Origin of the sequence: Stieleria magnilauensis (genome assembly GCA_007753675.1) — a bacterium.
Taxonomy (GTDB): Bacteria; Planctomycetota; Planctomycetia; order Pirellulales; family Pirellulaceae; genus Stieleria; species Stieleria magnilauensis.
In genome coordinates, this window is sequence record CP036432.1 from 6043941 (window position 1) to 6159283 (window position 115343).

102 protein-coding genes, 1 tRNA gene, 1 other RNA gene and 2 pseudogenes (2 of these 106 cut by a window edge) are annotated in these 115343 nt (G+C 56.3%); 52 read left to right on the plus strand and 54 right to left on the minus strand.

Annotated features, from left to right (window positions below; all coding sequences use genetic code 11):
- Together TBK1r_RS21535 and TBK1r_RS21540 are read right to left on the minus strand one after the other, a co-directional pair.
- Nucleotides 1-246, minus strand: the 5' portion of a protein-coding gene (locus TBK1r_RS21535; protein WP_145215221.1) for a DNA modification methylase. 1062 nt of this gene lie to the left of the window's left edge; the window shows 246 of its 1308 coding nt (coding positions 1-246); it begins with the start codon at nt 244-246; its stop codon lies beyond the left edge, outside the window.
- 451 nt (nt 247-697) lie between these two features.
- On the minus strand, nt 698-2905 hold the full coding sequence (locus TBK1r_RS21540; RefSeq protein ID WP_145215224.1) for a bifunctional DNA primase/polymerase: 2208 nt from the start codon (nt 2903-2905) through the stop codon (nt 698-700).
- Between the two features lie 74 nt (nt 2906-2979).
- On the opposite strand from TBK1r_RS21540, the gene TBK1r_RS38915 reads away from it, so the two are divergent.
- On the plus strand, nt 2980-3135 hold the full coding sequence (locus tag TBK1r_RS38915; RefSeq protein ID WP_419580246.1) for a hypothetical protein: 156 nt from the start codon (nt 2980-2982) through the stop codon (nt 3133-3135).
- Here the strand turns inward: TBK1r_RS38915 and TBK1r_RS21545 are convergent.
- From TBK1r_RS21545 to TBK1r_RS21580, 8 genes are all read right to left on the minus strand, one after another.
- Complete coding sequence (locus TBK1r_RS21545; RefSeq protein ID WP_145215227.1) at nt 3132-4793, minus strand: DEAD/DEAH box helicase; 1662 nt, start codon at nt 4791-4793, stop codon at nt 3132-3134. The genes TBK1r_RS38915 and TBK1r_RS21545 overlap by 4 nt on opposite strands.
- Entirely contained in the window at nt 4790-5311 is a 522-nt protein-coding gene (locus TBK1r_RS21550; RefSeq protein WP_145215230.1) for a RusA family crossover junction endodeoxyribonuclease, read from the minus strand. Before TBK1r_RS21550 ends, TBK1r_RS21545 begins: the two co-directional genes overlap by 4 nt.
- Before the next feature lie 86 nt (nt 5312-5397).
- Nucleotides 5398-5859, minus strand: coding sequence for a DUF669 domain-containing protein (locus TBK1r_RS21555; RefSeq protein ID WP_145215233.1), 462 nt, complete (start codon nt 5857-5859; stop codon nt 5398-5400).
- Between the two features lie 2 nt (nt 5860-5861).
- Entirely contained in the window at nt 5862-6647 is a 786-nt protein-coding gene (locus TBK1r_RS21560; RefSeq protein WP_145215236.1) for an ATP-binding protein, read from the minus strand.
- A 49-nt stretch (nt 6648-6696) separates the two neighbouring features.
- Nucleotides 6697-6936 carry a hypothetical protein gene (locus TBK1r_RS21565; protein ID WP_145215239.1) on the minus strand — a complete coding sequence of 80 codons (240 nt, stop codon included), beginning with the start codon at nt 6934-6936 and terminating at the stop codon, nt 6697-6699.
- Nucleotides 6937-7043: 107 nt separating this feature from the next.
- Nucleotides 7044-7628: a sigma-70 RNA polymerase sigma factor region 4 domain-containing protein gene (locus TBK1r_RS21570; RefSeq protein WP_145215242.1), complete on the minus strand. Its 585-nt coding sequence runs from the start codon at nt 7626-7628 to the stop codon at nt 7044-7046.
- Nucleotides 7629-7909: 281 nt separating this feature from the next.
- Nucleotides 7910-8854 carry a hypothetical protein gene (locus tag TBK1r_RS21575; RefSeq protein WP_145215245.1) on the minus strand — a complete coding sequence of 315 codons (945 nt, stop codon included), beginning with the start codon at nt 8852-8854 and terminating at the stop codon, nt 7910-7912.
- A gap of 64 nt (nt 8855-8918) precedes the next feature.
- Nucleotides 8919-10112 (minus strand): hypothetical protein, encoded by a 1194-nt coding sequence (locus TBK1r_RS21580; RefSeq protein WP_145215249.1) that lies wholly within the window; start codon nt 10110-10112, stop codon nt 8919-8921.
- A gap of 652 nt (nt 10113-10764) precedes the next feature.
- Here TBK1r_RS21580 and TBK1r_RS21585 point away from each other — a divergent pair.
- From TBK1r_RS21585 to TBK1r_RS21595, 3 genes are read left to right on the plus strand one after another with little or no spacing between them, the layout of a single operon-like run.
- Nucleotides 10765-11265, plus strand: coding sequence for a DUF2924 domain-containing protein (locus tag TBK1r_RS21585; RefSeq protein ID WP_145215252.1), 501 nt, complete (start codon nt 10765-10767; stop codon nt 11263-11265).
- On the plus strand, nt 11262-12842 hold the full coding sequence (locus TBK1r_RS21590) for a recombinase family protein (RefSeq protein ID WP_145215255.1): 1581 nt from the start codon (nt 11262-11264) through the stop codon (nt 12840-12842). Before TBK1r_RS21585 ends, TBK1r_RS21590 begins: the two co-directional genes overlap by 4 nt.
- The gene (locus tag TBK1r_RS21595) at nt 12839-13246 is read left to right on the plus strand and encodes a hypothetical protein (protein WP_145215258.1); all 408 of its coding nucleotides are present in this window, start codon (nt 12839-12841) and stop codon (nt 13244-13246) included. Before TBK1r_RS21590 ends, TBK1r_RS21595 begins: the two co-directional genes overlap by 4 nt.
- Before the next feature lie 117 nt (nt 13247-13363).
- Here TBK1r_RS21595 and TBK1r_RS21600 read toward each other — a convergent pair whose 3' ends face one another.
- Complete coding sequence (locus TBK1r_RS21600; protein ID WP_419580247.1) at nt 13364-15574, minus strand: phosphorylase family protein; 2211 nt, start codon at nt 15572-15574, stop codon at nt 13364-13366.
- Between the two features lie 1023 nt (nt 15575-16597).
- Between TBK1r_RS21600 and TBK1r_RS21605 the strand changes: the two genes are divergently transcribed.
- On the plus strand, nt 16598-17674 hold the full coding sequence (locus TBK1r_RS21605) for an integrase core domain-containing protein (protein ID WP_419580248.1): 1077 nt from the start codon (nt 16598-16600) through the stop codon (nt 17672-17674).
- Nucleotides 17675-17685: 11 nt separating this feature from the next.
- Here TBK1r_RS21605 and TBK1r_RS21610 read toward each other — a convergent pair whose 3' ends face one another.
- The 6 genes and pseudogenes from TBK1r_RS21610 to TBK1r_RS21630 all read right to left on the minus strand — a co-directional run bounded on the left by TBK1r_RS21610 (nt 17686) and on the right by TBK1r_RS21630 (nt 23415).
- Nucleotides 17686-18528: an AraC family transcriptional regulator gene (locus tag TBK1r_RS21610; protein WP_419581584.1), complete on the minus strand. Its 843-nt coding sequence runs from the start codon at nt 18526-18528 to the stop codon at nt 17686-17688.
- Between the two features lie 69 nt (nt 18529-18597).
- Nucleotides 18598-18837 (minus strand): annotated as a pseudogene (locus tag TBK1r_RS38920) (xylose operon transcription regulator XylR); the annotation flags it as partial.
- 105 nt (nt 18838-18942) lie between these two features.
- Complete coding sequence (locus TBK1r_RS21615) at nt 18943-20313, minus strand: Gfo/Idh/MocA family protein (RefSeq protein ID WP_145215271.1); 1371 nt, start codon at nt 20311-20313, stop codon at nt 18943-18945.
- 62 nt (nt 20314-20375) lie between these two features.
- Nucleotides 20376-20939 (minus strand): flavodoxin family protein, encoded by a 564-nt coding sequence (locus TBK1r_RS21620; protein ID WP_145215274.1) that lies wholly within the window; start codon nt 20937-20939, stop codon nt 20376-20378.
- A gap of 58 nt (nt 20940-20997) precedes the next feature.
- Nucleotides 20998-21447 carry a MarR family winged helix-turn-helix transcriptional regulator gene (locus tag TBK1r_RS21625; protein ID WP_419580249.1) on the minus strand — a complete coding sequence of 150 codons (450 nt, stop codon included), beginning with the start codon at nt 21445-21447 and terminating at the stop codon, nt 20998-21000.
- 78 nt (nt 21448-21525) lie between these two features.
- Complete coding sequence (locus TBK1r_RS21630; RefSeq protein WP_145215277.1) at nt 21526-23415, minus strand: endo-1,4-beta-xylanase; 1890 nt, start codon at nt 23413-23415, stop codon at nt 21526-21528.
- Nucleotides 23416-24105: 690 nt separating this feature from the next.
- On the opposite strand from TBK1r_RS21630, the gene TBK1r_RS21635 reads away from it, so the two are divergent.
- The 5 genes and pseudogenes from TBK1r_RS21635 (at nt 24106) to TBK1r_RS21650 (ending at nt 35603) form a co-directional block, all read left to right on the plus strand.
- Nucleotides 24106-28704 carry a PVC-type heme-binding CxxCH protein gene (locus TBK1r_RS21635; protein WP_419580250.1) on the plus strand — a complete coding sequence of 1533 codons (4599 nt, stop codon included), beginning with the start codon at nt 24106-24108 and terminating at the stop codon, nt 28702-28704.
- 318 nt (nt 28705-29022) lie between these two features.
- Nucleotides 29023-29382, plus strand: a pseudogene (locus tag TBK1r_RS39490) (alpha/beta hydrolase); the annotation flags it as partial.
- Nucleotides 29383-29463: 81 nt separating this feature from the next.
- The gene (locus TBK1r_RS21640; protein ID WP_473772523.1) at nt 29464-32031 is read left to right on the plus strand and encodes a sialate O-acetylesterase; all 2568 of its coding nucleotides are present in this window, start codon (nt 29464-29466) and stop codon (nt 32029-32031) included.
- A gap of 54 nt (nt 32032-32085) precedes the next feature.
- Nucleotides 32086-34401 carry a glycoside hydrolase family 10 protein gene (locus tag TBK1r_RS21645; RefSeq protein WP_145215282.1) on the plus strand — a complete coding sequence of 772 codons (2316 nt, stop codon included), beginning with the start codon at nt 32086-32088 and terminating at the stop codon, nt 34399-34401.
- Nucleotides 34402-34763: 362 nt separating this feature from the next.
- Nucleotides 34764-35603, plus strand: coding sequence for an alpha/beta hydrolase (locus tag TBK1r_RS21650; protein WP_473772445.1), 840 nt, complete (start codon nt 34764-34766; stop codon nt 35601-35603).
- 322 nt (nt 35604-35925) lie between these two features.
- Here the strand turns inward: TBK1r_RS21650 and TBK1r_RS21655 are convergent, their stop codons facing one another.
- From TBK1r_RS21655 to TBK1r_RS21685, 7 genes are all read right to left on the minus strand, one after another.
- The gene (locus TBK1r_RS21655; protein ID WP_419580251.1) at nt 35926-36219 is read right to left on the minus strand and encodes a hypothetical protein; all 294 of its coding nucleotides are present in this window, start codon (nt 36217-36219) and stop codon (nt 35926-35928) included.
- A gap of 158 nt (nt 36220-36377) precedes the next feature.
- Nucleotides 36378-37928 (minus strand): recombinase family protein, encoded by a 1551-nt coding sequence (locus TBK1r_RS21660; protein ID WP_145215285.1) that lies wholly within the window; start codon nt 37926-37928, stop codon nt 36378-36380.
- Entirely contained in the window at nt 37925-38413 is a 489-nt protein-coding gene (locus TBK1r_RS21665; RefSeq protein ID WP_145215288.1) for a DUF2924 domain-containing protein, read from the minus strand. The genes TBK1r_RS21660 and TBK1r_RS21665 overlap by 4 nt, the downstream gene beginning before the upstream one ends.
- A 352-nt stretch (nt 38414-38765) precedes the next feature.
- Nucleotides 38766-39689: a hypothetical protein gene (locus TBK1r_RS21670; RefSeq protein ID WP_145215291.1), complete on the minus strand. Its 924-nt coding sequence runs from the start codon at nt 39687-39689 to the stop codon at nt 38766-38768.
- Nucleotides 39646-40839 carry a hypothetical protein gene (locus TBK1r_RS21675; RefSeq protein WP_145215294.1) on the minus strand — a complete coding sequence of 398 codons (1194 nt, stop codon included), beginning with the start codon at nt 40837-40839 and terminating at the stop codon, nt 39646-39648. Before TBK1r_RS21675 ends, TBK1r_RS21670 begins: the two co-directional genes overlap by 44 nt.
- Nucleotides 40840-40844: 5 nt before the next feature.
- On the minus strand, nt 40845-41498 hold the full coding sequence (gene lexA, locus TBK1r_RS21680; RefSeq protein WP_145215297.1) for a transcriptional repressor LexA: 654 nt from the start codon (nt 41496-41498) through the stop codon (nt 40845-40847).
- A gap of 205 nt (nt 41499-41703) precedes the next feature.
- Nucleotides 41704-42177 carry a hypothetical protein gene (locus TBK1r_RS21685; RefSeq protein WP_145215300.1) on the minus strand — a complete coding sequence of 158 codons (474 nt, stop codon included), beginning with the start codon at nt 42175-42177 and terminating at the stop codon, nt 41704-41706.
- Nucleotides 42178-42508: 331 nt separating this feature from the next.
- Between TBK1r_RS21685 and TBK1r_RS21690 the strand changes: the two genes are divergently transcribed.
- The 8 genes from TBK1r_RS21690 (at nt 42509) to TBK1r_RS21725 (ending at nt 49921) form a co-directional block, all read left to right on the plus strand.
- Nucleotides 42509-43123, plus strand: coding sequence for an RNA polymerase sigma factor (locus tag TBK1r_RS21690; protein ID WP_145215303.1), 615 nt, complete (start codon nt 42509-42511; stop codon nt 43121-43123).
- A gap of 109 nt (nt 43124-43232) precedes the next feature.
- Entirely contained in the window at nt 43233-43472 is a 240-nt protein-coding gene (locus TBK1r_RS21695; protein WP_145215306.1) for a hypothetical protein, read from the plus strand.
- 38 nt (nt 43473-43510) lie between these two features.
- Nucleotides 43511-44269 carry an ATP-binding protein gene (locus tag TBK1r_RS21700; RefSeq protein ID WP_145215309.1) on the plus strand — a complete coding sequence of 253 codons (759 nt, stop codon included), beginning with the start codon at nt 43511-43513 and terminating at the stop codon, nt 44267-44269.
- A gap of 52 nt (nt 44270-44321) precedes the next feature.
- Complete coding sequence (locus tag TBK1r_RS21705) at nt 44322-44804, plus strand: DUF669 domain-containing protein (protein ID WP_145215312.1); 483 nt, start codon at nt 44322-44324, stop codon at nt 44802-44804.
- A gap of 94 nt (nt 44805-44898) precedes the next feature.
- Entirely contained in the window at nt 44899-45486 is a 588-nt protein-coding gene (locus TBK1r_RS21710) for a RusA family crossover junction endodeoxyribonuclease (protein ID WP_145215315.1), read from the plus strand.
- Entirely contained in the window at nt 45486-47147 is a 1662-nt protein-coding gene (locus TBK1r_RS21715) for a DEAD/DEAH box helicase (protein ID WP_419580252.1), read from the plus strand. The genes TBK1r_RS21710 and TBK1r_RS21715 overlap by 1 nt, the downstream gene beginning before the upstream one ends.
- Before the next feature lie 48 nt (nt 47148-47195).
- Nucleotides 47196-47651, plus strand: coding sequence for a hypothetical protein (locus TBK1r_RS21720; RefSeq protein WP_145215321.1), 456 nt, complete (start codon nt 47196-47198; stop codon nt 47649-47651).
- Nucleotides 47652-47698: 47 nt separating this feature from the next.
- Nucleotides 47699-49921 (plus strand): bifunctional DNA primase/polymerase, encoded by a 2223-nt coding sequence (locus TBK1r_RS21725; protein WP_419580253.1) that lies wholly within the window; start codon nt 47699-47701, stop codon nt 49919-49921.
- Nucleotides 49922-50266: 345 nt separating this feature from the next.
- Here TBK1r_RS21725 and TBK1r_RS21730 read toward each other — a convergent pair whose 3' ends face one another.
- Entirely contained in the window at nt 50267-51424 is a 1158-nt protein-coding gene (locus TBK1r_RS21730; protein ID WP_145215327.1) for a carboxypeptidase regulatory-like domain-containing protein, read from the minus strand.
- A 191-nt stretch (nt 51425-51615) separates the two neighbouring features.
- On the opposite strand from TBK1r_RS21730, the gene TBK1r_RS21735 reads away from it, so the two are divergent.
- On the plus strand, nt 51616-52926 hold the full coding sequence (locus tag TBK1r_RS21735) for a DNA modification methylase (protein WP_145215330.1): 1311 nt from the start codon (nt 51616-51618) through the stop codon (nt 52924-52926).
- Nucleotides 52927-52935: 9 nt separating this feature from the next.
- Here the strand turns inward: TBK1r_RS21735 and TBK1r_RS21740 are convergent, their stop codons facing one another.
- From TBK1r_RS21740 to TBK1r_RS21790, 11 genes are all read right to left on the minus strand, one after another.
- Nucleotides 52936-53256 carry a hypothetical protein gene (locus TBK1r_RS21740; protein WP_145215333.1) on the minus strand — a complete coding sequence of 107 codons (321 nt, stop codon included), beginning with the start codon at nt 53254-53256 and terminating at the stop codon, nt 52936-52938.
- 3 nt (nt 53257-53259) lie between these two features.
- Complete coding sequence (locus tag TBK1r_RS21745) at nt 53260-53490, minus strand: DUF4314 domain-containing protein (protein WP_145215336.1); 231 nt, start codon at nt 53488-53490, stop codon at nt 53260-53262.
- A complete protein-coding gene (locus tag TBK1r_RS21750) occupies nt 53490-53723 on the minus strand; it encodes a hypothetical protein (protein WP_145215339.1) in 234 nt (77 codons plus the stop codon). Before TBK1r_RS21750 ends, TBK1r_RS21745 begins: the two co-directional genes overlap by 1 nt.
- A complete protein-coding gene (locus TBK1r_RS21755) occupies nt 53720-53905 on the minus strand; it encodes a hypothetical protein (RefSeq protein WP_145215342.1) in 186 nt (61 codons plus the stop codon). The genes TBK1r_RS21750 and TBK1r_RS21755 overlap by 4 nt, the downstream gene beginning before the upstream one ends.
- A gap of 262 nt (nt 53906-54167) precedes the next feature.
- The gene (locus TBK1r_RS21760) at nt 54168-54398 is read right to left on the minus strand and encodes a hypothetical protein (protein ID WP_145215345.1); all 231 of its coding nucleotides are present in this window, start codon (nt 54396-54398) and stop codon (nt 54168-54170) included.
- A 12-nt stretch (nt 54399-54410) separates the two neighbouring features.
- Nucleotides 54411-54896: a winged helix-turn-helix domain-containing protein gene (locus TBK1r_RS21765; RefSeq protein ID WP_419580254.1), complete on the minus strand. Its 486-nt coding sequence runs from the start codon at nt 54894-54896 to the stop codon at nt 54411-54413.
- Between the two features lie 26 nt (nt 54897-54922).
- Nucleotides 54923-55007: hammerhead ribozyme type II (locus TBK1r_RS21770), an RNA gene on the minus strand.
- A gap of 6 nt (nt 55008-55013) precedes the next feature.
- Nucleotides 55014-55256: a hypothetical protein gene (locus TBK1r_RS21775; RefSeq protein WP_145215351.1), complete on the minus strand. Its 243-nt coding sequence runs from the start codon at nt 55254-55256 to the stop codon at nt 55014-55016.
- Between the two features lie 251 nt (nt 55257-55507).
- Nucleotides 55508-55717 (minus strand): hypothetical protein, encoded by a 210-nt coding sequence (locus TBK1r_RS21780; protein WP_145215354.1) that lies wholly within the window; start codon nt 55715-55717, stop codon nt 55508-55510.
- Between the two features lie 71 nt (nt 55718-55788).
- Complete coding sequence (locus tag TBK1r_RS21785; protein ID WP_145215357.1) at nt 55789-56064, minus strand: hypothetical protein; 276 nt, start codon at nt 56062-56064, stop codon at nt 55789-55791.
- A gap of 284 nt (nt 56065-56348) precedes the next feature.
- Nucleotides 56349-57206 carry an amidoligase family protein gene (locus TBK1r_RS21790; protein WP_419580255.1) on the minus strand — a complete coding sequence of 286 codons (858 nt, stop codon included), beginning with the start codon at nt 57204-57206 and terminating at the stop codon, nt 56349-56351.
- Nucleotides 57207-57454: 248 nt separating this feature from the next.
- Between TBK1r_RS21790 and TBK1r_RS21795 the strand changes: the two genes are divergently transcribed.
- Nucleotides 57455-57661 (plus strand): hypothetical protein, encoded by a 207-nt coding sequence (locus tag TBK1r_RS21795; RefSeq protein WP_145215362.1) that lies wholly within the window; start codon nt 57455-57457, stop codon nt 57659-57661.
- Entirely contained in the window at nt 57651-59918 is a 2268-nt protein-coding gene (locus tag TBK1r_RS21800; protein WP_145215365.1) for a terminase gpA endonuclease subunit, read from the plus strand. The genes TBK1r_RS21795 and TBK1r_RS21800 overlap by 11 nt, the downstream gene beginning before the upstream one ends.
- Before the next feature lie 2 nt (nt 59919-59920).
- Here TBK1r_RS21800 and TBK1r_RS21805 read toward each other — a convergent pair whose 3' ends face one another.
- Both TBK1r_RS21805 and TBK1r_RS21810 read right to left on the minus strand, forming a co-directional pair.
- Nucleotides 59921-60565: a hypothetical protein gene (locus TBK1r_RS21805; RefSeq protein ID WP_419580256.1), complete on the minus strand. Its 645-nt coding sequence runs from the start codon at nt 60563-60565 to the stop codon at nt 59921-59923.
- A 222-nt stretch (nt 60566-60787) separates the two neighbouring features.
- Nucleotides 60788-61078: an MTH1187 family thiamine-binding protein gene (locus TBK1r_RS21810; RefSeq protein WP_145215371.1), complete on the minus strand. Its 291-nt coding sequence runs from the start codon at nt 61076-61078 to the stop codon at nt 60788-60790.
- Nucleotides 61079-61519: 441 nt separating this feature from the next.
- Between TBK1r_RS21810 and TBK1r_RS21815 the strand changes: the two genes are divergently transcribed.
- The 18 genes from TBK1r_RS21815 (at nt 61520) to TBK1r_RS21900 (ending at nt 76259) form a co-directional block, all read left to right on the plus strand.
- Nucleotides 61520-62374, plus strand: a complete 855-nt coding sequence (locus tag TBK1r_RS21815; RefSeq protein WP_419580257.1) for a hypothetical protein — start codon at nt 61520-61522, stop codon at nt 62372-62374.
- Nucleotides 62375-62415: 41 nt separating this feature from the next.
- Nucleotides 62416-62772 carry an FKBP-type peptidyl-prolyl cis-trans isomerase gene (locus tag TBK1r_RS21820; RefSeq protein WP_145215376.1) on the plus strand — a complete coding sequence of 119 codons (357 nt, stop codon included), beginning with the start codon at nt 62416-62418 and terminating at the stop codon, nt 62770-62772.
- A 153-nt stretch (nt 62773-62925) separates the two neighbouring features.
- Nucleotides 62926-63123, plus strand: a complete 198-nt coding sequence (locus tag TBK1r_RS21825; RefSeq protein WP_145215379.1) for a hypothetical protein — start codon at nt 62926-62928, stop codon at nt 63121-63123.
- Between the two features lie 60 nt (nt 63124-63183).
- On the plus strand, nt 63184-64680 hold the full coding sequence (locus tag TBK1r_RS21830; RefSeq protein ID WP_145215382.1) for a phage portal protein: 1497 nt from the start codon (nt 63184-63186) through the stop codon (nt 64678-64680).
- Nucleotides 64649-66670, plus strand: a complete 2022-nt coding sequence (locus TBK1r_RS21835; RefSeq protein WP_145215385.1) for a phage major capsid protein — start codon at nt 64649-64651, stop codon at nt 66668-66670. Before TBK1r_RS21830 ends, TBK1r_RS21835 begins: the two co-directional genes overlap by 32 nt.
- Before the next feature lie 63 nt (nt 66671-66733).
- Nucleotides 66734-67066 (plus strand): DUF2190 family protein, encoded by a 333-nt coding sequence (locus TBK1r_RS21840; protein WP_145215388.1) that lies wholly within the window; start codon nt 66734-66736, stop codon nt 67064-67066.
- A gap of 20 nt (nt 67067-67086) precedes the next feature.
- Nucleotides 67087-67413 carry a DUF2190 family protein gene (locus tag TBK1r_RS21845; RefSeq protein WP_145215391.1) on the plus strand — a complete coding sequence of 109 codons (327 nt, stop codon included), beginning with the start codon at nt 67087-67089 and terminating at the stop codon, nt 67411-67413.
- Between the two features lie 29 nt (nt 67414-67442).
- Nucleotides 67443-68057: a hypothetical protein gene (locus TBK1r_RS21850; RefSeq protein WP_145215395.1), complete on the plus strand. Its 615-nt coding sequence runs from the start codon at nt 67443-67445 to the stop codon at nt 68055-68057.
- A 61-nt stretch (nt 68058-68118) separates the two neighbouring features.
- Entirely contained in the window at nt 68119-69147 is a 1029-nt protein-coding gene (locus tag TBK1r_RS21855) for a hypothetical protein (protein WP_145215398.1), read from the plus strand.
- 5 nt (nt 69148-69152) lie between these two features.
- Complete coding sequence (locus TBK1r_RS21860) at nt 69153-69431, plus strand: hypothetical protein (RefSeq protein WP_145215401.1); 279 nt, start codon at nt 69153-69155, stop codon at nt 69429-69431.
- Nucleotides 69428-69808, plus strand: a complete 381-nt coding sequence (locus tag TBK1r_RS21865; RefSeq protein ID WP_145215404.1) for a hypothetical protein — start codon at nt 69428-69430, stop codon at nt 69806-69808. Before TBK1r_RS21860 ends, TBK1r_RS21865 begins: the two co-directional genes overlap by 4 nt.
- On the plus strand, nt 69805-70248 hold the full coding sequence (locus tag TBK1r_RS21870) for a hypothetical protein (RefSeq protein WP_145215406.1): 444 nt from the start codon (nt 69805-69807) through the stop codon (nt 70246-70248). Before TBK1r_RS21865 ends, TBK1r_RS21870 begins: the two co-directional genes overlap by 4 nt.
- Nucleotides 70245-70802, plus strand: coding sequence for a hypothetical protein (locus TBK1r_RS21875; protein WP_145215409.1), 558 nt, complete (start codon nt 70245-70247; stop codon nt 70800-70802). The genes TBK1r_RS21870 and TBK1r_RS21875 overlap by 4 nt, the downstream gene beginning before the upstream one ends.
- Nucleotides 70803-70817: 15 nt before the next feature.
- Nucleotides 70818-71228, plus strand: coding sequence for a hypothetical protein (locus tag TBK1r_RS21880; RefSeq protein WP_145215412.1), 411 nt, complete (start codon nt 70818-70820; stop codon nt 71226-71228).
- A gap of 60 nt (nt 71229-71288) precedes the next feature.
- Entirely contained in the window at nt 71289-71804 is a 516-nt protein-coding gene (locus TBK1r_RS21885) for a hypothetical protein (protein WP_145215416.1), read from the plus strand.
- Nucleotides 71805-72137: 333 nt separating this feature from the next.
- Nucleotides 72138-72320 (plus strand): hypothetical protein, encoded by a 183-nt coding sequence (locus TBK1r_RS38925; RefSeq protein WP_419580258.1) that lies wholly within the window; start codon nt 72138-72140, stop codon nt 72318-72320.
- A 16-nt stretch (nt 72321-72336) separates the two neighbouring features.
- Nucleotides 72337-75468, plus strand: a complete 3132-nt coding sequence (locus TBK1r_RS21895) for a phage tail tape measure protein (protein ID WP_145215423.1) — start codon at nt 72337-72339, stop codon at nt 75466-75468.
- Nucleotides 75468-76259 carry a hypothetical protein gene (locus TBK1r_RS21900; RefSeq protein WP_145215426.1) on the plus strand — a complete coding sequence of 264 codons (792 nt, stop codon included), beginning with the start codon at nt 75468-75470 and terminating at the stop codon, nt 76257-76259. The genes TBK1r_RS21895 and TBK1r_RS21900 overlap by 1 nt, the downstream gene beginning before the upstream one ends.
- A gap of 991 nt (nt 76260-77250) precedes the next feature.
- Here the strand turns inward: TBK1r_RS21900 and TBK1r_RS21905 are convergent.
- Together TBK1r_RS21905 and TBK1r_RS21910 are read right to left on the minus strand one after the other, a co-directional pair.
- Nucleotides 77251-77682, minus strand: coding sequence for a hypothetical protein (locus TBK1r_RS21905; protein WP_145215429.1), 432 nt, complete (start codon nt 77680-77682; stop codon nt 77251-77253).
- A gap of 78 nt (nt 77683-77760) precedes the next feature.
- Entirely contained in the window at nt 77761-78096 is a 336-nt protein-coding gene (locus TBK1r_RS21910; RefSeq protein ID WP_145215432.1) for a hypothetical protein, read from the minus strand.
- An 876-nt stretch (nt 78097-78972) separates the two neighbouring features.
- On the opposite strand from TBK1r_RS21910, the gene TBK1r_RS21915 reads away from it, so the two are divergent.
- The 7 genes from TBK1r_RS21915 to TBK1r_RS21945 all read left to right on the plus strand — a co-directional run bounded on the left by TBK1r_RS21915 (nt 78973) and on the right by TBK1r_RS21945 (nt 84110).
- Nucleotides 78973-79539, plus strand: coding sequence for a hypothetical protein (locus TBK1r_RS21915; RefSeq protein ID WP_145215435.1), 567 nt, complete (start codon nt 78973-78975; stop codon nt 79537-79539).
- Nucleotides 79514-80887 (plus strand): glycosyltransferase family 25 protein, encoded by a 1374-nt coding sequence (locus tag TBK1r_RS21920; RefSeq protein WP_419580259.1) that lies wholly within the window; start codon nt 79514-79516, stop codon nt 80885-80887. Before TBK1r_RS21915 ends, TBK1r_RS21920 begins: the two co-directional genes overlap by 26 nt.
- A gap of 4 nt (nt 80888-80891) precedes the next feature.
- Complete coding sequence (locus tag TBK1r_RS21925) at nt 80892-81653, plus strand: glycosyltransferase family 2 protein (protein ID WP_145215438.1); 762 nt, start codon at nt 80892-80894, stop codon at nt 81651-81653.
- Complete coding sequence (locus TBK1r_RS21930; RefSeq protein ID WP_145215441.1) at nt 81646-82359, plus strand: glycosyltransferase; 714 nt, start codon at nt 81646-81648, stop codon at nt 82357-82359. The genes TBK1r_RS21925 and TBK1r_RS21930 overlap by 8 nt, the downstream gene beginning before the upstream one ends.
- On the plus strand, nt 82356-83162 hold the full coding sequence (locus TBK1r_RS21935; RefSeq protein WP_145215444.1) for a radical SAM family protein: 807 nt from the start codon (nt 82356-82358) through the stop codon (nt 83160-83162). The genes TBK1r_RS21930 and TBK1r_RS21935 overlap by 4 nt, the downstream gene beginning before the upstream one ends.
- Nucleotides 83159-83569 (plus strand): hypothetical protein, encoded by a 411-nt coding sequence (locus tag TBK1r_RS21940; protein ID WP_145215447.1) that lies wholly within the window; start codon nt 83159-83161, stop codon nt 83567-83569. The genes TBK1r_RS21935 and TBK1r_RS21940 overlap by 4 nt, the downstream gene beginning before the upstream one ends.
- 247 nt (nt 83570-83816) lie before the next feature.
- On the plus strand, nt 83817-84110 hold the full coding sequence (locus TBK1r_RS21945) for a hypothetical protein (RefSeq protein ID WP_145215451.1): 294 nt from the start codon (nt 83817-83819) through the stop codon (nt 84108-84110).
- Nucleotides 84111-84204: 94 nt separating this feature from the next.
- On the opposite strand, the gene TBK1r_RS21950 is transcribed toward TBK1r_RS21945, so the two are convergent.
- From TBK1r_RS21950 to TBK1r_RS22000, 11 genes are all read right to left on the minus strand, one after another.
- A complete protein-coding gene (locus tag TBK1r_RS21950; protein WP_145215453.1) occupies nt 84205-85431 on the minus strand; it encodes a lipase family protein in 1227 nt (408 codons plus the stop codon).
- Nucleotides 85424-86422 (minus strand): hypothetical protein, encoded by a 999-nt coding sequence (locus TBK1r_RS21955; protein ID WP_145215456.1) that lies wholly within the window; start codon nt 86420-86422, stop codon nt 85424-85426. The genes TBK1r_RS21950 and TBK1r_RS21955 overlap by 8 nt, the downstream gene beginning before the upstream one ends.
- A gap of 99 nt (nt 86423-86521) precedes the next feature.
- Nucleotides 86522-87337, minus strand: coding sequence for a hypothetical protein (locus tag TBK1r_RS21960; protein ID WP_419580260.1), 816 nt, complete (start codon nt 87335-87337; stop codon nt 86522-86524).
- Nucleotides 87338-87602: 265 nt separating this feature from the next.
- Nucleotides 87603-87968 carry a hypothetical protein gene (locus tag TBK1r_RS21965; protein WP_145215462.1) on the minus strand — a complete coding sequence of 122 codons (366 nt, stop codon included), beginning with the start codon at nt 87966-87968 and terminating at the stop codon, nt 87603-87605.
- Nucleotides 87969-87975: 7 nt separating this feature from the next.
- Nucleotides 87976-88521 carry a MarR family transcriptional regulator gene (locus tag TBK1r_RS21970; protein WP_145215465.1) on the minus strand — a complete coding sequence of 182 codons (546 nt, stop codon included), beginning with the start codon at nt 88519-88521 and terminating at the stop codon, nt 87976-87978.
- Nucleotides 88522-88628: 107 nt separating this feature from the next.
- Nucleotides 88629-89315 carry a hypothetical protein gene (locus TBK1r_RS21975; protein WP_145215468.1) on the minus strand — a complete coding sequence of 229 codons (687 nt, stop codon included), beginning with the start codon at nt 89313-89315 and terminating at the stop codon, nt 88629-88631.
- Nucleotides 89316-89506: 191 nt separating this feature from the next.
- Complete coding sequence (locus TBK1r_RS21980; protein WP_145215471.1) at nt 89507-90220, minus strand: M48 family metallopeptidase; 714 nt, start codon at nt 90218-90220, stop codon at nt 89507-89509.
- On the minus strand, nt 90220-93402 hold the full coding sequence (locus TBK1r_RS21985) for a type I restriction endonuclease subunit R (RefSeq protein WP_145215474.1): 3183 nt from the start codon (nt 93400-93402) through the stop codon (nt 90220-90222). The genes TBK1r_RS21980 and TBK1r_RS21985 overlap by 1 nt, the downstream gene beginning before the upstream one ends.
- Complete coding sequence (locus TBK1r_RS21990; RefSeq protein ID WP_145215478.1) at nt 93399-94700, minus strand: restriction endonuclease subunit S; 1302 nt, start codon at nt 94698-94700, stop codon at nt 93399-93401. Before TBK1r_RS21990 ends, TBK1r_RS21985 begins: the two co-directional genes overlap by 4 nt.
- Nucleotides 94697-97411: a type I restriction-modification system subunit M gene (locus tag TBK1r_RS21995; protein ID WP_145215480.1), complete on the minus strand. Its 2715-nt coding sequence runs from the start codon at nt 97409-97411 to the stop codon at nt 94697-94699. Before TBK1r_RS21995 ends, TBK1r_RS21990 begins: the two co-directional genes overlap by 4 nt.
- Nucleotides 97412-97432: 21 nt before the next feature.
- The gene (locus TBK1r_RS22000) at nt 97433-97639 is read right to left on the minus strand and encodes a MerR family transcriptional regulator (RefSeq protein WP_145215483.1); all 207 of its coding nucleotides are present in this window, start codon (nt 97637-97639) and stop codon (nt 97433-97435) included.
- Between the two features lie 140 nt (nt 97640-97779).
- Between TBK1r_RS22000 and TBK1r_RS22005 the strand changes: the two genes are divergently transcribed.
- Nucleotides 97780-99345 carry a restriction endonuclease PLD domain-containing protein gene (locus TBK1r_RS22005; RefSeq protein WP_419580261.1) on the plus strand — a complete coding sequence of 522 codons (1566 nt, stop codon included), beginning with the start codon at nt 97780-97782 and terminating at the stop codon, nt 99343-99345.
- Nucleotides 99346-99683: 338 nt separating this feature from the next.
- On the opposite strand, the gene TBK1r_RS22010 is transcribed toward TBK1r_RS22005, so the two are convergent.
- Nucleotides 99684-99756 (minus strand) — tRNA-Asn (locus TBK1r_RS22010).
- A gap of 363 nt (nt 99757-100119) precedes the next feature.
- On the opposite strand from TBK1r_RS22010, the gene TBK1r_RS22015 reads away from it, so the two are divergent.
- Complete coding sequence (locus tag TBK1r_RS22015) at nt 100120-101463, plus strand: lipid-A-disaccharide synthase (protein ID WP_145215489.1); 1344 nt, start codon at nt 100120-100122, stop codon at nt 101461-101463.
- Nucleotides 101464-101671: 208 nt separating this feature from the next.
- Nucleotides 101672-102463 carry a hypothetical protein gene (locus TBK1r_RS22020; protein ID WP_145215492.1) on the plus strand — a complete coding sequence of 264 codons (792 nt, stop codon included), beginning with the start codon at nt 101672-101674 and terminating at the stop codon, nt 102461-102463.
- Nucleotides 102464-103096: 633 nt separating this feature from the next.
- On the opposite strand, the gene TBK1r_RS22025 is transcribed toward TBK1r_RS22020, so the two are convergent.
- Both TBK1r_RS22025 and TBK1r_RS22030 read right to left on the minus strand, forming a co-directional pair.
- Complete coding sequence (locus tag TBK1r_RS22025) at nt 103097-106267, minus strand: error-prone DNA polymerase (protein WP_145215495.1); 3171 nt, start codon at nt 106265-106267, stop codon at nt 103097-103099.
- A gap of 290 nt (nt 106268-106557) precedes the next feature.
- Nucleotides 106558-108762 (minus strand): efflux RND transporter permease subunit, encoded by a 2205-nt coding sequence (locus TBK1r_RS22030; RefSeq protein ID WP_145215498.1) that lies wholly within the window; start codon nt 108760-108762, stop codon nt 106558-106560.
- A gap of 212 nt (nt 108763-108974) precedes the next feature.
- On the opposite strand from TBK1r_RS22030, the gene TBK1r_RS22035 reads away from it, so the two are divergent.
- From TBK1r_RS22035 to TBK1r_RS22045, 3 genes are all read left to right on the plus strand, one after another.
- Complete coding sequence (locus TBK1r_RS22035) at nt 108975-114230, plus strand: aminotransferase class I/II-fold pyridoxal phosphate-dependent enzyme (protein WP_145215501.1); 5256 nt, start codon at nt 108975-108977, stop codon at nt 114228-114230.
- Nucleotides 114227-115018, plus strand: a complete 792-nt coding sequence (locus tag TBK1r_RS22040; RefSeq protein WP_145215504.1) for a 4'-phosphopantetheinyl transferase superfamily protein — start codon at nt 114227-114229, stop codon at nt 115016-115018. The genes TBK1r_RS22035 and TBK1r_RS22040 overlap by 4 nt, the downstream gene beginning before the upstream one ends.
- Nucleotides 115019-115082: 64 nt before the next feature.
- On the plus strand, nt 115083-115343 hold the start of the coding sequence (locus TBK1r_RS22045; RefSeq protein ID WP_145215507.1) for an SDR family oxidoreductase. Its footprint extends 504 nt past the window's final position; the window shows 261 of its 765 coding nt (coding positions 1-261); its start codon is at nt 115083-115085; its stop codon lies beyond the right edge, outside the window.

Here is a 115343-nt window from a genome sequence, read left to right on the forward strand (position 1 = left end):
GGCGCGGACCGCTTCCGGCTCCATGTCTTTCGCGACATGAACCGGGACCCTGTCCAGCTCCAGCTTCTTAGCGGCCTTGTAACGCGTATGGCCGACGATGATGACGCCGTCGGAATCGACCACAATCGGTTGACGAAAACCGAATTCATTGATTGACTGCACCACCGCATCGACGGCGTCATCGTTGATGCGAGGGTTGTTTTCGTAAGTCTTGATCCGATCAAGCGACCACATTTCGACCTGCATATTTGGCCCTTCCGAGGCGAGAGTAAAAAGCGGGAAGGGTTCGGTCTGTGGGTGAATGTTTGGTTGGCTGAGTGGGCGTCCGATTCCGTTCGGACAAACAAAACAAACTCTGTCTAATAAGGTGGCTGTTCCGGGTGCCCTGGTTGGAGACGAAAACGGCCGGGAGTACCTAATCGCTCTTGAGGCAAAGCGTCACCGTGATCCGTCATGCACCCCTCATGCGTGCGCACACGCATCGCGCGGGTGCAGGCGTGACAGGGGGACATATACATATGAAAGAGAGTGTTTTCTTTATATTTACGGTCTTTCCCTTCATGGAAATGCGTCACCAATCCGTCACCAGCTTGGGTGACACTCGGACCTGGATTCGATCGGTTTGCGAATTTGGGTAAGCAAAATCGTTGTGAATGCGTCACTGGCGGTGACGGATTGTGACTAATTAGGGACGCGTTCATTTGGCCTCTCGCAGTCGATAGCCCTGGGCCGGACGTGTTGCGGTTCGGATCGTGACCAGTTCGATGTCTTCTTGCTGCTGTAGCGTTCCGACGATTTGATCAAAGTCGGCCGCCTTTAACTTCATGGCCCGCATTAGTTGCCGTCGCTGCATTGTGCGATCGGGTTGTTCCGTGAGCCGTTTAATGAACTTCAGGCACTCGGCATGGAACGGATTCTCGGCGACGTGCACGGATGCGAGATACAGCTGCCGTCGGGTTTGGTGCATCGCGAACTCAGTCGACCATTCGACGGCCGGGAGGCTGATGATTGGTTCGACGTGGTTTTCGCTGCATGCGAAGATTAACGCCAGCTTCTTGGCGTGCTCGCATGTCCGGCTCCATGCCGTGCGAGCGACTTCATCGCCGGCATCCTCGGCCTTGGTGTATTCGTCCTCGGTCATGCGGCGCAGCGAGTCGATGGCCTCGGTGGCGTCGGGTGTGCTGGGGACGACGAGCGGCTTGGGGTGGAAGTTCATGAAGTTGCCGGTGCCAGGCTCGAAGTCGGCCCACCATCTGGCGGTTTCGAGGATATCGTCCGGCAGATCACGAGCCGACCCAGGCGATTGGCCTGAGCCACGGCGGCCGACGTCGATAATATTGAGCCGGGCGAAGAAGCCGTTGGTGAGCATTCGCTTGGACAGCGACTCATAAAAGAATTGAGGTGTCGCGGTGCCAAACAGCGTCAGGTGCGGTTGATCGACGTGGATCGCTTCCTTCTGATTGGCTTTGACCCGAATGGGATAGACGTCACCGGCCGATGTGTACAGTGTCAACAGGATGTTCGGGATCGACTCACGACTGTTTTCGCGGTCAAGGTTGATTTGGCGGAGCACTCCGTCCATTTCATCGTTTTGAAACAACATCCGGCCGGTACGAACGAGAGCGTCTTGGATGCCCTCGCCCGATGCGAACTTATCGCCGAGTGATCCGGCCATGCCGATTTGAAACAGGATCTGTGAGTTGACTTTCCGAGGAAACTCCTTGCCCGTTCCGCTGCTTGCGAGAGCGAGCAGATACAGATTGGTGCGCAGGTCGCCGGTCGTGCAGACCTTTCGGCCAGCGAGAAACGATTGCAACGCCATCGCGCCGCAGAACGCCAGACCGATATTTGGGTAAGGGGCGTTGGCCAGCGTGAAGTCCATCACCTGGCGAACGAAGCCGGGAACCTCAAATAGCTGCTCGGGGATTTGACCCGGGTCGAGAACGATATCGTGTGGTGGATCATTAGGCGGTGATTCAACGTATGACTTTGGACCAACCGTGAATCGGCTGAGGTCGACATCGTCGATCGGCTCGGAATGCGAGTCATCGCGGAGCCAGCCAAAGGGGCGATCGTGAGGTTTGGTTGCGGCTTGATTGACCTTGTGCTGCAATTCTTTGCCGGACCACGGCGGACTGCAGCGTGGGTTGTAATGATCGGTCAGAATTCGCAGCGCGGCCGAAGGATCGAGACCGAAGCCGTGGACGAGGGCCGTCGCGGCCGCGTAGGTTTGCGAGTGTCCGCCACTGCCGGCGATCGCGGGCGGCATCGCCAAAAGGTACGCAATCGCTCGTTCTTCGACGTCGCCGGCCGTGTCGCGTTGGATTGCCGAATGCGTCGGTTCGGGTTTCGCAGGCTGGATGCTTACGCCACGTTTGGTCGTGACTGCTTCGGCGAGAGCGCGCACGCATGCTGCCAACATTGAAGCGGCGACCATCGATGGTTCAGCATCGAGCGTTTCGTAAGTTTCGCCATCGGGATGGATACTCGGGCCGACTACCGTTTGCGCACCTGTCGATCTTAGCTCGACGATCATCGTGCCGGTACGCGGATCGGTGTGCTTTTCGGTGACAGCACCGGCGGCGCAGTACCAGCGATGAGAACGCGGAGCTGACGGGCGACCTGTGATCGCTGGTGTAGGCGGCAAGAATTGATCCGCGAGTTCGATCGCTTCGTCGCAATCGAGGTCAACGTCAACGAGCCAGCCGGATGGCTCGCCAAGAATCAGGCCGACGTTGTCTTTCGCCGAGAAATGCTTCTTGATGTCATCGACTTCGATGCGGATATTCGGCCAATCGTTGCGGACGGGCGACTTGGATCGAGGGCGCAGCGGCACGCAGTACCAGTCACGCTGACGATACGCCGCGACTTGCGATCGAACGCCGATTGAGCCCGGATCAGACAACTGAATTATTCCTTCGTGGAACGTACGTCTGTCAGGTGTTTGCCAGCCGTTTGAACCGACCTCGCGTAAAATCCATGTGCCTTCGATGGGCGATCGAGAGCAAACGCGGCGGCGTCATGGATCTCACTTGGAAAGACGCCGTTCGACCACGCCCATTCGGCGACGAAGCGAAACGCTTCAAGTTGCTGCGGGGAAAGATCGGTCAATTGTTGATCGTTCGACATGATTAGAACGGTGCCTCTTCGAGTGCTTCAGTTGGGATCTCGCTGAGCGATTGCTTGATGATGCGATCGTACTTTTGACCAGTGACCGATCGAACCGTGATGGTTTCAGATGAGGCGAGCAAACCAGCTTCAGCCAGTTCAAGTGCCTCTTCGACCTTCGTTGGACATGGATCGAGACAGCGCTGTCGCCACCAAGCTTCCGCTTTGCGTCGCGCGTAACCAGAGTGTTCGATGCAGATGAATTCGCTTTGCCAGGAGTCGAGACCGATCATATAGTCGACTCGTAAGCACCGCGGTGCGTCTTCGTCTGCGTCACGCTTTCGATGAATGCGATAGATGATGTCTTGAACATCGTGATCGGTGTCAGTTACCTCGCCGGACAGCACACCAGCCTCGCTCGCATGAGCATCATGTGGCTCGCGCAGAGGCGGCGGGAATGGATGATCGCACTCGGGGCAGTTGGCGTATCCGCATGCGACCAATGCGTGACACTTTTCGCACTCCTTGGCCGGCGGCATTTGATCTTCGCGTTTGTCCTTTTCCTTTGGCTTGATCTGGTCGATCGGTCCGTGGCGTTCGATGTTGCCACCAAAGTCGAGGACCAGGCAATTCTGTTTATCCGGGTGCAACCGGAAACCACGTCCGACGCATTGATACAGCAAGCCGGGCGACATGGTTGGACGCAGCATGACGACGCTATCAACGCGAGGAGCGTCGAAGCCGGTCGTCAGGACGTTGACGTTGCAGAGATAGCGAAGAGGTTTGCGATCAAACAGCGAATCGCTGGCATCACCTCGAAAGCGGGCCAGCAACTCATCGCGTTCGTCGGTCGGTGTTTCGCCACAAACGAATCCGCACTCGATGTCATGATTTCGTTGGAGTGCATCGACAACCTGGCGGCCGTGCGCCACGCTGGATGCGAATACCAGAACGGCTTTGCGATCCTTCGTCAGATCGACCAGTTCAGCGCACGCGGCTGTGACCAGATCAGGATCATTGACCAACGATTCGACTTCGTCACTGACGAATTCGCCAGCCCGGACGTGCAAGTCACCGAAGTCCGCTCGATTGACACCTGCCTTGGATATCAGCGGACAGAGATACTCATCGCGGATCAGTTCCTTGATGCCGATCTCGTGGCAGACGTGATTCAAGAAGTGATCTGGCGAACAGATCATGCCGGAATCGAGGCGGAACGGAGTCGCTGTTAAACCAATGACACGGACATGTGGATTGATGACTTTGCAATCGGCCAGGAACTGCCGATACATGCCGTCGCCTGATTTGGAAATCAGGTGAGCCTCGTCGACCACGATCAAGTCAAACGGGTCGAGGTCGCACGCTCGTTTGTAAATGCTCTGGATTCCTGCGACGAGCACTGGCGTATTGGTGTCACGCTTCTTCAGGCCGGCTGAGTAGATGCCGACAGGAATCTCGGGGCATAGGCGGCGTATCTTGTCGGCGTTTTGCTCGAGCAATTCCTTGACGTGGGCCAGAACTAGAACGCGGCCATTCCATTTGCTGACCGCATCCGATGCGATCTTGGCCAGCACGACGCTTTTACCAGCGCCGGTCGGCAGCACAGCGACGGGATTGTCATCGCGGTTACGAATCGCGCTAAAGATCGCTTCGACGGCTACTTGTTGATAGGTCCGCAGTTTCATTGCATCGGCTTCCCGTTGTGCAACTTTCGACCACGAACGATCGGGTAGTTTGCAGGGAGCCGTTCATTCACTCGCGTACAACGTCGGCATATTCGGTTGCCCGGACCGGATGATGCAAAAGCCATATCGCAGCGCAGACAAGTGCGATAGCCAAACTCGCTGGTTTCCTGCGGCACTCCTTGCACGATTACTTCCACCGCACCAGCTTTCGGCATCGGATTACGCTTTTCGATCGTCAAACGCACAATCTGGCTGTCGTCCAAATACGCACCGCCAGATTGCATCGCATCGAGAAGTGCTTTCATGTAGTTGTCGACGTCGCGGCGACGGCGATCGGGTGGGTGCAACGTGATGTCGACAATTAGATCTCCCTCGAGCGGCTCGATTATTTTTCGGCGCAGGAGCGAGTTGACTTCCGCCCGGTATTTTCGCCCTCGGCTGCTGACTAACACTCGCGAGCCTACGTGACGCCAGTAGTGATTCACCGAAGGCGGGAAGGGCAGTTCAAGTTTGAACATGGTGGATCACCATCGTCACACGCGAAAGAAAACACCCAGCCGGCAATCGATCGCCGACCGGGTGTTGGACTGGAAACGACTTCGGGCTATCGCTTCCATGGCGGATCGCTGCTGTTGCCGACGTCGCTGGCTGCGATCGGTTGAGCCACGGCGTCCTTCTTCGAGTAGCCCTTGATCTCGTTCTGCAACTCGCCGGTGTCACTGCGACGTTTGACGCGAACGTGTATCAGGCACGGCAAGTTGTGCAGGTCGGCCGAGTCGGTAGGCACCAAGACACCTACCGACCGACAGATCGAAGACAACTCCCGTCGAGCGATTTCAACCGCGGTCGCATTGGGGTTGTCGAGGTTGAGTCGCACCCAGAGCAGACGGTTTGCGTACTCGCCCTCCACGATCTGAAACGTCAACTGCAGGTAATTGCCGGTTCCCGATTTGGTCGGCTTCATTTCGCTGTCGGTGATAACGGCGAGGTATTTGCCAGCCGGGATCGGTTCGAGATCGTCGGCCGGTTCGACTTGGTTAGCGTCAAAGCCGTTGAGATTCGCCATGGTTAGTTTCCTTGGGTTTTGGAAATGGGTTGATTGTTGGAAAGAGCTGTCATGAACGCCGACCAGGAGAGCGGCAATTCTTCAGCGATGCCGTAGCGATTCTTCGCCACACAACTCGGGCATCCATAGGCACGCATGACACGGTCGCCACCGTCCTTGCCGATCGCGTGAGCGAGAGTGCGTTTGCGATTGAAGCCAGCGTCCTCGCTTTGCGTTCGCATCTTGCGAGTCGCGAAGAGGACCGCGTCGCACCATTCCTTGACAAGGGCCGCAGCGTGTTTGTGCAGCCGCGGCGAATAGCGGTCGTAAGGCGAAGACTCGGGATCCTCGAACCGCTCAACCTTGGAATGGGCTATCAGGACAATCACCATGCCGGCTGCACGCAGCACATTGAGGTGATCAAGCACTTCACGCCACAGAGAGAGGGCGTGCATGTAACCGCGAGCATAACCGCCATCCACCTTTTCGATCGACGGAACAGCGTATTGCTCGCAAAGCTTGTCCCAAACAAGACGTTCGAGCCAATCAAGCGAATCGATCACGACAGATTCGTAATCATGTTTTTCGTTACAGAGAGATTTCAATGCCGCAATGACGTCATCAAACTTCGTCGCCAGCGGGAAGCGATCACAGTCGATTTCATCGAGTCCGTCTTCAGTTTGGATAAAGATCGGTTTCGGGGCCTCGCTGCCGAAGGTGGACTTGCCGATTCCTTCGACGCCATAAAGAAGAACACGCGGCGGCTTCGGCTGCCTGCCGTGTTGGATGGATTCAAGAACACTTGTCATCGGATGGTTGTTTCCTTGGGTAATCGGGTGGAACGTTGGAGTTGAATGGCTACAGCGATTGGATCGCTTCGATGTCGAAATTGCCGTCGTTGTCGCTGGTCACGAGGTAGTGCTTGAAGTCGACTTGAACGACGAATCGCTGATCGCTGCCAAGTTGTTTGCGGAGTGATTTGCAAGCACATGTGAAGTCGCCGGACGCTTCTTGGAATCGATCAGCCGATCGCAAGTAGCGACTGACGGCCAATGAAATGGCGACGCGTTTTTCAATACTCTTGGCAATTGCTGACATCGGTTTCCTTGGTTGGATGTGAGTTTTTGAGCGAGCGAGAACGTCGGCTCGCCTACCCCTTGAACTACCCGAAGCGGGACCGGATTGACGGGGACGGCCAAAAGAAATTACGCCAAGTAGTCGCGGAGACCGGCTTCCGCGAAGCGCTGGGCGATCTGAGTCATCCAGCCGTTCAGTGTGGTGCGGGGGAATCCCATCAACGCAGCGACCTTGGTCATTGAATGGTCTTTGCGAAGCTCCAGCATTCGCTGCCAGTCTTTCGGTAACGAGGCGATCGCGGTCGCCATGTCGCTGGCCAATTGAGATTGTTCCTCGTCAGTTCGACGATTAATGCAAAGCCGTTTGTCGGAGTCAGATTGGTCGAGTGTGTGACCCAACTCGGTTGGCCAATCTCCCGGAACAAACACCATTACGTTGAGCGATTGCACATATCCCGGCCCCCGCTTTTTCGCGACACGATTGCGGAGCCAGTTGTTGACGAACCGTTCCACGACGGTGGTGATGAAGACATTGCGATGTGCGACATTGGGATCGAACGCATCCATCCGCGAGATGACGTGCATCAGAATCGTTTGCTCGATCGATTCGACGTCCTGTTCGTCGAGTCCTGGTCGCTGCGCGATCTGTTTGGCTTTGCGACGTATGATCCCGCGGGTAAATCGATCGTTGGAGATATCCTTGGTATTGAGCATGGAGGCCAGTCCTTAGCCGACAAACCGACGCCAACGTGAGCGACAGGCCATCCCGAGGGGCTGCGGAGGCGATGATTTGCTTCGGCGAAAGTTGTGTCGTCGAAAACGAGTCAAACCTGTCGACCGCCACTGGCGAGATTTCCCGAAACAGCTTGATATGCTGCAAGATTTCTTCTGGCTGGCGCACGAAAAAAGCCGTGAACACAACGATTCACGGCCTCACGCGTTTTTCGATTTTTCCTAGCAATTCAAATATGGCCCCAGCGAGATTTCCCAGCGTGTTACCGCTCGGGTTCAGTCGCAAACGCTGTTCTCCAACCCTTTTTGTCGTCGGTCAGCACAATCGGATCGCCGGGGATTCGGAAGAAGTCACGAAGGTTGGCGGAGAGGTATTCTTTTCGCTTCTTGTTTCGCCGGCACGCATCGGCCGACTTCCAAGTCAGCAAGCCACGACCGTCGGCAAACGACTTCAGCAACTCCCACTGCTTCGTCGGCCGGCCGTTGCGTGCATCGACCAGACCCAATTGAGCATAGATGTAGACACCTTTGGTTTCGCCCAAGTGAATCGAGACGGTCTCACCATCAACGAACTTGATTCTCAAATCAGCCCAGCCAGCACCGGTCGGCGTTGGGAAACAAATGTCTGGCCGAGTTGCATCGATGTTGGGCGCGTATCGTTGCCGAAACGCATCGATCTTTGCTACGGCCGAAACGGTGACGGCGAATGATTTCCGGGGCGTGATTGAAAATGTCTCGGCCAGCGAAAGGAGTAGAACATCATTGCCTGACATCCACTCAGAAGTACTTTGCAGCACTTGGCAACGCTCTGGCTGCATCACGATCATTGGCCCGGCCGATTCCAGTTTCAGCATCGCGACGACTTGTCGAAGCAGTCGGTCAGATTGATCGGGAAGAAAGTAAACGGGAAACGTGCAGCCCCGCTCTGCCTCGTACGTGCCAAAACGCAGTGCTTGCGGGACTCTGGCAATCGTCTCGACGCACGGCACAAACGGTAGAGCGGATCCAAGATCGCGAACCAGACGTTTGGAATCTAACCGATAGCACAACACATCCTGACGAGACAAATTGACAAACTCATCGGTAACGTCATCTACTCCGGTATACGTTTCATCACAGGCGACAACGCGATAGAACGTGAAGGCGTTATCCGGGATGGGAACACCGCCGGCGATCTGGTTGGTCGGCAACAGGTAACGATTCCACAATGCCAATTCGTCGCCAAGCCGCTGCTTCCACTCAGCGTACGACGTCGTGAAACCATTGACCGACCTAAGCGCTGGCCAGAGCCGACTCATCGTACCGCACGCTATTGGACTTTTGCGATTTGACAAACCCGCGCTGCTCGAGCCAGGCATCAAGTACACCCCCGTCATTGCCGCGACGGTAGATGGCGACATTCGGCGGACGGAGCGTGATCGTCTTTTCGTAGCGTCGGCCAATCAGGCTGATCTTCATCGTTGCAGCAGCTAATCGAGGCTCGGTGGGAATGTCCTCCTGGTTCAGCTCAAACAGACCAAACAGGTCGGTCGCCTTGCGAATCGTGACTTCGTTGTGAACGCCGCCATTGAACAATGACAGTTCCGTCAATCGAACGCCACGGATTTCTTCAAAATCCCCGCACGACAAAGCTGCCTCGCCATATTCTCGCAGCGCCTCCAACGTGTACTTGTCGCCGAGCGGGAAGAATTCGGGATCACCAAAGAAGTGTTTGCCAATCAATCGCCGATAAAGCAGCTTTTCCTTCTTGGTGGATGCATTGATCCGCAATTCGCCAAGTCGACGGTCAAAGATAACGGTGTCACTTTGCACCGGCCGATAGCCAACCATCCCAAACTTTCCATCGTCCAGGCATTCTTCGCGGCGAAATAAATGGCCATGGCGGATCGAAAAGAAGACTTCATGCTCTTGTGGAAAGATCGTCACCTGAGTGCCACGCCCGCGCGCACGCGACTCAAACCATGAATCGAGGTCCACTTCCAAGTGCCGTAGCGTCTTATTCGTTGGCATCTGAAACTCGGGAATTTCCAATTGCTTCGTTTGGAAACAATCGAATGACCGGGCACCAGTCGCTTTCAACAGGGCATGTAGCCTCAGAAGCGTTTCGCGATGGTGTAGCCAAGCTTGGGTGACGATGTCGGCAGCCGAATGGTTGCCATTGGTCGTGAGCTGCACATCGGCCATGCTCAAATGATCCAGCACCACGTCGATGGCTCTGGGGGCGGACATCTGATCAATCATAGAAAGTGCATCGAGCAAATCGGGCGGCGCCTTTTCGCCGGGCGAAATTAGAATCGGCATCAATCGTTGGTGGTCGAGCCATGAGGCTTTGCTCGGAGTTGGCAACTTCAACCCGCGAGACCTCAAGAACTCGGCGTGTGGTTTCAGCAGTGTGAGCAGACGAATCGGATCGATCGAGCGTACAACCTCGGGTTTAGAGAGACGCGTGAAGCGAAGGGTTGGCATTGATTTCCCTGTTTCAAAAACTGTTTTCACATGGTGCGGAGTAAGAAATGTCCTTCCCTGTTTGAAGCGAATCACCAGCAAGTCCAACAAGCTGCACGGTACGAACCGGGTGGGGCGGCCGACGGATTCCACCGCCGAAGTTCCTGTCGTGGGTTTCCATACCGCTCATCCGTGGCCTGGTTCCTGAGCGTCCTAATAGCCACCCCATCTTTCCCGACTCGCAGCTGCTAGCATCTCAGCGGCAATTGACACCTCTGGTCACCGGCAAAAGAAAAATCGCTAATTCCACCGGCGCCACCGAATTCGGGAAATGATTCTTGTGGCCTGCATCCGTCAAACGACTCAGCGCCCGGGTAGTTCAAGGGATAGAGGCGGTTGGTGTTAACCAGCCGCCCGTTCTGCTTCCTCATACGAAACGGCACCCAATGCAATCTGAAGAAAAGTTTGACCATATCGCGGCTGAAGAGTTGGTGGATATTTGGGCGCTAGTGACAACTCGGCACCTTATCGACAAAGCCGACCAAGAGTCCGCCGAAAACTCTTCAAACTCGCCGACATCTGGCTTGAGTTCCTCTCGAAAAGCTCGCTCTCTGTGACCACGCGGTAAACACGCCGCGAGACTTCGATTCCCTTTCCATGTCACGGAGTTTCCATGAGTCTGAACATCAATCGGGAGGTTGCTCGCATGAAAGCGATGAGGACAGCCGAACTGAAAGCGTACTACGAAGAGGTCCTTGGCGCACCACCGCGAAGCCACAATCGCGACTGGTTGGTCAAACGCATTGCCTGGCGTTTGCAGGCGAACGACGAAGGCGACTTGCCAGAACGCGTTCGCATGAGGGCCCTCGCCCTGGCGGACGATTCCGATCTGCGAATTCGCCCGGGAAAGAACTTTACTGCAGCGGTGGACGAGGCCGCAGCGAAGATCTTTCTCCCAACCGACGACAAACGAGATCCCCGCTTGCCATTGCCTGGCTCCGAGATCACTCGGGTCTACAAGGGGCGACTGATCACCGTGCTCGTCCGCAAAGAAGACTTTGAGTTCAACGGCGATGTTTACAAATCTTTGACGGCGATTGCGAAAGACGTCACCGGATCGCACGTCAACGGATTCGCCTTCTTCAAACTTCGCAAACCCCAAGAGGCAGAATGATGCGTACAGATTTCAAGAAAGAACCGAAAACCGTCCGCTGTGCGATCTACACTCGGAAGTCCACCAGCGAAGGACTCGACCAGGATTTCAACACGCTCGACGCACAGCGAATGTCCGGTTCAAACTTCATTGCCAGCCAGATCGGGCAGGGATGGTTGGAACTGGAAGAACGATATGACGATGGCGGGTACACCGGCGGAAACATGGAACGTCCGGCGCTCAAGCGATTGCTGGCCGACGTTAATGCAGGGAAGATCGACTGCGTCGTGGTTTACAAAGTTGATCGTTTGAGCCGGTCTTTGCTGGACTTCTCACGCATCATGGAGCAGCTTGATGGGGCTGGTTGCTCGTTCGTGTCGACGACTCAACACTTCAATACGACCAGTAGCATGGGCCGGCTGACGCTAAACATCCTTCTTTCATTCGCACAGTTCGAGCGTGAAATCATCAGCGAACGAACCCGCGACAAAATGGCGGCCGCGCGGCGCCAAGGGAAGTATGTTGGTGGTCGACCGTTACTCGGATACGACCTCGATCGAGATTCAAAACGGCTGATCGTTAACGAATCGGAAGCGGCCATCGTTCGACAGATCTTCGACCTGTATCTGGAGAAACGAGGACTGGTGACAACCGTTCAGGAAATCAGATCCCGTGGTTGGCGTACCAAACGGTGGACAACCAAAACCGGCAAGACGATCGGTGACGCGGCTTTCTGCAAGAGCCGGTTGCATTGTGTGCTGACCAACCGAATCTATCTCGGCCAAGTCTGTTACAACGATGAAATCTACGACGGCGAGCACGATGGGATCGTCAGTGAAGCGGTCTTCATGGAAGTGCAAAAGATGCTGAAGAAGAATCGCATTGCGTCCGGCGACATCAATCACGAAAGACGTAAGGGAACTCTGGCAGGATTGCTCCGCTGCGCCGCGTGTGATTCTGCCATGAGCATCGCAACTTCGGGGCGCGGACGCGGCAAACCGTCTTATCGCTACTACGTTTGCGGCAAGGCGGCGAAGCGCGGTCGGAAGACTTGTCCACGAGCGACGTTGCCGGCTGACGACATAGAAAAGTTCGTGGTCCAGCAGCTACAGTTACTCCGGGTCGATGAAACGTTGCTCAATTCAATTTGCAACCAGGCGCGTGCCAAGATGGCCAAAAAGCAAAACGACCTCGAAAACGAACGTAGAGCGATCGTCGCTGAAGTCGCTCGACTCGAGCGAACGATCTCAGTTCTTTCGATGCCAGATGACAACGGAGATTCCAACGGAACTCGGCTTGATTCGCTGGCATCATGCAATGAGCAGCTAACGCGTCGCCAGCAAAGGCTGATGCAGATCGACACCGAGCTTTTGAAAGCTGGGCGCACCCTTCCAAGTCGAGTCGAAATACTGAAGTCCGCTCGAGATCTTGAGACGCTGTGGGAGAAGATGACGACCGGAGAACGCAGTCGCTTTATGCAACTGTTGATTGAACGGATCGATCACGACCCCCAAGGCGGCAACGTCGCGATCACGCTCACCGATACCGGCCGAGAATTCTTGTCCAACGAGCTTTCAGTTACCGAGGATGATCAATGACCCGCGCACCCGACATGACAGTCAGTTTCGGGCGACCGCCCAAACGAGCACGAAAACAAAAGAAGAAGGGAGCCAAACGCGAACCAGAACCGAGACCGCCGCGCGTACCACACGTCAGACGGATTATGGCACTGGCAATACGCTTGGAAGACTTGCTCGACAGCGGCTTGGTCGCGAACCAGGCGGAGATCGCCAAGGCGGCCGGCGTCACCACTGCCCGAGTCTCGCAGATTATAAACCTCAACCGCCTCGCCCCCGACATCCAACAAGCCATCCTCGAACTCGGACCTACCACCGAGAAGACTGACCCGTTCCTCGAACGCCAGGTGCGAGAAATCGCAACGCACATCAACTGGGCTCGCCAGCGCAAACAGTTCAAGAAGCTAATGAGCCGAGTTCTTTAAAAGAGACACTCTGCAACATGCTTTTTGCCAACCCATGTTGTCGTTTCGCTACGCGAGTCTTCACTTCCCATGTGCGCCGCAAGTTAGAGATATCAGGTCAGCCTTGGCGTCCGATGGTCAAAACCCATCGAGAGCATGCGCGTCGTCAAAGACATGAAAACAAAGAGAGGCGGACGCAGCTGCTGCCATTTCTTGATATGTCTTGTGTTTCTTTCCATCGCCCCAATCACAGACTGCCTTTACTACCGTCCACTCAATGTTCGCTCGCGATGCTGCTGACCACAAGCCTGCGCCCTCCATCTCGCCGCCTACTGCGCTCGGGTATTCGCCAAGTAGTTTGTTCTTGAATCGTGGATCGTCAACCAGCTTTTCACCTGATAGCATCGGTCCTGGCCACATTTGGCATTTTGAGTCGTCAGGACGGAGGAACTCCCAGTCCAAAGCATTGCGGAAACGATTGATTAGTCGTCCGCCGGTGGGCGGGACTGGATTTCGGTAGACAACCCTACTTCCTCGACGTTGGTTCTCATATGGGATCAACTGAGTTGCGACCAAAACATCCCCCTCACGATGCTTCTCGCGATGTGCACCGAAGGCAATCCCAACAAACACGACAGCGTCAGGAGACCAGGTTGAGATGACAGCGTTGGCTGTAAGCGTCGCACCCGAAGGTCCTTGAGAGCCCATTGTGCATAGAACAACCACACACTCGAACGCCCCAAATCTTCCCAAGTAAGCGGTTTCATGTCCAAAGGTCGACTTCCAAATCTTCCGTTTTCGGGGAAGCGGTCTCAGTAACCTAAGCACTTGCCTCAATTCGACCTCGGTCGCAACCAGCAACGCGATTTGGGGGTCAGCTTGATCCTTGGCTGAATCGAACCTAATCGACATCGACTCCGGTAGTACCGGGGCGTGCCATTCCATTCGCTGGAAATCGTAATCCCTTTCAACGTCCTCCTGGGAAACTTCCTTTATTCTCGCATCAACGGGACGCCCCAACTCTGAGTAGGTTGAGGCTTTCCCTTTTACGCCGATTGATATGGCATCAAGTACCTGAACCGAGATAGCCACCGTTGGACCGCCTGGCACGCACCAGAATCCCATCTCGTTCTGCTGGGCGACGAGCCATTGGGCAGCGCGTTTGGTTGCATTCTTCCAGCCACTTCGGCGCGATTCGCCCAAGGCATGAACCGCAGCTAAAGTTGCAATCAGAGACGGCTCCGATGCGTCTGAATACAATGGCCAGGCTCCGCATCGCAGTTGTGTTTGTTCGAGCAACTTAAGCGCCGACTTCGGTATTTCGTCAGCAATTTGCGACGGGCGTATTCGGTACCAAAGAAACGGAACGATGCCAGCTAGGGGAATGTAGTCACGTAAACGTGGCTCATTTTTGCCACCCCAGAAGAGTCGCCACGGCATTTTTCTCTCATGGGCTCCATTCAATAGGGCCCAAAGCCAACTCTCTAGGCCGATCCTGCTGGCCATTCGCATCGCCAAGTTCGACCGACACCAGTGAAACAATGACCATCCATTGTACGTGTGATCTACGCCGTCGGTTGGTCCAGCTGAGAGATCAGCGATGTACGACTCCAACCATGGATCGTAACCTGTAATACCAAGCCACTCGACAGCCCTGAACATTGTTTGATCGATGTGTTCTTCTTCCTCGTCGCGAAACGAGAAGAATCGATACATTGAGTCACCAAACTTCAGTAACTTCGCTGCTTCTGCCAAAGATATCGTTCGTTCTTCAGCCCTTCTGAGGACAGATGCCGGAACCTTTCCAACTGGGTTCCCACGCTCTATGTCGTAGCAAACGTGCGTATACCAACGATCGCGAATCCTCGTGACATCGAAGCTATCTAGTTCTCCGCAGCTTGCAAGATAGATGGCCGCTTCTAGGTTGGCATCTGCCCCAGCATCTTCAGCCACAACACGTAGCCAACTCTTGCTTTTGTCTATCCCGTTTGGAAGTGTGGATATTGCTGATACACACTGGTCGTAGACGGTCCTGAGTTCAGGGAAGAATTCTCCTAGGCTCACACCATATGAAGACCGAGAAAACTCATGGAGCCGTTCAAGTCTCTTGACCACTTTCGGAAAATCAATCATGGAAGAGAGGCAAGGGTATTCGGCTTCGATTTCGTTCAGCTGACCTTCTGTCGGATCCCCGATCCACCAGTGAAAGTAGTTTCCAAGCCCCGACCACAGCTCGAACAGCTCGTCTTGCGAGAGAACTTCACCTATTTCCTCGACTGCATCACGGTTGATAGCCCGACGAAATCTCGGTTTTGGCGGTTTCGCATCGTGCGTCTTTTTTCGCTTCATTTTTAAGTCTTCGACTACGGCTGGTATTGCCTTTTCCATCTCAACATAGGCGCGTCTCTTTAGGTCACTTCCTAGTCGCCGTTGTCTACCCACTTGCTCGCCCCGCTCGTGTACTCAAAGTACTCCCTTAATCCATTTGCATTCCTTTCAATGTAACGTTCGACATGGAATCTTGATAATCCACACTGGTGACTCGCGTTCCTTGATGAGAGCAATTGCCAACCGAAATCAAAGTCTAGGTTGCTCACCTGGCAGACAATGGCCCGGAAAGAAGGGATGAATGTGATATCGGGAAGTCTTCGAAAAAGTTGGCCAAGTCTTTGCCTTTTCGGCAAGCCATTCTCAGACGCTCACGAACTTGGGTCTGAGAAGCAAAACAGAGTGTTAACCAGCGTGTCGTTGTTAACCCAGAGACTCAGAGACTTCGCTCTGTTGAGATCGGGGTGGCGGACGAGAAAGGGCTTTCTCGAAGCTGACCCCTAGCGAGACGAGACTAGCGACATTTGCGGCGAAAGCGCGGCAAAAACGCCGGAAATCCGGGGCTCAAACGCAAAAAGGCCGAAGCGTTTGCTTCGGCCCGGTTAATACGTTTGCGGGATGCAGCAATGGGCATCCGTCTCAAAAGGCTCCCCGTACAAAACCAATCCGGAGAGAGTCAGCGGATTTCGCAGGTTTTTTCGCATTGAATCCGGCTGTCGTAATGCGATTGCCGTCCCGTTTGGTACGTCCTCCGTCGACGCAAATGCGAAATCTATCGGGGACGTTGCTGTTAACCGAAGCTGCTTTTTTTCGCATGTCTGCGAGTGGTTAACAGGGAGAGAGAATGTCGCCCGTAAGGGCTTCACCGCTGGCAATCTGTTCCGGTTCTTCCGAACGCCGCGGCCGAATTTTGGACGGCAAGCCAATCACCACGCACGCGGCCATTGCGGCTGGCGAATTGGTCCGTACGCTCGTCGTTTCAGCGGGGTAAAAAAATGTCGCCACTCCGATTGTCCCCGCATTTGCAAGGCTTTTCATCGCACGATGGCGAACATTGTCCACCCGCTTTTGACACTCTTGGCGTCGTTGACACGGCAGGAACTGGCCCAGCAGGTTCGCTACCTCAAAGCGGAGAACGAGATCCTTCGGTCCAAGTTACCCGGCCGCGTCACGTTGAACAATCGTGAGAGAAATATATTGGTCAAGCATGGCAAGAAGCTGGGCGGTAAGATCAAGGACGTGATGACGATCGTTTCATATTCAACGTTTCGGCGATGGGTTCGGAAAATGGAAGACAACACGCCGGCGTCGAAGAAAAAGTCAGCAAAGCGCGGCACCGGCCGTCCGAAGATCGAAGATGATGTGCGCGAAACAATCCTGCAGATTCGGAAAGAGACCGGGTTCGGCTACACAAAAATCCTGCAAGAACTGCGCCGGATGGACGTCCACGTTTCTCGGCAAACGGTGAAAAACGTGATCGTCGAAGCCGGCCTTGCGCCCACGCCGGGAGACCACCCCGATACTTGGCACAAGTTTCTCAAACGCCACGCCGATACGTTGTGGCAGTGCGACTTTGCCTGCAAAAAGAAGTGGACTCTGAAAGGTCTGGTCGATGTCTACTTCATGGTCTTCATCCACATCGGCACTCGGCAAATCTGGATCTCGCCTTGTACGGAGACTCCGAACGGTGCCTGGACGACTCAGCAGGGACGCAACTTCCAAATGCATCTACAGGAAAACGACTTGAAGTGCGAGATCCTGATGCGTGATCGTGATTCCAAGTACACCGACTTGTTTGACGAAATTGTCAAGTCGACTGGCGGCAAGATTAAACTGACGCCAATTCGGTCGCCAAATTTGCAGGCTCACGTTGAGCGAGTCATTCAGACGATCAAACATGAGGTACTTAATGCATTCTGCATCGTGACGAACGAGCACCTCAACAGCATCCTTCGCACCACCCAGAACTGGTACAACAAACGCCGCGGCCATACCGAACGAGATCACCTTCCGCCGCTTCGGCAAGAGGTGACGTTTCCGCTAAGACCGTTCTCGAAGGACCAGGTGATTCGCGAGACACTACTTGGTGATCACTTAATGTCGTATCGCCGCACCGCATGAAGACAGTTCAGTCAAGAGTTTTTCCGCTTGTACTCACCCGGGGAAACGCCAATTTCCCGCTTGAACGCGGCGCCCAAGTATTCGGAATGTTCAAACCCAAGTCGCTCGGCAATTTGGGGAACGGTCAAGTCCGTCTCACGTAGCAGCTCTTTCACCCGATTCATGCGAACCCTTTGAATCTCCTGGTGCGGCGTCCGCCCGACTAATTTCTTGAAGCGATGTTCAAAGACTCGACGCGATAGGTCAATGTTGTCTAAAACATCGATGACGCGAATATTGGCGGATGCCTTCCGCCGAATGTACTGGAGGGCTCTGGCGATCTGCTCGTCTTCTATCGCGACTGTATCAGTCGACTCGCGAAGCTGAATCCCTAGCGGTTGAGTGATCAGCGGTTCTTCAGTTGTGAAAACCTCGCCGGACATCATTCTGTCAAGCAGACTTGCTGCCTCGTATCCAGTGCGTTTGGTATCTGGAATGACGCTCGAGAGCGTCGGGTCAGACAGTTCGCAAATCAAATGGTCGTCGTCGACTCCCAGCACCGCGACTTCTGTCGGAACAGCGAGCTTCAACTGCCGGCAGGCATCTAGAACCTCTTGCGCCTTGAAGTCATAGCATCCCATGATTGCAACCGGGCGCGGAAGCTGGCGAACCCAAACCATGATTCGCCGCTTCTCAGCGACAGCGTCAAAGGCGCGGTCATACCGTGCTACGGATTGATGCTCGAAAACCTTGCATCCAGATGCCTCAGCAAACTGCCGAAAGTGCTGGCATCGTTTCGATGACCATTGAAAACCAGCATCTCCACAATAAGCAAGGTTCCGGAAACCTCGCGCAATGAAATGCTCGACTGCCAATCGTGAAATCGCTTTGTCTTCCGTGTCGGCCCAAGGAACTCCTTTGACGTGCCGGGCCGCACTGAGGTCAACGATTGGAACACCACATCGTTGCAATTGGCAGCCGACTGAATCAGTTTCAATCCTGGCGATGATCCCATCCCCGCCCCAGGTTTCTAACCAGGCGGGTGGCGGCGCACCGCGTTCCTGTTCGGTCAAATAGACAGACCAATTTCCATGCTCTTTGGTGTAGGAAATGACCCCTTCGAGTAAGCCTCGGCTGTAGCCGTTTGAGGTTTCTATCAGCAGGGCGACAGATCGTCGAGTCATTGGCTACAAGAACAACTGGGACAGTCATTGTGAAATGCCGGCATCAACCTGGAAGGCACCTCCGGAACTGTATCGATTCACGGAGGCATCTGGCGCTACAAACCACTACATGTTGATCTCGTAACCCTTACGACTTTCCCGTGAAAGGAACGAGTTGGCTTCGTCGTCGCCGATGATCTCACGCTTGGTCGGATCCCAATTCAGCTCACGCCCCAAGCGGATCGCGATGTTTGCCAAGTGGCAAGTCTCGAGCATCCGGTTGTGTGTCCAAACATCGGAGATCGGTTGCTCACGCGAACGCATGCCTTCGATGAAGTTGGCGGTATGGTTCTCGCTGACAGCGCCGCCGTAGACTTTTTCCACTGCGTCTTCAGGCAACGGGTTGGTTTCCAGATCTTCGATTGGCTTGCCCGCCAGCCTTCCGCGATTAACGAAGAATCGACCCTTGGTTCCTTCAAACAAAATGCCGTTGTCACCTTCGCTGGTGATGATCATTGGAATGTCGCCCGGCATGTTAACGTGAATCTCGAACTTTGTCGGCGAGTTGTATTGATCGCTGACCGTCGGATAGCCATCTTTGTACTCGACGGGCAATGAGTAGCTGACCGGCGTCACTTTATTTGGACCGGTTTCGCTCGCGTCCAGTGCCCACGTCGCAATGTCAACGTGGTGAGCACCCCAGTCATTCATCTGGCCACCGGAGGTTTCGTACCAATTACGCCATGCGTAGTGACAATTGGTGTGAAGTGGTACGCCGCCACCATAGCCTCGACGCATTTCGGTCCCCGCTCTGTACGGAACCTTGGGGGCTGGGCCGAGCCACATGTCCCAATCCAGGCCTTCAGGAGGATCGATGGCTGGGATCACGGGCGAACCGGTAGCACCGTTGATTCCACAGGTGACTTTGCGAATCTCCCCGATTCGTCCTTCGCGGATCAGTGCGATGGCTTTGAGGAACCGGTGCTGGTTTTCAGTCCGCTGCATGGTTCCGACTTGGAACACTCGCCCGGTTTGTTTGACGATCTTTTCGATCAACTTGCCTTCGTCGATCGTCAAGGTCAGCGGCTTTTCGCAGTACACGTCTTTGCCAGCGAGCATCGCTTCGACGGAGATCTTGGTGTGCCAGTGATCCGGAGCTGCGATCATCACCGCATCGATGTCTTTGCGGTCAAGCACTTCGCGGTAGTCTTTGTATCCCTCGGCTTTCTTGCCGGTTTTCTTTTCAAGCTTTTCGTTGATCATACCCAGCACATTGGCATCGACGTCGGCAAAGGCCGCGAAGTCCGCGAACTTGGTTGACTTGTCCGTGATCGTCCACCCTTGGTTTCGCAGTCCAATCGTGGCAAAAACGGGACGTTCATTCGGCGAGTCTTGCGCGTGGGAAGCGGAACTGGTGCCTATAAAGACGCCAGCCGCAGTGGCGGCGGTTGCCGTTTGAAGAAAATCACGTCGGTTGAATCTTGTTTGCGGCTTCATTGCGGAACCTTGTTAAGAGAACGGGAAAAAGGAACGGGAAATGTTGAGATCGTTCTTGGGATCTATTTGCCTAGGTCTTTGAAGCGTTCGTAGGACTGGTTCAAAGGATGTGCCTCCGTTCGTCCATGAATCATGTTCGCCGTCCACTCCGACAACCTTCTCCCGAGTCGGCGACAGGCCTCTTGCACTCGTTCCTCCTCAGGGGCGCCCGCGGATATGGCTCCGTAGTGAGCCGAGAATTTGATGCCGGAGTAATCGGTCAAGCCGAAAACAAGAAAACCGTAGTTGATCAGAATGGACAGCAATGCCATGCAGGTCCATTCCTGGCCGCCACCCCAAGCTCCGGCGGAAGAAAAAACGCAGCCGATCTTTCCGTCGCGTTTGCCCCAGTTTTCAATGGGTTGCTGGTCCCACCACCGTTTCATTTGCCAACTCACGCAGCCGTAGTTGGTCGGAGAGCCAAGCGCGAGTCCGTCACACCATTCCAAGTCCGTATGATCAGCCTCTTCGATGCTACGCAGTCGGACTTCAGTATCGTCGAGCTGCTGCGCACCTTCAGCCACCAGCTCCGCCATACGCTGAGTGTTCTTGGTATTTGAATGGTAAAGGACCAAAATCTTCGTCATCGAGCTTTCAGTTTGTGCGTGATGAATTCCTAAGAATCGGCGATCTTATCGACGGACGCTATACAAGTGATTTTTCCTGATTGAGCGTGGAAGTGATGGTTCCTAACTGGCGGATCAGCGTGTCCACCTCATCCGGCGTCATGCACCCGTACATTTCATCGCGGATGGATTGCCCGGCTTTCCAAAGCTTGCGCAGCTTTCGTTTTCCGCTGGCGGTCAGCGCTACGGTTTTGGCGCGGGAATCGGTTGGGTGGCTTGCCCTTTGGATCAGTTCCATCTTTTCCAGTAACACCAGCATCGCTCGGACCGTACTCGGGTCAGAGGAGATTCGGTCCGCTAGTTCACGCTGCGTTAATGCTTGGCCCTCCGAGAGTGCCAATAGAAGCACAAATTGGTCAGCGGTCACGCCATGCTGAGCAAACGCTGCTTCCGTGTTGCGGTGAAGCGCCATGTAGGCCGCACGCAACGCTAACGGCAACTCTCGCTCTTGCTGTGTGGATTCCTTCATCTATTCAAGCGACTCCTACGCGAAAGAAAATGTCTGATGGCCACCCTCGCCGATCTATGGGCGTTCGTGATGCGCCCATCATGGATCGGTCTCCGAAGGGACACCCGTCGGATTAGGCGCATCATCGGTCGCAGCTGGTGGACCAAGGATTCCTTGAAAGATCGGTCTTAAAGCGGAAGCCCAGACTTCGTAGGCGGGTCGTTCAAGATGCAAACCATCGCTGGAATACCCAGGCAGGAAACGCCCCTCTGCATCGGTTAGTTGAGCGTTGAGGTTGAGAAACCGAATCTGCCGATCCATCGCCAGCGAGTGAAGGCGAGCATTAATCTCCTTGATCGTTGGAGTGAGCGCCGTGTTCTGGTCTCGCGGGAAAAGTCCGGTCAACACGATGGCGGCGTCTGGGCAACGCTGCGAGAACTCGTCGATGATCGCTACGACACCATCGACGACGTCATCAATGGTTGCTTGCTTCGCTGCCCCTTCCCAAGGCAAATTGTTGGTTCCCGCTTGCAGCACAACGATCTTCGGGCTCAACCCATCCAGCTCCCCGTTTCGCATCCGCCAGAGAATATTGTGCGTGTTATCACCCCCCCAAGCAAAGTTGGCTGCATTCCATCCGTGAAAGCTCTTTTTCCAGTGTTCGAGCAAATGCGGATAGTCTGTTCCGCCCCAGCGACGCGTGATTGAATCGCCCTGGAAGTAGATATCGACCTTTCCCTGTTTGGCCTTTCGCAACAATTGCTCGTGCGCCGCCCGCGACACCCAATCGGTTCGCTCGTGAGGGGCGTGGCCCGTATTGGCTTGAATTGGCTTGGCTTGGACTGGGTTGGCGTCGCGAAGCACGTGAATGACTGCGTCGTAAACCGGTTTTGGTTTCAACTCCCGATCGAACAAGAGCGGATAGTTGGTTCGATCCCATGGAAAGTAGTTCAGCCAACTTTGGCCATCGTGCAAGTTCCAAAACGAAACGCGTGCGATTGTCTCCTGGTATTCATCGAACAAGCGAAACAAAGCGACATATTGATCCGCCTCTCGGCGTTCAACTTCGTATGGCAAGCCGTCCTTGTAGGGATCGTACGTCTTCAGTTCGTCACGGTATTTTCCGTCTTCGGACCACCATTTCCCACGAGTGACGACATCGATATCCAACTCGGAGACCACAATTTGAATACCAAGTCCCCGAAGTGCCTCGAACGTTTCCCTCAGTTGCGTAATGGAGTCATCGCCTAGTTCGAAATGGCCCTGCATACCGTAAGCATCCACGGGGACGCCGCGCTCCTTTAGTTCCGTAAGCAACCGAATCAGCTTCTTGCGTTTGCCCGGAAAGTGGCAGTTGTAATCGTTGTAGATGAGCAGAGCATCGGGATCGTGTTTGCGCGCGGTGCGAAATGCCGTTTCGATGAAGTCGATTCCCGCGGTGGTGCTGTACACCGATTCGCGTAGGTAGCCTTCGTCTCCGTCCGCCAGTGCTTCATTGACGACATCCCACATCGTTGCCGTCTCTTGATAGCGACCGACAACCGTTGCAACATGATCTTCAATCCTTGCGAGTAATTCGTCTCGCGATACAGCGTTCCCATCTTTGCCGTTCTTCATCCACTCGTCGGTTCGATCATCCTTGGCCCAAACCAAGCAATGACCGACAACTTCCAGATTGTTCTGCTTAGCGAACGTGACGAAGCGATCCGGTGCCGCGAAGTTCCAGCGATCTTCCTCAGGATGAATGCCCTGCGGCTTCATGCAATTCTCAGGTGTAAGAATCTGAAACTGTTCGCGAATCAAGTCGCTGCATTTCGGGTCCGTGAGAATCCGTTCACTCACCCCAACGCCAATCTTAAAGCGATTACCGACCACTTCTTTCAATGTGGCCGTGTCAGTTGGTCCGATGCTCTCTTGGGCGACTGAACCACCCACAACGACCAAGGAGAGTGTGAAAGATAGAATGACAAGCAAAGATCTGAATCGCATGAGGTGCCTGTGTTGATAATTGCGCTGCTTGCGTCTTCCCTACACGCGAGCCGGATCGTCTGACGAGATCACCGAGACGAGGCCGTGAAATAACTCCACTTCGGCAAAGTGTACACAACAAACACATGAGGACGTAGTCCCAACTTTTGAAACCATTTCACGTGCATCGAGGGGGCAGCTGCTTGCAATGGCGGTCCACACCGTTACTGTCCGCGCTGCCCGGCAAGTGTGCGCTGGCCCAAATGACGCAGCGCCGCCAATTCTGGCGAATGAGCCACTGCTGTCGCGCAATGAAAATCAAACGCCCATTAGGGCGTGGGGTATTTGAGCTTGTCGTTTCGTTGAATTCCCCCAATGGAATCGAAATATCCGTGAAAATAACGAGTTGGCTCACCGATTTGCAGAACTTTCAGACCGGCCTGGGGTTTATGCGTGTACGCACGGTTATCTGCCGAGCGGATCTGCTGCGAACTTGTGAAATATCTCCGTGCAGGTGCGCAATTCCTCATTTCCATTGAGCTCAATGTGGCTATAACGCACAGTACCGCCACTCCATCATTCGCGATATCTCGTCCCACTATTGATCCTGACGGCGGCATGTTGTCCACCGAGAATCCAGCTCTATCTGCTTAGATGAACATCGAGCGGTGGAGTTTGCACCGTCAACCAAATAGGCCTACCAGAAACAAGATGACTGCTCTATCAAAACACGTTGCAACTGCAAATCTGCTCGTCCTTATCTTTCTCGCCTGCGGCTTCGCATCGGCTCAGGAATCGCAAGTCTCGGTATTGATGCTTGGCGACAGAGGATTCCATAGGCCATCCGAATTCTATCGGCATTTGGCAGGGCCGCTCCGAGAGCAAGGGATCGAACTTGTTTACACGGAAAAGCTGAGCGACCTTAACGAAGATCATCTCGCTAAATATGAAGGGCTGATGATCTTCGCAAACATTGAGCAAATCACACCGGACGCCGAGTCGGCTCTGCTGAACTATGTTCAAAGTGGTGGAGGCCTGATTCCCGTTCACTGCGCGTCGTTCTGTTTTCTCAATTCTGATAAGTACATCGAATTAGTTGGCGGTCAGTTTCGAAGTCACGGGTTCACTCGCTTTGAAACCGAGATCGTGGCTTCCGATCATGAGATCATGCGGGGGCTGAACCCGGTTCGGTCGATGGACGAAAGCTACCGCCACAGCAAGCTCAACCCGGACATGACAGTACTTGAGACACGGAGCGACGAATCCGGCCCCGTGAGCAATCCCGATGGTGAACCCTACACATGGATCCGGACGAGCGGACAAGGTCGCGTTTTCTATACCGCGTGGGGACACGATCATCGGACGTGGTCCAACAATGATTTTCAAAAGCTGCTCGCACGCGGTGTTTTGTGGGCCTGTGGTCAGACGCTCACCGCAGCTTCGGCCGACAGCGGCAGGCCTGCAGATCCCAAAGCGGAAGCGGTCATCGCTGCGAATCGTCCCTTTTCTGCGCCGGAGATGAATCCGCCTTCGGTCGACGATGAAGAATTTGCAACGACATACGTGGGGGCGAAGATCCCCAACTACACGCCAGGTGCTCAGTGGGGAACGCAAGCCGAACCGTTCTCGAAGATGCAAGACCCTCTGCCAGCGGAAAAGTCCATCAAAGCGTTCGCGACTCCGGAAGGAACGCAACTCGCGATCTGGGCCAAGGAGTCGACCGACAACTGGCCCGGCTCTCCCCAGCAAAACGACAAGACCGCGGGGCTAAATGGTAAGCCGATCGCAATGAACTGGGACGAGGACGGGCGTTTGTGGGTTTGCGAAACTGTGGACTACCCCAATGAACTCAAGGAAAAATCAGCCGTCGGCCGCGACCGCATCAAGATTTGCGAAGATACTGACAACGATGGCCAGGCCGACAAGTTCACGGTCTTTGCAGAAAATCTAAGCATTCCATCGACACTGGTTTGCTACCGGGGTGGCGTGATCGTCCAGGACGGCGAAGAGACGATCTATTTGAAGGACATCGATGGCGACGACAAGGCCGATTTTCGACAGTCGCTGATTACCGGCTGGGCGCTGGGCGACACGCACGGCGGCGTCAGCAATTTTCAGTATGGCCCCGACAATTGGATCTGGGGCATGCAGGGCTACAACAATTCCCAGCCCGTAATCAACGGCGAACCGCAAATGCGTTTTCGCCAAGGGTTTTGGCGATTCAAGGTCAAGGCGGGTGCCTCGGATGAGACAGCGCCAGCCTATGCGATCGACGCGGAAACGGGCAAAGTCGCAGACAGCCAATCAAGCGACTTCGATCAGCACACAATCCGTGTCGATGCATTGGAGTTCATGAGAGGCACGAACAACAACACCTGGGGGCTGGGTTTCAGCGAGGAAGGCTATGTCTTTGGTTCAACTGCCAACGGTTGCCCGAGCGTTCACATGCCGATTCCCAATCGGTATTACGATCAAGTCGCCGGCTGGTCGCCCGAGACTCTTCAAAATATTGCCCAGTCGCATCGGTTCGATCCGATCGATGATCGCATCCGTCAGGTGGACTGGCACGGCGGATTTACAGCCGGTTGCGGCTCAGCAATCTACACCGCTCGCAACTATCCACCGACTTGGTGGAACCGAATTCAAATGGTCTGCGGTCCGACGGGGCACCTCGTTGGTTCTTTCGTGCTGGAGAAGGACGGTGCAAGCTATCGAAGTCGAAACGCGTTCAACACAGTTGCCAGCATCGATGACTGGTCAGCTCCGATCATGTCGGAGGTCGGTCCCGACGGCAACGTATGGGTCTTGGACTGGTACAACTACATTGTTCAGCACAACCCAACGCCCAACGGTTTCCAAACCGGCAAAGGGGCTGCTTATGAAAGTGATCTGCGAGACAAACGTTTTGCCCGAGTCTATCGATTGGTGACCGACGAGGCAGGCAGCGGCTCTGCGACGCGAACGTTACAACTCGCTGATGCAGAGAACGCCGAGTTGGTTACGGCACTCAGTAATGACAATTTCTTTTGGCGTCGAACGGCACATCGTCTTTTGGTGGAACGTGGGGCGGCTGACGATGCGACGCTCAGTGCTCTCGTTTCATTGGTCGACAATGATCAAGTCGACGAGATCGGATTAAACCCAGCCGCGATGCATGCGATTTGGACGCTTGCAGGCATGTCGGAAACGGGTAACGAATCAGCAGTCGCTGCACTTGCAAAGGCGTGTGCCGCCGGTTTCGGTCATGTATCCAGCCCAGTGCGCAACGCGGCAATCGCGAGTTGCGGTAGCGAGCAGATCGCCAAGGCGATTGAAGCGGGTCTGCAAAACGATGTCGACCCTAAGGTGCGGTTGACCTTGTTGCTGCGTGTTGCAGAAGGAAAAGCGAACGCTGCGATCAGCGGCGACGAGCTTGCTGGCTTAGTACCTTCGATTGGAGACGATCGTGTTTTATTGGACGCATGGACTTCCGCTGCTTCGACCGATCCTGCTGCGACGATCGTGGCGCTCGGCAAGATGAGTCCGTCCGCGGCGAATTCGCTCAATCAACGGATTGCCGTTCTGGCGGAGCACCTCGCGCGGAGCAATCCCACAGCTGAGCAAATCAGCGAGCTGCTTGAAATCTCGCCCGATTCGCCAGTCGCCGTCACGGTCTGGGAAGGCTTAGCAAAGGGTTGGCCGCGAGATCTGGTTCTTAATCTTCCCGAGTCATCGCAGAAAATTGTTCGTGACCGGTTCTTGGCCAACGACACTTCCGTCGAAAGCAAAGCCGCGATCCTGGCGGTAGCCGACAAGTGGTCGATCACGAACCTAAACGAGATTGTCAGTGAAATACAGAACGAACTGCTGACAACCGCTTTGGACGCGGATGCCGATTCAGAGAAACGTCTGAGTGCTTGGGATCAAGCGATTCGCCTTGCACCAATGAGTCCAAAGATTCTCGACGCGGTCGAAGCGTTCTTTACACCGCAACTGGCTCCAGAAACTGGGATCGCGGCACTGAACTCACTGCAGGCCGCGCGCGTGAATGGTCTTTCCGAAACGTTGTTGGACATGAAAACCTCGCTGGGGCCAAAACTCGGTAGCCAAGTTCTGACGTTGCTTTTATCCCGAGCCGACGGCACTGAAGATTTGCTGGACGCCATTGCAGATGGACAAGTGCAATTCAATGATCTTCAGCTCGATCAACGCCAAGCCTTACTGAACCACCCCACCTCATCGATAGCATCGCGAGCGAAGGAGTTGATGGAAACGCGAGGTGCGATGGTAACATCTAATCGCCAAGCATTGGTCGATCAATGGTTACCGGTCGCTGCCGTGGAAGGCGATGTGACGAACGGCCTGGCAATGTTCAAGAAACATTGCTCGGCTTGCCACATCCATGGCGAAATCGGACAAGAAATCGGTCCTAACTTGACGGGCATGGCGGTTCATCCCAAAGAAGAAATCTTGATGAACGTCCTCGATCCATCGCGAAGCGTCGAAAGCAACTTCCGCACGTACCAGATTTTGACCGTCGACGGAAATGTGCTCTCCGGAATGCTAGCCGGCGAGTCGGCAAACTCGCTACGCATCATCGACACGCAAGGCAAAGAAAAGCTGGTCCTTCGCGAAGACATCGAGCAATTGACTTCGTCGCACAAGTCATTGATGCCAGAGGGTTTTGAAAGCTCGATCAGTAAAACTGAAATGGCGGATCTGCTTTCGTTTCTCGCCAAACGTGGCAAGTACGCGCCGCTGAACATCTCTAGCTCTGCGACCATCAACAGCAAAAAAGGCCTCCCCGGATTCCGCGGACGACCTGGAGACGAGTTTGTACTCGATTCCTACGGGCGTGTGGAGGTCGAAGGCGTTCCGTTCGAATTGGTCGATCCCCAGGGAGATCGGATCGCCAACATCATCGGTTTGCAACGTCAATCATCGCGATTCCCAAGCACGTTGCCAGAATCGGCTAGCCTCGACTGCGCTGGAAACGTGAAAACGATTCACATGTTGGGGGGCGTCGCCTGGGCTGCCTACCCGCGTTTCAAGGACGAAACGACCAGCATGATCGTCCGTCGTCATTACGCTGACGGAAGCAAAAGTGACTTTGAACTGGTCAACGGCAAGCACATCGTGACTTACCAAGCGGGCGAGGATGTGCCGGAATCGAAGAAGGCGATTGAAGCCGGCGGCAAGCAAATCCGCTACTTGAAGATTCCTGCCGAAGCTGACAAAGCACTTACGAAAATCGAATTCTTGAAAGGAGGTGACTTTTCGCTTCCGCTCGTGTTTGCGGTTACCGTCGAGTTTGCAGGTGAAGGTCACTAGACCCGACGGTGATTCGTTGACGTTCCTTCTCATCTTCTTCTGTATCGAGACCCTCTCATGAGAAAATTAGTTGTTCTAGTCCTGCTCGGCATGCTACAGCTTGCCAGTGCCGTTGCCCAAGCACAGGAGCAAAACCCGGAACGTCCTCGCCAGGGTCGTCGCGGAGGCGGATTCGGCGGCCCGATCGAACTTGGTCCCGACGACAAGCAAACTTATCCCGATCCTGCAGATAGCATCGTTGCAAAGCGGGAAGACATTCCGCACGGCAAGTTGGAGATGATCGACTATGAGTCGAAGACGGTCGGCACGAATCGCAAGATGAACGTTTACACGCCCCCGGGGTACTCGAGCGAGAAGAAGTTCCCTGTCTTGTATTTGTTGCACGGCATTGGCGGCGACGAAACCGAGTGGCAGCGTTTTGCGACACCTGATGTGTTGTTTGACAACCTGATCGCGGATGGCAAAGCGGTTCCGATGATTGTGGTGATGCCGAACGGCCGCGCGCAAAAGAATGATCGCGCCGAAGGCAATGTGATGGCGAGTGCTCCAGCATTTGCCGTTTTTGAGAAAGACTTGCTCGATGACGTCATTCCCACCATCGAGTCGCGTTATTCCGTTCACGCCGATCGAGAACATCGAGCCCTGGCCGGCTTGTCGATGGGCGGTGGCCAGTCACTGAACTTCGGACTGACCAACCTGGACACGTTTGCCTGGGTCGGCGGATTTTCGTCCGCACCCAATACCAAGGCTCCAGAGGAATTGGTCCCCGATCCAAAAAAGACGAAGGAACAACTTGAGCTGCTCTACTTGTCATGTGGAAACAAAGACGGATTGATCCGAATCAGTCAACGTCTGCAGCGTTATTTGAATGAGAACGACATTCCACACATCTGGAACGTCGACTCGCACGGACACGATCCGACCCACTGGCGAAACAATCTGTATTATTTTGCTCAATTGGTATTTCAGGAAACATCGAAGGCCTCAGTGCCGCAGGAAGACACGACCACGAATTCGAATGAACAGCCTTCTGCGAATGGAAATGAGAACGCGGCTGCTGGAAGCAATGTTCCTGAAGGTATCAAAGACGATTTCAAGCCGGCACCCACTAACCAAGCTGGAAAGGACTACCCGCAGGTCAATTCCCAAGGCCGAATCAAGTTTCGAGTCGTCGCGCCGGAAGCGAATAGCGTGGCAACGACATTTCGCGACAGCACCGAGTTCGTAAAAGGTGAAGATGGAGCATGGGTCGGCTACTCACGACCTCTTGACGAAGGCTTCCACTACTATGAATTGATCATCGACGGTGCCCACGTTCCGGATCCCAACAGCAAATACTATTTCGGAGCAATGCGTTGGGGGAGCGGAATTGAAATACCCGCCCACGATCGTGATTTCTATGCACTGAAAAACGTTCCCCACGGCCAAGTTCGCGAGATCTACTTTCATTCAGATAGCACGGATTCCGAGCGGCGAGCTTTCGTCTACACACCACCGGGATACGACAGCAACCAAGAAGAACGCTACCCAGTGCTGTACTTGCAGCACGGTTGGGGCGAAAACGAATACGGCTGGAGCGTCCAGGGCCACGCGGGTCTGATCATGGACAATTTGATCGCGGAAGGAAAGACGAAGCCCTTCATCATCGTCATGACCTATGGCATGACCAACGAAGTCCGCATGGGCGGGCTTCGGAACTTCGATATCAAGGACTTTGAAACGGTCCTCGTTGATGAACTCGTTCCCCATATCGACCAGAACTTCCGCACTTTGACCGATCAACCGAATCGTGCCATGGCTGGACTGTCGATGGGTAGCATGGAAACGAAGTCAATCACGCTACGCAACCTTGACAAGTTTTCACACATCGGCCTCTTCAGTGGAGCCACGATTGGAAAAGAGGATCTCGAGAACACGGAAGGGTTCAAAGACAAAGTTGAACTCGTGTTCGTTAGCTACGGAAGCAAAGAGGTTGGAGGCGGTCGAACTCGTCGGGGAGGCAACCCGGCTGACTCCGTGAAGCAATTAAAAGAGATGGGAATCGATGCCCACTACTACCTGTCTCCCGAAACCGCCCACGAATGGCAGACTTGGCGACGCAGCTTGAAGGAATTCGCCCCTCTGTTGTTTCAGCCTAAAGACAGCCTATTAGGCAGCTGGAAGGTCGACTTTGATACTCAAATTGGCGTCCAAAGTTATGCAATGGCCTTTGGTAAGGAAAGCGGCGAACTCTCCGCAACGGCGAGAGCTGAAGTCAATGGTCGCTCACGCGACGTTACCTTTGAGCAGGTCAAACGGACCGGCGATACCATTTCGTTCGTCGAAAACCTAAGTTTTGGTGGAAACGAAATTCGCATTGAATACGAGGGGCAGATCGACGGCGACACGATCCTGTTTTCGCGAAAGGTAGGCGACTTCGCAACGGAAAAGGCAACAGCGAAGAAGTCGAAATCCGTTGACGACCTGGTGACTGAAAACGCGAAGGAATCAGTGCAGCGTGGGGCGGATGCTCAGCGACAACAGGCAGTCGCAATGACCGACTCGGTCGACCCAAACTTCCACATTTATCTCTGCTTCGGCCAATCCAACATGGATAGCGGCGGGCGGATGAATGACGCTGACCGTGACGTACCCGAGCGTCTGCTGGTGATGGCCGACTTTGACAATGAACAAAGGGGCTGGCAGAAAGGAAACTGGTACCACGCCGTCCCACCGCTGGCCGCGCGAGGGCGAGGCATTTGCATGGTCGATTCCTTCGGGAAAACGATGGTTCGTTCGCTTCCAGAAGATGTCCGCGTTGGAATCATCAAGGTTTGTGTGCCCGGATGCAAAATCGAACTGTATCAGAAGGATTCGTTTCAGTCCTATATCGACGGCGAGAGAGACTGGTTGAAAAACCTCGTCAAAGCCTACGACGAAAATCCTTATCAGTACCTTGTCGACATGGCTAGAGAGGCGAAGAAACACGGCGTCATCAAAGGAATTCTTCTCCATCAGGGCGAATCCAATACCGGGGATAAAGAGTGGCCCAAGAAAGTCAAGTCCGTCTATGACGACTTGATGAAGGACCTCGATTTAGATCCAAACGAGGTGCCACTGTTGGCCGGAGAGATGGTACACGCTGATCAGGGAGGCCGATGTGCAAGTCACAACACGATCATTGCGACCCTACCGGAATCGATATCGGGTGCTCGGGTGATATCGTCAGCAGGTTTGCCGACCGACGACAAACTCCATTTTAACCCAGAAGGCTCTCGCGAGTTTGGTAAGAGATATGCTGCTGCAATGCTCTCACTGTTGGCTTCAGAGAGCTCAGTTGCCGAATAAGCCATTGCGGCAATTGATCACTGTAACTTCCAAAACCACATCGGATATCGCCGTATGTCATTCCAATCGATCGCTTGCTTCTGCTGCATCGCGTTGTCCGCCGCATTCACGCTTGGCCAAGAGAATACTTCGGCAAAGCAAAGCTCCGAGAGTTTGACAGGCACATGGCATTGCCAATTCGATTCCCCCTTCGGATTGCAGACTTACCACCTCCATATTGCGATTAATGACGCCGGCGATGCAACAGCGCACGCGGAAATAGATGCTCGCGACGAGGAGCGGAAAGTCGAGTTCGTGGATGTGAAGGTCGACAACGAGTCACTCAGCTTTGCGGAGGTCCGTCAGTTCGGAGACCGAGAGTTTCGCATCGAGTTCAGCGGCGAACGCAAAGGAAAGGATCTCGCGATAACGAGGTCGTTTGGAGAACGGGGCGGCCAAGAGTCGCTTGCCACGCGTGAGCTTCCCAAGCCACCACCAAAGGAAGATCCTACTCCGGTGGTCGAAGTCAAAATCGATCGACTCATCAAAGACGCGTTTGAGGATTCATTCTTGGTCGGCATGGCCGGTGATCTTCCTTCGCGTTATTCAGAGGAGGAGTTAAAACTAGCCGCAGAGCATTTTGCGGCAATCACTCCCGAAAACTGCATGAAGCCCGAGCGAGTTCACCCGGCCGAAGAACGTTGGGATTTTGAGCGGACCGATGCTTTGGTGGAATGGGCCGACAAGAACGACATGACCATCCACGGCCATACCTTGGTTTGGCATGCACAGACGCCCAATTGGTTCTTCGAGGGGCGCGATCCCGAGACGGTCGAGCGGCGAATGAAACAACATATTGAAACGCTTGCGGGTCGGTACAAAGGGAAGTTGCAGAGCTGGGATGTGGTCAATGAAGCCATCAACGATGGTGGGAACTCTGAAACCGCGAAGACGGAAAATCTACGCAACTCGACTTGGTTGCAAACCCTTGGTCCCGAGTTTCTCACATTGGCATTCAAGTTTGCTCGGCAGGCAGATCCCGATGCGGTGCTCTACTACAACGACTACAACATCGAATCGGGACCCAAGCATGCGAGTTCGATGGTGCTTCTCAAACGACTGCTTGCCGAGGGTGCTCCCATCGATGCCGTCGGCATCCAAGGGCATTGGCGAAGCGGGCGAGTTCCTTTCGAAGACATCGAAAAGGCGATCACCGACTATGCATCGCTGGGACTGAAAGTCAGTATCACGGAACTCGACGTTACAATCCGTGGTGAATCCGGCGGGCAATTCGGAAGACAACGGTTTCGAAACAGTGCTCCCCCTACCGTTGACGATCTGAACGCTCAGGCCGGCGACTACGCAAGGCTGTTCGCTATCTTCAAGAAGCATGAAGACGTCATCGAACGCGTTACGTTTTGGGGCCTGAACGATCGACGAACCTGGAGGTGGGGGCAACATCCTCTTCTTTTTGACGGCAACAACAACGTCAAGCCAGCGTATGCCAGTATTGTGGCGGTGGCAGATAGCGATGACGATGCTGCCAAGAGAGCCCCCGAACCGCCAAAGAACGTGAAGATTGAAGACGGTGGTCAGGGTGATTATTCAGCGATCGTAACTGAAGCACCAACCCTTGCGGGAATGACGGTTTATCGCCCGGAGGATTTGTCTGCTTTTGGGAGCGAAAAGAAGCTGCCGGTACTTCTATGGGGAAATGGAGCGTGTGCGAACACGACGGAGGAACACAAGAACTTTCTCAACGAGATTGCATCGCACGGATTCATTATTCTCGGCATTGGACCGCTGGATCAGTTGCAACAGCGAAACGAGACATCTCGTCAGCGGACGAATTCTTCTCAATTGGTTGCTGCCTTGGAATGGATCATCGCACAGAACGCCGATGAAAACAGCATCTACTGCGGAAAGATTGATACGACCAAAGTCGCCGCGATGGGAATGTCGTGTGGTGGACTGCAAGCCATCGAAATCTCGGACGATCCCCGAGTCACAACTACGGTTGTTTGCAACAGTGGCGTATTACCCTCTCGCTCACCGATGGCAGCGATGCCGAACCTGACTAAGGAAGACCTCAAAAAGTTTCACGGTCCCGTCCTCTACATTATGGGCGGCCCTTCCGACATCGCCTACAACAACGCGATGGACGATTTCTCCCGAGTCGACCATGTGCCCATCGTGATGACCAACTTAGACGTCGGGCACGGAGGAACCTACCGTCGGCCGCACGGTGGCGAATACTCCTCCGTTGCCCTCGCTTGGCTCAACTGGCAGCTCAAAGACGATAAGGCTTCCGCCAAGATGTTCGTTGGCGACGATAGTCAATTGAAACGCGATCCGGATTGGACGATCGACACGAAGAACCTGGAACAGTAGCCGGCATCGATCTGAATGATCATGAGCGTTATGAGCGGGAATCTGGGCCTGCTTCATTACTGCTCAGGCGGCAAGCCGCATCTGCAGAATCTGCTAGACGGATCGACTTACCCTATACGCCACAATCAATTGTGGTCCTAGATCCGACATTGGAATTCCCTCGAATAAACCATTTCGTACTGGAGTCATCTGTGAAAAATCGAAATCTAAGAAATGTAGTCACCCGCTTGTTTCAAGAGGCCAGGAGGACGTTTTTCTGTGTGGGTTTATCGTCAGCCTGCTGTCTCTCGATGCTTACGCCAGCAATTGCTCAGCAAGCTGCAAGTGCAAATGCACCGAACCAAAGCGCTCCAAGAGACGCCATGACGTCGATCGAAACCCCCGCACAGCCCAACGCCATCGAGTTGGGAACAGGTCCATTGCCTGACGCCGAAACGCCCGAGTCCTGGCACAGTCAGTACGGAAGCAAGTTCGCACGCAACGTTACTGTGGCAACGTTGACTCCCTTTCTACCTGATCCTGCGAAAGCGAGCGGGGCAGCTGTGATTGTTGCACCAGGAGGAGGTTTCAGAACGTTGTCGATGGAAAATGAAGGTTGGCAAGTCGCCGAGGCGCTTGCCGCCAAAGGTGTAGCGGCTTTTGTGCTCAAGTATCGTCTTAATCAGACTGCGGCCGATCTCAATGAGTTCGCAAATCCTACTAGACCCCGGCCCAGGGGTGGGCCGCGTTCGGGGCGTCCTACACCGGCAGAGATGACCGCTCGTATTGCACCGCAGGTTGCCGACGCGAACGCCGCTTTCGCGCTCATCCGCGAGAATTCCGAGAAATGGCACGTGGATCCAGACCGCATCGGCATGATCGGATTCTCTGCTGGCGCGATGCTCACCATGACAACAACGCTGAGCGGAGGGGAAAGCAAACCCGCATTCATCGCCAGCATCTATGGCGGACTGAATGCGGTTGACGTTCCCGCCGACGCACCGCCCCTATTCGTTGCTATCGCAGCCGATGACCCACTTTTCCCTGTTGGCTTTGGTCTGATTGAGAGCTGGCGTAAAGCAAATCGCCCTGTTGAATTGCATTACTACGAACAAGGTGGACACGGCTTTGGCATGTACCAGAAATCCACTACCAGCACCGGCTGGTTCGATGCCTATGTTCGTTGGCTCGGAATGCATGGTTATCTGAAGCCGGCGAGCTAGGACGTAGATATGAGGTGCCAGCGGCTGGTTTAAATTCTGTCAATAGCGAGTGGTGGCTGGGGAAGCCCAGACGCCCCTGGAACGATCACCGACAACCATCAATGGGATTCTCTGGTGTGGGGAACAGGAGTTCCGTGGCTTGATCCCGACAACGAGTTCGGATGCTCGAAGATATAACGACCGCGAGAATCGTTCCAGAGTCAGGGATGGAATATCCAAATGTGCGAAACTTGACGGACACTACCGGCGGCAAAGCCGCACCCGCACAATCGTCACAACGTGAAACACTTCGCGACATAGTTGAGGTTATCGGACCTTCAAGCTAACCGCGATCGCTGCGACCGGCAGAATCGGTAAGCTTGCGGTATCGTCGCCGCTGTTTGTCCCAGTTGGGTTCGGCGGCGATCGGGCGGATTTGACGCTCGGTGATGGGCGCTCGGCCGTTGAAATAGGGCTTTAGGAAGAGCAGCTCTTCTTGAAGATCGGGGGCAAGGTTGCAGAGGTTCATGATCTGGCTGAGCCGAGCTCGTGTGACTTGGCCGGCCTGCGCCAAGTCGGCTTGTGATCGGAGGCGGCCCGATGCCAAAGCGTTGTCGAAATGGATGGCGAGTGCCATCAGCCGGGACAGTCTTGGCAGTTGGCCCGTTCTGGGCCGCGGTGGGGCCGTACCGCCGCGCACCTCGCGGGCGCCGCGATCTACGCGGGCAACGTGAAACGTGCGGCGTATCGCCGACGTGCGTGGCGGTGTTTCGTTTGAGTTGTTCGATAGGTCGCTCAATTCAATGTCTCCGTAATGTGGCGGGCAAAGTTGCCGTCCTGGCCGAGTGACGCGAGTCCGGCGGGCTGGAAGGTGATATCAAGCGTGCCCTCAACGCCGTCGTAGTCGATCCGTTCGATCAACAATTCCATCAGTCGGCAACGTTCTCGCGGTGGGATCGTGTCCCAGGCTTTGTCGAGTTCACCGAGGGTCCTGCGAATCGATGCATGGCTGACGCGAATCGGCCGATGGTTGTCGATTGCTTCACGTAGCTCTTTCAATCGTGTTTCGCTTTTATCAATGCGTGATTGCGTTGCTTCAATCAAGTCAGCGCTAGCGGCCGTTGCGACAAGGTGAGTCATCTCGGCGTGGTCCTCTTTGAGAAACTTCGCGATCGAATCCGCTTCACGTTTTTGCGAATCGACGTCCTCGCGGTTCTGCTCATGACAGCGTTCGTAGATATCACGAATGAGCTGATCGTCACTTGCGAACACGCGCAGTTCGTCGACGACAAACCCCTCAATCTGCCTTGCGGGAATCGAAGGCGATGGACAAGATTCATAGCCTTGTTTTTCCGCTTTGCCGCAAACGTAGTAACGATACCTCTTCGTTCCCCGGCCAGAGGAAGTGTGCCGCATGGCTCGATTGCATTTTGCACACCGAAGGATGCCTCGCAGCATTCCGTCGAAGCTTGTCGACGCTCGTATCATGCCGATGCGGCCGTTCTTTCTCAGCGACTCTCCGACTTCTTTGAAAACCTCAGGATCAACGATGGCCTGATGCTGGCCTTCATGGATCTCGTCCTTGTACGTCAGCTTGCCGATGTAGGTGACGTTGGTCAGCATCTGGTAGATCCGGTTCTTGTCATACGGAAGACCACCGCGAGTTGATCCCTTCTTGGTCGTCCACTGCTTGGTCCGCCAGCCACGGCGATTGGCTTCCTTGGCCGTTTCGAGCAGAGAATGCGTTCGACGGTAGAGATCAAAGATCTGTCGGACGCGCTCGGCTTCGTGGGGTACGACCACGAGCTTGGTTTCTTCGATCGTAAAGCCAAAGACCGGAACGCCACCGCACCATTTGCCTTTGCGCCGGGTCGCCGCGATCTTGTCTCGGGTGCGTTCGCTGATCATCTCGCGTTCGAACTGGGCAAATGAAAGTAGCACATTGAGGATCAACCGGCCCATGGAGCTGGCGGTATTGAACTGCTGGGTGACGGAGACGAAGGCCACGTTGTGTTTCTCGAATGTTTCCATCACCCGAGAGAAGTCGAGTAGGCTGCGACTAAGTCGGTCAACCTTGTAGACAACGACACAGTCGATTCTGCCGGCCTCGATATCGGCCATGAGACGTTTCATCGCGGGACGCTCGAGATTCCCCCCTGAAAAACCGCCGTCGTCGTATCGCTCGTCGAGGCAAGCCCAGCCTTCGCTTCGCTGGCTGGTGATGAATGCTTCGCCGGCGTCACGCTGCGCATCGAGGCTATTGAACTCTTGGTCGAGACCTTCTTCGGTTGATTTGCGAGTGTAGATCGCACACCGAATGGGTTGTTTCATTTGCTCGCGATTCATGCTGACTCCTGCTTGTGAACCTTGAAGAAGCGAAAGCCGTTCCAGTGCTGGCCCGTAATCGCTTTGGCGACCGCCGAAAGTGTCTTGTAGTGCTCGCCCTCAAAATCGAAACCATCGGGCATGATGGTGACGACGCATTCCCGGCCCTTGTAATCACGAACCAGACAATCGCCGACGGGCGGCAACCGTTCATCCTTGGGTGGAAGTTCGCGGTTCACCGGCGGGGGCGGTGGCATGCGTGAGGGCTCGCGCGGTGCAGTCACGCGAAGATCCGATTCGTTGGCGAGCTCACTGGCTCGCTGGATGGCCCGATCACTCAGGCCACCGAACGCATTGGCTTGCATTCGCCATGCGATTCGCTTCTGAAGCCACGCTTTATTGCGACCGGTCGTTGATTCGCCGAAGACCTCGAAGTACTTGGCTTGAAGGGTGCCAACCGACATGCGGCGTAGCGCGGCCAATTCATGGCCCAATGGGTTTCTCATGTTGCTCTCCATGACTCGAAATAGGGAAGTGCCGGGTGTGTTTACCGTGGCGGAGTCACAGAGAGCGATCGTTTTCGGGTTCGATCAAGCCATCGGCTTGGACATCGCGGTCAGATTCTTCGGAGTTCCCGGAAATTGCGGTAACTCGATGGTGACGAACGATGGCACGAGTCAGCAGGTCGACGATTTCGCGACGCCTCAATCGTGTTTCATCGGAGGCAGATTTCGGATCGGTGTTTCGCACTGGCAGAACCTAGAAGTGAGAAATGGGGACATGCGGTTAACAGACCGCTCTATCCCCAGACCTTCCAAGTTCTAGATCTGAAAGTCGGAGCCAATTGAAAGAAAAGAATTAGCGAAGTTGTCTACGCTGCAACCGCAAAACGGCATCCAGATCATCCGCCGTCTGCCAAAGCAATCGCAGCTGATTGGCAGACGCGTCTTTGATGCAGCGACTGACATCGGACTTCGAGATTCCGGTCCGTCGCCCGAGCTCTTGTTGCGTCGGACGAGGCAGAAGTTCTCCTGATGCGTGAGCATGCTCCGCAGCACTTCGCAAATGCTGCGTCAACTCTTGAACCAACAGTTCGATCTTTGCAGTCCGTGATGATCGACGTGGTTGCGGCTTGGGCTTTTGAGCATCGGATTCACTCGATTCAATCAGGCGATCTTCGACGGCCTCCCAGTCGATTCGCAAGCCGTCTTCCGAAAATTCGACGACGTCCTGAATCCCGATGACCAAGTTGGAAACCATCATGTCCAGTCTCGCGGCAGAGCTGGCTAGCGACATGAAAACCAGTGATCGTTTTCGGCGACCAAGCTGTTCGACGATGCTTGTTTCGTTCTTTACACGCAAGCAACGCAGAAATAGCAACTCGCGACTTTGCCCTTCAAAGGTTCGTCTGCCGATTTGCCACCAGAGATCAGCGTCGATCGGTTTGATCGCCAGTCGGGTATCGGCAAAGAGATGTTCCAGTAGCCGCTCGGTATCGAACGCGAATTGGTCTAGGGATGCGGTTGAAACCTCCGCCGGACCACAGCGTTCGCAAACGATAAAGCCATGCCGGCTGCCTTCACGATCCGTTGAATAAATGACCGGCTGGTGCTCGCCACAGTCGTTGCACTGCTGTTCGGTCGCCGGCGTGGTCGGTTTGATCAAGCGATGGCGACGAAAGGCAGCGAAATGGTCTTGATGAAATAGTTTGGCGTCACGAATGGTGAACGCCGGCGGGCTAAGCTCCCACCGAGACCAGATTGGGCTCGTCCGTCGGCGCATCGTCGACTCCCCACATACGAAGGTGCTTCTGGACAATCTCGGCACGGTCCGGCGTCAGGCTCCGCAGGTTGCAACTGCCGGGAGTGATACGAATGATCCGGCCGCCGGCTCGGGCATACCGTGTGGCCGGGAACACAAATCGGATGCCAACGGAATTGACGCTGAAATTTGCCAGCACGTCATGCAAAGAACGAAGCTCTTCGCTGATCGCCCGGTGAATCGTATCGGTTTCGTCGTGTTTGTTGATGTCCGTTGAGATCCGACGACGAGTCGATGGATTGAACATCTTGATTTCTTCGATGCGGACTCGGATTTGATCTGCCGGATCGGTCGGCAGTTGTGTGGTCGGATCTTTCAAGTGATCGATGTAGTAACCGCTCTCGTCCTCGTAGGGCGGTAATTGCCAACCAAGCACTGCACGCGAGAAGATCGGCTCGAGTCGCTCCTTGTGAGTCTTTGGTAGGCTCGCACAGAGTTCAAATGATCCGGCATGACGGTCGTAGGCGAAGATGATGTCCAGGGTCGGCCGAATCGACACGGTCGCCAAGCGGCCCTGGTCGTCGTGAGTGTTGTCACTGCGAACGAAGTCATCGGGGTGGACGATGAAGTAGACGATGCCGTTGTTTTCCAGTCGCTCAACGGTGACGTGTTGGCCTCTTCCTTCCTCACGTAACATGTTGGACACCGCGTTACCAAGTTGCTCGTCTGCATCGCCTGCGATTTCGACATTGGACGGCACTCCATTTCTTTTCCTCCAGAATGTCGCTTCTTCCAAATGCAGGAGTGTGGTGGCCGCATGAAGTATCTCCCACTCGTGCAGACGAACCCACATCGCACGTCCGTTAAGATTGAGTCCATCGGGAATGCGCGACATCAATTCGGGCTCTCCGTGCATCCGTGCCGTATCCTCGATCGCCCGCATTCCCGCTTCACTGGCGAACGAACGAATGGTCCGAAGATCAATCTCGGCATCTTTGCGAATGCTCGACGGTAGTTCATCCAAATGGACGATCATCGGTTCGATGTCGTTCTCGCCCAGTGTCTCCCACGGGATATCGAACGGTCCAGGAATATGATCATGGAACCACTTCTTGAGTAGCTCGTTGGGAATCACGCGAAGCAAGGTGGATAACGGAGTGGGTTGAGGCATGACAGCTAACTTTCAGATTTCTTGGTGACACAAATAACCTTTCCAAGCACACGAAAGTCGCTATCGGGCTCAATCTCGATCGGCTTGTATTTCCGGTTTTCCGGCAACAAGCGAATCGCTCCGTCGTTCAAATCGAGTCGCTTCACGGTCGCCTCATCATCGATCAACGCGACAACGATCTCGCCGTTTTCGGCAAGCTGCTGTCGTCGAACGATCACGATGTCACCGTCTCGCATGTCCGCGTCCTTCATGCTGTCACCGCTGATCGTCAAAGCAAAGCATGGGCTGCGACCGACCAGGTCGGAAGCAACCATGACTTCACCCAAACAATTCTCCTCGGCGAGCATTGCCGGCCCCGCTTTCACCACACCGAGCATCGGCACACTCGTCATCGATGCGAGCGTCTGACTTGGCCGACGAACCACCCGCAAGCTGCGAGCCTTGCGGGGCTGGCGAGCGACATAGCCTTTGCGTTCCAATTGCAGAACCAATTGGTGGGCGCTGGCGGCGCTGATGCCAAGCCGGTCACCGAGTTCGGTCATCGTGGGTGCGATGCCATGGCGATCGATCGCGGCGGACAGTACGTCGAGTGCTCGCGATTGGCCTTCGGTGATTTCGGTTTGGCGTGGACGTCCCCGGCTTGGTTTGGCTCGCTTCATGAATCGGCATCCTTGGCGGTTGAATGTGGCGGCTTGAATTAGCGCTGATAGACTTCGTTTCGTGCTATAGTTAATCTAGTCGTGCCGATCATTCCGACAAGCTAAATTTTGCTAGCAAACGCTTTGGCCCTGTAATTTGCATGGAAAAAAACTTGAATTAGCGCTGATAAACGAAGTGGACATCGGACCGCCACACAATCCCCGGTCAGTTGAAGGCCGGGTTCGTTTGCGCAGCCGAATGACTGCGGCGCTGTACTTGGTTCAAGTTGGCTTTGAACATCGGTTTGCCGCCGATGTTGGTCGTCTTGATGCCTTCGACGGCCGGCACGAATTCATAAACCGAGGACTGAAACCATGGCTGACCGCTGTGATCGCAGAGCGACCCTAAAAGCAGCGGCATAACGAATTCTTCGCGTGGTTCATTGAGGGCATGGGCCACAAAGCTCAGTTCGTGTGAACCTCGCTGCTCCATCATCCAATTCGTGCCGGGCGCCGCTGTGTTTTCGATCACGATCTGCTGGTAGCCACAAAGGAACCGGATCAGATCGATGTCGGACAAGATGCCGTCGGCGATGTCGCAGCGATCCAGTGACGGATCGAGCAACAGTCGGGCGAGGCGTCCAACCATTTCAGTTTCAATGGGTTCAGTACCGGAAAGTTGTTCAACTTCGGCGTGCATAGCGAGGCTCCATCGGGAAGAGGGTCTGGATAAACATTGGCCGTCCAGATTGACCAATGCCATGGACACGTTTGGTCCGGCAGGCTGAAAAAACCTGCCGCTCATTCCGGCCTTCCGCTCCGCCCATCTCCGGGCAGCCAATTGTTGCAGTTGCAGATAGTGCGATTTGGTGCAACTGCAACAACATTTTCTTCAACGCGTTTTGCCTGTGAATTTCGGGATGAAACGCTGTCGCAATGATCGCTGAGTGCGATTTGGTGCAACTTCGCCGGTGGGTGTGGCCGCTGCCGAGACACGGCCTTCTCCAACACCGCCCATCGACGGAGTGAACATGCCTGTTTCAACACCACCTCTGCCCCAAACCACATCGACCGTCCCGACGCTTACCGAAGACCCATTCGCTCAAACGGTCATTCGCCGCTGCGTTGGTCGTCTTTTGCGCTGCCCGGAATTCGCTCCCCACGAAGCGGAAGACCTGCATCAGGAACTGCAAGCTGAACTCGATCGGGCGATGCGATCGCACGACGCGACGATTGGCCATCGGAATCCGTTCATCACGATGGTCGTCAACCGAGCTGCCACCAACCTGCGTGCCTATCGATTGCACAAGATTCGCGATGATCGCGAGGTGACGTCGCTGAACGTGATGGTGGACTCCGGTGGTGAGCGTCGCGAGTTGATCCAGTGCATCAGCGAAGACGACAACCGAAACCGCATCGAAACGGCAAAGCTGTCGGACACGGAGTTGGTTGATTTGCGCCACGACTTGGCTGCGGCTATCGCAACGCTGCCCGAGCACTGGCAACGGCTACTGACGCTGCGCACCGACCATTCGCTCCGAGAGTGTTCGCAAATCATGGACGTGCCACTTTCGACGCTGAAGTACTGGATGGCCAAGATCGCCGTCGTGTTTCGTGAGCGAGGTCTGCACGAGTACCTGGTCTGAAGTTTTTTGACCGCCGCTTCGTCTTTCGGTCTGAAAAGTTGGAAGGTCTAGAGGTAGCGGAAAGCCATCAGAACTCTTTGCTCCACACAACCTCAAACACCGAGCCTCTATGCCTGACTTGTCTTTAGACATCGAACGTCGCGTCGCCATTTCACTTGCGGTTGGTCGTTACCTGCGATCGGCCGACCGTTTCAACGAAGCTTCACGCGAATTCACCGAAGCGTGTAAGTCACTTCGGAAGCAACTGGGAACCGGTCAGCGGTTCGTGGTGCAAGTCGACTTCAAGCACTACCTCGTGACCAGCGATCGCGACGGCAACTTCGACGTCGAGCATATCCAGTCGCTCTAACCATCCAGTCAAACAACAACCAAGGAGTCAACCAAACAGTGACCAACCTACTTGAAACCATCCAGTCCGGCCGGCAATCCAAGCCGCCGCGCGTATTGCTTTACGGCGTCGAAGGTATCGGCAAATCGACTTTCGGCAGCCAGGCTCCCAAGCCCATCTTCATTCAAACCGAAGACGGGCTTGATGAGATCGAATGCGATCGATTTCCTTTGGCTGTGAATTTCGACGACGTCATCGCGGCTCTCAAAACGCTCGTCAATCAAAAGCACGATTACGAAACCGTTGTGATCGACTCTCTCGATTGGCTGGAGCGTCTCGTCTGGGACAAACTCTGTCAGCAGTATGGCGTCGAATCGATCGAAAAGGTCGATGGCGGCTATGCTCGCGGTTATATGCACGCCCTCTCTCTGTGGCGTGAAGTGCTCGATTTGCTTGGCATTCTCCGTTCTCGCGGAATGGTCGTCGTGTTGATCGCTCACTCCAAGGTTGAGCGATTCGAAGATCCCGAATCGTCGCCCTACGACCGCTATTCACCTCGCCTTCACAAACACGCCGCAGCGTTGGTGAAAGAGTGGTGCGACGCTGTGTTGTTTGCAACTCGCAAGATGCGAACGCAAACCGAAGACGGCGGCTTCAATCGCAAACGCACCATCGCCCACGCCGTGGGCAAGGACGGCGGGGAGCGTGTCATTCGTGCTTACGGCTCTCCGAGCTGCGTTGCCAAGAACCGCTACGGCATCGCCGAGGAATTGCCGCTCTCCTGGCCCGCCTTCGTTTCTGCTTTGTCGGCAAGTTAGCCGTCCAGCGCTTCACTGACCTTTTTCACTCCACTCAACCAAGGAACCATCCATGGCCAACCTACAAGGCTTTGACGCCAACGAAGTCGAACCCGCCAACGATCTCGAACCGATCCCCGTGGGCAAGTACGTCGCCGTCATCACCGACAGCGAAATGAAACCGACGAAATCCGGCGCTGGATCGTATCTTCAGCTGACGTTCCAGATCATCGAAGGTGATCATTCTGGGCGTTTATTGTGGGTGCGATTGAATCTCGACAATCCGAACGCAACAGCAGTCGAAATTGCACGCCGGGAACTCTCATCGATCTGCCGCGCGGTCGGTGTGCTCGCCCCGACGGATTCCACCGACCTGCACAACTTGCCCTGCATTATTCACGTTCGCGTCAAGCGTCGCAGTGACACCGGTGAGCTGCAAAACGAGGTGAAGGGCTACAGCAAGCGGGATCCAGGTAGTGGAACTCTGGAAACCGCCAGCCCGGTAGGCGTTGGTCCTCAGTCCGCCGCCTCGACCGAGGCGCCTTGGAAGCGATAGCCGCGGCCTCTCTCTGATCGCTTCCAAGTTCAACAGCCGGCCGGCACGGAATGCCGGTCGGCTGTTTTCGTTTCCGTGCCCAAGGCGTCGCACCATGTTCAAACTCAAGTTGCCATTCCCACCAACGGTCAACACCTACTGGCGACACGTCGGCCAGCGCGTGCTGATTAGTCGTCGCGGGCGGAACTATCGCACGAAAGTAATGGAGTATTTGCAAACGCGCGACATCGAAACACTCACCGGTCCGCTGTCGGTCAACATCGAGCTCTACACACCCGACCGACGCCGCCGCGACGTTGACAACGTCCTCAAAGCACTCTTGGACTCGCTTCAGTGGGGCGGCGTGTATGAGGACGATACTCAGATCTTTCGTTTGGCGATTGAAAAGATCCTTCCGGAAGTCAAACCGAAAGGAAAGCTGAAACGTCGAACACGTGCAGAGATTGAGGCAGGCGTGGAACTACCCAAGCCATTCGAAGGCGAGGCTCTTGTCTGGGTAATTCCGCTTGCCGAAGAAGCCAAGCCAAACATCGAACGAATCTGCCTGCAGTGCAACCAGCCGTTCTCATCCAGCGGACCGGCCAACCGAATTTGCGGTGATTGCAAGCGAGGCCAGTCAGAGATGTCGCCGAACGCCGTCCCAAAATGGCTCGGAAAACGCCACAACGGAAAGGCGCTCTGATGAAGCTGCGTGCCTACCAACAAGCCGCGGTCGATGCGGTCTACCACCATCTGCGTGAGCGGGATGACAACCCGGTCGCAGTGTTGCCGACTGGCGCCGGCAAATCCCTGGTATTGGCGAAAATCGCGAGCGACGCTGTCGGGCAGTGGGGTGGCCGCGTATTGATCTTGGCCCACGTCAAAGAACTGCTCGAGCAGAACGCCGACAAGGTTCGCCGGCTTTGTCCCGATATCAAGGTCGGCCTCTATTCGGCTGGACTGAAAAAGCGAGACACGAATACGCCAGTGTTGGTCGCTGGCATCCAAAGCATCTACAAGCGAGCTTGCGATCTCGATCCATTCGACCTCATTATCGTTGACGAAGCCCATCTGATTTCCAAGAAGGGTGACGGCATGTATCGGCAGTTCCTGGCCGACTGCAAAGTCATCAATCCCCATGTCCGCGTCATTGGCCTGACTGCCACGCCGTTCCGCCTCGACTCGGGCATGATCTGTTCGCCGGATCACTTTCTCAACCGTGTTTGCTTCGAGATCGGAATCAAAGAACTCATCCGCGATGGCTACCTCTGCCCGCTGATCTCCAAGGCCGGCGTCAACCGTGCGGACTTCTCGGGTGTCCACATGCGGGCTGGCGAGTTCGTCAATGAAGAGGTCGAACAACTGGCCGGCGATGCCGCGCTCGTATCGGCCGCGTGCGCCGAGATCGTTGAACTGACAGCCGATCGCCGAGCCGTGTTGATCTTCGCCACCAGCGTCGCACACGGTCAGCAAATCGTTGAAACCTTGCGGAGAAATCATGGCATTGAGTGTGGGTTCGTCACCGGGCAAACTCCTGCAGCGGAACGCGACGAGATCCTTGCTCGCTTTCGTGGCGACCCTGGCAACGATTTGTTCGGTCAAGAACCGCTGCGCTATCTCTGCAACGTCAACGTACTGACCACGGGTTTCGACGCTCCTCGCGTTGACTGCGTGGTCATGCTTCGTCCAACCATGTCACCCGGACTCCTATATCAATGCGTCGGACGCGGCTTTCGATTGCACGCCGATAAACAGAACTGCCTGGTCCTGGACTTCGGCGGAAACATTGAACGTCATGGACCGATCGATCAGATCAAACCCAAAGAAAAGCAATCACGATCCGGTCAATTGCCGCCGGCCAAAGAATGCGAGAAGTGCCACGCGTTGGTTGCGTGTGGTTATGCAAACTGTCCGGAATGCGGGCAGCCGTTTCCTCCACCTGATCGCGAATCGCACGAGGCACAGGCGAGTGAAGCTGGTGTACTATCCGGCGAAGTCACCGACACGGACTATGACGTCCACGATGTTGTTTATCGCGTCCATCGCAAGCGCGAGGCCGAGGATGACGCACCTCGCTGCTTACGCGTCGACTACATGATCGGACTCGATCATTGGCAAAGCGAATTCATCTGTATTGAACATTCTGGCTTCGCCAGACGCAAAGCGGAAACGTGGTGGCGGCAGCGCTGCCTTGATCCGTGTCCTGACGACGCTGGCGAAGCTCTGGAATTGGCCGATGCCGGACTACTCGCGGCACCCGAGTCGATCACGGTCCGCTCGATCTCCGGACAACGGTACGACCGCATCGTCCACCATCAGCTTTCCGAGATTCCGAATACGGCTCTCGAAGAAGCTCCGTTCTAAATCACCACCCAGCACCGACTCTTTCCCCCGCCACTAAAAGGATTGTTTGTGCAACAACGCTTCGAGCTATTTGACGGCCCCTTCGACGGACTCCACATCGTCAGCGATCTACCATCAAGCAAGCAGCTTCGCAGTCTTGCCATCGACTTTTACGATGAAGATGATGAGGATTGTTACCAGAACACTCCCATGGATACGAAGTCTGCGAAGTACGACCTAACGGATACCGACGAGTCGAGTGATCTGATCGTGCATCGACTTCATCACAACATGACATTGCCCGTCAAGTGTCCCGTTTCGGCGGATCTCTGGTCCAAGTGTGCCTGGTCGATGACGACCGGAGATCGTCATCGATGGAACACTTGGCGATACGAAATCTTCGCAGCCGCTGAGACCTGTCGCGATGTCGCGAAGCAATTCGGCGACAACGAACTCAATGAAACCATCGACGAGTTCGAAACCCTGGTTCTGCAGATTCCACACATGGATCCGGTCGACCGCTGAGTCGTTGGCCGAAGTCATTCAGGGAATTGCAGGGGGAGTAAATGTCGATGGTGGAACCCGAACCGATGGACGCGCGCTCGTGGGTAGCAAACTACCGCGAGCGTGGATGGTTCGCTGTTCCGCTGCGCCCACGCTCCAAGTCGCCGGCTCGACGCGACTGGACAAGTCTCCGTCTGACGCCTGAAGTTTTCCCCGAAGGCTGCAACATCGGATTGATCTTGGGTGAGCCCTCGGGCTGGCTCGTTGATGTTGATCTCGATTGCCCAGAGGCGATCGAATTGGCCGATCAGTACCTGCCGCCGACGCCGGCTATCACCGGCCGGCCGTCTTCGCCCCAGTCCCACCGCTGGTACATCGCCGCCGGCGCGACCACCGAGAAACATACCGACCGTAACGGCTCAATGATCGTCGAGCTCCGGTCCACCGGTGCGCAAACCGTGGTTGGTCCGAGTGTCCATCCAGATGGTGAACTCTATGACGCCCTCGACTCCTTTCCTGCGATCGTACCTGCTCCCATGTTGGCCGCTTGCGTGAAGGCCCTCGCCGATGCCGTCATCGTCAAACGTGGTCAGGTTGTTGCTTCACCCGTTCAAGAGCCGTGTCCGCGAGCCTCCGGTCGATCAATCGACAACAACCTGGAACAGCGAGCCATTGCCTACCTGGCGGCGATGCCACCCGCCATCGCTGGCTCCAACGGACATTCTCAGACCTTTTCCGCCGCAACCGCACTCGTCCATGGCTTCGGAATCGAACCTGAACGAGCCCTCGCGATCCTTCAATCCGAGTACAACCCGCGCTGTGATCCGCCTTGGTCTGATCGTGAACTGCAGCACAAAATCAATCAGGCGGTTATCAAACCACATGACCGTCCGTTCGGTTGGCTTCGCGACGATAGTCCGTTGGAACCTGCCGGAATCGCGGTGGACCTCAGCGGTTTCAACACCGAGCCGGCAACCAAAGTCTTCCATGTCGACCCTGATCTTCCAAAGCCGATGCCGGAAGATCCTGGTGTATTGCCCGACTCTCTTTTGCGTTGCCCTGGTTTCATTGCGGAGGTCATGGACCATTGCCTCGAATGTGCTCCCTATCCGAACACAGTGATGGCGTTTTGCGGAGCGGTATCGTTGCAAGCCGTTCTTGCGGGCCGACGCGTTCGTGATCCCGGGGACAACCGGACGAATCTATATTTGCTCGGACTCGCTCATTCCGCCGCGGGCAAGGACTGGCCTCGCAAGCTGAACATGCAAATCCTCCAACAAGTTGGCATGGCGGACTGCGTCGGGGAACGCTTTGCCTCAGGCGAAGGCATCCAGGACTCGTTGTTCCTGACCGAGTCGATGCTGTTTCAAACCGACGAAATTGACGGACTCCTGCAATCGATCAACAAGTCCCGCGACGCCCGGCACGAGCAAATCATGTCAACGCTGCTGACCATGTACTCGTCGGCGAACAGCGTCTATCCCATGAGGCGTAAGGCGGGGAAAGAAGCGGCCGGCGTTATCAACCAACCCAACCTGGTTGTCTTCGGCACTGCGATCCCGAACCACTACTACGCCGCTCTCTCGGAGCGAATGCTGACCAATGGTCTTTTCGCACGCATGCTGATCTTCGAGTGCGGCCGGCGTGGCAAAGGCCAGGAGCCCAAGATCCGAGAAATCCCCGAATCGGTTCGCGAAACTGCCGATTGGTGGGAAAACTTTCGTCCCGGCACCGGCAATCTTGTCGATTGGAACCCAACGCCGGCGATCGTTCCCCATGACGATAGCGCTAGGCAACTCCTGAGCGACGCCCGAGTCAACGCGGAGGAGATGTACGATGCCGCGGAGGAGGACAATGATTCGGTCGGAACTACGGTTTGGGGTCGCGTGAGCGAACAGGCTCGCAAGCTCGCGTTGATCCATGCCATCAGTCGCAACTGCCGCGATCCGATCATCGATGCCCAGTCAGCCCGCTGGGCCATCGAGGTCGTCGAGCACCAAACGCGTCGCATGCTGTTTATGGCGGCGTCTCACGTGGCCGAGAACCCGTTTCATGGTGAATGCCTGCGACTACTTGAAAAGCTGCGCAAGGCACCCGAGCGGACGCTACCGCATAGTGTGTTGCTCAAGCGGATGAAGATGGAAGCGAAGGTGTTTCATCAATTGATTGACACGTTGGTTCAGCAAGGCGACCTCAACATCATCTCCGCCGAGACTGCAGGACGTCCACAGCGCGGTTACCGAATGACCGAGCAGGCGATGGCCAAAGAGGACGGTGAAGGAACGGGGTGAAAGTGAACGAAGTCGGTCGTCGCGGGGTGAAAGAGAGTGAACGAACGAGAAAGAAGGGTGAAGGAAGTTTGGCCGTAAAACACGCAAATATAAGAAAAAAATCTCTTCTTTCACGTATTCACCCGCACCCACCCGCGCCCGCGAGATGCCCGCGTATGTGTGTGTCTATGCGACAGGGGGTGAAAGAGGGAAAGAAGTTCTCGACCGCCGCCGGCGAAGTCGTTTAGGTACTTCCGGCCGAATCGTTTTCTCACCAGGGCCGCGGGAACAGCCGCGCTATTAGGCACAGTTTGTTTTGTTTGTCCGAACAAATTTGCCGTTCCGATTCGCACCTTCAAAAGCCTCTCACTTCGCAAATGTCGTGTAAGTGGGATACGCCTTGTAAGGATCCGAATCCGCCGACACTTTCATCGTCGTTCCGTTTACCACGTCGTGCTGCATGATGGCTCCGTCCTTGGCGAAGAGCAGGAACTTGTTATCCGTTGAAATCGAAACGTACCAAGCCTGGGTGGACGGATCCAACTCATCGAAGACCACTTCATCGGTAATGGAAGGCACGGAAGCATCAAACTTCGCATAGACCATCACGCCGCCCTTGTACATATTGTGGCTCGAGTCGACCCATTTCTGGTAGGCGATCATTGTTTCGTCCCGGGACAGTGCGATCTTGTGAATGAACTTATCGTCACAGCGTTGAACCTTGACGTAATCTGCTTTGCCGCCATCCGACGGCGTGGCAAGAAAGCTCTCTCCCCTGCGCTGTATAAACACTCGCCCATCTGCAAGGTGCGGATTGACCCAGCCCCAAGGAGCCAACCTTTGTTCTGCGCCCGGCTGTCCATCGAAATCGTTCCAATGGGGACCGCGATCCTTCACATTCATTCGGTTAAAGCTAACACGCTGCGATCCATCCCGTGTCCAGTAGGGTTCGGTATTAAAGCTCTCTTCCCCAGCGATGATCTCTTGCAGACCGCTTCCGTCGGCGTTCATTACACAAACGGAAGAAAGCCATGTTTCGCAACACGGACCGTTAACCGCATAGCGTCTGAAGAAAGTGATTTTGCTGCCGTCAGGACTGAAGTTGGGCTTGAAGTTCCACTGCGTAGTGTCGGTCAGGTAAGTGATATCCGATGTCTTGGTTTCAGGGTCATACACGGTCCGTGCGATTTGCCATCGGCCTTTCACATCCGCCGTCGTACAGACGTAGGTCACCTTCCCCGCAAGAGTGAGCACCACATTCTCAGTTCCGCCGGTCGACGCGATGCTTCGCGAAACAGAGTCATAGCCGGCTTTGCTGAATGTGATCTCATCAGCGGGCGCCCCATCAAAGCTGTAGTGCCCTTCCGCATCCGTTGTCATCGAAAGTCCCGCATCTTTCAGCGTCACGGTCGCACCCTCAAGGGGAACGCCATTGCTCCCGTCCATGACCAAGCCGGAAAGGTTGGCTGCGTGTGTGCAGACACATGTAGACAACACCATAAAGACGACGATGCATCGGAACATTCTTCGCTACCTACAGACTTGGATCAGCCCATTGCCTGACTCAGGCCGTGGCACAACGAAAGTAGTCTAACGCCGGAAAGTCGAAGATTGTAGATCGCCGCGAAGATCGCACCAACAAACCAACCAAAAATTTAGCCAGCGAACGACCGAACCCTTCCGTTTCTCTCCTCGCCTTGGAAGGGCTTTTGCACATGCAGGTCGAAATGTGGTCGCTTGATCGGATCAAGCCTTACGAAAAAAATCCTCGAATCAACGACGATGCGGTTGCTCCGGTCGTCCAGTCCATCAACGAATTCGGTTTTCGGCAACCGATCGTCGTGGATCCCGACGGCGTCATCATCGTCGGCCATACGCGTTGGAAAGCTGCCAAGCAGCTGAATCTCGCCCAGGTGCCGGTCCACGTGGCCACGGACCTAGAACCCGAAGCGGTAAAGGCCTACCGCATCGCCGACAACCGAACCGGCGAGAATGCCCAATGGGATTATGATCTGCTGCCACTCGAAATCGGTGAACTGCAGCATGCCGGATTCGATTGCGAACTACTCGGTTTCGACACGGATGAGTTGGCCAAGCTTCTCGATCCCGGCGTTGAACCAGGACTGACCGATCCCGACGATGTCCCGGAGCCACCCGACGATCCAGTCACTCAACCGGGCGACCTTTGGCTTCTCGGAGAGCACCGGCTACTGTGCGGCGACTCGACCAGCGTCGAAGATCTTGATCGCCTTTTAAACGGTGCAAAGATTCAACTTTGCAATACCGATCCGCCGTACAACGTGAAGGTCGAACCACGCAGCAAGAACGCGATCGCAGCCGGCAACAGTTCGTTCGAGGCAGGCAAGGGTAAGTCCAAAGATGGTCCGAAGAAGATGCGAGCCAAGGACCGGCCGCTGACCAATGACTTCGTTTCTGACGAAGAGTTCAACCGATTGCTCGAAGCCTGGTTCGGTAATATCGCTCGCGTCTTGGAACCCGGCCGCAGCTTCTACATCTGGGGAGGCTTCTCAAACATCGCAAACTATCCGCCCGTGCTGGCCAAGGCCGGGCTGTATTTCTCGCAGGCCATCATCTGGGACAAGATGCATCCTGTCATGACGCGCAAAGATTTCATGGGCGCGCACGAATGGGCGTTCTACGGCTGGAAAGAGGGTGCCGGCCACAAGTTCTACGGCCCGAACAACGCAACCGATCTGTGGCACGTCAAGAAGATTCCGCCACAGCGGTTGGAACACCTCACGGGCAAGCCGGCTGAGCTCGCGGTGATGGCGATGCAGTACTCATCGCGACGCGGCGACAACGTTCTCGATCTCTTCGGCGGCAGCGGATCGACCTTGATCGGTGCCGAACAGACCGGCCGCAAGGCTTTCTTGATGGAACTCGACCCACCGTACTGCGACGTGATCGTCGATCGTTATCAACGGTTTACCGGCAAAGCCGCCGTGCTCGAGCGGACCGGTGAGTCGCCGATTCCCGTCGGCGCTCGCGAGGAGAACATGCGATGAGCGGCGGCGTCAGGTTCTTTGATGCGTCCACCGCCCTTCGCCGTGGAGATAGATGTGCTCAGCATTCAGATAGCGAGCTAGACGTGGCAGCTCGCCGGCGGCGTGTAGTACTTCGGTTGGCCGGTTGGTTGCAAAGTACTCGGGCTCAGCTGGCCGCGGCGATATGGATCGCAGTTCACCACCTTCGATCAACTCAAGTGCTTCATCTGAATCGAGGTAGCCTCCTTCAAGGATCGGCATCACGTGATCGGGATACCCGTCGAAGTGCAAGTAGGTCGCGACGACCGTTTCGTCGGGCAATTGCAGAGCGATTACAGCGCGAGTGGACATGTTTCATTCTCCTGATTGGGTTTGGGGTGAGGCATCGATGCGTTGAACTTGGTCTGGCGGAATGGAGAGCATCAGCGATCGTCCGCCGTCCCAATCCACGTCGACTTGCGTCCAATCGCTTTGCGGATACACGGCGGCGACCGTTCCGATGGTGCCGGCGGGAATCGGGTCGGGGTCGTCCATCGAAAGCAAACGAATTCGGTCGCCCGCCTTGAGGTTGCATTTTGGTTTCATCAGTTGCGGACTCCGTTGGTTTCGTCGAGTAGCGTGGCGACCTCTGATAGCTGAGCGTTGATGAGATTGACCGCACGAACGTGATGCCATCGGAGGTCCTTGGATTCGGGACGCTGCATGCAATCGAGTTGCAGTTCGATGTGCCGCAACAAGTCGCGAGCGATCTGATGACCATTCTCGTATGCCGGGGCGGGTTCGATCGGCCGAGGATTGAGGGTATGAACTTTGCTCATCGTTGTTGTCCTTTTTCATTGAGGAAGATTTCGGTTCCGTTCTCGAGTTCGACCTTGGTGGCACCGACGCGTTTCGCATCGGCGACAATGGTTTGAACTGGCAGCGGATCGTCGACTTCGATTCGCCGGCCGTCGGCGAAGACAACGGTTGATCGCCAGCGTTGCGGTTGCAGGTTTGGCATTTGGTTCTCCATGTTCGTGGTAAGAAACGGCGTTCGCGTTAACACACATGAGCCATGCGCCGGCAAACACAGCAAGCGAACTTTGCAAAGCATGCGGAAAGATTCGCCATGTTTTTCGTCTTCGAGAAATCGCGGCCGTCGTTGCCGTGTGTGGCCTCGTGAAGTTGCGCGGCCAGGCAGCCGGCCAACGACAAAACGCCCGACCGTGGCCAACGTCGGGCGTGTGTGGCGAAGCGTTCGTTGAGGGTAGAAAGTGTCGAAGCTAAAAAGAGAGTGGGACCAAGACGTGCGCGTTCCGGCCAACAACCGCGAACTCTTCGCCGGCGGTTGTTCGGGCGATGATCATGCCGCCGCGTCGAACCAAGTGTTCCACCGTGCCGCGTTCAAAGCGGTCACCATTGGCTGTCCGCAGTTCGTATCCCATGTCGGGTTCCGGCGTTGCCGTTTCCCCTTCAGCAAGGTCCTCGATTTGTCGAACGTCTCCGATAAACATTTCGCCGGCCTCCTATGCGCGAACCGTGAATCGGCCGCGATCGGTCTTCACGAATCGGCTCTCCTCACCCTTGGCCAAGTCGCGAAGGATCGCGGAGTACAGCGTCGCGTGCGGAGTCTTTCCGCCGGGGCTTTCCCAAAGGTTCTGGTCGACCATCGCGGTGATCATTTCTTGCGTGTTCATGGGTTCGCCGGCGGATTCCAAAACCTGCAAGGCGGCTTTGACGCACGAAAGCTTTTTCTCGCCGCCGGTGCTGGCTTCGGATTTCTTCTTGGCGACACGCTTCTTCGCTCGCGTGGCGGGCTCAGCAGTCGATTCGGCCGTCCGCGCCGGTCCTTGCAAGCGGCCGGCTGTTTTGATGCGAACCTTTTTGTTGGTCGAAAGGTTGGTCGCGTCCCAGCCGCCCGCGACGTTCTCCGCATCGATCCGCACAACGACTTTCTTGTTCGTCACTTTGGCGTAGTACTCACCGCCGATCTTTACGTCTGCCTTCTTCATTCGTTTGTCTCCCAATTCGTGTTCATGGTTGGCTGCCATCGTCAGGCCGCGGGAACCGCCCGCGACGACGCCGGCCCGATTCGTTCGAGGAAAGGGGCCGGCGTTTCGGCTTTCGGTTCACACCACCCCGCCAAGGTTGCTCTTGCGAAGCAGGTCGTACATTTGCAGGAAGAGAAAATGCTCGTCGAGCAGCGGGCCGGCGTGGCCACCTTGGTCGGCGTCGGCTTTCTCCAAAGCGTCGGCCAGCGGTTTCAAGTTGTCGGCAATGCGGTAGTAGCTTTCGCGAATGTCTTGGTAGGTCGCTGGATCAAGTTTTTGCATCGCACTGCGAAGGTCGGCGGTCTTGTTTTCTTTGGCCATGGTTTTGTCTCCGGTAGAAGGTCGTGGTTCTTGGTTCGCCCCGTCGGCGTTAACACACATGAGCCATGCGTTTCGCAGCACAGCAAGCGAAGTCCGAAAAGAATCTGCCGTCTTTTTGCAGCTTTCGATCGGCCCGCGACGTTCGGCCGAGTTGCCGTCCAATGGGCATGCGGCAAAGCACCCGCAAACGAGAAAATGCCGCGACAGGTTGCGAACGTCGCGGCGTGTCGGGCAGGGAGAACAAGTGCCGATCAGTCTTCGTCCGAAGCGAAGTGCTTTTTCAACTCCGCCAGTTGTTCACAAAGATGGTTCAAGGATCCGACATGCCCCCAATCGATCGGGAACTCTTCGTTACCCGGTGCCGGCATGTCCTCGACGGTTTCGTGCAGATCCTCCAGCAAGGTCAAAGCTCGAATGTGCGCGGCTGCATAGGCGTCTTCCATTTTGTCTCGGTTCTTCATTGTTTATTCCTCAGTTCGTGAATAGAAAGGCCGGCGGCGCTCAATCGCGCCGCCGGCTTGTTGGTTCGCGTTTAGCAATCGCGGCAGGTTTCCCATGCCCGCTTGCTGCCGTAGCAGATCTGGCCGCCTTCGACGATGTAGACCATCGCGTCCTCGGCGACGTCTTGTTCGTCGGCGAATTCGTGCGGGTCGTCTTCCTCCGCTTCGTTCATCTCCGCGCCGCTGGTAACACCTGCGATACGATTTTCAAAGGGCCAGTTCTGCTGCGTCATCAATCGCACTTCGCAGTCTTCGCCATGCTCGTCGCGGTACTCTTCAAGCAATCCGATCAGTTCGCCAAGGGTCATGTTTGTTTCTCCGTTTGGGTGAATGAAAAACCGTTTTCCGATGACACACATGAGCCATGCGGTTCCAAACACAGCAAGCGAATCCAGGCAGTAATTCGCAGGGTTTTCGCAGGTTTATTGATGCCGCCCGTGTTGCCCACATTCGCCGCGTGTCGCAACATGGCAAAAGCCGCGTCTACCTTTGGACCTTCCAAAACGTGGCCACCGAGGCCAACGTGTTTGCCACAAAACGGCGAAACGCCGCGCTCTAGAGCGCGGCGTTCAAAGATTCGTAGCGATGGCGTTCAAATCGCCTGGTCGTATTTGCGGGCCAAGTCAAGAAGCTTCTTTTTGACCGGGCGAAAGTCGCATCCGTTTTCGCCGGTGGTCAGTTCGCCGAATCGTTTGTTGCGAAGTTCGCCCTTGTACCAACCCTTTGTCCAACCCAACCGGTAGAAGAGCCGGTTCAATTCCGTTTCCCCGTGGCCGGCGTCCGGTCGGTCCCAGCAAGATTTGGTTCCGGGTTTCTTGGCGTAATCCCATCCTGCACATCGTTTTTGGTTCATCGCAAGTTCGGCCAAGCCCAGGATCATTTGGATGTAGCCGATCAATTTGGTTTTGTTGAGCGTTCCGGCGAAGGCCCGGATCTCAATCCGTTGCCGGCCGCGAGCTAGGTGCGTCAGGTTCAAAAGGTGGTAGCGGTCGGCCTCGCAGCGGGTCTTTGCCGCATCCTTGTTTCCGTAGGTTTTGATTTGCTTAGCCCATTGGTTTCGTTCACGGCGTCGCGTTCCGGTCGATGCGTAGATGGCTTTTTCATGGTTGGCGATCAAGGAAATCAGTCGTGCCAAGGCCGCCGCATCGCCGTTCCAAGAAATGGTGATGTGCAGCCCGCAGGATTCGTTGACCCGAGCGCCGCGTTCTTTGATCGCGTCGACCGCGGTCTCGACGTTTTGCAAACCCTCGCGTCCGCGCAGGACCGGCGAAACAAACTCACAAGGTTTGCGGCCGGCCGGCGTGCGGATGCTGCCGTCGCGTTCCGCTTTCCAACCCGCGGGCAACCAGGAAACCGGAAGGCCATTGTGGTAGCCGCCGATCGGCGTGCGGTCGTGTCCGGGCATGTGAGTTTCGATTTCGATACCGAAGGCGATGTCGTTGGCGTGCATGTTTGTGTCTCCGAAAAGCATGGAATTCGTTTTGCGCTGACACACATGAGCCATGCGTTTTGAGACACCTCAAGCGAAGTTTGAAAGTAATGTTCCAGTAATTCGCAGCTTTCTTTTCGCGCCCACAGGCGGCCAGTTTTGGCCCCACGTCGCCGCCGAAAACATGCGGCCACTGACCGCAAACATGCACATGATCGCGACAGTCGCCGACGTGTTAGCGCAGTCGCAATTCCCCCACGGAGCCCGCCATGGAAGGCAGTAACGAAGAACTGAACCCGAATGCGATGACCGCCGAACAAATGGCCGCGATGTTCTCCAAGTTGCGCCGGCGAAAGGTCCCAGTTGCCGAGTTTGAAGCCGATATCGAGGCCGGCGCTCCGACCAACGGTGCCGGCCGCTTGAACCTATTGACCTACACCGCATGGATGCTGAAGGAGGCCGGCCGTGGCGAATGACCCACGCAAATTGAAGCCGAGCGAGTGCTGCCGGCTACTCAACTCGACTCCGCTCGGCACCGTGATCAACGAACGGCAGTTGCATCGCCATCGAGTCGAAGCGGGTAATCGCATCGGAGATGGCCGGCATGTCGATCTATTGGCGTATGCAGATTGGCTCCATGAGAAACGGCACACACCGAAACCGGCTTCCGATGTCGATCCGTATGCAAAGCTCAAGGAGAGCGCCCGAGCGCGAAATGCCGCCATCGCTTTGGCAGGTCGCGATATCGGAGAGTTACCAGCAGTCGAGATTCCCGAACGCAAGGCCAAGGCAGCCGGTTCATTCCGAGCGTTCTGCGAAGCCTACTTTCGCTTGACCTTTCATCTTGAGTGGTCGCCGGACCACTTGAAGGTGATCAACAAGATTGAAGAAGCCGTCATTCGTGGCGGTCTCTTCTCGCTCGCCATGGCTCGTGGATCCGGCAAGAGCTCACTCGCCGAAGTCGCCTGCATCTGGGCGGTACTCAATGGCTATCGCGACTTCGTTTGTTTGATCGGCAGCGATGAAGGTCACGCCTGCGACATGCTCGATTCGATCAAAACCGAACTCGACAGCAACGAGCTGCTTGCCGCCGACTACCCGGAAGTCTGTTTCCCCATCCAGGCCCTCGACGGAATCGCCAACCGTGCAAACGGACAACTGTTCGGGGGTCGAAGAACGCAAATCGGATGGACCGCCAAGGAAATCGTCTTGCCAACGATCGCCGGCAGCAAAGCCAGCGGCGCGATCATCAAGGTTGCCGGTCTCACCGGTCGCATCCGCGGCATGAAATTCAAACGGCCTGATGGCAAGACGGTCCGGCCGTCGTTGGTGGTGCTGGATGACCCGCAGACGGATGAGTCCGCTCGATCTCTATCGCAATGCGCCAACCGCGAAGCGATCCTCGCCGGTGCGGTCCTCGGACTGGCAGGCCCAGGCAAAAAAATCTCTGGCATCATGCCTTGTACCGTCATTCGCCCGGGAGACATGGCCGACAACATTCTCAATCGCGACCTCCACCCGGAATGGAACGGCGAACGGACACGTATGGTTAACGCGTTTCCGACCAACGAGACGCTCTGGCAACGTTACGCCGAGATCCGAGCGGAAGGGTTGCGGGCCGGCGATGGCGGAGCAGCCGGCACTGAGTTCTATCGCCTGAACCGTGAAGCCATGGACGTCGGCGCAGATGTCTCGTGGAAGGAGCGATTCAACCACGACGAGCTATCCGCGATCCAACACGCGATGAACTTGAGGCTTCAAGACGAAGCCGCCTTCTTCGCCGAATACCAGAATGAACCGCTGCCGGAAGAGACCGTCGGTGCCGATCAACTGAGCGCCGACCAAGTCGCTGCCAAGATCAACAATCTGCCTCGACGCCGAGTTCCGATCGCCGGTAACCATCTAACTGCGTTCATCGACGTCCAAGGCAAACTTTTGTTCTACGTCGTCGCCGCCTGGGAAGACGACTTCACCGGCTATGTTGTTGATTACGGAACCTATCCCGATCAACAGCGAACCTACTTCACGCTTCGCGACGCTCGGCACACCTTGGCTACGGCCGCCGAGGGCACCGGACTCGAAGGCAGTATCTATGCTGGCCTTGAATCTTTGACGGAGGAGCTACTCGGTCGCGAGTGGCAACGCGACGACGGTGCAGCGATGAAGATCGGTCGCTGCTTGATTGATGCCAACTGGGGCCACTCGACCAACGTCGTCTACCAATTCTGCCGGCAAAGCTCCCACGCCTCGATCCTGTTGCCATCGCACGGGCGATTCGTGGGCGCCTCATCCAATCCATTTAGCGAATACAAACGCCGGCCAGGTGATCGCGTCGGACTCAACTGGCGTGTTCCAACCATCCACGGCAAACGAGCCATCCGCCATGTGATCTACGACACCAATTGGTGGAAGTCATTCACGCACGCGCGACTCGCAGTAGCGATGGGCGACCGAGGCTGCCTCTCCATCTTCGGCGACCGCCCAGATCAGCACCGCATGTTCGCCGAACAAGTTACCGCTGAATACTACATCCGCACCGAGGGCCGCGGCCGAACCGTTGACGAATGGAAAGCCCGTCCCGAACAACCCGACAACCACTGGCTTGACTGCTTGGTGGGGTCGGCCGTTGCCGCGTCGATGCAGGGTGCATTGCTTTTCGGAACCGATCTTCCTGGGCAGCGACATGGCAAACGCGTCAGCTTCCGCGAGTTGCAGCAGAAGCGACGGAACTAGAGTTATTCGTTGTTCGCCTCACTAGAATCGAACGGCATCACGAGCGTAATATTGTGATGGATCGCTTCGTAGGCTTCACCGTCTTCGCTGCCCGGCGTGGCAAACTCGACTGAGCTTCTTAGGGTTAATGATCCCTTGCTCGGGCGTTTCAGTTCTATCCTGCCATCAGCGTCGGTCTTCACGTTTTCTCTGAGGCCGTCTGGCCCTCGAACAAAGACCATGCGATCGGCAACTGGCTCACCCTTCCACAGCAGACTGAACTCGATTTGTCCGCCATGGTCGTGTGGAACCAAGTCAAGATCCATTTGCTCGGCACGTCCCAATTCGTGCATCGCGTCATGAGACTCGACACTCAGATTCCGCGCGTAGTAGTGAAGCAAGACTTTCTTCGTACCGTACTCATAGACACCAAACTTGCCGTACGCATCGACGCTGTACTCCTTTGACTCTGGCAGAGCGACTCGCATCCAGCGGTTGTCTCCAGCTTTCACTTCTTCCGCCTTGATCGGTTTGGGTGCAGGTTTCTCGACAGTACGAATCCAAACATCACTCGTACCCAAAAAATGATCCAAGTAATGTCCGTCGCCGGCTTTTGGAGCCTCCTCGAAATAGATGTTCGTCCCTTTTGTCCCAGAATCTCGGTCCACGGAGATCCAAAGGTAATGAGCGTTCGCTGTCGCAGCGATGCAAACGCCGGCGAGTAGAAAAGCGAAGGGAGTCTTCAATGATTTCATTGGGTCGCTTCTATGAGTTGATTTCGAGTTTTGACGAAATGACAGTTCGGTTCAGCTGATGATTATAAATCAAATTGAGATCGCATCGGCTAAACGCAAGGCATCGACCGAGTTTTCGCATGGAACCTATTGCTTCTAGCCGACAACACTATCGATCTTGTCCTGCATCGATTGCTCGCGATCCGTGCGTGTACCGACTTTGACGGTGGTCGTGATCCGAGGTGCGCCCATTGCGTGTACGCGTTCGTGGCAAAGCTTGATCGCGGCGAATACATCGTCCCAATCGCCTTCGATGTTGGTTCCGTACGCATGGAGTTGGTGCTCCAGTCCTGCTTCGTGAAGCACCTTCTGGCATTCAGCGACGTACTTGCTCACTGAAACGCCGACTCCCATGGGAACGACGCATAAATCGACAATGACTTTCATTCTTGCTAACTCGATGTTGGTTTGGATGAGGCGATGTTGCTCCGCTAAACTACTCCCGACTTCGGCCGCGACCGGTCGTCCGAAGCGGTCGCGAACTTTGCCCTTCAATTTCGTGTCGTGACGGTTTGACCTATTGATTGAGGAGTGGCGATGACGTCAGACGACGAAGAGATCAAAGAAGAGGACCGGGAACCCGGCCCCGAAGTGACGACCAACCTGTTTCGCAAGTGGCAAAAAGCTCGACGGGGTTCCATTGTAGCCGAGGATATGTCCAATCCCGTCTGGGCTTGGTTGTTTCGAGGTCGCGTAGATCCCTACCACGCAAACGAACGTTTCAAATCACGGCTGGGAAAAATACTCGGCAGCGTCGATTTTCCGGATGAACCTCGCTGGGCTGGGTGTCGAATGGGGCAATCGCGAACCGAACTCGCCGACGGTCGAGTGTTTTGGATCGCCGGAGAGCACGAGGACTACTACGATCCAGATTTCTTCATCTACAACGATGTCATCATCGAGCACGGGGACGGTGCCGTACAGATCCTCGGCTATCCTGAAGAAGCTTTCCGCCCGACTGACTTTCACACGGCGACGTCAATCAACCGTGGAAAAGAGATCTTGCTCATCGGAAGTATCGGCTATCCCGACGATCGCGAAGTGGGACGAACCCAGGTCTACTCCCTCAATACGGACACGCTTGCGATTGAGGAGATTTCCACCAGGGGCAACCCTCCAGGATGGATCAGCAAACACAATGCACAATTGAACGAAGATGCGTCAGCGATTGTGGTGTCTGGCGGAGACTTGTTGACCGAAGATGGCTTCCTTGAGAATATCGATGACTGGTCATTGTCACTGGCCGACTTCTCCTGGACTCGATTGACGATCCGAAAATGGACTCGGTTTCAAGTTGCTCGTTGCGATCAAGCGAGCCTGCATCTGTGGAGCTATGAAATGCGGAAGTTCTCACTTGATCATCCAGGTGCAGGTTTTGACCGCGAGGATGACTTGGCGGATGAGATCGGTACAGAGCCAAACATGGATGCTTACGAATCCCTTTACCGACCGCAAATGACGCACACGTCGTTGGATCCCCAAGACGAATGCGACGAGGATTGGCGGACTAAGAGAATCGATGTGGAGGGCGTGCAAGTGCGCTACGTCGACAATATGGATCATGTCACAGTGACTATTGAAGGGAATTTAGCCCCAACAGTCGTCGAAGAACTTGCAGAAGATCTGCATGCGAAGCTCGCACTCGTCGAGAATGCAGAATGCCGGATCAAATGGATTGAATAGGCGATCGAGCACAAGTTCGTGATCGAACGGAGCACTGACCAATGGACTCAAGCGATACACCACGTAGCAAGCTCAGAGGTGGATTGAAGATCGACACAGAGGTTGTCGGCACTGGGGTTGTTGCGTCGCGCGGCGATTCAGCCGTGGTCCGACTGGAGATCCGGCTCAATCGTGGAGACGTCGTTGCAACGTTTGATGAACATGCTTTTGTGGTTGGCAAACGGCAAGTCATCGCCGCTGTGGACTACGCCGTGGAAGGAATGCAAGTCGGCGGGCATCGCGAACTGAAAGCCGGTCCGCATCTTTGTTACGGTGCTGCAGGTGTTCCCGGAAAGATTCCCTCGAACGCCGTCTTGTGTATAAGAATCGAACTGCTGCGTTGCGAGAAATCGGGCTGACCAATGGGCCGTTCCAAAAGCATCGCCGACAAGTGGTAGCGGAATGGTCGGCGAGCATTTCTCAAAAAATACTCACCTGTTTCGACTTTTGACTTCGAAAGTTGGAAGGTCTAGAGGTAACGGGAAACATCGATTCCTCCTCTAGATCGTTTGATGGCTGAAAACCTTGAAGATGAGATTCGCGAGAACGCGAAAGGGCCAGCGAAGGCTTCGGGCGACGCTGGTTCGGTGGAACAGCACAAGCTGACCGATCAGATTGCGGCTGACAAACATCTCGCCGGCAAGAATGCCGTTGCCAAGCCGCATCGTGGGCTTCGCTTCAACAAGATCGTGCCGCCATCTGCTGGCTGATCTTTCTTTCGCTCTCCAATTCAAAAGGGCTGCCGGGGACGGCAACAGGAACCAGCACGGATGCTGAAAAGTTTGTCAGGGATCATCGAGCAATTGCGCGGCGGAGCACTCCATCGCTCCGTCGCCTCTGGACGCTCGCCCCGGCAGCCCTTCTTCTCACGCTTGCGTGCCAAGTATGACGCTGCGAACACGACACTCGACAACCTCAAACACTGGTCGCGCGCCGACGGACTTTCCGCCGCTGCGGCCAACAGCCCCGACGTCCGACGGACGCTGCGCAATCGATCGCGTTACGAAGTCGCCAACAACAGCTACGCACGCGGCATTACGTTGACGCTCGCCAATGATGTCGTCGGTACCGGGCCTCGGTTGCAGATGCTGACCGCCGACGATGCAGCGAATCGGTTTGTTGAAGCGGAATTCTTCGCGTGGTGTGAGGCCGTTGGCCTTGCTGAAAAACTGCGGACAATGCGGCTATCGCGAGTTGCCGATGGAGAATCGTTCGGGTTGCTCACCAGCAACGAGCGACTGGAAACTCCAGTGAATCTGGACCTACGTTTAATTGAAGCCGATCAAGTCGCCTCACCGACTTTGATGCGCGATACACGCCGTTATCTCGATGGCATTCAGTTTGACGCCGATGGCAACCCGGTATCGTACGACATCCTGAAGAATCACCCCGGCGATGGGCTCTTTGTCGTCGACGATGAATATGACACCGTGCCGGCAGCGGATGTGGTCCACTACTTTCGCTGCGATCGACCAGGGCAGATTCGCGGTATCCCGGACATCACGCCGGCGTTACCGCTGTTTGCACAACTGAGGCGATTCACGCTCGCGGTCCTAGCCGCTGCGGAAACGGCCGCTGAATTCGCCGGCATTCTCTACACCGATGCACCGGCGAATGGCGAGGCCGATTCGGCCGAACCTTTCGAGCCGATCGAGCTTGAGAAGCGAATGCTGCTGACGATGCCCGGTGGCTGGAAGATGGCCCAAATGAAAAGTGAGCAGCCATCGACCACGTACAGCGAGTTTAAAAAAGAGATCCTCAACGAGATCGCTCGCTGCCTAAACATGCCGTTCAATGTCGCCGCTGGGAATTCGTCGGGCTACAACTATGCCAGTGGGCGGCTCGATCACCAGACCTATTTCAAATCAATTCGTGTCGAGCAATCGCAACTCTCCCGCGTGGTGCTTGACCGTATCCTGCACGCTTGGCTTCGCGAAGCCATTCTCATCGAGGGCTATCTGCCCAATTCGCTTCGCACGCTCGACTCCACATTCGAGCACCAGTGGTTCTGGGACGGCCACGAGCATGTCGATCCTGCCAAAGAGGCCAATGCGCAAAAGATCCGTCTCGCCAGTCATACGACAACTCTGGCTATCGAATTTGCGCGGCAGGGGCGTGACTGGGAGACGGAACTCAAGCAACGCGCGAAAGAACTCGCACTGATGCGTGACCTCGGTCTGACGATCGAGTCCGACGAAACTGATTCTTCATCCGAACCCGAAGTCACGGAAGACCATGCCGAAGACGCTGAACCCCAAACCGCTTGAAGCTGAAGCCGAATCCGTCCCCAGTTCGCTACGCATCGTCTGCGATGACGCGGCGACAATCACGCTCGCCGCAGCCGATCCGCCGGTCGAAGGCGATGACAAACCGGCGCTGCGGAAGTTTTCGATGGTCGCATACACCGGCGGAGCGATGCGGCTGGGCGGTTGGCCGTATCCGGTCGTGGTTGACTTGGCAGGTTTGCGAGTGACTCGCAAGTCACGACCGATTTTAAAAGACCACGACCGTGGCAGCATCGTTGGCCATACCGACGACATCAGGATCAGCGAACGATCATTGGAGGTCGCTGGCGTCATTTCCGGAGTTGGAACAACGGCCCAGGAAGTGATCGCGACCAGCGAGAACGGTTTCCCATGGCAGGCATCGCTCGGAGCCAGTGCCGACAAGGTGGTCTTCATCCCGGAAGGCAAAACCGCCAAAGCCAATGGACGCGATCACAACGGCCCACTCTACATCGCTCGCAAGTCCACCCTTGGTGAGGTGTCCTTCGTCGCCCTCGGCGCGGACGACAACACCGAAGCCCGCGTCGCTGCCGGCCAGGCGGACGAAGACAATCCGGAATCCGGCGGTGAAGAAACCACAGACGACCTCGAACCTGTCAACGCGAGTCTCGACATGAGCACGAAGCCGAAAGCCAAACCTCAGCCGCTCTCGGCCGTCGAACAGATGCGTGCCGAAGCCGCCGCCGAATCGCGTCGCATCGCCGGCATTCGCAAGCTGTGCGGTGACAAGCATCCCACCATCGAAGCCGATGCGATCGAGCAAGGCTGGTCCATCACCAAAACGGAACTTGCCGTGTTGCGAAGCGAACGCCCCAAAGCTCCCGACCAATCGCAACATTCGCCGCGGTACAACCGTGAGGTCCTTGAAGCCGCGGCTTGCTTGTCGGTCGGGATCGACGAAAAGACACTGCTCGCAAGCTATGGCGAACGCACTCTCGAAGCGGCGCATCCGCTCCGTCATATTGGCTTGAAGGAACTCGTCGCCGAGTGTGCTCGCAGTGAAGGCATTGATGTGCCTCGCGTCTTCGGCGACGGAACGGAAACTATCCGCGCCGGTTTTTCTTCTATGAGCCTGCCGAGCATCATGGAAAACGTCATGAACAAGACGTTGCTCGCGGCTTATCAGAACACACCGATCGCCGCTTTCGATCTGTGCAGTGTCGGCACCGTCTCCGACTTCAAAGAGGTGTCACGCTATCGCTTGCTTGGTACCGGCGGCTTTGAACAGGTCGCTCCCGACGGCGAGCTCAAACATGGAAAACTATCGGACCAGAAATTCACAAATAAGGCCGATACGTACGGTCAGATTCTCACGCTGACTCGGCACGACATCATCAACGATGATCTCAACGCGTTCATGGACATCCCACGCCAAATGGGACGCAGCGGCGCCGAATCAATCGATGACCTGTTCTTCACACTGCTACTGAAGAATTCTGGCTTCTTCTCGTCGGGTAACGCGAACTTGCTCGAAGGTGTCGACACCAAGTTCGGGCCGGACAGCCTTACCGTTGCCAAGACGACCTTCCGCAAGCAGAAGGCTGGCCCCGGCGGCAAGCCGAAAGACCAGAAGCCGATCAACATTCGTCCCGAGTACCTGGTTGTGCCGGTCGAATTGGAAACCGAAGCGGAACTGTTGATGGGTTCAGCCCAGTTGATGATCGACGCACAAGGTTCGCCGACCAAGATTCCGGTCGACAACCCGCACCGTAACAAATACCGCATCATTTCAACGCCGCATCTGTCGGACTCGTATTACCAAGGTGCTTCTAGCACAGCTTGGTATCTCTTCGCCAATCCGCGAGTCCTGCCGGCCTTTGAGATCGTGTTCCTCAACGGCCGCCGCACGCCGGTGATCGAACGTGTCGAGATGCCGCCGAACACCCTCGGCATGGGCTTCCGCTCCTACATCGACTTCGGCGTCAACAGCCAAGACCACCGTGCCGCAGTGAAAGTCACCGGCGAAGCGTAATCCCTAGCAGTCATGTCTTTCCCGCGGTAGCAACACACGCGATCACGTCCATTTGAGGTTCTTATGTCTGCAGCAGAGTTTGTTCACGATGGAGCGGCCATCGACCATACACCCGTCGCCGACCTTGCATCAGGAGAGATCGTGGTGCAGGGCGATCTTGTCGGCATTACGCGACGAGCGATTAAAGCCGACACGCTCGGCTCAATAGCCGTTGAGGGTGTGTTTGACGTGCCCAAAGATCCTGTCGCCGCGGTTGCCTTCACCGTAGGCCAGAAAGTTTACGTTGACGGAAGCAACGAGCCGCAGACGACAGCGACCGGAAACAAATTGCTGGGCAAGGCGGTGTTGGCGGCTGCAGCCGGCGATGAAAGTGTGCGTGTCCGGCTGAGCCAATAGCGATAGGACGCTGACACGCGATGCCCGCAGCCTTCCTGCACAACGGATCGACCGTTGACTTTGTTCCTGCTGCGGACGTGCCCGCCGGTTCGATCGTTGTATTGGGGGAACTCGTTGGCATCAGTAGATTCTTCGTCGCCGCAGGTGGTACCGGCGCGATCACTGTCCGCGGTGTGTTCGACGTTATGAAAGATCCGTCGACCGACATCGCCGTTGGCACGCGACTTTATTGGTCGACCGTCAGTTGGCACGTCGTCAAAACGGCCAGCGGACACCCGTTGCTTGGCAAGTCAATTTTGCCAGCGGCGCCGGGCAGTTCTTACGTTCGCGTCCTGCTGACGCAATAGTCCCCGTGCACCTTGAAGAGGAAAGCCGAGTGAAAGGGTTCCCGCGTGCGATTGCCACTGCATTTTTGCTTCTGCTCCTGACGGGATGTTTGCCGGAGCAGTCAGTACGGGTCCGTCCTCTACCTGCACCGCCAGCGGAACGACCTGTCGCCAACCTTCCGCCGCAGCTGCACCAACGAAACTGGACTGGCCGGCTGAATCAAGGCAGCTGCGTCCATGCGTCGCTGGTCAATCACCTGCGTTGGCTCAACGAGTATGAACTTGGCGAACGCTGGCGAGCAACTTACAGCGATGGCGAGTGGGACACGCGGCTGCGGAACCGACTCGATGCCGCCGACATCGACTACAGCTACACGGTCAAAGCCGACCCGAGGTTTCTGGACTGGGCCAACGCAACACGTCGCGGCGCGATTCTGTGGTGGAAGCCGGCTCACTGTTGCACCTTCGTCGGCTGGGTCCAGCGCAACGGTCAGCAATACGCCGCAATTCTTGACAACAACTATCCCGGTCGGTTTGAGCTCACCCCGCGCGAACAATTCGTACGCCTCTGGGCGGGCTACGGCGGATTTGCCCTGACCGTCATGGAAGACCCGGCCAGTTCCTTGCCCTACCGAAGTTACGAAATTCTTGACGGGTCGTATTAAGTCGATCGTCGTGCAACCAACGACCGGCAATACACTTTTTCTGCTTGGAGCAACGTGAAAAATGAAGGATGAAATTCGGATCCGGCTGAGCGTCGGCCTGATCGTTGTCGCGGTGCTGCATGCGGTCCTGCTCGGTGCGGTTTTCTCTGCACTGCATCGAACACCCAATCCACAGCCGAAAGACGAGTGGCAACTACCGACAGCGCGGCCGACTCCACAAGTTGGACGGCAAATCGAAAAGCTGCGCGAACCGGCTCAGGTGAACCTGGAAGCTCAAGGCGAACTCAAACAGCAATCTGGCTATTGCCCGCCGTCTTGTCCACCGGTTGTTCGGCCCACGATTCGACCGTATCGCGTCGTTCCCACCAGGCCGGCCGTTAAGCCATCCACTCCCACGCCGTCGACCGTGCCTGCGCCCACCGTGCCGGCGCCGATCATTGTCACGCCCACCAATCCAAGCGGTAGCGCGGTTCCCGAGACTACGTCGAAGCGATACCAGATCGCTTTGTTTGTCGGCAATGACGCAAGGAGCCAGCAGTTGCTGGAATGGTTCAACGACGACGCCAAGCTCTCGAAACTCCGGCAAAGCTGCGAGTTCCAGGTTTACACCCAGAGCAACGCTCTCTACAAGACCCGCTTTGCCGACATCGTTCCCGCCAGCCAGTTCCCTGTCGTTCTTTTCCAGGATTCAAGCGGCGGTCATGTTCACGCGGCTGGCTACACGATGTTGCCATCGACTCCGGCAGAACTCTATGACGATCTGCGTTACGGCTACGAACTCTATCAGCAAACGCGGCAAGCTCAGAAGACTGGTGCCCTCAAGTCGCGTGGCTATTCCTGGGACTCAGCGATCTCGCCAACGCTCCAACTCTCTCCCGAAGATTGCCCAGACGGCTATTGTCCGATCGAACCGACCGAGCCCACATGGCGGCCCTTCGATCGAGACCGTGATCGCGAGCCACTCTTTGACCGTGATTCCGACGGCCGAAAAGCCCTGATTTGGGCAGGTGCTGGCGAATTGGCGACGCTCGCGTTGATTGTCGTCGCGGTCATTCTGCTCGGATTCATTCTCATCAAGCGAGGCATGTAAGGCTCATGATTCTTGGAATTGCAACCGTTGTCGTCCTGGTGCTCGTTGCCGTGGCCTTGCTGCCGACAAAGAAACGCGACCGAGACGGTAACAATCTCAACTTCACCCAGCCGTTCGTCCGGCCGACCAACTACCGGCAACAACAACTCAACGAAGAAGCCGAAGCGATCGCCGACGAATATCAACGGCGAGCCGATGAGGCGTGGCGTGACGAGCTGGGCGAGAAGGCAGCGACGCTGCTCAAGTCGAAGCCCACAACCACATCACGGTCGTCCAAATCGTGAGCGACCTGCTGCAGCGTGGTCAGGCGTGGCTGTCTGACAAACTGACCAAGCACGCATCGCGATTGGTGACCTATCAACGCGACGAGCTATCCGTCGAGTTGGCGGCCACGATCGGAAAGTCGGAATACGAGCAGGACGACGGCGAAGGGATCATCACCCGCGCTCAAGTCCGTGATTTTCTGATCAACTCCAAAGACCTGCTCAGCAGCGACATCGGCACCTGGCCTCGCCGTGGTGACCGCATTCTCGAAACGGATGGTGACACGACGTTCGTTTACGAGCTGATGTCGATCGGCAATGAACCGCCTTGGCGCTATAGCGATCCCTTTCGCGTCAAACTCCGCATCCACACCAAACTGGTCGATACCCTTTCATGACCGCGACTCCCGCCACAATCATTCAAATCGCCGAGAGCGTTGTCGCCGAAATCAATGCCGGCGACTTCAGCAAACCGAATCTGGCGGCCCAGCGACTCTACGTTCCTAACTTCGATCTCGAGGACATGAAGGAATTGCGAGTCACGGTGGTGCCGCGTGAGGTCGAGTACTTGCCACTTGACCGAGCAAGCAACAAATTTCACGCGACGATCGACGTGGCAGTCCAGAAAAAGTTTTCCAAAGGCGACGCCAAAGAGATCGACCCACTCGTCTTCTTTGTCGAGGAATTGGCCGACTACTTCCGCCTCAAGCGACTGAACTCGTTCGTCGCCGCTCGCTGTGTGAAAGTCGAGAACGCGGTTCTATACTCGGTCGAACACTGGACGCAATTGAACCAATTCACCAGCCTGCTGACGCTCACCTTCGAATTGGCCAAGTGATCCAGATCCGGACACGTGTCCGCTTTAACCAAAGCCAGGTTCAAAAGAAGGTCCAGGCCGCCAACTTTCGATCGCTCGGGCACGCGGCCGGAACGATTCGACTGACCGCCAAACGGTCGATCCGCAAACGTAAAAAACCGTCCAGCCCCGGATCGCCACCTCACACGCAGACCGGCATGCTCCGTCGCGTGATTCGCTACGAGGTGAATCGCGAACGCGAAGAGGCCGTCATTGGTCCGGTCAACGAGATTGCTGGCCGACTGTGGAACCTGCATGAATTCGGTGGCGTTTCCACGAAACGTCGCAAACTCAAACGTCATCGCTTCCGGGTCGGTCAACACGGTCCGATCCGAGTCATCCGGCCGGGCAAGTTCGTTCGGACGAAGTTGCTGACCGGAGCCCAAGCCAACCGTGCGACCCGACTGATCGAAGCAGAAAACGAGCGGCGCGGTACATCAATGCCACGTCGCTATCCCAAACGCCCATTTATGCGGCCCGCCCTCGAAGCCAATCAGTCACGCTTGCCCAAGTTTTGGCGTGACAGTGTGAAGTAACTCGCGAGAATCAATATGTCAGCAGAAGTAGTCCTCGGTCTCGACGCCGTCCTTACCATCGATGGTGCCGAGATCAAGAACGTCAAAGACCTGACCGTCAATCTTGAGAAGGCCGAGGCGGATGCATCAACGCGAGCCAACAACGGTTGGCGGGCCACCGTGGGGACGCTGAAGGATGCCTCGATCGAGTTCACCGTGCTCAACAAAAACGGCGATACCTCGTTCGGGATGCTTCAGGGACTGTGGAGCAGCGGCACGCCCTGCGATGTCGACATCAGTGACGCCGGTGGTTCTCTCACGCTGACCTGCGAAGTCATGAACTTCAACGTCAATCAAAACCTCGAAGAGGTGGTCTCGGCAGACGTGACGCTTAAACCCACCCAATCCGCGACCGGTGGCGGAATCAACGTCCCGGTCGTTACCTAAGCATCGCATTCGAACTTCGGCTCTGCTTACCCGCTCCAAACTTTTCAACTCGATACACATATGCAGAAATTCATTGATCGCCGCGGCCGGGTTTGGATCGTCGATATCGACAACACGACGCTTCGCCGCGTGAAAACACTCACCGACGTTCGCTTACTCGATGCCATTGATGGCGATTTGATCAATCGGCTGGCAACCGATCCCTTACTCCTGGGCGATGTGTTGTTCGCGATCTGCAAACCGCAGGCGGACCAGCAAGACGTTGACGATGAAGCGTTTGCTGAAGGCTTGGCGGGTGACGCGATCGATGAAGCTTGCAAAGCGGTCGTTGATGCGTTGGTGGCCTACTTCCCGGAGTCCCGTCGCCGTCTTCTGCGGAAGGCGGCCGAGAAACAGCGGATGATCGAGACGCGGGGACTGGAAGCGATCGAACGGAGGCTGGACGATCCGACGCTGGTGGACTCGATCGTCAGCGATCTGGAACAAAAACTCGGGGTGCCGATGTCGAACGGATCGTCATCGAACTCGCTGGAGTCGTCGGAGTCGACCCAGGACCGCTCACCCTCCGCCAACTGATGCAAATGGCCGACGCGCGTCGGCGACATGATTGGAACATCGCATCAAGCGTGATGGCGCTGACAGCCGAGATTAACCGCGATCGACGGCGTCGTCGCAAACCGTTCAAGCCCGACGATTTCAATCCACTGATTCGGGTGGCTGCGAAGCCGGTTCCCATCACCGTGCCGCAACTGGCAAGCCTTCTCGGGAGACCGCTGAATCCCGCATGAACCCATGAAAGTTCATATCGAACCGATCGCGGCATGCTTACGAGTCTGGTCCAAGCCAGACTCCGCTTACGGTGATCCCTACGACTGGTCAGCAACTTGCCGATGGGTCGACAGCGAAACGATGGAAGTCATCGGCGTTGATAAGCCGGTGACGAAAGCCATGTGTCATGCGATTCGCGATGAAGCTTGGAAGCTCGGCGTGAAAAAGGTCGGCTTCACCAGAATCCGCGATGGATCAAAGCGGAGATTTTGGATCGTCACCACCAACGGCAAAGACTGGTCGGTTGTGACAGAACGTCCATGAAGAGATTTTACCACGCATGTCGCAAGTCAAAGCCGGAGCCGCCTATGTCGAATTGCTGACCAAGGATGCAGCGTTCGTGAAGGGGCTTCGATCTGCTCAGAAGCGACTGCAATCGTTCGGGCAATCATCTCGCTTGCTCGGTACAAAATTCATGGGGCTCGGCACCGCTGCAGCGGCTCCTCTGGGAGGCAGCGTGGCCATCTTCTCCAACTTCGATGATGCCATGCGTGGTGTTGCTGCGATCACACAGGCGACGGAAACGCAGCTGGAATCGCTACGCAATACCGCCAAAAAGCTTGGTGCAACCACCAGCTACTCTGCCAGCGAAGTTGCCTCGCTGATGACGGAACTGGGTCGGGCCGGTTTCAAGCCGGAGCAGATCGAGCGAATGACGGCCGCGGTGATGAATATGGCTCGCGCGACTGGGACCGACGCCACGCAGGCGTCCGGCATCATGGCAGCCACCATTCGGCAATTTGGTATGGAAGCTGGCGAAGCAACTCGCGTTGCCGACGGATTGACCGCCGCGGCGAACAAATCGTTCAACACGGTGGAATCGCTCGGCGAAGCCTTGTCTTATGCCGGTCCCGTTGCCGCCGATGCCAACATGAGCCTGGAAGAAACCCTGGCGGTGCTGGGAACCCTCGGCAACATGGGCATCCAAGGTTCATCGGCCGGTAACGCCTTGCGTCGATTGCTGACGATCAGCGCGGCGGAATCCGAAAAGTTTCAAACCGTCTTCGGTGTGGCGACAAAGGATGCTAAGGGCAATGCCCGATCGCTGGTCGACATCCTGGGCGAAGTCGCTGCGGCGACCGCGAACATGGGCACGGCCGAGAAGGCGCAAAAGCTCAACGAAGTCTTCGGATTGCTGGGCATTACGGCTGCCAGTTCCATCGGAAAATCGGTCGCTGACACGCGAGAGCTGTACCAAGAGCTGCAGAACGCTGGCGGGATTGCGGCGAAGACGTCCGAGGAAATGGAGGGTGGTCTCGGCGGCGCGTTTCGGATTCTCAGGTCTTCGATCGAGGGCGTCGCCATCGCAATCGGTGAATCGCTCGAAGGTAGTGTCACCAACATGGTCAATGCGTTTAGCCGCGCGGCCTCAGGGGTGATCGAGTGGATCAATAAGAATCAAAAGATCGTCAAGATTGCGGCGGCAAGTGCGGTCGCCATCATCGGAATCGGCGCCGCACTGTTCACGCTTGGTTCGTTTGCCGCCGCGGCATCCTTCGCCGTTGGTGGCTTGGCCAGCATTTTCAGTTTCATCGGTGCCTCGATCGGAGTGATCGTCAGTGCCGTCGGGATGTTGTTCACACCGCTGGGGCTGGTCGTCGCTGCAATCGCGGCCCTCGGTGGATATTTCCTGTATTCAACCAGCATCGCTGGCAAGGCGATTGAGTATCTGGGGGACGTCTTTGAAGTCCTCAAAGCTGAAACACTCGCCGCTTTCGGTGCGATCGCCAACGCTCTTGCGGCCGGCGACATCACCGCGGCCACCGACGTGCTTTGGTCGTATCTGAAACTACAGTGGATCAAAGGCACTACCTTTCTGCAAACCAAATGGGCCGAGTTCACTCAGTACATCGCGGATGTCTGGGCGGACTCGGCCTACGCCATTGGTGACGTATTGATCGGTGCGTTGTCCGGGCTAGCCGGTGTTTGGAACGACACGCTCGGATTCATGGCCGACGGCTGGACCATTCTTACGTCCGCAGTCCAGAAAGGCTGGAACAATACGATCGGCTTTCTAAAGAAGGGATTCCTGAAACTTCACGAACTGGTCGATATCGCCGGTGACGTCGCCGTGCAAATCGGTGGCGTACTGATCAATGCCCTGGCCGGCGTTGAGAAAGCGTGGGTCGAAACAGTCGACTACTTGGCCGACACATGGACCGTGTTTGTCGGCCAAGTGAAGTCGATGTGGAACTCGACCGTCGGCTTCCTCAAGAAGGCATGGATCAAGCTCAAAGCTCTGTTCGACGACGATATCAATGTTGACGTCGAAATGGCCAAGATCGATGCCGATACTCGCGCGGCCGAAGCGGCGGAGCAACAACGTCGCAATCAAGCCATCATCGAGCGACAACAACGTCGATCGAAACGCAAGCAGCAGATCGAAGCCAACCGCATCGAGATGCAAAAGGGCATCGCGGCTCAACTCGAAGCACGGCGCAAAGCACGTGAAGGTCGCGATCTCGATGCGGAAATGCAAGCCACTGACGCGGAGACCGATGCTAAGAATGCGGTCGTCGATCAGTCGAAACAGCAACAGTTTCGGGAAAACGATTCTGCTCAGGCTCAACGACAGCAACTGATCGAAGACACCACGGCCGGTGTCCAATCCACCCTCGACCAAATGCGGGCGGAGTCCAAAGCAGCTCGTGAGGCAGCGCGTACGAATGAGTTGGGCGATCGCCAGCGGGAACGAGACGAAAAGGTTGCAGCAGCTCAAGCCGACTTCGAGGCCGCCATTGATCGGGCGAACAATGCGACCGCACCATCCGACCGCACTGAACCTGGTTCCCCACCTGACATTGCCGAGCCGCCGAAACCGCCTGCGTTGCCGGAACCGATCAATCCCGATGACGTCGATATTCCCCCGGTCGATCTACCCGGGATCGATGATCCAGAACTGCAACCGCCAAATCCAAAGGATCTAGCACTCGGGATCGATCCTGATGCTCTAGCATCAATGGATCGATTCGCGGCTGGTCCCGACAGCACGGCGCAAGTCGAGTCGGCAGGCAACTTCGATTCCCGTGGATTGGGGCTGGGCAGTAGTGCGAGAAAGCTGGAGCCTCTGAAACTGGATCCAATCGAACCGTTGGACGAGGAGGTAATCGCAGCACCGCAGTTGAAACTTTCGGAAGATAACAAACCGATCGACGAGGCGATGGCTGCGGTCGAGCAGGAAGGTGATGAACCAGCGATGGATGTTGCGTCGATCAACGCAGCCTTCGCCTCGGTCCGTCAGTCCCTCACCGAATTCGACATGGCACTCAGTGGTGCTACGTCTCGTTTGCAGCTTCCCGCTTCGTCGGGCGATGGCATCACGGAGGACATGAAACGGGCGATTATCGCGACTGCGGAGAATACGCGCCGGTTGGTCGAACGATCGAAGTCCGGAGGCTTGGTGTTTAGCTGATGAGCTTTTCGGCCGGCGGATACAACTTCGAGACCGCGGCGCTCTCCGAGAAGGCATCGCGAGGAAAATCGCATTCGGACTTCGTCGCCTACGTTGCGACCAACGGTGGCGAAGTCAATCCGGCGGCGGCCGCCAGCGCCGCCTACGGCTACTACAAAGCCAACTTCCCGGACCTGATTCCGTACCTACAGATCGACGCCGAGTTTATCAACGCCAAACACGCGTTGGTCAGCGTCACCATCAACAAGACCAAACTCGATCCGGTCTCGTTCAATACGACCGGAGCAACCACGCACCTCAATCAATCCCTCGGTACGCGAGGAATCTATCCCGCACCGGGTAAGGTCGCTCCGGTCTACCATGGCGCGATCGGCGTGAGCGACTCCGGTGTCGAAGGCGTCGATGTGACCGTACCGGCATTCGAGTTCTCGGTGCGGAAGAAGTTCGAATGGGTTTCGACCGCCTATTTGTTGGCCGTTGTGTCGATGACCGGTCGCACGAACTCGACCGACTGGTCCATTTTCGCCCCTGGTGAAGCTCTGTTTCTCGGAGCTGACGGTGGCGAAGATGAACAGAATTGGGTCGACATCACTTATCACTTCGCCGCGCGTCCCAACCAACCTGCGTTGTCCGTTGGCGCGATCTCGGGAATCAGCAAGCGCGGATGGGACTACTTGTGGGTCCGGCACGATGAAGAGGTGGTCGGCGATCGCGTTCTACGCCGTCCGGCCGCGGCCTACGTCGAGCAAGTCTATCCGGAGGGCAACTTTAACGCGCTGGGCATCAACTGATGACACGACGAGTTCGCCCCGGCGACCAGTACAATATCACCGCCACCGAGTACAACCGGCTGTTGGCGGCGGCTGATGCACTGCACAAGAATCGGTTGCCCGGTGGAGGCGGACCACGGACGCACCTGCAAAACGCAGCGACGGTTCGCGTTCACAACATCACATCGCAGACGATTCCGATCGGTGGTGCGGCTGGATTTGTTCAGCCACTGACCGACCCGCTCGATGGTCCAGTCGAACTCGCTCGATTCGTTCGTGATGCGACAATCAAAGTTGGCAAACCTGGGGCGAGCGCGTCAACGGGGCGAGTGGGCGTCGCGATCGAACCGATCGCCGAAGATAAGGTCGGTCGCGTCGTCTTCGATGGCGTTGTCGCAGCTCAAGTTAATATCACCGAGACCTGGCATGACTTTGCCGACGCATCACTGTCGCCGAGTTTCTATCTGGAATCCAAACCAGAGGGTTCGGCCCAGATCCTTTGGCGACGAAACCCGTCGGAAACCGGTTTGCAGTGGGCGGTCGTCCGGGTAGGCCATCCGACCGACATCGCCTATCTGGTCAAGGTTCCGGTCGGCGGCATCAGCGCCCGCCAGGGCACTACGACCGGCAGCGGGACATGTGATCTCCACCGACTAGACCAATCCGGCAACATCGAACCGGTGTTGGATGTCGACGGCGAACAGGTCCGCATCGTTGCTCGGAATCACTCGGCCCAGCGGATCCGCGGGCCAATCGAGGGTTCCGGGGACCAGTATCTATCGGTCACCTTCGACGGCAACCAATCGTGGGTGCTTGACCCGCCCAAGCAAACGCTACTCTGTAAACCGACCCGCCGGATCAAAGCCAAATCCTGGGGCACGGCTCGCGAACTGCGATTTGACGGGACGCAGTGGCGGCCAGTAGGCGTCAAGGTTTCGGTCTACAACGTCTGCGACTACGCCCTGCTCGCGTCGCAGCAGATCGTTTGCCATTTCCACGAGGACACATCGGCCTACCTCACGATTGGTTGCCGTTGCTGCGATGGCAGTAGCTCAAGCTCCAGTAGTTCATCGTCCAGTTCCAGCAGCAGCTCATCGTCAAGCAGCTCCTCGTCGAGTAGTTCATCATCCAGTGACTCGTCCTCCAGCAGTAGCTCTAGCAGCGCATCGTCCAGCCAAAGTTCGTCGAGTAGCCTGGGATCATCCAGCTCGAGCAGTCTTTCGTCGAGTTCCAGTAGCTCGCTTTCCAGTTCTTCATCAAGCTCGCTTTCGTCGTCATCTAGCAGCTCTTCGTCATCATCAGGATCCAGCTCATCCAGCAGTTCGTCGAAATCCAGCTCGAGTTCGTCATCGAGTTCATCCAGCTCGCCTTCCAGCAGTTCCTCATCGTCGAGTTCGTCTTCATCCGACGGCAGCTCATCATCGAGTGACTCAAGTTCGTCCAAAAGCAGCCAATCGAGTTCAACAAGCGGATCCTCGGACTCATCAAGCCAGTCGTCGAGTGACAGCTCAGCGTCATCCTCTCACTCGTCAGAATCATCCAATTCGGAGTCTGATTCTTCCGATGCATCAAGCTCCGATTCGTCATCTAGCGATTCGAGCACGTCATCCGCAAGCAGCAGTGACTCCGATTCAAGCCAATCCGAAAGCGAATCGAGTCGGTCGGTTAGCTTCCCGAGCGTCGACAGTTCTTCCAGTTCCGCCAGCTCGTCCGGATCGGGATCGTCAGATTCATCGTCGCGATCCGATTCAGCGAGTTCGTCCGGATCTGAATCAAGTGAATCGGATTCTGAGAGCTCCAGAAGCGAAAGTGACCTGTCCAGCGAGAGTTCCTCGCGTTCTGAATCTTCGCAGTCCAAGTCCGAATCGAGTGATTCAGGCAGCGACTCGGAAAGCGATTCGACAAGTCAGTCCTATTCTGAACCAAGCCACTCACGCTCAGATTCCGACAGCCAGTCCGCAAGCAGCCTAAGCCAATCGGGATCAAGCCAATCCGAGTCGACGTCGGAATCAGAAAGCGAATCCGCATCCACTAGTGCATCACAGAGCGAGCCAAGCTATTCCCGTCATTCATCAACGAGCGAATCCTACTCTTTAAGCCACTCCGGCTCCGGCAGCATTTCGGGATCAGCAAGCGGTTCGACTAGCGTTTCAGACTCCGGTAGCGGCTCCGATTCAACATCACAAAGCGACTCCGAGTCGGGTTCCGCCAGCGAACCGAGCGGCTCTCAGCCATCATCGGCGAGCGATTCGGGCTCCCGAAGCGGTTCCCGGTCGGTAAGCGATTCAGGCTCAACGTCACATAGCGATTCGCATTCTGGATCTCGAAGCGGTTCCGATTCACGGTCCCATAGTGATTCTGAATCGACGTCAGACAGTGACCGCCCCAGTGACAGCATCGATGATCCCAGCGTTGGGGATTCCTCGGCGAGCCAGAGTGAGCCGCCCTCAGAAAGTCATGCGTCGACCTCCGAATCTGATCGGCCGAGTCAAAGCAGCGACCATAGTTCCGATCGCCCCAGCGAAAGCCGGTCTGAATCCAGCGAAGGATCGGAACGACCGAGCCAAAGTGCCAGTGAACCGCCGTCCGAGGACAGCAGCGGATCGAGTGAACCTTGCAATAGCACCTGGATCTGGTCCTGCGGTTGGGAGTTGGTCGATAGCGACTGCGAAGATCCCGGCGAACCGCCTAGCAGCTCCGGTTCCTATGACGGTCAAGTTGCGGGGATGACAGCATGATTCACTGTCCCCATCTGACCCAAGACAACGCCTGCGAAGTCGCCGGGCAAATGGCTGGCTGCAAGGTTCGCACGATACCCTCGGCTTGCAACGCCTGCCAAGCCAATGACAACCCACGAGCGATCAATCTGGTCACGATCGGCATGGCGCTGGTCAACAAGAGACGCCGCAAACAGGACACGCGCGAACTCGAATCACTGCTCCGCAATTATCTGCCCGAGCGTGATCAACCCGAGACGCTTAAGATCGATCGCTTTCGCCCCGGTCCTGGCAATGAACTGAAACGCATGTTGGCCTGGTTCGCCAAACCCAGCGAAACCTGCAACTGCGAAACCCGGGTCGACACGATGAACGACTGGGGTGCGAAAGGCTGCCGCCGCAACATCGACACGATCGTCGACTGGTTACTCGAAGAAGCCCAATTAAGAGGTCTACCCCATGGAAGGTTTACGGCTCGAATCGCCCGTGGACTCGTCAACACCGCCATCCGCAAGTTCGAACAAAAGTTCCCCGAAGGGGCATCCGAGCCGAACGACGATGCTGAAGAGCCATTCGATCGTTGATCGCTGCTTCCTGATCAACCTTGACCGCCGGCCCGATCGATTGCGGCAATGGCTCGAACAGTTGCCCGACCCGTGGCCGTTGCCAGAACCCGAACGGTTCCCGGCTATCGATGGTCGGCATGTCGCCACACCGCCGCAATGGCGAGCCGGCAACGGAGCTTGGGGTTGCTATCGATCGCACCTATTGATCTTGGAAAAGTGTCTGACCGAACAGATCGATTCGTATGTGGTGTTCGAAGATGACGCAGGATTCACCGACGACTTCGCAGAGCGATTCCACGCATTCGTCGATGAGTTGCCGGCCGATTGGGGCCTGGCCTACCTCGGCGGCCAGCACCTTTACGCTGGCAAGCATCCGCCCCAGAAGGTCAGCGAACATATCTATCGCCCTTACAACGTCAACCGAACTCACGCCTTCATGGTCCGCGGTCGCGAGAACATGAAAGCGCTGTATCGCCACCTGACCTGGAACGATTGGCATCACAAGCACCACATCGATCATCACCTTGGTCGCTTCATTCAACGCCGCTACGAAGCGCTGGTTCAAGGCAAAAACATCCAAAAGGAATCGATCGCCGTTTATACGCCGGACCGTTGGATGGTGGGACAGTTGCCAACCAAATCCAACATCTGTGGTCGCAAGTGGAGTCAGACGCGGTTCTTCAATGACGCCCGAAACGCTGACCATTCTGACGTACCGTTCTTTGCGGTTCTCGGGCCACATCGCGCTGGAACGTCGTGCGTGGCGATGGTCATGCATCACCTGGGCGTTCACATGGGCAACCAACTCGGTGGCTACGAGGCGACCGGCGGCGGCGAAGCGGTCGGACTCGCGCAGCTTTGCGAGAAAGCCATGCGGTTTCCGGCGACCGATCCGGTGATCAGTGACCAGCAGTTGATCCAGCAACTGAAATCTTGGGTTGTCACGAGAAAGTCAGAAGCCAATCGTGACAAAACCGTTGCCGGCGGAAAATACCCGCATCTGTGTCGTTTCGCAGAGCATCTGCACATGGCACTCGGCGATTCACTACGAATCATCGCTGTGAACCGCGACATCGAAGCCTCCATCCGCAGTTTGCAAGATCGCTCCCGAAAGCACGCCGGGCAATGGTTCGCTGCCGACGATGAATCGTGCGAACGTTTGCAGCGGAGTCTTCTCGAACGTCGTGATCGATTCATCGAATCGCATCCAGAGGTTCCGGTCTTCAAGATCGAGTTCGCCGAGCTGACTGCTGAACCAGGTCGCATCATCGGCGAATTGATTGAATTCCTCGGCATTGAACCGACCGAAGACGAAATCGCCTCGGCCATCGCGCACGTCAACCCAGACCTTCGAAAGCATGGGTGAGCCAATGGTGGAAGCAAGACCATTCACGCCCGACGACATCACGTTCTGCATCAAGACGATCCATCGTCCTTGGGCATGCCATCGATTGGTTCAGTCGCTACGCAAGCACTTTAACCAGCCCAAGATCGTGGTCGTCGATGACGGCCGGCCAGAATTTCGATTCTCGGAGAAATATCCCGACACGGCCGAGCACTGCCGAGTGATCGATCTCGACCGTCACGACGTCGGAGTTGGAGTTGGTCGCAACACGGCGATCGACGCCGCAGAAACTGAATTCATTTTCTTACTCGACGACGATCACGTCATCACGCCCGACCTCCACCTCGATCGAGTTTACGAGCGATTTCAGGAGCATGACATCGATATCCTCGGCGTCCGACAGGGTGGTGGCGGTCGGCCACTATTGTTTGCGCCCCTGATGAATGGCCGGCGAATCTGGATGTTCCGAGGCGAACATCGGCGCATTGGCCCGCTGGCCTGGTGCGACATGTCTAGCAACGCATTCCTCGCCCGTCGGGACGCGATCGCCAAGCTGCGATGGGATCCCGAGATCAAGACCTACGAACACTGGGAGTTCTTCTATCGGGCCAGCCACATTGAAAAACTCAAAGTCGCCGTCGGGGAGGACTGCATGGTCGTTCATGCCCACGTTGGCGCGAAACCCTACGGCGATCTGCGCTGTCGGCCGAAGTTCAGGAAGCTCGGCCTTCGCAAACATGGATTCCATTCAATGCGATATCCCGGAGGCGGCATTGTCCATGCGTGATCAGGTCACCTTCTGCATCAAGACCATTCATCGCCCCCAGTGTTGTGCCGCGCTGGTGCGGAGCATCCACGAACACTACGGAACCAATCGCCCGGCGATCCATGTGCTCGACGATGGCAAACCGGAATTGCGATTCTCTTCCAATTGCCCGACTGAAGCGGCGATGGTGGACCAATTGATCGAGTCGGAGTACGACATTGGATTATCCGCCGGGCGCAATCGATTGCTCGACGCGGGCGAGACGCCGATCGTCGTCTTCACCGATGATGACCATTTGGTGACCCAGCGGACAAAGTTGCCGGAACTTGTCGCCAAGCTCAACAAGCATAACGACATCGATCTGCTCGCAGCACTGAGCAACGATGAAGAGCGTCCTCGACTGTTGCAAAGCAATGGTCGCCGGCTCCGCATCTATCGAGGATTCTTGAAACAACGCGGCTCGATTCGTTGGTGCCATTACGTCGGCAATTGCTTCGTCGCATACCGCGACGTTTTGAAAGCGGTCCGCTGGGACGAATCGCTCAAAGTCGAAGAGCACTGGGATTTCTTCTGGCGATGTAAGGTCGCCGGCGTCAATGTTGCCTGCGACGTCTCCCATTCGTTCAAGCATGAACACATCGATCCGCCTGGCTACAAGCGACATCGCCCGCAATTCCTGAAACGCGGGCTGGAAAAACACGGTTTGGAAAAGGTGATTTGGCGATGATCGAACTGCCCGCTCTGGAATACCACATCGCCCACGGTTGCAATCTCTCTTGTCAGCAGTGCAGCCACTACAGCAACTTTCATGTCGCAGGCAAATTGCCGACGGTTGATGACGCCGATGCCGAGTATTCGAATTGGTCGCATCGTTTAAATCCGATGCGATTTGCACTGCTAGGCGGCGAGCCGCTCTTGAATCCACAGATCATCGGACACATTCAACTCGCCAGGCAGCATTGGCCTGATAGTCATTTGATGTTGGTGACGAACGGTTTCTTCTTGCACCGCTTTCCCGAGTTGCCGGAAATTCTGCTGGAAACGAATTGCCGCCTCGAAGTCAGCCAACACGGAACTCACGAAGCCTACATGCAACGGTTTCGTGAGGTGAAGCATCTCGTCTGGCGATGGCGTGAAGAGTACCCGGGCATCCAGATCAAAATCCGACAGTCGCATCGAGGGTGGATGCGGCAATACAACGTTGAGGATGGCAAGCCGATTCCTTTCGAATCAAAGCCCGCCGCGGCCTACCGAGTGTGCATGCAGAAAACCTGCACGCAGCTCTACCGCGCAATGCTGTGGAAATGTCCGGCGTTGGCTTACTTCAACCAAGTCGAAGCCAAGCTGAATTTGCACCACCTACCGCAGTGGCAGCCATTCCGCGATTACCAAGCCTGCCCGCCCGATGCGAGCGATGCTGAAGTTCACCGGTTCTTGCAACGCAAGGCCATTCCCCAGTGCGGCCTGTGTCCATCGCACCGCACCAAGTTTCTTCATCCAAACCCATTGCAACCGAGTGCCCTGCGATGACACCGCACGAGTCGTTCGAACCTGAAATGCCGCCGCCTCCATTCATCCCGCCGTTCGATCCGCCGGGAAGTGAATCACCATTGTGGCCAGCCAATCCCGACCCGCCGGAAGGCTCCAGCACCGACGATGAGACTTCAAGCTCCGGTTCCCGTCCCGAATGGTGGCCCGAGGATTGGCCATGGCCGCCCGAACCCGAAGAACCCGTCGTGATCGAAGCCCCGCCGCCAATCCACACTTGGCCGAGACTGCCGCCCGACCATCCGTACCACGTGCCGCCCGGCCACTCTGCCCCCGACAATCTGCCACCCGGCCACCCCGGCGAATACTACCCTGATATGCCTCCGTATCCAGTCGTGCATCCAGTTCCTAGCGACGAAGACTCGTCGAATGATGGCGGCGTTTCTTAACCGCGTGCGCGCTGTCGACTGACAGCGTTAAAAAAATCGAAATCGAGCAACTCCCCAAGCCGGCTAACTGCTGGCTTTTTTCGTTTTGGCATTGGACATTCAAACTGCCGCAAGCATTGAAACAATACCAGCGACATTCAGCTTGCTGAGACCAACGTGTCTCGATAGGTTGCGATAGCGGCCGCACAACTCCGAGAGGCGGAAGTAGAACCATGGTAAAAGATCAACAGACGGAGCCGACCATCCAATGTCAGAGCCACTTTTAAAGATCCCCAACCATCACGCCGCGTCATGCGGCGACCCACCAATCGTCAACGGCACCGAAGGTCGCTGCTACATCGGCTATTTTGAGAACGAACATGGCGAGCAATGGATTTTCACCCGCGATCGCCAGACCGGAACCGCCACACTCCATGGTGGTGACATCGGATGGAACACAGCGATTGATGTTACATCGGGACAGACCAATGACCTGATATTAAATCTCTCAGAACAAGATTGGCTTCGTGCGTGCTTGCGGGCCAGCATCGCATTTTCTTGATCAACGAATTACGACCTATCACCGTCGCGTCTTTTAACTACGACCGAGAAACTGTGCCCCATTGAGGCCGCGGAGCTGCCTACCAGACGACGTGTTAGAACAGTTGAAAAATCGCTTTGCCAAGAAAAAAAAGAGAAAGACCTACGGTCGCAAATAGGAGCAACCAAACCACCAGAGCAAGTAGCTTGCAAATGAAACGAGCCCAGCTTTCGTACATTAGCTTTACCAGCCAGGGCAGATGCTCTCCTTGGATTCCGTCGCCAATCGCTGGAGCCTCATCATTAATCAAAAACGGGCGCCAATGCTCCCGGACGAAATCGGGGTCGAAGTACAGGCCGTGACCGCCTCTGACCCCACCCTTAGCTTTGTGAAAGCGGTTGGTTACGAAGCCTTCCGAGAACCCGGTTGCTCCAGCCATCCCGTAATGCCACCCAAACGCAGCACCAATAACGGGCCAGACATCACCGGTTCCGCAGTCGTTTAAAATGAATTGTTTGGTGGCTCGATCACCGTCACCAACACGACGCTTCAGCTCGGACCAATCGTGTCGATCATTTGCCACTGAACCACAGAACACAATCTTCCAAAGTTCAATGTTCTTATCTTTTTCCAGGACCTTCAGCGTCACATACGTCCCAAAACTATGTGCGATCAATGACATCCGCGCATTGGGATACTCATGTCGCAGCGATTGCAACTCTTTCAACACCCGCTGAACGGCTGCTCCTGAAAGGTCAATTGGACATAAGAAACGCGATGCCAGGTACTTGCCATATCGAATTTGTTCGACGACTGTGCCAGCTTCGACAAGATGCTCACTAACATTGGACTGCCACGCTCCGATATCTCTAATCCCGTGTATCAAGACGATAACGTGCTCTATCTCAAAACGCGACTTGCCAAAATTTGGATCGGCTACCTTCGTCGACGGCATTGGCAAAACCTTAGCGTCCTCGGGCGTGGGGGGTAGATCGATCGTGTTTACTTCGAGCTGAAAGACTTGATTTCCGATGTCAGTGGCTTGCTTGACGATCGCTGGTACGATCGCCTCAACCTTGATCGCACCTTCCACAGCTTGATCAAGCTGCGAGATTATGCTCAGCTCCGATCCAAGCAAAGTTTCTACTTGCTTCAGCGAATTGCGATCAACATCCACTTGACACTTGATTCGCTTTTCGGGGTTCTCTGAATCAACCCGGCATCCGACCGCAACGGGCGGATCGACCGCTGCCAATGAATCACGCAGATATCGCTCAAGGTTGTTGGCAATCGCCTGCTCTTGGGCGTATCCGTCGTCGTGCATGCTATCTCGATCAGCCACGGCGACCTGCCTTTAAGTAGTCGTCGGTGATGGTGCCCGCATATTCAAGCTGATCGTCTTGAATCTGAACCGACTGGTCGATCGTTCCCAGCGGAGCTGTGATAAAAACGTCGTCTGACATCTTGAAAGCGCGGAATCCAATCTTCTTTTCAAAAGTGTCTCGATCAAAGTCGAAACTCATTCGCTGCTGATCCACCGGAACCACAGCGAGGAATTCAGACTTGGCGTCGTTCCCAAGGTAGTCGTTTGCAAATTTCAAAAACGAGGTGCGTTTTACCGGAGCTGTCCGCACGCCGACGATTGCATTGAAGAGCTCCTCACGCACGGTTAATGAATCGCTTTGCTTGTAGGCTTTCGTAAGATGCTCAGAAAGGAGAGTTGTTCCGTAGATACCGCTGACCGACAACCGGCAGGCCAAGAAGCGTTCAACCCACAAATCCGTGCGTCCACTTTGGATGTCGACCATGCGACCTTCCCAAAACGAATTGGGTTTGTTCTCGCCAGTGAAGATGGCCGCTTTCTTTAGCGCCGAAGAAATGTTAAAGACGTCTTCAACGACTTCTACCTTGGCACCCTTTGCCGTTGTCGAGAACTTCAACCCTTCGTCTTTGGGAAATGCCCAAAGTACCACGCGTGCCTTCGACTTATCCTTGAAGCAAGACAAAAGCAATAGGAATGGGTTTGATCTATCGTCCATCACTTGGGATAAACGAAGTGCCAAGTCACCTGCGTTCTTTCCAATGGTTGCGCCGGCGCCAAATGCAAATCTCATTAATCGTTCGCGTACAGCGTTCTGCCGATGGGCGGCTCTTGGGTCATCAACGCAGAATGAGATCGGAGTTTGACTGTCCAGCCGGTTGTCCCTGATCAGATTTGCGAGAGTGCGTTTCAATTCCGACTGAGGCTTGATTAATCCGCCTTCAGGCTGCACAGGGTTGGCCACGCCCTTCTGAGGAAACACCTCGTATGCAAAAAGTCGCGTTAGGTTCATAGATTCGTTCTGATGATGGAATGTCGCGACCAAACCTCGTTGTATTGAATCAACTTGTCAAACAACGAATGCTGCTCGAACGCGAGCGGTTCGATTGATTTAGTTCAGACCGGTCACGGTCTGGAAATTGACCCAGTCTGTGTATTGCGTGATGTTGTCGACGAACAAATCATCCAACGGCTGACCAATCGCAGTCCTTGATCTTTGCCAAGAACGCTTGCCGGTCGGGGTTTCCACCATGCGCTGACGTTTTACAGTCTTCACAAACGGAGCAGAGTCAATCAACGTCGTACGATCGAAAATGGATGAAGCCTCGCCTAAGTATTGAGCGCCACCGATCAGCACCAGGGACAGTGGTCGTCCAAGGGACTGCTGCATTGACTCAATCGCTCGTAGTGCGATCATCCCTTGTTTGAAGTTTCGGTATCCCGTTTGGAAATTGAACGCGACATGGTCGACCTCCGAATTGTCGGAAAGGTAGTCACTCCAAAACTTCCAGTCGGCAGGCATTGTCGCGCTCAGATGCGGAGCAACTGAAATCCCCGCCGCGGAGAGTTCCGAGAGACAAAGCAATTGCCGCTTTCGGTTGTAAAGATTGTCTGTTCGCGGGACGTCTAGAAATTGCGAGAAGTTCGGGCCGATGAAAAGCGAGACTTTCAGGGGAAGCAACGCGTCCATCACTTTGTCTCGCCGGCGGTACTGCCAATATCGTTCTAGCGGCTTGTCTTTGGCGGTTCCCCTTAGGATGATCTTGGTATCGTCAGCAAGTTTAAACTTGCGACGCAGCTCGGCGGGATCACTTACGATCGCTCGGTACCTGCTTTCCTTGACCCGCATGATCTGATAGGGGTCGATTGCAGCAACCTCGCAACAAAGTGGTTGGTCACGTTTGTTGCCATGATGAATCATCGGCACGTACCGCGGCAAAGTCATCGGTCGCTGATGCAGCGGTCCAAGTCCGGAGCTTCCGAATCCTTGGATGTCCCGAAGTCGTTCTTGATAGCTGGGGTGGCGGAGACAGACATTGTCGCAGTCCGCCTTACCACAACAATTCAGATCAAAACAGGTGAAGAGAGGCAGGCCACTTTGCAGCCCACCACAGCGATCCATCACCGGGCAATTCGTACAGCCCGGAGCGACGACTCCCGCTGGTCGAAGATCCCGTAGCTCTCTTACAACGCTAGCCATGACCGTCTCCCGATCGTGGCAAACGCAACGTCCAAAAACCAGATATTTCAGAAACGGCGACCACCTTCAGCGTCGCCATTTCGGGGCATTCAGAGTTCGCCATGGTTTCAATCAACTCACTGGCACTTTCGCCATCCATCTTGCCAACCACATCGTCGGCGATCGAGAGAATGACTGTTTCACCGTCAGCGGCTACGTGAGCCATCAAAACGTCACCTACGGCAACGGCGGCCTCGTCGACGGGACAAGCTTGGTAATCGGTAAGAAACACCTCGGGCCGTTCAAACAGCGTCTCTGCGCAAAAATTATTGAACGCGAGGTCTTTCATCTTTTGAAAGCGATCGACCTGGCCTTTCATTACATTCTCACCCATTGAGAACGACCTCCCGGACGATTGGCCAGTAGCGTTGTTCACGGCCGTGTTTTTCGCGCCGCAACAGTCGCTTTTGAAACAGGTCCTTCAGCCGATTGTTCCATGCCGTCGCCTTTACACCGGCATCGGGCAACAGTCTTTCCAGTTCAGCGCCTGTCACGCCGGCGTTCGCGACCACCGCGAGCAGCGTATCTCGCTGCCCCGGATCCAATTCGCCTGCGAGCGCTGCCTTTGTTGGTAGCTTCGATCCTTTCGCCAGAAGAAAACAGGTGTGCGTCCATTCGGAGATCAGCCGAAGCTCGTCAACGCAGTCTTCATCAAGGTTCATAAATACTGCGAATAAATCATTCCTCTGGTCCGCTAGCCAACCCATCAATGGGACAATGGCTTCATTGATCCAAGATCCGGTGACAACCCTCACCGAGGCAAAGTCAAGCAAGACGATTCCGCCATCGGGCAGACTCGTCAATTCGGCGCACAGCATTGGAAAATGCTTCCTGCCCAGGGGGCGCCCCTGCAGGAAGTCGCTCTCCAGCAATTTTGCGATCTGAATCGTGTGAACCATTAAAACCTCAGTATTCTCACCAGGCGCACCTAAGAATAGGCATCTAGGGAGAAGTCGACAAGGCACCTACGGAAGTTTTTTCAGATTAGCGAGTCGCTATGGGGGGATTCACCAGTGCGGCAGCAGACCGAAACCTGGAATCCAGGCCGAAACGGCGCTTCGGATTTCACTCCGACGTCTGCGTTGCAATCACGGCCGTCCATGGTGACACAACCTTTACCGCTTCGGAATCGCAGAGTGCCCCAATGTTTGGCGAGTGATTTGAATACTTGGGCAAACCCGCTGCCCCCATGCCCGCGGCCATAGCGACTGATGCCTGGCTTCAACGCCATGCGGATGGCTTCTCGGTGGTCGTTGAGGTTGCGGTATTCCGGGTTAGAACGCAGCGATTCCAAGACACCGATACCGGCATCCGCGATGCAAAACAGCGACGCACCCGGAATCGCCTGATATCCAACCAAGATGCCAATTGTCGATTCGCTGTGAAAAACTGCATTGTCTGCCATCTCACCAAACGCAGCCGCCAACGCAGTCGCAGTCCTAAGGGGAAAACCCGATGCTTTTGCTGACTGCTCGAAACGGATCCGATATTCACACCAAGCATCTCCCAACGTTGGCTGGTCACCTTCAAGAACAAAAAACTCGACGCTCTGCGCGGCCATCGAACGGGTCGGCCTTTTCAGTGCGCCAGCGGTTCGCAATCCCAATTCGGAGAGTACTTCCTTATTTGCGATACCCAGCTCCGACTCAATGATCTCCATGGGCAACGTGGGGAGCTCCGGTACATATTGACGCGCGCATCCATACTCGATTAGCCCTGGCAGTGTTGCTGATGTGAGCTCACAAACAAAACGACCAACATCTCGGCCACTCTTACAAGCCAGTTGAAACTCGTCACATATGCCAGCAGTCAAACATTTTGGAGTCATCAATACATCGAAATCATGGTAATCAACACTCAGTAACTCCAGTGCTCGTGTCGCACTGGCAGTCGATTCAGTGCGTCGCGTCGAAGTTCCCAGTTTGGCATGTGCTGCTTCATCAGCAACTGAAATTTTGCGTTGTGCGTTGGCTCGATCAGATGAAGCAACTCATGGAGAACGATGTACTCCAAGCATTCGACCGGCTTTTTGGCAAGCTCTGTGTTCAACCGAATGGTTTGTCGCTGTGAGTTGCAGCTTCCCCAGCGGGTCTTCATCTTGCGAACAAATAGTTTCTCAACTTGAACCCCGAGCGTCTGCTCCCACTTCGCAATCAGTGGTGCCGATGCTTCGCGTACCTGACCGCGATACCAAGTCGCAAGGATTTCTTGACGCTCTTCCTCGTCGCAATCGGAGCGGGCAAAGAGTTTTAACTTGGACCCTGCGAGTTCAACGCGGGGAGGTCCGTCTGCGTCAATGCAAGTTAGAAGGTAGCGGGTTCCCCAGACGTAGTGACTCTCACGATCCAGGTATTCACGAGGCGTTTCTCTTGCCTGGTCGCGAAACTTCTGACGCTGCTGCTTTATCCACGGAAGGCGACTGATGGCAAAGACACGGATCGTATCCAGGTCCATCCTGGTGGGCGCGGAAACGCGAACGCGACCTTCGGGGGGATAGACACTCAGGTGAACATTCTTGATGTCTTTGAAAATTACGTCGGCATCAAATTCGCCGAGGTTAATCTGCTGCATCAGTATTCCTCCTGAGCGAGCAAGACCTGGAAGACCTGTTCGGCGTGGTCATCGTTTTGGCTTAGCAACTGATAGAGGGCGTCATAGACAATCGCCTCCTTAGCCTGCACGCCTTTCCATCCATGTGGCCGGACTCGACGAACGGTCTCATCAATTGCAAGAGCCAGTTTCAATAAATTATCGACGCCAGCATCGTACGACTGTGGAGGTTCGGCGACTGTAGACTCAGTTCCGGTGCATTGATTCGGTGAACTCAAGATTTTGACAAGCATGTTGTAAACCGCCAGCTTGCCTCGAGTATCCAGTCCGGGAGGCGCTTCGGATACTCCACCAAGTTCGACTCGCTTTGCCAGATCGCCGATCCGTTTGAGGTACTCCTCGTAGTCGATTGCCTTTGAGCGTCGCATTTCGATCACTTCATCGAGTAGCTTCGACATGCGTTCGTAATAGGCGGGGTCGTTTAGCTGCTCTTTGATGATCTTGCTGCGAACATTGTTTTCGATCGTTTCGGCGACAGCTGTCTGGTTGCCACCCAGCTGGTTCGACAAGTGGTCGACGACTTTGTCCATGCCAGACTTGGTGATGACTTCGAGCACACCCATTTCATCGAAGTCCGAAATCTTGCGTGGCTCATCGGCTTCGATGTAAGTGTCGATCAAGTGACGCATGTCGGCTTCGTACGCCTTCAGGTCAAGCGTTTCACCGGCTGCGTTGCGGATGACATCGCGGAGTTTGACGAAGTGATTGACGCGTCCCTTCAACCGAGCAACATCTGCGTCAGTGTATCCCGCCAGATTTAACTCGTCGGCGAGGTTCGCATACGCTCGAACCAGCGAGGCGATTGCCTTGTACATGGCTGCTCGTTGCGGTTCTCGCGCTTTCAGATCGGTCGGTACTTCGGTGTTGCCACAGAAATAGCGAATATGATCGAGATCGGTCTTGGGCGGTTGAACCGGCTCACACAGCAATTCTGCTTGCTCCAGTGCGTCATCCAGCTTTTCCTTGCCAGTCTTGAGCCGATCCTTCATCGCAATTTCGGGATCACCCTTGCAGAGCTCGTGATCCAAGTCCGACGTGTAGACCTGCAATGCCCCCGTTCCCTTTTCGTTGACCAGGTTCTTGAACAGATCCATGTAGTCAACGATATAGCCGAATTCCTTATCCTCGCCATCGAGCCTGTTGGTGCGGCAAATCGCTTGAAAGAGTCCGTGGTCCCGCATTGTTTTGTCGATGTACAGGTAGGTGCACGACGGCGCGTCGAATCCCGTGAGCAACTTATCGACCACGACCAGCAATTTCATGTTGGCCGGTTGCTGGGTGAACAGTGCCTTGGCTCGGTCCTCGTACGTTTCCGTCTTGGTCTTGCCCGGCTTGGCGTCGACGTCTTTCAGCAATTCCTCGTAGGTGTTGTAGATGAACTCTTTGTCCGTTTCGGTGTTCGCGCCGGTGTCTTCCAACGTGATGTCCTTCGACTGCGGATTGTACGACGTGATTACCGCACATTTTCCCTTGAATCCGGTGCTGGCGTCGTTGAACAGAGTGAAGTACTTGCACGCTTCATAGATGCTCTTGGCAACCAGGATCGCGTTGCCGCGTTGGCTAGAAACTCGAGGCTTGCAACTGAAGTCGAAAACGATGTCGCTCACCACTCGGCTCATGCGTGAGCGACTGCTGAGCACGCTTTGCATCGTGCCCCACTTTTTCTTCAGTTCGTCTTTCTGCCAATCATTCAGCCCCCGTGTCTTCGCCTCAAACCATTGGTCGATCTTGTCTTCACTCCCCAAGCGTTGGTCGATGTCGCGAGCTTCATAAATGAGGTCCAACACGACTTTGTCTTCTACCGCTTCGTCGAATTTGTATTCGTGGATGTAGCGGCCGAACACTTCGAGGCTGGTCTTCTTGTCCTTCTTCAGCAGCGGCGTTCCGGTAAACCCGATGAAAACTGCGTTGGGCATGATCGCCTTCATCACCCGGTGCAGTTTCCCGCTTTGCGTGCGGTGGCATTCGTCAACGAACACGAAAATCTCGCCTACCGTCTTAGTCGGCTGAGCTTCCAAATCTTTGATGTAGGCATCAAAGTCGTCGACGTCTTTCTTTCCAAACTTGTGAACCAGCGACGAGACGACGCGAGGTAACGTGTCGCAAAGCTTGTCGACCAGATCACGCCCACTGGATGCATGATAAAACCCATCGGGTTGCGAATCCGAAAGCAGGCCACAAGCTCGCATGTTGGCCAGCATCTGTTTGTCCAACTCGTCGCGATCGGTGATTACGGCGATTCGAGCATTGGGATTGTTTTCCAGAATCCACTTGGCCAGCAGCACCATCACAATGCTCTTGCCGCTTCCCTGCGTGTGCCAAATGACACCGCCCTCACGGCGACGGACGTGGTCCTGGGCCGCCTTAATACCGAAGTATTGATGCACGCGTGGCAGCTTCTTCACCCCGCCATCGAACAGGACGAAGTCGTGCATCAGTTCCAGGATGCGGTCCTTTCGACACATTTTGGTCAGGTACTTGTCGAGCAGATAGCCAGAACTGTCATGCTCGTCTTCTTTCCACGAGAGAAAGAATTTCTCGGGCGTCCCGATCGTTCCGTATCGCACCCCCTGGGTGTCGTTACCCGCAAAGACGAACTGAACCGTGCTGAAAAACCATTGATTGAATTCGGGCTTCTGGTTCGACAGGTTTTGCCGAATGCCATGGCCAATGCTCGTTCGGCTGTTCTTCAACTCCAAAACGCCGATCGCGATTCCGTTGATATACAGCACAACATCGGGGCGACGCGTCTTTGGCCCGGTGAGCGTGACCTCTTCGGCGACGGCGAAGTCATTGTTTTCAGGACTGTCCCAGTCGATCAGCCAAACCTTGGCCGTCGATTCGCCTGCTTTGGTTTTGACGTCAACGCCATACCGCAGCAACTTGTAGACCGCTTCGTTGTTGTCGTACAAGCTGCGTCCTGAGTTGTTCGCCTCGGTTTTCAGCTTCAAAATTGCAGCGTTGATATTATCGGTCGTGTAGTCCTGCTTGGCGAGATACTTCCGAAGCTGCTCATCTTCAATGTTGCTGTTGCCGGAGCGTTCATCCCAATCGCCGAGATAGTCGTATTTGAGCGTATCACGAAGCAACCGAATGACTCGGTTTTGCGTTTCGCGTTCCGGCTTGTTGACGTCGCCGCTCATATCAACCTCGTCTTTCCGGTGAGCAGTTCCTGCATCATGCCGGCTTTGATCTGGCGAGCCTTGTCGATCTTCGCCTCGATCGCGGTGATCTCTGCGTCCATGTCGGAAAGGACTTCGGCGATGGCGCTTTGTTCTTCTTGGCTAGGAAAGGGGATTTCAAAAGCATTCAAGCTCTTGTTTGTGATTTGATTGATCGTCGCTCCCAGATGTTCGTGAATCTGCTTCTTGATTTGCCCAGACTTGAAATGATGGTAAACGAAGTCGTTGTACTCACTCCGAAAGACAGCCATAAAGGCACCGAACACGTGACCAGACGACTCCGCATGAGCATCAATTTGAGCGCACTTGCCAATCAAATTACGACTGCCGTTCCGAACACAAATGAGAATGTCCCCCTTCTGAACGAAAACTCGGGTTGGCAACTCCATCGAAACGTAAACGCTGTCATCGTAAACCAGTGTTCCGTTCGCGACGTTTGACGCCCGAAGGACTAACGTACCCCCTTCACCGCATACGTCCGATGGTGCGTAGGTGAGTCCGGCGACGGCTTCGCCAATTTCAGCGAGCTTCTTAATTTCCCACTCTCCCTCAAACCCTGGGAGTCGTTTTTTGCCGGTGAGCAATTGCTGCATGGCGGCTTGTTTTAGGTTGCGTTTCTTGGCGAGCAGACGCTCCAGCGATTCGACCAACGCGTCCGCATCCCCCAACGCCTCCGCAATCGCTTCCTGCTCGGTAAGAGTATGTGGCCATGGCAACTCTAATTTGGCGAAGCGGCTGACACCAAGATGTGCTACCGATGTTGTCTGAAGTGCGATCTTTGCAAAAACACCTGTAGCCTGGCAGTAACGAAACAAGTAGGTCGCAAACTTTGGGCATGTCGCTTCGCGTGCACGAAACCGCACAAGTGCATTCTGAATTGCACAAGGTTTCCCGTATTCGTCGCAATACATGGCACAGCGACCGACCAATTCAAGACTCTGGCCCTCATTCAAAAGAACATCACCGTACTTGAGTCGGTACAAACCAAACTCATCGTCCGTCATCGGCATGTGGAGAACGTCATCCAGAACAATCTGTCCATCAAACACATTCATCGTGCGGAGGTAAGGACGTAGTTTTCCTGGCGCATTTGCTGCGAGTGCTTTTCCCGCGCGTACGTCGCCCATTTCTCCGACTGGCCTTACACACCAGTCGTTGGGCACTTTCCCGATCTCCGATTGTTTGTGTCCCGGACAAATCGAGTAGCGAACTGGCTTTTCGTTCGCGGTGTCGGACGCTGCCATTGCTTTCACACTCATACCGGGAACCCCATGCGTTCAAGGTGACGGTTGACGCTGGTTTCCAGTTCGCTGGCTCGTTCGACCAATTGCGGCATGGGCGTTTCGTACCGCTCGGCCAATTCCTTCACGCGGCTGGCCAAAGATTGGCTGATTCGATCCATCTCGCCGTGAACTTTCTCATCGAGCGTGGGCATCCATTTGTCGTCGACGACCAGCGTCTTGATTTCGTCCTCGGTCAGGCCCGGATATTTTTCGTATACGAGCGTGTCGAGTTCCGCTTCGGCCTCTTTGATCTTGCTTTTGATTGCCGTGATGTCGTCGCCCAGGCGCAGGTACTCGGTCAAGACGCGCAAGTCGCCCACTGATTCGTCGTTTGGATTGGTGGCGACCAGTTCACGGATGGTGGTCTCCGCTGAATCGGCCAAGTCCTTGGCCAGCTTCCTTGCATCAGCGGCCGCCTTGTAACTGGCGTCGTATTGCTCGTAGAACGCCTTGTCGTCCAAGTCCTCGGTCTCCTTCGCCGCTTTGCGAACGTCAGAAATCTTCAACTTGCCCTTATTGTTTTTGAGCGACTCGATGCGTGGATCGGAGAACATTTCTAGAATTCCATTTCGCTCGGCCTGTTCGGTCGCCAGAGCTGACGTGTACTTGCGATGATCCTCAGGAAAACGATCTTGCCAGACTTCGACAAACGCTTCCTGCCAAGCGACTTTGGCATCGGTCTTCCCCGAAACACCATTGAGCGGGCCTTCCTCGCCACTGTGCTCTTCCTCCAACTCAGTAACGGCTGCCTCCAGGTTTTCTCGCTCGCCTTCCAAAGCGTTGATCGCATCCTGCTCGGCCTGAAAGAATCTAGCCACGATGAATGGCTTCGGGATCAGATCGCACACCCAGCCTTTGTCTTTTGATTTCCCGTTCTTGTCCTTTTCAATGATTCGCTCAGTTTCCGCGATCCAGCCATCGGCCGAGATCGAATAGCAATCGTCCTGCATCGTGTCGGACCAATAGTCCATCAGATGCTGGTAGACCGCATAGTGGTCGATCAGCGGCTTGCCTCGGTAGTGCCTCAGTAATGCCTCGCTGATCTCGATGATCAGTTCCTTTGGCTTGTAACCTGCTTCCAGCGAGCGAAGTTGTTTCGCGGTCTTCTTTCGCCACTTGGCAAAGTGATCGTTCATGCCGGTGATGTAGTCGGTGAACTCATGGTGCTCGAAGATCGTGCTTTTAACCGTGGCCATGTCGACCGCAAGATCGCGATAGCCCTCGCGATTTTCCTTGAACAACGCTTTGCGTAGCGTCGGACAAACCTCCCAGAACTCCTGCATGGCGTCGATGTCGGCGATCGGTATTCCGCCGAACAAGTGCGCCGCGATGTCTTGCGTGTCTTCCGTCTCTTGGCTCTCGATGTAACGGGGCAGGTTCAGGTTGAACTCATTGCGTTCGATTTCGTCGAAACCGACGTGTCGTGAATAGCCCGGCTTTTCTGTGCCCGCGTTGAAGGTGTCGACGATGCGATGAATATCTTGCGATCGCAAACGGTTCTTTGGACCGTCCTTCATGAAGCCTTTGCTGGCGTCGATCATGAAGATCCCTTTGCGAGCGGCCGCATCGCGTTTGTCGACGATGACGATGCAAGCGGGAATGCCCGTGCCGTAGAACAAGTTGGCGGGCAGACCGATGATGCCTTTGATGTATCCGCTGCGAATCAGTTTTTTGCGGATCGCGGCTTCCGCGTTGCCTCGAAACAAAACCCCGTGGGGCAGAATGCAAGCCCCGGTGCCGGTACTCTTGAGCGACCGAACGATGTGCAACAGGTAGGCATAGTCGCCTTGCTTGCCCGGTGGTGTGCCGAACGGCTGAAAGCGATTCCACTCGTCGTTTTCAGGATCGACGCCGGTGCTCCAGCGTTTGTCGGAAAAGGGAGGATTGGCGACGACGTAGTCAAACGTGGCCAGTTGGCCTTTGGGTTTGAATTTAGGATCGGAGAGCGTGTTGCCTTGCACGATCTCGGCCGTCGGATAGTTGTGCAGGATCATGTTCATCCGCGCCAGACCGCTGGTGGCGACGTCTTTTTCTTGTCCATAAAGCGTCACGTGGGTCGGTGCCTGGTCGCCGACTTTCAACAAGAGCGAACCGGAACCACAGGTCGGGTCATAGACGGTGGTCTCGCCACTGGTTTTTGCTTCGCTGATGCCGATGATCTGCGCCATGATTCGGCTGACTTCGGCAGGCGTGTAGAACTGTCCCTTGCTCTTACCACTCTCGGTGGCAAAGTTCCGCATCAGATATTCATAGGCGTCGCCCAGAATGTCGTCGCCATCGGCACGGTTCTTAGAAAAGTCGAGTGCCTTGCGTTCAAAGATGGCGACCAGATTCGTTAGCCGCTCGGCCTTTTCATCACCGTCGCCGAGTTTCTCGTCGTTGAAGTCCGGAAAGTCGGACTGCGAGAGCATCTGGTTTGCTTTGGCAAGCGGTTCGATGATCTTGGTGTTGATCTTGTCGCCGATGTCTTTGGTCCCCTTGAGGGCGACCATGTCGGTGAAGCTGGCGCCTTCGGGGATTTTGATCGGCGAACGGCGCGGGGACATCCCTGCATATTTGTCGCTGATGTACTTGATGAACAACAGTGAAAGGACGTAATCCTTGTACTGGCTGGCATCCATCCCGCCACGCAGCTCATCGCAGCTTGCCCAGAGGGATGAATAGATTTCCGATTTCTTCAACGCCATGCGTGCGAATTCCTTCAGTGATTATCGCGGTCGTTTCGGTGTGACGGGCTTTTCGATCTCCTTTAGGAAATCTTCGAGGTCTGTGCGTTTGAAGAGCCGATATCCATTGGCTGGGTTCCGGTGCATCGGAATGCGACCTTCCTCTGCCCATTTTCGCAGCGTGTTTTGTGCGACCCCGATCAGTTCCGCAGCTTCCGCCGTTTTCACGTACTCGGTCAGCTTTGGCATCGATCCACTCCTTGAGTTTTTGATGTTGTCCCCAACCTCCAGAGTCTATCAAAGTCTGCAACGCTGAGATACCATGCTGCTAAGCACTAACCACCCAGCCGTCCGGCTTCGAACGGCGATCAACTCGAATGGGGCGTTCCATGGCAGTTTCGATCGAGATGCTACACGCAGTACCTCAGCAAGAGGTGTACTCTCGAGTGCGTGACTTGATTCGCCGATCGAACAAGGTTTCGGTCGCGGTTGGGTTCCTAACCGAAGCTGGCGTTTCGTTAATCTCGTCCGCCATTACTCCCAATCCAGCTGTGCTCCATTCACTGGTTGTTGGCGCGACAACGCTGAAGGCTTGTGATGGCTTAGATCAATTGCTTGCCGTCGGCGTTCCGTCACGCAATCTGAAAGTCTATCTGGGGCACACCCGCCCGGGTCGTGGCAATAGCTTCACAAAATACCATCCGATGATGCATAGCAAGGTCTACTTGTTTGAGTCAGATAACCAAGCGTCCGCGATCGTAGGTTCCCACAACATGACTGGCTTCGCACTTGCGGGCCAGAACTCAGAAGCGTCGCTCTTGATTAGCGGAGATCGCACGGATCCCGTGTTCGACGAAATCCGATCACACGTGGCAGCTATTGAGTCGGGTTCTCAACAGTACGATCCAACCAAGAGTCATGCGTATGCATGGTGGTTTCGCCAACTCTTCAATGGCTACATGTACAAGGTGCTTTACGGGGATGGTGAAGACGGGGTCGAATTCAAGCGAAATGTCGTTGCAATTGCGGTCTCAAACCAAGGTGCGGCTCCTCAACTGGGTGACATCATTTACGTTGAGGTGCCAGAGCAATTCAAAATCATGAGAGCACTGGGTGAAGAGGTCCACTTCTATGTCCTTTCGCAACTGCCGCAGTCTGTCGAACAGGGGCTAACTCAATTGGCGAAGTGTCCAATTGCATTCACCGGCCATGTAAAAGGCAGCAATGAGGATGGTGTCCACCAAGGCCGAGCAGAGTGGATTATCAATGATTTGAGCAACCCCATTCTGCAGCGAACTAGTGGCACGGTGAGCCCTGTGCCCAGTCCGACCGAGATCCAGGTGTTTATTCGAGTCGATCGGCTCCTGCACGAACGATACAAATACTTTTTTGATGTTGGGAAATCTTGGCAGCCTGTTTATGACGACGATGCAAAATCTGATTTGGTTGTTGAACCGGAAATCGGTGACCACTTTCAAAGATTGAACCTCATCCCGGCCGAGCACCTGCCATGGAAGAAAGTTGTTGACCTGGCGCCCACCGGCGAAAATGGCGAGGAAAGCGTTAATTACCGCGAGCTTTCACCTGACAGTGGGCGTTATTTCGTACTTTCACGTCGGAGAAAGCCATTTGAAAGTGAGACACAAGAACCAGATGGATCCCAGGACGATTCGGCTGAACTTGTCGAGCCGACTGCTGAAACTGAGTTGGTGCGACAGATCCCAAGCGAAGTCTGGTTCGCTGTCGCTAAATGGGCGAAAGAAAATGACAAATTAGAAGGTTGGCAGAGAAGCATCAGTTACTCGATAGGTAGAAAGCTTGCCAATATAGAATCGCCGTCTGAAAAGCAGGCCAAACAGGCCGTTCGTTTGCTCGCGACTGCGTTAGGCGAGGCTTTTGAGCATGACTCATTGACCTCGGAGTTGGCGCAGGCGGTTCACAACCTGTCGAGGTAGCAACGGGCTCAAGAATGCATTCTTCTCAAGAGTCGCTGATCAAATGCTTACCGTTATCTGTTCTTAACCAGCGATGCTTCGCTCGCCCGTGTAAACCGAGACCCACATGTCAAACAGAGACTCAGAGAGTTCTCGGGGTTGTCTCTGGGGTGCGGGGCGAACCAGGGTGGTTGAGTTCGGCAGCCCGGAGTCTCCCTGCGAAAGTGAGAACTTTGGTTTTGGACGCCGCGGTGGCGAAAGACCGCGAAAAAGGGGGCGGAAACGAGAAACGCCCGCGGGTCATGTTGGACCGACGGGCGTTAACTGGTTCGCGAGAGTTTTCGCTTTTTTAAATTCAGCTCCCCCGGCAGGACTCGAACCTGCGACAAGGCGGTTAACAGCCGCCTGCTCTACCAACTGAGCTACAGGGGATTGGTATGTCCGGCCGGGTTGCCTTGGTGGGCGATCGGCCGGGGCCGCCGGGCGTTTTCTCCCGGTGGGTCGCGAAGTTTAGTTTCTCGACTTTTCACTGACAAGATCTCTTGCCTGAGACTCCCAAAATCGTTGGCAGGTTCGGTTTTTGCCCGGTTTTGACGGCCTTTCCTTTTAAAACAGCCACCCGAGCAGGCCCCGATTCGCCGAATTGCTTCCCCCGAGGGGCTTGGGCGGCATGGATCAGATCCCCCGCCCCAGACTTGCGGGGCGCTGTTGAGCCCCACATCGGCATCCAGTCTGGGGCGGTGGCGAGCGCGGGTTCTGTTGACTTAGTAGGGTGATTTGGACTATTTGGGGTGAATGAATAAGACAATCTTCTTTTCGGTCGGTGAGCCCAGTGGCGATCAGCATGCGGCGCGGTTGATTCGGGCGCTGAAGGCCCGCGAACCGGAACTGCAGGTACGTGGTTTTGGTGGCCAGGAGATGCACCGGGCCGGCTGCACCGTGGACTTGGACCTGACCGAACACGCCGTCGTTGGGATTCTGGAGGTCCTGCCCAAACTCCGCGAATTCTTCCGCTTCGCCGATCAGGCCGAGGCGATCTTCGCCGCCGGAGGCGTGGACGCGGTCGTGTTGGTGGATTTCCCTGGGTTCAACTGGCACATCGCCAAGCGGGCGAAGAAGTATGGCATCCCGGTGATCTATTTCTGCCCCCCACAATTGTGGGCTTGGGGCGCCTGGCGGGTCAAAAAAATGAAAGCGACGGTCGATCACGTGTTGGCCGTGCTGCCGATCGAGGAACAGTTTTTCAGCGGCCACGGGATCCCCACCAGCTTCGTCGGGCACCCGTTTTTTGATGCCGTCAGCGAATCAACGTTGGATACCGCACGGATGCAATCCTTGCGGTCGGCGGCCTCGGAATCGCAAACCGTGGCGGTGCTGCCGGGCTCACGGACTCATGAAGTCCATCGGAATTGGCCGGTGATGCTCGATGCGATCGCCGAATTGTCGGCGGCCAACCCGCAGGCTCGGTTTGCCATCGCCGCGTATCGCGAAAAGCATTTCGAGTTTTGCCAGGCGACCGCGAAGGCCGCCGCGACCGAAACGGGCAAGCCGCTGCCGATCGATTTTTACTTGGGAGCGACCAGCGAGGTCGTCGAACATGCCGCCTGCGCGATGATGGTCAGCGGGTCGGTCAGTTTGGAGTTGATGGCCCGGCAAACCCCCGCCGCAGTGATCTATCGCGTCGGCCGATTCCTGTACGCGTTTGGAAAATGCGTCGTCAAAGTCGACAGCATGACGCTGCCGAATTTGATGCCGGAAGCCTCGCGGCCTGTTGATTCAGTCGATCTTCCGAATTCAACGCGATCATGTCAGCCGGACGCGCCAGCGAGGGGCGGCGCGAGGCCCCTTGCTGACGCGTGCGGGCCTAAACAACCAGGCCGCTTGGCCCCGGGAAGCAGCAATGAACGCGTCTTCCCCGAAATCGTCTCGGTCGGCAACCCTGCCAAGGCGAGGGATTTTTTGGTGGCGACGGTCGGCCGGATGATGAACGACGCCGATTATCTGGCGACGAAACGTCAGCAGTTGGCAGGATTGCAAGATCGGTACGCCAAGCCGGGGGCGAGCGACCGCGCCGCGTCGAAGATTCTGGAGCTGTTGCCGCAGGGCCGCGTGGCCGATTTGCCGAGGCGGGCGGCGTAAGCTGGACGCCGCCACTGGTTCGCGAAGGCCTTGGCGGGTTCCGCGTCGCGACGCGGTGGCCGGAGTTTTTTTGCAAATAATTGGGGGTTGTGGGCAAACCGGTTGCCGCTGGAAACCGTACTGTTTCGACTGTGACTGTCCATCCGGTCAGGCCGGCCGGCCTCCGGGTCTTGCCGAATTCCCCCACCGCATTGATCTTTTCATCCTGATGACGACTGAAACGACTCCACCGCGTTCTCTCGGTGCTGTGATGAGCAGCGAGGCGGGCTATGAAGCCGATGTTGATGATGCTCCGCTGAGAATCTCCGGTTTCGTCGCGTTGTTGTTGTCGCTGTTGAGCGGGTTCACGATCGTGGCGTTACCGATGGTCGGGTTTGCGATCGCAGCGGTGCTGTTCGGCATTTTCGCGCTGCGGAAAAGCGATTCGCAGTCCGTGCCGGTTGGCACGACAGCGGCGCGGATCGGGATCGTGTTGGCCGTGCTGTTTGGCACTTGGGGCGTCGGCCGCTACTCGCTCAAGCGGAGCACGCTGGGCGGCCAAGCCGAATACTTTGCCCGCCAGTTCGTGCGGGTGGCCAGCAGCGGAAACGAGATCTACGCCAAGGAGCTTCAAAAAAGTTACGTCAATCGTTACTTGAAGACGATGCCGCTGGAGGAAACCTACGAGCTGGAGCGGTTGAAGAGGGAGCGGCAAATGAAAGAAGCCCGGGAGCGTGGCGAAGAGGTATCGCCTCCGGGAGACGAGGACAGCTCCACGGTCACCGATCTGGTCAAGTATCCGGTCGACCACGAATGGGTGTTGTGGCGGCCGGTGCGCGTCTTCAGCCATTACGGTCGCCAGAAGGCGGAAGTGGTCTTGGCGGCCGACCGCAAAGAAAAAGGGTACAAGCTGCGGATCGTGTTGGAGTACCTGGTTCACAAGGAACGTGGCACGGCGGAGTGGTACGTTGAAACGTGTTTGCCGTACCGTGACCGGATCGTTGCCGAGTCGGTGTTGTAGCAAGCGCCGTCGAGTCGTTTGACGTCGTCGACGAACTCGCCACCACAGCGAAACACTTGGCGGGCTGTCGATTTGATCATCGCCGAAGCACGAGTGAGCTGGTGGCGGTCAAGCAGCGCCGCCCAATGAAGCGTCGTTTCCTTCAGTTTGGGCCCGTAGGCTCGCGCCAAACGGCTGATCATCGTTTGAGATCAGCCGGTTCGCGCCAACGCGAGCGGCGCCCCTCCATGTCGATTCAGCGGTATTGGGCTCGCGCCCTTCCGCTAACGCGGAACGCTTGGCGGGTGTCGGGGAGACCGGAGGGCTCGCGCCCTTCCGCTAACAAGGAACGCTCGGCGGGCGTTGGAGAGACCGGAGAGGCTCGCGGGTTGTCGCTAACACGGAATGCCCGGCGGGTGTCGGAGAGATCGGAGGGCTCGCGCCCTTCCGCTAACAAAGGAACGCTCGGCGGGCGTTGGGGAGACCGGAGGGCTCGCGCCCTTCCGCTAACAAGGAACGCTCGGCGGGTGCCGGGGAGACCGGAGGGCTCGCGCCCTTCCGCTAACACGGAATGCCCGGCGGGTGTCGGAGAGATCGGAGGGCTCGCGCCCTTCCGCTAACGCGGAACAACTGGCGGGAAGCGTGTTCTAATTCTTAGCGGAAATCGCGGGTGCGGAGCTGCAGGCCGCTGACTTGGGAGGAGAGATCGGTGATGCGGCCGGTGATCACGTGGATGACGCCGCTGCGATTTTCCAGTTTTCCGTCGACGAGCCAGGCGTTGCTGGTCTTGGCGACTTTGAAAAATCGCTGCCAGACCTTGGGAAAAATCACCAGGTTGATCGAACCGGTTTCGTCTTCCAACGTGACGAAGGTGATGCCTTTGGCGGTACCGGGCCGCTGCCGCATCAACACCAAGCCGGCGACGCGGACGTGGCGGCCGTCGCGAAGTTCGGGCAGTTGTGCGGAGGTCACGCAGCGGAGCCGATCGAGTTCGTCGCGGGCGAATGACATCGGATGGGCCTTCAGACTCAGCCCCGTCGTGTTGTAATCCGCGTAGACTTCTTCCAGTGGTGACATCGGAACCAGGTCTTCGGGCAGTTCGTCATCGTCATCCACGGCATCCAACAGCGGCGCCTCGCCGGGCTTGTTGGATTGACCGAGCGATTGCCAGATGGCGGCTCGGCGGTCTCCCGCGATGCTCGACAAGGCATCGGCATCGGCGAGCAATGAGATCACCGCCTGGCCGATCCCGGCGCGTCTGGCAAGATCGGCGATGTCGCGAAACGGTCCAGATTGCTGCCGCGCCGCAACGAGAGCGTCGGCGGCATCGGCGCGCAACCCGCGCACCGTGCTCAGCCCCAAGCGGATTGCCGGGCCGCTGCGGTTGGGATCGGGCTCGAGCGTCGATTCCCAGTCGCTTTGGTTGACATCGACCGAGCGAACTTGCACGCCGTGCTGCTTGGCATCGTTGATCAACTGTGCCGGTGCATAAAACCCCATCGGCTGGCTGTTGAGCAATGCGCAGCAGAAGGCGGCCGGATAATGGCATTTCAGATAGCACGAGGCGTAGACCAGCAGTGCGAAACTGGCGGCATGTGATTCGGGGAAACCGTATTCGCCGAAGCCGCGAATCTGGTTGAACACCTGCTCGGCAAATTTGCCCGTCAAACCGTTGGCCTTCATTCCGTCGAGCAGCTTGATCCGGAACTTGTCGATCACGCCGGGGCGCCGCCAGGCGGCCATCGCGCGGCGCAGTTGGTCGGCTTCGCCGGGGGTGAATCCCGCCGCGACGACGGCCAACCGCATCGCTTGTTCTTGAAAGATCGGGACGCCGAGTGTTCGTTTTAAAACGTCGCGGATCGCGTCGTTGGGGTAAACGACGGCATCGGGATTGTCACGGGCTTTCAAGAACGGGTGAACCATGTCGCCTTGAATCGGGCCTGGCCGCACGATCGCGACTTCGATCACCAAGTCATAGAAACAACGCGGTCGCAAACGCGGCAACATGCTCATCTGGGCGCGGCTTTCGATCTGAAAGACGCCCATCGTGTCGGCTCGACAGATCATGTCGTAGGTCGGTTTGTCGCCGTGTGGCAACGTGGAAAGCGACCAGGTCTCGCCATAGTGATCGGCCACCAAGTCAAAACAGCGATGGATCGCGGACAGCATCCCGAGGGCGAGCACGTCGACTTTGAGAATCCCCAACTCATCCAGATCGTCCTTGTCCCACTGGATCACCGTTCGTCCCGGCATGGCGGCGTTTTCGATCGGGCACAATTCACACAGCCGACCGGCCGACATCACCATGCCCCCGACGTGTTGGGAGAGGTGACGAGGGAACCCGACCAAGGTGCGAACGAGATAGCCGAATCGCTGTCCGATCGGAGATTCCGGGTCCAGGCCGCATTCGGCCATGCCGGTCGGCAACGCATCGTCGCTGTGATAGCTGCCGGCGATCTTGGACAGCGAATCGATCAGATCGGCCGACAGTCCGAGTGCTTTGCCGACTTCGCGAATCGCGCTCTTGCTGCGGTAGGTCGTGACGGTGGCCGTCATCCCCGCCCGGTCGCGGCCGTATTTTTCGTACAGGTACTGCAGCACCTCTTCGCGCCGTTGGTGTTCAAAGTCGACGTCGATGTCGGGTGCTTCGTTGCGTTCGCGGCTGATGAATCGCTCGAACAGCAAGTCGGTTTGACTGGGGTCGACGTTGGTGATTCCCAGGCAATAACAAACGGTTGAATTGGCGGCGCTGCCGCGGCCCTGGCACAAAATGTCTCGACTGCGGGCGAAGCGAACCATGTCCCAAACGGTCAAGAAATAGGCTTCGTAACGCAGCTCCGCGATCAGTTCAAATTCGTGCTTGAGCAGTTCGATCACGCGGTCGGGCACCGCGCCGGGCCAACGCTGCCGGGCCCCTTCCCAGGTCAGCCGTTTCAGGTGCTCCAGCAACGTCATGCCCGGCGGAGCGATCTCTTGCGGATACTCGTACCGCAATTCGTCCAGACTGAACGTGCACCGCTGGGCGATTTGCAGGGTACGCTCGATGGCTTCGGGAACGTCACGAAACAGTTCCTCGATTTCCGCGAGCGGGCGGAGATGGTGTTGGCTGTTGGCGAAACGCTGTTCGTGCACTTGGTCGATGGTCGTGCCGTTGCGGATGGCGGTCACGCAGTCGTGCATCAACATCCGATCGGCGGTGTGGTAGTGCACGTCTCCGGAGGCGACCAGGGGCACCCCGGACTGCAGGGACAGCGTGTGCATTTGCTTGATCGTCGCGCGGTCGTCGACGCCGTGGTGAAGCGAACACAGCAAGTACGCCGAGTCACCGAACTGTTGTCGAAACTCGCCGCGGAGGAATTCGAGATTCAACTCGGGACGTGCTTGGCGCGGATCGTTGTCAGGATCGCTGTCCGCCGCTGCGGAATCGTCGCCGCGGGCGGGTTCGCCGGCCGAGGAAAACGCTCCGGCGATCAAGCCTTCACTGAGTTCGACGATATCGGACCAGCTCAACTCGCATTGCCCTTTTTCGCACCGCAGACGACCGCGTGAAAGCAGTCGGCAGAGGCGTCCATAGGCGGCCCGATCGGTCGGCCAGAGAACCATCGACGGCGCATCGATCGGGTGAACTTCGGCACCGACGATGTATTTGAAATCCAGGTCCCGCGCGGCGCCGAATCCACGCACCACACCGGCGAGGGTTTCCGAATCGGTCAGCGCGAGGGCGTCATACCCCAGCTCGGCCGCCCGGGTGACCAGTTCGTCCGGATGCGAGGCCCCGCACAGGAACGAAAAATTGCTTTTGCAGTGGAGTTCGACGTATCGCATGACGCAACGGTAGACGCCCGGCGGCGTTGGGGCAACGACCGGGCCGGCCCGGAGACGGCGGCGGAATCGTGGTGACGGGAATCGTTGCGAAAGGGTTCTTGATGGCGGAATGACGGAATGATTTGAAGTGGCAGAATGATTCGGGGCAGAATGATGTTCTGACCGCTCGGATCGCGGAGCCAGAATCAGACAGCTATCCCCATCATTCTGCTATCCCCATCATTCTGCCATCCCCGTCTCGCCACGGCCGCCCTCTGGCGACGGCAGCGACGAGGTTGAGCGACTCATCGCTAGGTTTTTGCGTGACGGCGACACAGCAGTGCCGGCAACAACATCAAGTCCGCGACCAGGGCTGCGGTCAGTAGCAGGAACATCATCCAGGCGAATCGACGGGTCGGTTCAAAGTCGCTGAGTGCGAACACGAGCAATCCCAATCCACACACGATCGTGGTTTGCGTGATCGCGCTGCCGCAGTGCTTGATCGTTTTGGCGACCGCATCTGCCGGTGGTGTGCCGCTGGCCGTTTCGCGACGGCAATAAAGCAGGAAATGGACGGTGTCGTCGACCGCGATTCCCAATGCGACGCTGGCCGTCATCATCACTCCGATATCCAGTGGCTGGTCCAGCCATCCCATCAGACCGAATAGCACACAAATCGGGAACACGTTGGGAATCATCGCGACCAGACCGAGGCGCAGGCTGCCAAGCGCGACGATGATAACCACACCGATGACCAACATCGCCGTGAAGAAACTGCCGATCAAATCCCTGAGCAACATTTGCTGAGCGCTCTCGATCACCGGCATCACGCCCGTCACCGTCACCGCGACATCCAGCCGGTCGACCGAGCCTTGATCGATGACGGCTTGGTGGGCGGCGGCCAAATCCGATAGGTAAGCCGACGCGTCGACGTGTTCAAATGCCGGCACACGCGTGGTGATCCTCCAGAGCTGCGCGTCCGCCGTTTCGCGCAAGTAACCCAATTCCGCCAACCGGACGCGATCCCGTTGGAACCGTTTCGTGATCACGCTCCGACGCAGCGAAGCGCGCAAGCTGTTGGATGTCGGCAACGACGGCAAAAACGTCAGCGCCGACGTCGCGCCGCGAGCCGGCGGTTGACTGGCCGCGGAGGCATGGATCTCGCGGATCAGCCGCAGCCGATCGAACAACGTCAACGACGACGCAGCGTCAAATCGGACGACCGTCTCCACCGGGATCAACGGTACGACCTCGGATTCCAACCAACGGTGATCTTGGATGACCGGATGGTCGGCCGTCAGCAGATCGAACACTTCGACGGTGGTCCGCAACCGGGTCAGCCCCAGCGCCGCGAGCGTCATGATCGAGAGGCCGGCGACGGCAACCAGTGAACGGCGCCGGACCACGACGGAGGCCAACGCGGCCAACAAAGTTCCCGTCCAGCCTGACCGGTCCCGCCGGGCTTGGGGCCAACGCTGAAGCACGCCGGGAAGCGTCAGCAGCATCAGCAGCGTGGTCAGCAAGACACACCCCGCCGAGATCAACGCGAATTGCCGCACCGCCGAGATCTCGCTGACCAACAGGGACAGCAGTCCTGCGGCGGTTGTCGTCGCTGACAACAGACACGGTTTCCAACCGATGTTCAACATCCGTTCCGCCGCCCCGTCCACACCGTGCGCGTTGACTTCATCGCGGTAGTAGTTGCACAGATGAATGCCGGTCGATGCGGAAAGAACGAACACCAGCGGCGACATCACCACGAACACCGCGTTCATGTTGCGTCCGGTGAAGTGGACCAGCGAGAGCGCCAGTTGTTCGCCGAAGAACCCGACGCCCAAAACCAACAAGATCATCCGCCAGGAACGCAGGAACAGACAGCACAGCAGAACAATCACTGCAGTCGACGGCAGCGAAAGCCAGAGCATTGAATCCACACTCGCGTCATCGATCGCTTGGCCGATCACCGGGGTTCCCCCCAGGTGATACTCATCGGCGGAAAGTTCGAGATCGTTTTGCAACACGGACCGGATCATGTTGATAGCCGAATCGCGGCGGACCGCCCCGTTGGCCGTCAACACCGCGATCGCGCAACTCACATCGCGGGGGCCGATCAACGACCCGCGGAGACGCTCGATCGCGCGCTCACGACTCAGTTCCAGCGGCGGCGATTGCAGTGCGGCGACCGACGAACGGCTGGACAGCACGCGATCAAACAGTGCCTCGGGGTGGACGTTTGCGTGTCCGCCGTCGGCGTGCGAGAGCGCCGCGACAAACTGGTCCAACCGCGGGTCGTCGACGGTGCAGCCTTGCCAGGAGACCAGGATGACGTCGTGCGTGCGAAAGTCGTTGACGAACTGGAAAAACTGGCGCCGATCTTCGCTGTCCGGCGGAATCCACATGACCGGCGAGTTGAACATCGCCTCCAAACTGCGGCCGGCCCCGATGACGACGAGCGGTGCGAGGACGAGCATCAACCCCAGCGCGATCAGACTGCGACGAAAAAGAGTCAAACGCATTGCGGGGCTGGAGGGGGCTGGACGAGACGGTGTAACGCATCGGCGGCGATGAAACGACGTGTACGCCCGTGATTTTAGCGTCGCTGGCTCGAGCAGGAGCGGACGGTGATCGGACGGTGACCTTACAACGCGCCGTCAAGAATTCTCATTGACGCGACCTGCCCCCCCATTACTATGGAGGCCAAATTCGCTCGCAGACACACCGAGAGCCCATGCAGACGTCGTCGCCAATCAAGCCAATCGCGTTGGTCGGCATGGCGTGTCGGCTGCCAGGGGCCGATGATCTGGACGGCTATTGGAGGGTGATTCGCGATGGCGTCGCGACCGCTCGGCCGCTTCCACAAGCTCGTTTCGACCGATCGCTGTACTTTGATCCGCGAAGGGGCATCCCCAATCGCTCCTACTGCGACATCGGGTGTTTGGTCAATGAAAACGCCCGTGGCCGGCACTTCGACTCGCTACCCGCATCGGTTCATGCCTGTCCCGAAGTGGCTTACCGGACGTTGTGCGATGTGGCGGCGGAGGCCTTGGACGATGCCGGAGTCGAACTTTGCCCGTCCGAGCGACGCTGCGGCGGCGTCTACCTGGGACACTCCCGGAGTAGCGGCTTGGCGGGCGATCTGGCCTATGGGACTTGCATCGCACAGTCGGCTCGGTTGCTCGGCGATGTGGAATCGTTTCGCGCGTTGAACGTCGATCATGCGCGGGTGATCGACGAACTGGTCACGGAAGTGCGTCGAGACATGCCGCATCGAGACGAACAGGGGCGTCCCACCTTGGGTCCACACGCGGCCTCCGCGATGTTGGCGGACACTTTTGCGATGGGCGGTCCCTGCATGACGTTCAATTCCGCCTGTGCGTCGTCGCTGAGCGCTCTCCATCACGCGGTATTGGCATTGCAGCAGGGTCGCATCGAGATGGCGCTGGTCGGCGGGGCGTCGGTCTGTCATTTCGAAACCCTGGTGATGTTCTCCCAGGCTCAGTCGCTGAGCAGCGTGATGTCCCGCCCGTTCGACGAGGATGCCGACGGTCTGGTCGTCGGCGAAGGCTACGCGGTGGTGATCCTAAAAACGCTTGAGCAGGCGGTCCGCGACGGCGATAGGATTCACGGGGTCATACGTGGCATCGGGGTCTCGTCCGATGGCAAAGGCAAGAGCCTGTGGGCGCCGCGCAAGGAAGGCCAGATCGTCGCCATCCGCCGGGCCTATGGCGATGAGCTGAAGATCGGAAATCTACAATACATCGAAGCGCACGCCACATCCACTCAGCTCGGTGATGCCACGGAAGCCACGGCGTTGGCGGAGGCGTTGAGACTTCCGGCCGACCGTCGGATTCCGATCGGCAGCGTCAAAGCGAATATCGGTCACACGCTGGAGACCGCTGGTCTGGCGGGGCTGATCAAAGCCGTGCTCTGCATGCGTCACCAGACGATCGCACCGGCGGTCAACGTCCGTCAGTTGAACCAGTCGATCGACTGGGGATCGCTGCCCTTCTATGTGCCGATGCAAGCCGAGCACTGGCCCGAGCCGGCCGATGGCATGCCGCGTCGCGCCGCCGTCAACGCGTTCGGCATCGGCGGTTTGAATGTCCACGTGGTCCTGGAACAGTTCGTCGGCGACGGATCCCAGGCGGCGATGCATGCCGGTGTGGATGCCACGCAAGCGACCGAACGTCGGCAACCCATCGACAACGTCTACCGCACGGGGCCATCCTGCAGTGACGCCATCGCCGTGATCGGACGCGGCACAGTGTTGCCAGGCGCGTTGAACGTCGGTGCGTTTGCCAAGTTGTTGGTCAGCGGAGACGACCCCAAGGGGCCGATCCCCCAGCATCGCCTCGATCCCGAGATCTACCTCGATCCCTCCCAGCCCAGACATTGGCACTGCTTGAACAACCTGGCGGGGGTCGTGCGGGGATTTCAATACGATTGGCGCAAGCACAAGATTCCGCCCAAGCAGATCGCCCACGCCAACCCGCTGCAGTTCATGATCTTGGATGCGGTCGACCAGGCCTTCAGTGAAGCCGGATTAGACCGTGAAGTGACCGATCGCATCGGCGTGGTGGTCGGTTCGCCGTTCGGCGGCGAGTTCGCAACCCAGTTGCTGATGGGATTGCGATTGCCCGAATTCCAACGTCGTCTGACGCGTTTGCTATGCCGGCTCGGGTGCGATCCCCGGCAGTGCGAAGCGGTCAGCCGGCAGTATGCCGAAACGCTGATCCAGGCGCTGCCGGCGCTGCTGGACGAAACCGGCAGCTTTACCAGCAGCAGTCTGGCGTCACGAATCACCAAATCGTTCAACCTGATGGGCGGGGGCGTCGCCGTCGACGCCGGCAATTGTTCGTCCGCGGCGGCATTGATGTGCTGCGTCGATCAACTCGCCAGCGGTGCCTGCGACATGATGGTCTGCGTCGGCGGGCAGGAAGACCTCAGTGCGACCTTTCTGGAGCGGCTGGGGTTGACCGGTCTGCTCGCCAAGGGGGCGCCCCGATCGCCGCTGGACGCCGCGTCCGGAGGGTTGGTGCCGGCGGAGGGTTGTGGGGCGTTGCTGTTGATGCGGCTGGCCGACGCAAAACGACAAAAACGCAAGGTTTTGGGTATCATCCAAGGGGTGGGGGTCGCCACCGCCGACAGCCCGTCCGACGCGTCCGAACGCGCGGTCGACGACGCGTTGCGGCGGACGACGCGTCAGGGCCAATCACTCGCAGCGGGTGACGTCGCGCGGATCGAAACCACATCGGTCGCCTGTCAACGGCGAACCGCAGAGGAATTGGATGGGATCTACCACGCCTACGCCGAACTCGCCCGGCAACGTCCCATTTCCCTCGATTGTCTGATGGCACAAACTGGTCACCTCGGAGCCGCCTCGGCGATCGCCGCGCTGATCAAGTCGACTCTGGAACTTCAACAACTGAAAACAACGGCCACGTTCGGACTGACGCGTGCGTTGCCGTTGATCGAATCCACCCCGCTGTTCGACGTCGCATCCCAGCCCCGTCCGCTGGAAGCGTCCGACCACAGCGGCCGCCTCGTCACCGCTGTTCACAACGCCGAACGTCGAACCGCCTATCACATCCTTCTCCAACGAGATGCGAAAGTGCATGCTCCCAGCAAACCCCAGGCCCCAGTGACCGCCGACGCCTCGTACGATTCCCGCGTCGTCGACGGCATCACCATCGTCGACGCAACGCAACGCCGAAAGGAATCGATGCGAGACAAGGCGATGCGTCAGTCCGTCGCCACGTCGGGTTCGTCGTCGCGTGCTTCCGTGGCCGTCAGCGACGTTCGCCAGAGCGTCGCCCCAGCGCCGACCACTTCAGCGCCGGCTTACGACAGCGACGTTGAGTCTGCGGCGACAGACACAGCGGCGGCGGGTCTGTCCGACGAAGCACTGAAAGAGTTTTTGACGCGTTTTGTCGTCGAACAAACCGGCTATCCGCCGGAGTTCGTCGCGATGGACGCGGACTTGGAAGCGGATTTGGGAATCGATTCGATCAAAAAAGCTCAGATGTTCGGCGAACTGGGCGAACATTTTTCGATCACCCCTGACGAATCCCTCACGCTGGACGACTTCCCCACGCTGCAGCATATCTTCGACTACCTCGCCACATCGAATCGATCATCGACTTTACCCGTCGAATCGAATCACGACTCCGTTGCCACCGCGGTCGCGCCACCCGATCTAATCGAGAGCGCGCAGAGCACCGCGAACCGCCGGACCTTATCAGACGATCCGCCGCATGGCGCGAGCTTGCGGGCAGCCGATCCGCCGCCCAATCCGAGCCATCGATCAACACCCGACCGCCCCGATCATGCGTCGGCCGTTCCAACGGACGATCAACACGATCGACCACTGGATCTGATCCCCGACGCCAAACGGATCAGCCGCACCAAGGATTTGTTGGACCTGGCGGGGCTGTCGATGCCGTATTTCGCCGAACACGAATGCGTCACCCAAGACACGACGCGAGTCGACGGCAAACCCGTCGTCACGTTCTGCAGTTCCAACTACTTGGGAATGTCCGGAGACCCCATCGTCTCGGCGGCCGCCAAAGACGCGATCGATCGCTACGGCACCAGTGTTTCGGCAAGCCGCCTGATCGCGGGCAAACCGTTGCACCGCGAACTGGAAGACGAATTGGCGACGTTCCTGGGCGTCGAAGCGACGTTGGTTTTTTCGTCGGGCTACGCCGCGAACGAATCGATCATCGGGCATCTGTTCGGCCCCGGCGATTTGATCATTCACGACTCGCTCGCCCACAACTGCATCATCCAAGGCGCCGAACTGTCGGGGGCACAGCGGCTGAGTTTTCCGCACAACGACAGCGGGGCGTTGGATCGTCAATTGCAACAAATTCGGCACAAGTATCGGCGCACATTGATCGCGATCGAGGGCGCTTACAGCATGGACGGCGATCATCCGGACTTGCCGAAGTTTCTGGACATCAAGCGACGGCACGACGCTTTTCTGTTGGTCGATGACGCCCACGCCATCGGCACGATGGGTACGACGGGTCGCGGCAGCCCCGAGTTCTTCGATCTTGATCCGAGCGAGATCGACTTGTGGGTCGGAACGCTCAGCAAGGCGCTGGGCAGTGGCGGAGGATTCGTCGCCGGCAGTCGCGAGCTGGTCGAGTACCTCAAGTTCAGCACGCCCGGGTTCATCTACACGGTCGCTCTCTCACCGGGCAGCGCCGGAGCGGCCTTGGCGGCGCTGCGTCTGTTGCAGCAACAACCCCAGCGGGTTACCAAACTGCAACGCAACGCCCGGCTGTTGCTCGAACTGGCCAGGCAGCGTGGGTTGGATACCGGCCCGGCGGGCGACACGCCGGTCGTTCCGATCATGGTTGGAAACTCGCACACCGCGCTGCTGCTCTCACGTCGTTTGCTCAGCCGCGGCATCGATATCCAACCGATCGTCTATCCGGCGGTGGAAAACGACGCGGCGCGGTTGCGTTTCATGATCACCGCACGGCACAGCGAGGAACAAATTCGCAGAACAATTGATGCTCTGGCCGAAGATCTGAAAGAAGTCCAATCCGAAAGCGTTCCGATCGCCCAGTGGCAATCGGTCCTGTCCGGCAAGAGCCCCATGCCGTTGGATCGGGATCGATCGGGGGAATCGGACGCGGCCGCGAACCGGCGGATGCCAACCGACGATCAACCGTCTGACGCAAGCCTGCGGACACCATCGACGTCGACCGGGCAACACGATTGGACGAAGACGGACTTGCAGGATTACTTGATCAATTTCATCGTCGAACAGACCGGCTACCCTCCGGAGTTCGTCGAGATGGATGCCGACATGGAAGCGGACCTGGGGATCGATTCGATCAAGAAGGCGCAGTTGTTCGGAGAACTGAGACAGCACTTTGAGATCACGCCGGATGAAAACCTGACGCTGGACGATTTCCCGAGCTTGCAAGAAGTTTTTGACTACATCGCCGCCCAAGTAGGAATTGAGGCATGAGCAGTCGTGGCGAAGAATGTTCGACGTCGGTCAGCATGCGGCTGCATCAACGCGAGTCCGCATCACCGTGGCCGTCGGTGCTGCAGTCGTGGCTTTCGCCAACCGAGCTTGAGGAACGGGACTGCTTTCGAGCGCCGAGTCGGCGTCGTGACTGGATCAGTGGACGATGGTGCGCGAAACAACTTCTGTGCCAGATGTTTTCCCAGACGGCCGACTCGCTGCTCGAGTGGCAGATTGTTTCACGCGTGTCGAAGCGCCGAGGCTGCCGCCCCACCGTCTTTCGAAATGGGATTCAACAACCGATTGATCTGTCGCTCGCCCACTGTGCGTCGATCACCGTTGCCGTCGCAGGTCAGCGTCGCCTGTCAGTGGATCGACGCGATGCCCCTGGGATTGGTGTCGATGCGGTCGATCGGACTGAACTGCCCGACAGCTTTGCGCGGACCTGGTTCTCGACCTCGGAGCGCCGCCTGTTGCAAGACCATCGCTGGCCGATTGCCGCGGGATGGGCTGCGAAAGAGGCGGCGTTTAAGGCTTGCAACGCAGGCGAATCGTTTCGGCCGGGTTGTTTGCAGATCGTCGATGTCGACGCTGACGGATGTCGGGTTCAAGATGAAGCCCAACGCATGGCGGACGTGCACGTCGACACGCGAGATGACGCCATCATTGCGATTGCCTTTGCAAATTCACTCTCCAAAAGTCCTCCCCTCGCTTCGCTCGACCCTCCTGCCAGGAGGGTGACACTGAACCCTATTCGACCTTCGTCGGGGAGAAGGGAGCCAGTGTGAGAGACGTAGACGCCGAGACCTGCGACACCGTTATCGACACAGAGCAGCACACCACGAACACACCATGATTGATCTTACAGAAAAAGTCGCTTTGGTCACCGGAAGCTCGCGTGGGATCGGTCGCTCGGTGGCGATCAAGTTGGCCGAGGCGGGCTGTGACGTGATCGTCAATTACGTCACGTCGCAGAACGAGGCGTTGGCGACCGCCAAAGAGGTTCAATCGCTGGGCCGCCGATGCTGGATCGTTCGCGCCGACGTCAGCGAAGAAGACGATGTTCAATCGATGTTTGAATTCATCGAGCAAGAAATCGGACAACTGGACATC

Coding starts and splice junctions, on each gene's coding strand:
- TBK1r_RS21715 (WP_419580252.1), top strand. CDS start 45,486: ATGAAGCTGCGTGCCTACCAACAAGCCGCGGTCGATGCGGTCTACCAC.
- TBK1r_RS21695 (WP_145215306.1), top strand. CDS start 43,233: ATGCCTGACTTGTCTTTAGACATCGAACGTCGCGTCGCCATTTCACTT.
- TBK1r_RS21870 (WP_145215406.1), top strand. CDS start 69,805: ATGACCGCGACTCCCGCCACAATCATTCAAATCGCCGAGAGCGTTGTC.
- TBK1r_RS22040 (WP_145215504.1), top strand. CDS start 114,227: ATGAGCAGTCGTGGCGAAGAATGTTCGACGTCGGTCAGCATGCGGCTG.
- TBK1r_RS21555 (WP_145215233.1), bottom strand. CDS start 5,859: ATGGCGAATCTCAACGGCTTTGACGCTAACCAAGTCGAACCGGCCGAC.
- TBK1r_RS21785 (WP_145215357.1), bottom strand. CDS start 56,064: ATGACCCTTGGCGAACTGATCGGATTGCTTGAAGAGTACCGCGACGAG.
- TBK1r_RS21765 (WP_419580254.1), bottom strand. CDS start 54,896: ATGAAGAAGGCAGACGTAAAGATCGGCGGTGAGTACTACGCCAAAGTG.
- TBK1r_RS21845 (WP_145215391.1), top strand. CDS start 67,087: ATGCCCGCAGCCTTCCTGCACAACGGATCGACCGTTGACTTTGTTCCT.
- TBK1r_RS21615 (WP_145215271.1), bottom strand. CDS start 20,313: ATGAAGCCGCAAACAAGATTCAACCGACGTGATTTTCTTCAAACGGCA.
- TBK1r_RS21880 (WP_145215412.1), top strand. CDS start 70,818: ATGTCAGCAGAAGTAGTCCTCGGTCTCGACGCCGTCCTTACCATCGAT.
- TBK1r_RS21660 (WP_145215285.1), bottom strand. CDS start 37,928: ATGAATCGCGAGCAAATGAAACAACCCATTCGGTGTGCGATCTACACT.
- TBK1r_RS21790 (WP_419580255.1), bottom strand. CDS start 57,206: ATGCACGCCAACGACATCGCCTTCGGTATCGAAATCGAAACTCACATG.
- TBK1r_RS22025 (WP_145215495.1), bottom strand. CDS start 106,267: ATGCGATACGTCGAACTCCACTGCAAAAGCAATTTTTCGTTCCTGTGC.
- TBK1r_RS21705 (WP_145215312.1), top strand. CDS start 44,322: ATGGCCAACCTACAAGGCTTTGACGCCAACGAAGTCGAACCCGCCAAC.
- TBK1r_RS21985 (WP_145215474.1), bottom strand. CDS start 93,402: ATGAGCGGCGACGTCAACAAGCCGGAACGCGAAACGCAAAACCGAGTC.
- TBK1r_RS21670 (WP_145215291.1), bottom strand. CDS start 39,689: ATGCGCCGACGGACGAGCCCAATCTGGTCTCGGTGGGAGCTTAGCCCG.
- TBK1r_RS21830 (WP_145215382.1), top strand. CDS start 63,184: ATGCTGAAAAGTTTGTCAGGGATCATCGAGCAATTGCGCGGCGGAGCA.
- TBK1r_RS21795 (WP_145215362.1), top strand. CDS start 57,455: ATGGAAGGCAGTAACGAAGAACTGAACCCGAATGCGATGACCGCCGAA.
- TBK1r_RS21630 (WP_145215277.1), bottom strand. CDS start 23,415: ATGCGATTCAGATCTTTGCTTGTCATTCTATCTTTCACACTCTCCTTG.
- TBK1r_RS21685 (WP_145215300.1), bottom strand. CDS start 42,177: ATGCACGCCGAAGTTGAACAACTTTCCGGTACTGAACCCATTGAAACT.
- TBK1r_RS21550 (WP_145215230.1), bottom strand. CDS start 5,311: ATGTTCAAACTTGAACTGCCCTTCCCGCCTTCGGTGAATCACTACTGG.
- TBK1r_RS21755 (WP_145215342.1), bottom strand. CDS start 53,905: ATGCCAAACCTGCAACCGCAACGCTGGCGATCAACCGTTGTCTTCGCC.
- TBK1r_RS21915 (WP_145215435.1), top strand. CDS start 78,973: ATGATTCACTGTCCCCATCTGACCCAAGACAACGCCTGCGAAGTCGCC.
- TBK1r_RS21860 (WP_145215401.1), top strand. CDS start 69,153: ATGATTCTTGGAATTGCAACCGTTGTCGTCCTGGTGCTCGTTGCCGTG.
- TBK1r_RS21635 (WP_419580250.1), top strand. CDS start 24,106: ATGACTGCTCTATCAAAACACGTTGCAACTGCAAATCTGCTCGTCCTT.
- TBK1r_RS21990 (WP_145215478.1), bottom strand. CDS start 94,700: ATGAGTGTGAAAGCAATGGCAGCGTCCGACACCGCGAACGAAAAGCCA.
- TBK1r_RS21955 (WP_145215456.1), bottom strand. CDS start 86,422: ATGAACCTAACGCGACTTTTTGCATACGAGGTGTTTCCTCAGAAGGGC.
- TBK1r_RS21620 (WP_145215274.1), bottom strand. CDS start 20,939: ATGACGAAGATTTTGGTCCTTTACCATTCAAATACCAAGAACACTCAG.
- TBK1r_RS21855 (WP_145215398.1), top strand. CDS start 68,119: ATGAAGGATGAAATTCGGATCCGGCTGAGCGTCGGCCTGATCGTTGTC.
- TBK1r_RS21570 (WP_145215242.1), bottom strand. CDS start 7,628: ATGCTCAATACCAAGGATATCTCCAACGATCGATTTACCCGCGGGATC.
- TBK1r_RS22035 (WP_145215501.1), top strand. CDS start 108,975: ATGCAGACGTCGTCGCCAATCAAGCCAATCGCGTTGGTCGGCATGGCG.
- TBK1r_RS21780 (WP_145215354.1), bottom strand. CDS start 55,717: ATGAAGAACCGAGACAAAATGGAAGACGCCTATGCAGCCGCGCACATT.
- TBK1r_RS21585 (WP_145215252.1), top strand. CDS start 10,765: ATGAGTCTGAACATCAATCGGGAGGTTGCTCGCATGAAAGCGATGAGG.
- TBK1r_RS22020 (WP_145215492.1), top strand. CDS start 101,672: ATGACGACTGAAACGACTCCACCGCGTTCTCTCGGTGCTGTGATGAGC.
- TBK1r_RS21920 (WP_419580259.1), top strand. CDS start 79,514: ATGCTGAAGAGCCATTCGATCGTTGATCGCTGCTTCCTGATCAACCTT.
- TBK1r_RS21995 (WP_145215480.1), bottom strand. CDS start 97,411: ATGGCGTTGAAGAAATCGGAAATCTATTCATCCCTCTGGGCAAGCTGC.
- TBK1r_RS21930 (WP_145215441.1), top strand. CDS start 81,646: ATGCGTGATCAGGTCACCTTCTGCATCAAGACCATTCATCGCCCCCAG.
- TBK1r_RS21840 (WP_145215388.1), top strand. CDS start 66,734: ATGTCTGCAGCAGAGTTTGTTCACGATGGAGCGGCCATCGACCATACA.
- TBK1r_RS21730 (WP_145215327.1), bottom strand. CDS start 51,424: ATGTTCCGATGCATCGTCGTCTTTATGGTGTTGTCTACATGTGTCTGC.
- TBK1r_RS21900 (WP_145215426.1), top strand. CDS start 75,468: ATGAGCTTTTCGGCCGGCGGATACAACTTCGAGACCGCGGCGCTCTCC.
- TBK1r_RS21945 (WP_145215451.1), top strand. CDS start 83,817: ATGTCAGAGCCACTTTTAAAGATCCCCAACCATCACGCCGCGTCATGC.
- TBK1r_RS21895 (WP_145215423.1), top strand. CDS start 72,337: ATGTCGCAAGTCAAAGCCGGAGCCGCCTATGTCGAATTGCTGACCAAG.
- TBK1r_RS21820 (WP_145215376.1), top strand. CDS start 62,416: ATGGACTCAAGCGATACACCACGTAGCAAGCTCAGAGGTGGATTGAAG.
- TBK1r_RS22015 (WP_145215489.1), top strand. CDS start 100,120: ATGAATAAGACAATCTTCTTTTCGGTCGGTGAGCCCAGTGGCGATCAG.
- TBK1r_RS21565 (WP_145215239.1), bottom strand. CDS start 6,936: ATGTCAGCAATTGCCAAGAGTATTGAAAAACGCGTCGCCATTTCATTG.
- TBK1r_RS21605 (WP_419580248.1), top strand. CDS start 16,598: ATGGCGAACATTGTCCACCCGCTTTTGACACTCTTGGCGTCGTTGACA.
- TBK1r_RS22030 (WP_145215498.1), bottom strand. CDS start 108,762: ATGCGTTTGACTCTTTTTCGTCGCAGTCTGATCGCGCTGGGGTTGATG.
- TBK1r_RS38915 (WP_419580246.1), top strand. CDS start 2,980: ATGTGCCTTCGATGGGCGATCGAGAGCAAACGCGGCGGCGTCATGGAT.
- TBK1r_RS21645 (WP_145215282.1), top strand. CDS start 32,086: ATGTCATTCCAATCGATCGCTTGCTTCTGCTGCATCGCGTTGTCCGCC.
- TBK1r_RS21965 (WP_145215462.1), bottom strand. CDS start 87,968: ATGAAAGGCCAGGTCGATCGCTTTCAAAAGATGAAAGACCTCGCGTTC.
- TBK1r_RS21560 (WP_145215236.1), bottom strand. CDS start 6,647: ATGACAAGTGTTCTTGAATCCATCCAACACGGCAGGCAGCCGAAGCCG.
- TBK1r_RS21655 (WP_419580251.1), bottom strand. CDS start 36,219: ATGGCACTCGCCATCCATTTCGACAACGCTTTGGCATCGGGCCGCCTC.
- TBK1r_RS21710 (WP_145215315.1), top strand. CDS start 44,899: ATGTTCAAACTCAAGTTGCCATTCCCACCAACGGTCAACACCTACTGG.
- TBK1r_RS21760 (WP_145215345.1), bottom strand. CDS start 54,398: ATGTTTATCGGAGACGTTCGACAAATCGAGGACCTTGCTGAAGGGGAA.
- TBK1r_RS21810 (WP_145215371.1), bottom strand. CDS start 61,078: ATGAAAGTCATTGTCGATTTATGCGTCGTTCCCATGGGAGTCGGCGTT.
- TBK1r_RS21925 (WP_145215438.1), top strand. CDS start 80,892: ATGGTGGAAGCAAGACCATTCACGCCCGACGACATCACGTTCTGCATC.
- TBK1r_RS21745 (WP_145215336.1), bottom strand. CDS start 53,490: ATGAAACCAAAATGCAACCTCAAGGCGGGCGACCGAATTCGTTTGCTT.
- TBK1r_RS21885 (WP_145215416.1), top strand. CDS start 71,289: ATGCAGAAATTCATTGATCGCCGCGGCCGGGTTTGGATCGTCGATATC.
- TBK1r_RS21690 (WP_145215303.1), top strand. CDS start 42,509: ATGCCTGTTTCAACACCACCTCTGCCCCAAACCACATCGACCGTCCCG.
- TBK1r_RS21725 (WP_419580253.1), top strand. CDS start 47,699: ATGGTGGAACCCGAACCGATGGACGCGCGCTCGTGGGTAGCAAACTAC.
- TBK1r_RS21740 (WP_145215333.1), bottom strand. CDS start 53,256: ATGTCCACTCGCGCTGTAATCGCTCTGCAATTGCCCGACGAAACGGTC.
- TBK1r_RS21650 (WP_473772445.1), top strand. CDS start 34,764: ATGACGTCGATCGAAACCCCCGCACAGCCCAACGCCATCGAGTTGGGA.
- TBK1r_RS21940 (WP_145215447.1), top strand. CDS start 83,159: ATGACACCGCACGAGTCGTTCGAACCTGAAATGCCGCCGCCTCCATTC.
- TBK1r_RS21580 (WP_145215249.1), bottom strand. CDS start 10,112: ATGCCAACCCTTCGCTTCACGCGTCTCTCTAAACCCGAGGTTGTACGC.
- TBK1r_RS21675 (WP_145215294.1), bottom strand. CDS start 40,839: ATGCCTCAACCCACTCCGTTATCCACCTTGCTTCGCGTGATTCCCAAC.
- TBK1r_RS21735 (WP_145215330.1), top strand. CDS start 51,616: ATGCAGGTCGAAATGTGGTCGCTTGATCGGATCAAGCCTTACGAAAAA.
- TBK1r_RS21835 (WP_145215385.1), top strand. CDS start 64,649: ATGCCGAAGACGCTGAACCCCAAACCGCTTGAAGCTGAAGCCGAATCC.
- lexA (WP_145215297.1), bottom strand. CDS start 41,498: ATGAAGCGAGCCAAACCAAGCCGGGGACGTCCACGCCAAACCGAAATC.
- TBK1r_RS21665 (WP_145215288.1), bottom strand. CDS start 38,413: ATGAGAAACCCATTGGGCCATGAATTGGCCGCGCTACGCCGCATGTCG.
- TBK1r_RS21595 (WP_145215258.1), top strand. CDS start 12,839: ATGACCCGCGCACCCGACATGACAGTCAGTTTCGGGCGACCGCCCAAA.
- TBK1r_RS21545 (WP_145215227.1), bottom strand. CDS start 4,793: ATGAAACTGCGGACCTATCAACAAGTAGCCGTCGAAGCGATCTTTAGC.
- TBK1r_RS21825 (WP_145215379.1), top strand. CDS start 62,926: ATGGCTGAAAACCTTGAAGATGAGATTCGCGAGAACGCGAAAGGGCCA.
- TBK1r_RS21980 (WP_145215471.1), bottom strand. CDS start 90,220: ATGCAGCAGATTAACCTCGGCGAATTTGATGCCGACGTAATTTTCAAA.
- TBK1r_RS38925 (WP_419580258.1), top strand. CDS start 72,138: ATGGAAGTCATCGGCGTTGATAAGCCGGTGACGAAAGCCATGTGTCAT.
- TBK1r_RS22005 (WP_419580261.1), top strand. CDS start 97,780: ATGGCAGTTTCGATCGAGATGCTACACGCAGTACCTCAGCAAGAGGTG.
- TBK1r_RS22000 (WP_145215483.1), bottom strand. CDS start 97,639: ATGCCAAAGCTGACCGAGTACGTGAAAACGGCGGAAGCTGCGGAACTG.
- TBK1r_RS21775 (WP_145215351.1), bottom strand. CDS start 55,256: ATGGCCAAAGAAAACAAGACCGCCGACCTTCGCAGTGCGATGCAAAAA.
- TBK1r_RS21600 (WP_419580247.1), bottom strand. CDS start 15,574: ATGAAGCGAAAAAAGACGCACGATGCGAAACCGCCAAAACCGAGATTT.
- TBK1r_RS21590 (WP_145215255.1), top strand. CDS start 11,262: ATGATGCGTACAGATTTCAAGAAAGAACCGAAAACCGTCCGCTGTGCG.
- TBK1r_RS21935 (WP_145215444.1), top strand. CDS start 82,356: ATGATCGAACTGCCCGCTCTGGAATACCACATCGCCCACGGTTGCAAT.
- TBK1r_RS21750 (WP_145215339.1), bottom strand. CDS start 53,723: ATGAGCAAAGTTCATACCCTCAATCCTCGGCCGATCGAACCCGCCCCG.
- TBK1r_RS21625 (WP_419580249.1), bottom strand. CDS start 21,447: ATGAAGGAATCCACACAGCAAGAGCGAGAGTTGCCGTTAGCGTTGCGT.